The sequence below is a fragment of the Pectobacterium actinidiae genome (assembly GCF_000803315.1).
GTDB classification, from domain to species: domain Bacteria; phylum Pseudomonadota; class Gammaproteobacteria; order Enterobacterales; family Enterobacteriaceae; genus Pectobacterium; species Pectobacterium actinidiae.
The window spans coordinates 286,975-402,317 of the sequence record NZ_JRMH01000001.1; the positions used below are offsets into that span (position 1 = coordinate 286,975).

83 protein-coding genes and 1 tRNA gene (2 of these 84 only partly in view) are annotated in these 115,343 nt (G+C 51.4%); 49 read left to right on the forward strand and 35 right to left on the reverse strand.

The annotated features are described in order from the left end of the window. Positions 1 to 18: the beginning of a hypothetical protein gene (locus KKH3_RS01290; RefSeq protein ID WP_039355100.1), read on the reverse strand. 900 nt of this gene lie to the left of the window's left edge; 18 of the gene's 918 nt are visible here — the first part of the coding sequence; its start codon is at positions 16 to 18; the stop codon falls past the left edge of the window. 291 nt (positions 19 to 309) lie between these two features. Between KKH3_RS01290 and prfC the strand changes: the two genes are divergently transcribed. The 7 genes from prfC (at position 310) to KKH3_RS01320 (ending at position 7,019) form a co-directional block, all read left to right on the forward strand. Next, positions 310 to 1,899 carry a peptide chain release factor 3 gene (gene prfC, locus KKH3_RS01295; RefSeq protein WP_039355102.1) on the forward strand — a complete coding sequence of 530 codons (1,590 nt, stop codon included), beginning with the start codon at positions 310 to 312 and terminating at the stop codon, positions 1,897 to 1,899. A gap of 504 nt (positions 1,900 to 2,403) precedes the next feature. Beyond that, positions 2,404 to 3,012: a molecular chaperone OsmY gene (osmY, locus tag KKH3_RS01300; protein ID WP_039355105.1), complete on the forward strand. Its 609-nt coding sequence runs from the start codon at positions 2,404 to 2,406 to the stop codon at positions 3,010 to 3,012. 145 nt (positions 3,013 to 3,157) lie between these two features. Beyond that, positions 3,158 to 3,319 carry a DUF1328 domain-containing protein gene (locus tag KKH3_RS21435; protein WP_003019081.1) on the forward strand — a complete coding sequence of 54 codons (162 nt, stop codon included), beginning with the start codon at positions 3,158 to 3,160 and terminating at the stop codon, positions 3,317 to 3,319. A gap of 138 nt (positions 3,320 to 3,457) precedes the next feature. Beyond that, entirely contained in the window at positions 3,458 to 3,646 is a 189-nt protein-coding gene (locus tag KKH3_RS01305) for a CsbD family protein (RefSeq protein ID WP_010284712.1), read from the forward strand. 114 nt (positions 3,647 to 3,760) lie between these two features. Continuing rightward, positions 3,761 to 4,558, forward strand: coding sequence for a TatD family hydrolase (locus KKH3_RS01310; RefSeq protein ID WP_039355106.1), 798 nt, complete (start codon positions 3,761 to 3,763; stop codon positions 4,556 to 4,558). Positions 4,559 to 4,875: 317 nt separating this feature from the next. Continuing rightward, a complete protein-coding gene (locus KKH3_RS01315; protein WP_039355108.1) occupies positions 4,876 to 6,153 on the forward strand; it encodes a NupC/NupG family nucleoside CNT transporter in 1,278 nt (425 codons plus the stop codon). 149 nt (positions 6,154 to 6,302) lie between these two features. Next, positions 6,303 to 7,019, forward strand: a complete 717-nt coding sequence (locus tag KKH3_RS01320; protein WP_039355112.1) for a 4'-phosphopantetheinyl transferase family protein — start codon at positions 6,303 to 6,305, stop codon at positions 7,017 to 7,019. Between the two features lie 32 nt (positions 7,020 to 7,051). On the opposite strand, the gene KKH3_RS01325 is transcribed toward KKH3_RS01320, so the two are convergent. Further along, positions 7,052 to 9,013, reverse strand: coding sequence for a TonB-dependent receptor domain-containing protein (locus KKH3_RS01325; protein WP_039355116.1), 1,962 nt, complete (start codon positions 9,011 to 9,013; stop codon positions 7,052 to 7,054). Positions 9,014 to 9,088: 75 nt separating this feature from the next. Further along, positions 9,089 to 10,342 (reverse strand): MFS transporter, encoded by a 1,254-nt coding sequence (locus tag KKH3_RS01330; RefSeq protein ID WP_080756515.1) that lies wholly within the window; start codon positions 10,340 to 10,342, stop codon positions 9,089 to 9,091. 343 nt (positions 10,343 to 10,685) lie between these two features. On the opposite strand from KKH3_RS01330, the gene KKH3_RS01335 reads away from it, so the two are divergent. Genes KKH3_RS01335 through KKH3_RS01365 form a run of 7 tightly spaced genes read left to right on the forward strand, consistent with a single transcriptional unit; the run spans position 10,686 to position 26,745 of the window. After that, positions 10,686 to 11,882 carry an isochorismate synthase gene (locus KKH3_RS01335; protein WP_039355121.1) on the forward strand — a complete coding sequence of 399 codons (1,197 nt, stop codon included), beginning with the start codon at positions 10,686 to 10,688 and terminating at the stop codon, positions 11,880 to 11,882. After that, positions 11,879 to 13,504 (forward strand): (2,3-dihydroxybenzoyl)adenylate synthase, encoded by a 1,626-nt coding sequence (locus tag KKH3_RS01340; protein ID WP_039355124.1) that lies wholly within the window; start codon positions 11,879 to 11,881, stop codon positions 13,502 to 13,504. The genes KKH3_RS01335 and KKH3_RS01340 overlap by 4 nt, the downstream gene beginning before the upstream one ends. 10 nt (positions 13,505 to 13,514) lie before the next feature. Next, positions 13,515 to 14,390: an isochorismatase gene (locus tag KKH3_RS01345; protein WP_039355126.1), complete on the forward strand. Its 876-nt coding sequence runs from the start codon at positions 13,515 to 13,517 to the stop codon at positions 14,388 to 14,390. Next, positions 14,387 to 17,530 carry a non-ribosomal peptide synthetase gene (locus KKH3_RS01350; RefSeq protein ID WP_039355128.1) on the forward strand — a complete coding sequence of 1,048 codons (3,144 nt, stop codon included), beginning with the start codon at positions 14,387 to 14,389 and terminating at the stop codon, positions 17,528 to 17,530. Before KKH3_RS01345 ends, KKH3_RS01350 begins: the two co-directional genes overlap by 4 nt. 5 nt (positions 17,531 to 17,535) lie before the next feature. After that, on the forward strand, positions 17,536 to 18,306 hold the full coding sequence (gene dhbA / locus KKH3_RS01355) for a 2,3-dihydro-2,3-dihydroxybenzoate dehydrogenase (protein ID WP_039355131.1): 771 nt from the start codon (positions 17,536 to 17,538) through the stop codon (positions 18,304 to 18,306). Positions 18,307 to 18,328: 22 nt separating this feature from the next. Beyond that, a complete protein-coding gene (locus KKH3_RS01360; protein WP_039355134.1) occupies positions 18,329 to 24,646 on the forward strand; it encodes a non-ribosomal peptide synthetase in 6,318 nt (2,105 codons plus the stop codon). Next, positions 24,643 to 26,745, forward strand: a complete 2,103-nt coding sequence (locus tag KKH3_RS01365; protein ID WP_039355136.1) for an amino acid adenylation domain-containing protein — start codon at positions 24,643 to 24,645, stop codon at positions 26,743 to 26,745. Before KKH3_RS01360 ends, KKH3_RS01365 begins: the two co-directional genes overlap by 4 nt. A 418-nt stretch (positions 26,746 to 27,163) precedes the next feature. On the opposite strand, the gene KKH3_RS01370 is transcribed toward KKH3_RS01365, so the two are convergent. Beyond that, entirely contained in the window at positions 27,164 to 28,357 is a 1,194-nt protein-coding gene (locus KKH3_RS01370; protein ID WP_234991483.1) for an SEL1-like repeat protein, read from the reverse strand. A gap of 125 nt (positions 28,358 to 28,482) precedes the next feature. After that, positions 28,483 to 28,746, reverse strand: coding sequence for a DUF2798 domain-containing protein (locus KKH3_RS01375; protein ID WP_039355139.1), 264 nt, complete (start codon positions 28,744 to 28,746; stop codon positions 28,483 to 28,485). A gap of 128 nt (positions 28,747 to 28,874) precedes the next feature. On the opposite strand from KKH3_RS01375, the gene KKH3_RS01380 reads away from it, so the two are divergent. Then, positions 28,875 to 29,777: a LysR family transcriptional regulator gene (locus KKH3_RS01380; protein WP_039355142.1), complete on the forward strand. Its 903-nt coding sequence runs from the start codon at positions 28,875 to 28,877 to the stop codon at positions 29,775 to 29,777. Positions 29,778 to 29,937: 160 nt separating this feature from the next. Here KKH3_RS01380 and KKH3_RS01385 read toward each other — a convergent pair whose 3' ends face one another. After that, positions 29,938 to 30,447: a GNAT family N-acetyltransferase gene (locus KKH3_RS01385; protein ID WP_039355145.1), complete on the reverse strand. Its 510-nt coding sequence runs from the start codon at positions 30,445 to 30,447 to the stop codon at positions 29,938 to 29,940. A 446-nt stretch (positions 30,448 to 30,893) separates the two neighbouring features. On the opposite strand from KKH3_RS01385, the gene KKH3_RS01390 reads away from it, so the two are divergent. The 13 genes from KKH3_RS01390 (at position 30,894) to druE (ending at position 64,396) form a co-directional block, all read left to right on the forward strand. Further along, the gene (locus KKH3_RS01390) at positions 30,894 to 33,971 is read left to right on the forward strand and encodes a type I polyketide synthase (protein WP_039355147.1); all 3,078 of its coding nucleotides are present in this window, start codon (positions 30,894 to 30,896) and stop codon (positions 33,969 to 33,971) included. A gap of 129 nt (positions 33,972 to 34,100) precedes the next feature. Continuing rightward, positions 34,101 to 38,066, forward strand: a complete 3,966-nt coding sequence (locus KKH3_RS01395; protein WP_039355150.1) for a non-ribosomal peptide synthetase — start codon at positions 34,101 to 34,103, stop codon at positions 38,064 to 38,066. A gap of 52 nt (positions 38,067 to 38,118) precedes the next feature. Beyond that, positions 38,119 to 38,679, forward strand: a complete 561-nt coding sequence (locus KKH3_RS01400) for a sterol desaturase family protein (protein ID WP_052201272.1) — start codon at positions 38,119 to 38,121, stop codon at positions 38,677 to 38,679. Then, a complete protein-coding gene (locus KKH3_RS01405) occupies positions 38,679 to 39,866 on the forward strand; it encodes a MupA/Atu3671 family FMN-dependent luciferase-like monooxygenase (RefSeq protein ID WP_039355153.1) in 1,188 nt (395 codons plus the stop codon). The genes KKH3_RS01400 and KKH3_RS01405 overlap by 1 nt, the downstream gene beginning before the upstream one ends. Positions 39,867 to 39,873: 7 nt before the next feature. Further along, on the forward strand, positions 39,874 to 40,758 hold the full coding sequence (locus KKH3_RS01410) for a metallophosphoesterase family protein (RefSeq protein ID WP_052201273.1): 885 nt from the start codon (positions 39,874 to 39,876) through the stop codon (positions 40,756 to 40,758). Next, a complete protein-coding gene (locus KKH3_RS01415) occupies positions 40,755 to 41,969 on the forward strand; it encodes an MFS transporter (RefSeq protein ID WP_039355156.1) in 1,215 nt (404 codons plus the stop codon). The genes KKH3_RS01410 and KKH3_RS01415 overlap by 4 nt, the downstream gene beginning before the upstream one ends. A 38-nt stretch (positions 41,970 to 42,007) precedes the next feature. Then, complete coding sequence (locus KKH3_RS01420; protein ID WP_039355159.1) at positions 42,008 to 51,523, forward strand: non-ribosomal peptide synthetase; 9,516 nt, start codon at positions 42,008 to 42,010, stop codon at positions 51,521 to 51,523. Positions 51,524 to 51,534: 11 nt separating this feature from the next. Beyond that, entirely contained in the window at positions 51,535 to 52,329 is a 795-nt protein-coding gene (locus tag KKH3_RS01425) for a thioesterase II family protein (RefSeq protein ID WP_052201274.1), read from the forward strand. A gap of 724 nt (positions 52,330 to 53,053) precedes the next feature. Continuing rightward, positions 53,054 to 54,268: a Druantia anti-phage system protein DruA gene (druA, locus tag KKH3_RS01430; protein ID WP_039355163.1), complete on the forward strand. Its 1,215-nt coding sequence runs from the start codon at positions 53,054 to 53,056 to the stop codon at positions 54,266 to 54,268. Between the two features lie 19 nt (positions 54,269 to 54,287). Next, complete coding sequence (locus KKH3_RS01435; protein WP_039355166.1) at positions 54,288 to 55,940, forward strand: competence protein CoiA family protein; 1,653 nt, start codon at positions 54,288 to 54,290, stop codon at positions 55,938 to 55,940. An 11-nt stretch (positions 55,941 to 55,951) separates the two neighbouring features. Then, a complete protein-coding gene (locus tag KKH3_RS01440) occupies positions 55,952 to 57,835 on the forward strand; it encodes a hypothetical protein (RefSeq protein WP_039355169.1) in 1,884 nt (627 codons plus the stop codon). Further along, positions 57,816 to 58,889, forward strand: coding sequence for a hypothetical protein (locus KKH3_RS01445; protein WP_234991482.1), 1,074 nt, complete (start codon positions 57,816 to 57,818; stop codon positions 58,887 to 58,889). The genes KKH3_RS01440 and KKH3_RS01445 overlap by 20 nt, the downstream gene beginning before the upstream one ends. Next, positions 58,886 to 64,396, forward strand: a complete 5,511-nt coding sequence (gene druE, locus KKH3_RS01450) for a Druantia anti-phage system protein DruE (protein ID WP_039355174.1) — start codon at positions 58,886 to 58,888, stop codon at positions 64,394 to 64,396. Before KKH3_RS01445 ends, druE begins: the two co-directional genes overlap by 4 nt. Before the next feature lie 55 nt (positions 64,397 to 64,451). Here druE and KKH3_RS01455 read toward each other — a convergent pair whose 3' ends face one another. Then, complete coding sequence (locus KKH3_RS01455) at positions 64,452 to 64,943, reverse strand: DUF4411 family protein (RefSeq protein WP_039355177.1); 492 nt, start codon at positions 64,941 to 64,943, stop codon at positions 64,452 to 64,454. Continuing rightward, entirely contained in the window at positions 64,940 to 66,082 is a 1,143-nt protein-coding gene (locus tag KKH3_RS01460) for an XRE family transcriptional regulator (protein WP_039355179.1), read from the reverse strand. Before KKH3_RS01460 ends, KKH3_RS01455 begins: the two co-directional genes overlap by 4 nt. 376 nt (positions 66,083 to 66,458) lie before the next feature. Here KKH3_RS01460 and KKH3_RS01465 point away from each other — a divergent pair, with 376 nt between their 5' ends. The 3 genes from KKH3_RS01465 (at position 66,459) to KKH3_RS01475 (ending at position 68,795) form a co-directional block, all read left to right on the forward strand. After that, complete coding sequence (locus tag KKH3_RS01465; RefSeq protein WP_039355183.1) at positions 66,459 to 66,920, forward strand: hypothetical protein; 462 nt, start codon at positions 66,459 to 66,461, stop codon at positions 66,918 to 66,920. Continuing rightward, positions 66,917 to 67,138 (forward strand): helix-turn-helix domain-containing protein, encoded by a 222-nt coding sequence (locus KKH3_RS01470; RefSeq protein ID WP_039355185.1) that lies wholly within the window; start codon positions 66,917 to 66,919, stop codon positions 67,136 to 67,138. The genes KKH3_RS01465 and KKH3_RS01470 overlap by 4 nt, the downstream gene beginning before the upstream one ends. Before the next feature lie 775 nt (positions 67,139 to 67,913). Next, complete coding sequence (locus KKH3_RS01475; protein ID WP_039355188.1) at positions 67,914 to 68,795, forward strand: integrase domain-containing protein; 882 nt, start codon at positions 67,914 to 67,916, stop codon at positions 68,793 to 68,795. Between the two features lie 295 nt (positions 68,796 to 69,090). Here KKH3_RS01475 and KKH3_RS01480 read toward each other — a convergent pair whose 3' ends face one another. Continuing rightward, positions 69,091 to 70,350, reverse strand: a complete 1,260-nt coding sequence (locus KKH3_RS01480; protein WP_039355189.1) for a tyrosine-type recombinase/integrase — start codon at positions 70,348 to 70,350, stop codon at positions 69,091 to 69,093. 419 nt (positions 70,351 to 70,769) lie between these two features. Here KKH3_RS01480 and KKH3_RS01485 point away from each other — a divergent pair, with 419 nt between their 5' ends. The 4 genes from KKH3_RS01485 to KKH3_RS01500 all read left to right on the forward strand — a co-directional run bounded on the left by KKH3_RS01485 (position 70,770) and on the right by KKH3_RS01500 (position 77,556). Beyond that, on the forward strand, positions 70,770 to 70,994 hold the full coding sequence (locus KKH3_RS01485) for a type II toxin-antitoxin system TacA family antitoxin (RefSeq protein WP_039355190.1): 225 nt from the start codon (positions 70,770 to 70,772) through the stop codon (positions 70,992 to 70,994). Positions 70,995 to 71,111: 117 nt separating this feature from the next. Then, complete coding sequence (locus tag KKH3_RS01490) at positions 71,112 to 72,236, forward strand: site-specific integrase (RefSeq protein WP_038918036.1); 1,125 nt, start codon at positions 71,112 to 71,114, stop codon at positions 72,234 to 72,236. 251 nt (positions 72,237 to 72,487) lie between these two features. Beyond that, entirely contained in the window at positions 72,488 to 74,554 is a 2,067-nt protein-coding gene (locus tag KKH3_RS01495; RefSeq protein ID WP_052201275.1) for a site-specific DNA-methyltransferase, read from the forward strand. Next, a complete protein-coding gene (locus KKH3_RS01500) occupies positions 74,554 to 77,556 on the forward strand; it encodes a restriction endonuclease (protein ID WP_039355205.1) in 3,003 nt (1,000 codons plus the stop codon). Before KKH3_RS01495 ends, KKH3_RS01500 begins: the two co-directional genes overlap by 1 nt. A 103-nt stretch (positions 77,557 to 77,659) precedes the next feature. Here the strand turns inward: KKH3_RS01500 and KKH3_RS01505 are convergent, their stop codons facing one another. The 5 genes from KKH3_RS01505 to mobC all read right to left on the reverse strand — a co-directional run bounded on the left by KKH3_RS01505 (position 77,660) and on the right by mobC (position 83,802). Next, complete coding sequence (locus tag KKH3_RS01505) at positions 77,660 to 80,293, reverse strand: DEAD/DEAH box helicase (RefSeq protein ID WP_039355206.1); 2,634 nt, start codon at positions 80,291 to 80,293, stop codon at positions 77,660 to 77,662. Continuing rightward, a complete protein-coding gene (locus tag KKH3_RS01510; protein ID WP_039355212.1) occupies positions 80,284 to 82,044 on the reverse strand; it encodes a site-specific DNA-methyltransferase in 1,761 nt (586 codons plus the stop codon). Before KKH3_RS01510 ends, KKH3_RS01505 begins: the two co-directional genes overlap by 10 nt. 429 nt (positions 82,045 to 82,473) lie before the next feature. Next, positions 82,474 to 82,779, reverse strand: a complete 306-nt coding sequence (ccdB, locus tag KKH3_RS01515; RefSeq protein ID WP_039355214.1) for a type II toxin-antitoxin system toxin CcdB — start codon at positions 82,777 to 82,779, stop codon at positions 82,474 to 82,476. 2 nt (positions 82,780 to 82,781) lie between these two features. Beyond that, complete coding sequence (gene ccdA, locus KKH3_RS01520; protein ID WP_015855076.1) at positions 82,782 to 83,000, reverse strand: type II toxin-antitoxin system antitoxin CcdA; 219 nt, start codon at positions 82,998 to 83,000, stop codon at positions 82,782 to 82,784. Positions 83,001 to 83,058: 58 nt separating this feature from the next. Further along, a complete protein-coding gene (gene mobC / locus KKH3_RS01525; RefSeq protein WP_039355216.1) occupies positions 83,059 to 83,802 on the reverse strand; it encodes a MobC family replication-relaxation protein in 744 nt (247 codons plus the stop codon). Between the two features lie 142 nt (positions 83,803 to 83,944). Here mobC and KKH3_RS22150 point away from each other — a divergent pair, with 142 nt between their 5' ends. Then, positions 83,945 to 84,115, forward strand: coding sequence for a hypothetical protein (locus KKH3_RS22150; protein WP_159440266.1), 171 nt, complete (start codon positions 83,945 to 83,947; stop codon positions 84,113 to 84,115). A 591-nt stretch (positions 84,116 to 84,706) separates the two neighbouring features. On the opposite strand, the gene KKH3_RS01530 is transcribed toward KKH3_RS22150, so the two are convergent. After that, a complete protein-coding gene (locus KKH3_RS01530) occupies positions 84,707 to 85,048 on the reverse strand; it encodes a hypothetical protein (RefSeq protein ID WP_039355218.1) in 342 nt (113 codons plus the stop codon). 140 nt (positions 85,049 to 85,188) lie between these two features. Here KKH3_RS01530 and KKH3_RS22155 point away from each other — a divergent pair, with 140 nt between their 5' ends. Next, positions 85,189 to 85,359 (forward strand): hypothetical protein, encoded by a 171-nt coding sequence (locus KKH3_RS22155; RefSeq protein WP_162847981.1) that lies wholly within the window; start codon positions 85,189 to 85,191, stop codon positions 85,357 to 85,359. Positions 85,360 to 85,500: 141 nt separating this feature from the next. On the opposite strand, the gene KKH3_RS01535 is transcribed toward KKH3_RS22155, so the two are convergent. The 7 genes from KKH3_RS01535 to aspA all read right to left on the reverse strand — a co-directional run bounded on the left by KKH3_RS01535 (position 85,501) and on the right by aspA (position 92,783). Next, on the reverse strand, positions 85,501 to 86,760 hold the full coding sequence (locus tag KKH3_RS01535; RefSeq protein ID WP_039355222.1) for a tyrosine-type recombinase/integrase: 1,260 nt from the start codon (positions 86,758 to 86,760) through the stop codon (positions 85,501 to 85,503). A 161-nt stretch (positions 86,761 to 86,921) separates the two neighbouring features. Continuing rightward, a tRNA-Phe gene (locus KKH3_RS01540) sits at positions 86,922 to 86,997 on the reverse strand. A gap of 126 nt (positions 86,998 to 87,123) precedes the next feature. Continuing rightward, positions 87,124 to 87,699 carry a transcriptional regulator gene (locus tag KKH3_RS01545; RefSeq protein ID WP_010301517.1) on the reverse strand — a complete coding sequence of 192 codons (576 nt, stop codon included), beginning with the start codon at positions 87,697 to 87,699 and terminating at the stop codon, positions 87,124 to 87,126. A gap of 34 nt (positions 87,700 to 87,733) precedes the next feature. Further along, positions 87,734 to 89,464 carry a protein-disulfide reductase DsbD gene (locus KKH3_RS01550; protein WP_039355224.1) on the reverse strand — a complete coding sequence of 577 codons (1,731 nt, stop codon included), beginning with the start codon at positions 89,462 to 89,464 and terminating at the stop codon, positions 87,734 to 87,736. Continuing rightward, entirely contained in the window at positions 89,440 to 89,772 is a 333-nt protein-coding gene (cutA, locus tag KKH3_RS01555) for a divalent cation tolerance protein CutA (RefSeq protein ID WP_014914061.1), read from the reverse strand. The genes KKH3_RS01550 and cutA overlap by 25 nt, the downstream gene beginning before the upstream one ends. 148 nt (positions 89,773 to 89,920) lie before the next feature. Further along, on the reverse strand, positions 89,921 to 91,222 hold the full coding sequence (locus tag KKH3_RS01560) for an anaerobic C4-dicarboxylate transporter (RefSeq protein WP_039355225.1): 1,302 nt from the start codon (positions 91,220 to 91,222) through the stop codon (positions 89,921 to 89,923). A gap of 121 nt (positions 91,223 to 91,343) precedes the next feature. Further along, entirely contained in the window at positions 91,344 to 92,783 is a 1,440-nt protein-coding gene (gene aspA, locus KKH3_RS01565) for an aspartate ammonia-lyase (RefSeq protein ID WP_039355226.1), read from the reverse strand. 464 nt (positions 92,784 to 93,247) lie between these two features. On the opposite strand from aspA, the gene KKH3_RS01570 reads away from it, so the two are divergent. The 5 genes from KKH3_RS01570 (at position 93,248) to ubiA (ending at position 97,617) form a co-directional block, all read left to right on the forward strand. Continuing rightward, positions 93,248 to 93,724, forward strand: coding sequence for an FxsA family protein (locus tag KKH3_RS01570; RefSeq protein ID WP_039355227.1), 477 nt, complete (start codon positions 93,248 to 93,250; stop codon positions 93,722 to 93,724). A 238-nt stretch (positions 93,725 to 93,962) separates the two neighbouring features. Further along, a complete protein-coding gene (locus KKH3_RS01575) occupies positions 93,963 to 94,256 on the forward strand; it encodes a co-chaperone GroES (RefSeq protein ID WP_005971295.1) in 294 nt (97 codons plus the stop codon). A 45-nt stretch (positions 94,257 to 94,301) separates the two neighbouring features. Next, positions 94,302 to 95,948, forward strand: a complete 1,647-nt coding sequence (groL, locus tag KKH3_RS01580) for a chaperonin GroEL (RefSeq protein ID WP_039355228.1) — start codon at positions 94,302 to 94,304, stop codon at positions 95,946 to 95,948. 261 nt (positions 95,949 to 96,209) lie between these two features. Continuing rightward, positions 96,210 to 96,719 carry a chorismate lyase gene (gene ubiC / locus KKH3_RS01585; RefSeq protein ID WP_039355229.1) on the forward strand — a complete coding sequence of 170 codons (510 nt, stop codon included), beginning with the start codon at positions 96,210 to 96,212 and terminating at the stop codon, positions 96,717 to 96,719. Between the two features lie 34 nt (positions 96,720 to 96,753). After that, complete coding sequence (ubiA, locus tag KKH3_RS01590) at positions 96,754 to 97,617, forward strand: 4-hydroxybenzoate octaprenyltransferase (RefSeq protein ID WP_039355230.1); 864 nt, start codon at positions 96,754 to 96,756, stop codon at positions 97,615 to 97,617. 142 nt (positions 97,618 to 97,759) lie between these two features. On the opposite strand, the gene plsB is transcribed toward ubiA, so the two are convergent. Next, a complete protein-coding gene (gene plsB / locus KKH3_RS01595) occupies positions 97,760 to 100,273 on the reverse strand; it encodes a glycerol-3-phosphate 1-O-acyltransferase PlsB (RefSeq protein ID WP_039355231.1) in 2,514 nt (837 codons plus the stop codon). A gap of 127 nt (positions 100,274 to 100,400) precedes the next feature. Between plsB and KKH3_RS01600 the strand changes: the two genes are divergently transcribed. From KKH3_RS01600 to KKH3_RS01610, 3 genes are all read left to right on the forward strand, one after another. After that, positions 100,401 to 100,766: a diacylglycerol kinase gene (locus tag KKH3_RS01600; RefSeq protein WP_039279313.1), complete on the forward strand. Its 366-nt coding sequence runs from the start codon at positions 100,401 to 100,403 to the stop codon at positions 100,764 to 100,766. Between the two features lie 110 nt (positions 100,767 to 100,876). Beyond that, positions 100,877 to 101,485 (forward strand): transcriptional repressor LexA, encoded by a 609-nt coding sequence (gene lexA / locus KKH3_RS01605; protein ID WP_039355232.1) that lies wholly within the window; start codon positions 100,877 to 100,879, stop codon positions 101,483 to 101,485. Positions 101,486 to 101,947: 462 nt separating this feature from the next. Then, on the forward strand, positions 101,948 to 102,157 hold the full coding sequence (locus tag KKH3_RS01610) for a CsbD family protein (protein WP_010282913.1): 210 nt from the start codon (positions 101,948 to 101,950) through the stop codon (positions 102,155 to 102,157). Positions 102,158 to 102,201: 44 nt separating this feature from the next. Here the strand turns inward: KKH3_RS01610 and zur are convergent, their stop codons facing one another. Next, positions 102,202 to 102,711: a zinc uptake transcriptional repressor Zur gene (gene zur, locus KKH3_RS01615; protein ID WP_039355233.1), complete on the reverse strand. Its 510-nt coding sequence runs from the start codon at positions 102,709 to 102,711 to the stop codon at positions 102,202 to 102,204. Between the two features lie 122 nt (positions 102,712 to 102,833). Then, positions 102,834 to 103,532 (reverse strand): pirin family protein, encoded by a 699-nt coding sequence (locus KKH3_RS01620; RefSeq protein WP_039355234.1) that lies wholly within the window; start codon positions 103,530 to 103,532, stop codon positions 102,834 to 102,836. Between the two features lie 112 nt (positions 103,533 to 103,644). Between KKH3_RS01620 and KKH3_RS01625 the strand changes: the two genes are divergently transcribed. Beyond that, positions 103,645 to 104,541, forward strand: coding sequence for a LysR family transcriptional regulator (locus tag KKH3_RS01625; RefSeq protein WP_039279321.1), 897 nt, complete (start codon positions 103,645 to 103,647; stop codon positions 104,539 to 104,541). Positions 104,542 to 104,612: 71 nt separating this feature from the next. On the opposite strand, the gene KKH3_RS01630 is transcribed toward KKH3_RS01625, so the two are convergent. The 10 genes from KKH3_RS01630 to KKH3_RS01675 form a co-directional block, all read right to left on the reverse strand. Continuing rightward, positions 104,613 to 105,608, reverse strand: a complete 996-nt coding sequence (locus KKH3_RS01630) for a glutathione S-transferase family protein (protein WP_039355235.1) — start codon at positions 105,606 to 105,608, stop codon at positions 104,613 to 104,615. Positions 105,609 to 105,716: 108 nt separating this feature from the next. Beyond that, positions 105,717 to 106,112 carry a DoxX family protein gene (locus tag KKH3_RS01635; RefSeq protein WP_010298854.1) on the reverse strand — a complete coding sequence of 132 codons (396 nt, stop codon included), beginning with the start codon at positions 106,110 to 106,112 and terminating at the stop codon, positions 105,717 to 105,719. 273 nt (positions 106,113 to 106,385) lie between these two features. Beyond that, positions 106,386 to 106,676, reverse strand: coding sequence for a YqjK-like family protein (locus KKH3_RS01640; protein ID WP_039355236.1), 291 nt, complete (start codon positions 106,674 to 106,676; stop codon positions 106,386 to 106,388). Continuing rightward, positions 106,673 to 107,068, reverse strand: a complete 396-nt coding sequence (locus KKH3_RS01645) for a phage holin family protein (RefSeq protein WP_039355237.1) — start codon at positions 107,066 to 107,068, stop codon at positions 106,673 to 106,675. Before KKH3_RS01645 ends, KKH3_RS01640 begins: the two co-directional genes overlap by 4 nt. Positions 107,069 to 107,081: 13 nt before the next feature. Next, positions 107,082 to 107,387, reverse strand: coding sequence for an ElaB/YgaM/YqjD family protein (locus tag KKH3_RS01650; RefSeq protein WP_039355238.1), 306 nt, complete (start codon positions 107,385 to 107,387; stop codon positions 107,082 to 107,084). A 173-nt stretch (positions 107,388 to 107,560) separates the two neighbouring features. Beyond that, positions 107,561 to 107,950 carry a DUF1090 domain-containing protein gene (locus KKH3_RS01655; RefSeq protein ID WP_039355239.1) on the reverse strand — a complete coding sequence of 130 codons (390 nt, stop codon included), beginning with the start codon at positions 107,948 to 107,950 and terminating at the stop codon, positions 107,561 to 107,563. A gap of 5 nt (positions 107,951 to 107,955) precedes the next feature. Continuing rightward, positions 107,956 to 108,351 carry an EnvZ/OmpR regulon moderator MzrA gene (gene mzrA, locus KKH3_RS01660; protein ID WP_039355240.1) on the reverse strand — a complete coding sequence of 132 codons (396 nt, stop codon included), beginning with the start codon at positions 108,349 to 108,351 and terminating at the stop codon, positions 107,956 to 107,958. A 2-nt stretch (positions 108,352 to 108,353) separates the two neighbouring features. Beyond that, positions 108,354 to 109,037: a DedA family protein gene (locus KKH3_RS01665; RefSeq protein ID WP_039355241.1), complete on the reverse strand. Its 684-nt coding sequence runs from the start codon at positions 109,035 to 109,037 to the stop codon at positions 108,354 to 108,356. A gap of 527 nt (positions 109,038 to 109,564) precedes the next feature. Further along, positions 109,565 to 110,341 (reverse strand): transcriptional regulator ExuR, encoded by a 777-nt coding sequence (gene exuR, locus KKH3_RS01670; protein ID WP_039355242.1) that lies wholly within the window; start codon positions 110,339 to 110,341, stop codon positions 109,565 to 109,567. Between the two features lie 196 nt (positions 110,342 to 110,537). After that, positions 110,538 to 111,839, reverse strand: a complete 1,302-nt coding sequence (locus KKH3_RS01675; RefSeq protein WP_039355243.1) for an MFS transporter — start codon at positions 111,837 to 111,839, stop codon at positions 110,538 to 110,540. A 414-nt stretch (positions 111,840 to 112,253) separates the two neighbouring features. On the opposite strand from KKH3_RS01675, the gene uxaC reads away from it, so the two are divergent. From uxaC to KKH3_RS01690, 3 genes are all read left to right on the forward strand, one after another. After that, on the forward strand, positions 112,254 to 113,663 hold the full coding sequence (gene uxaC / locus KKH3_RS01680; protein ID WP_039355244.1) for a glucuronate isomerase: 1,410 nt from the start codon (positions 112,254 to 112,256) through the stop codon (positions 113,661 to 113,663). Between the two features lie 113 nt (positions 113,664 to 113,776). Continuing rightward, on the forward strand, positions 113,777 to 115,243 hold the full coding sequence (locus tag KKH3_RS01685; protein WP_039355245.1) for a tagaturonate reductase: 1,467 nt from the start codon (positions 113,777 to 113,779) through the stop codon (positions 115,241 to 115,243). A gap of 19 nt (positions 115,244 to 115,262) precedes the next feature. Further along, a protein-coding gene (locus tag KKH3_RS01690; protein ID WP_039355246.1) for a UxaA family hydrolase crosses the window boundary here: on the forward strand, positions 115,263 to 115,343 show its beginning. Its footprint extends 1,410 nt past the window's final position; the window shows 81 of its 1,491 coding nt (coding positions 1-81); its start codon is at positions 115,263 to 115,265; its stop codon lies off the right edge, out of view.

Genomic DNA, 115,343 nt, shown 5'->3' on the forward strand with positions numbered 1-115,343 from the left:
ACTTACAGACAAGCTCATACTCTCTCCTTAAGTGCGATCAAAGGGTTAAATATTGACCCAAACAGTATCGGCAAAGATAAATGATAACTTTATAAATGATTTATGGCGTAATTGTTGATTGCGGTACCAGAACGGTGACCCAATACATGGTGCCTCCGCGCTGTTTATGCCATCACCGATTGTGTCTGCACGTTAAATCAGGGAAAATGCGCGGCTACCGTTTATTTCCGCTTTGCCTGACGATCTGACATCGGTGTGTTGTTGACTTGATGCTGACGCCGGGTGGCTAACAAAAGAAACCTGAAAATCATGTCTCCAAGTGAATACGCCCGCGAAGTCTCTAAAAGAAGAACGTTCGCTATCATTTCCCACCCCGATGCCGGTAAAACCACGATTACCGAAAAGGTTCTGCTGTTCGGACAGGCGATCCAGACTGCCGGTACGGTAAAAGGGCGTGGTTCCAACCAGCATGCGAAATCCGACTGGATGGAGATGGAAAAGCAGCGTGGTATCTCCATCACCACGTCCGTGATGCAGTTTCCCTACCGCGAATGTCTGGTTAACCTGCTGGATACCCCAGGGCACGAAGACTTCTCCGAAGATACCTATCGTACGCTGACAGCGGTGGACTGCTGCTTGATGGTGATCGACGCCGCAAAAGGGGTCGAAGATCGTACGCGTAAGCTAATGGAAGTCACGCGTCTGCGCGACACCCCCATTCTGACGTTCATGAACAAACTTGACCGCGACATCCGCGATCCGATGGAAGTACTGGATGAAGTCGAGAGCGAGCTCAAAATTGCGTGTGCGCCAATTACTTGGCCGATTGGCTGCGGCAAATTGTTCAAAGGCGTATACCACCTTTATAAAGACGAAACCTATCTGTATCAGACCGGTAAAGGTCATACGATTCAGGAAGTGCGCATTGTTAAAGGGTTGGATAATCCGGAGCTGGATACCGCCGTTGGTGAAGAGCTGGCCGCGCAACTGCGTGAAGAGCTGGAACTGGTGAAAGGGGCATCGCACGAATTTGAGCTGGACGCGTTTCTGGCTGGTGAACTGACGCCGGTCTTCTTTGGCACGGCGCTGGGGAACTTCGGCGTTGACCACATGCTGGATGGATTAGTCGCCTGGGCACCTGCGCCGATGCCGCGTAAAACGGATACCCGTGAAGTCACGGCGGCGGAAGAGAAATTTACCGGCTTTGTGTTCAAGATTCAGGCCAATATGGATCCGAAACACCGTGACCGCGTGGCGTTTATGCGCGTGGTGTCCGGGAGATATGAAAAAAGCATGAAGCTGCGTCAGGTGCGTACGGGCAAAGATGTGGTGATTTCCGATGCGCTGACCTTTATGGCAGGCGACCGTTCCCACATTGAAGAAGCCTACCCGGGCGATATCATCGGGCTACACAACCACGGCACTATCCAAATTGGTGATACGTTTACGCAGGGTGAAGACATGAAATTCACCGGTATCCCCAACTTTGCACCGGAACTGTTCCGCCGTATCCGCCTGCGCGACCCGCTCAAGCAGAAACAACTGCTGAAAGGGCTGGTACAGCTGTCTGAGGAAGGTGCGGTGCAGGTCTTCCGTCCATTGACCAATAACGACCTTATCGTGGGGGCCGTCGGCGTGTTGCAGTTCGATGTGGTCGTTGCCCGTCTGAAAACGGAATACAACGTTGAGGCGATTTACGAGTCGGTGAACGTTTCTACCGCGCGCTGGGTTGAGTGCAGCGATGTGAAGAAATTCGAAGAGTTTAAGCGTAAGAATGAGCTGCATCTGGCGCTGGATGGCGGTGATAATCTGGCCTATATCGCACCGACTATGGTGAACCTGAACCTGACGCGGGAACGTTATCCAGAAGTGACGTTCCACCAAACGCGCGAGCATTAATTTTGAACGGTGGCGCCACGGTTTCATGACAATCATCGTGGTTGTGGCGTTTGAATCGTGACCACATTATTAAAATAATCCTCACCCGGTTATGCTTGGCTTTAGGCCAAAAATGCCGGGTGTTTTTATTTTTAAATGTGTTTAAAAACAATGTAGTAGTCTGGTTTTTTCCTGCTGTTATTCCTCGCCTCAGTGCAACAGACAAATCTGAATTGCTACGCATATTCCCTTGCTCCCCTGTGCTTTTCCATTCTGTAGGCTATAGTTAACAGCGTGTTAACTGATTTAGCTTGTTAAGCTGTTAGTACAATATAAGTTAGTTGATTATTTTGATTTGTTTCGCCTTTGCAATTCAATACTCTAATTTTTTTATGAAAGTAGAGGGAATCATCGGAGTGTTGATAACGTCATTATCACCTTGATTTGCTGGTGACGGTGCAGGTGTTAACGTGACCCAAATCGGTTATTTCGGGTTTATAAAAGAACATAAGAAGGAAGACATCGATGAAAAAGACCAAATTGACACAATCGCTGATCGTAGTTGCTCTGGGTTCCATTCTGGCTGGCGGTGCCATGGCGGAAGAATCGTTAGGGCAGAAAGTCGATCGTATCGCGGATACAACTGGTGCAAAAATCGATAGTTCCGCCAATAAAGCATCTGACTACATGAGTGACAGCGCAATCACGGCAAAAGTGAAGAGTGCGTTGCTGGAAGATAAATCGATTACCAGTAGCGACATTTCTGTTGAAACATCCAAAGGTGTCGTTACGTTGAGCGGTTTTGTAAGCAGCCAGGCGCTCAGCACCCGAGCGGTGGAAATTGCCACGCAGGTTGAGGGTGTCGACTCTGTCAGCGATAAATTGCAGGTGAAGGATAGTCAATCACAATCGGTTGGCGCTTATGCCGATGATGCCGTGATTACCAGCACCATTAAGGCCAAGCTGCTGGCGGATGACATTGTTCCGTCACGTAAAGTAAAAGTTGAAACACAGGCTGGCGTCGTGCAACTGAGCGGTGCAGTGGATAACAAAGCGCAGTCCGACCGTGCTGAAAGTATTACGAAGGCTGTCGAGGGCGTGAAAAGCGTCAAGAACAACCTGACAGTCAAATAACCATTTCATTCAGGGTTGTCCGTAATGACGGACAATCCTACCTAATCCGCATTATAAAACACTATCTGTGGATACGCAGTCAGGACACAAGAATGGCGTCAGGATGACCATCATGATTTTTCATTTTGTCTGGTAAGGAGAGCGTATGTTTCGTTGGGGCATTATATTTTTAGTCATCGCACTCATTGCTGCAGCACTGGGTTTCGGCGGATTGGCCGGCACAGCAGCTGGCGCGGCAAAAATCGTCTTTGTGGTCGGTATTATTCTGTTTCTGGTTAGCTTGTTCACGGGTCGGAAACGGCCGTAGCACAGCGCATTCCTTCATTCTTTCTCTATAGAAAGAAATGTCATACAGAGCACACAGCCGCGCCATGCGGCTGTCACATTTTGCCGGCACACTGTTTGCGTATTTGCTGCATTTCGACAGTTTATCAGGAGGTTTATGATGAATAGCGATATCGTTGTTGGCAAATGGAAACAGTGGAAAGGGAATTTCCTCGCGCTGTGGGCCGATTGGTTTGACAGTGACTGCGCCTGGCTGGAAGGGAGTAATGATTACCTGTCTGGTGTCTTGCAAGAGGGTTACGGAAAAGCGCACGAAGAGGTATCTTCAGAGAAAACCACGTTACACTGAGGCTTCACCGCAACGACAAGTCCGATTCTGCCATGAGGCTTTGGCAGAATAGTCCTTGGGCGTAGATTAGGTCGCCTCATCTTGACGGACCTAATTTTGACGGAGAGGAGCGACGTGTCCGCTGAACAATACCGTTTTATCGATACCCACTGCCATTTTGATTTCCCCTTATTCTATGATGACGCACCGGAAAGCCTGCGTCTGGCTCAAGACGCTGGGGTTGAGCGCATCATCATTCCTGCCGTGGCTTCTCAGCATTTTGAGCGCGTGTTGACGCTCACTCGAACTTACTCACCGCTCTATGCCGCAATGGGTCTTCACCCGCTTTATATCGCCGAGCATCAGGAGAGCGACCTGCTCCGCCTGGAAGACGAACTGCGCCAGTTGCCCGCCAGACTGGTGGCGGTGGGGGAGATCGGGTTGGATCTCTATATGCCGGAACCGCAGTTTGAGCGGCAGCTTACCTTCCTTGAGGCTCAGCTTCGACTGGCGAAAAAATACGATCTCCCGACGATCCTGCACTCGCGACGCAGCCACGACAGGCTGGCGCAATTACTGCGCCGTATCGACGTGCCGCGTACCGGTGTGGTTCACGGGTTTGCGGGCAGTCTGGCACAGGCGCAGGCCTTTATCCGACTGGGCTACTACATCGGCGTAGGGGGAACCATTACCTATGACAGAGCGAATAAAACGCGTCAGGCAATCGCGCAACTGCCGTTAGATCGGCTGCTGTTGGAAACCGATGCGCCTGACATGCCGATGAGTGGCTACCAGGGGCAGCCAAACCGACCCGAGCGCATTTCGTGTGCGTTTCACACGCTGTGTGAGTTACGCGTAGAGCCGCCTGAGGAGATTGCTGAGGCGCTCTGGCAGAATTCGTTCAGGCTATTTGGACGGCTGACTCCGGCGTAACGCTGAGAGGGCTACGACGCAACGCGTCACACCATTGCCATTCCCCAAGCGGAAGCGTTTTTACTTCCGCTTTTCGCTTATTTCTGTGCAATAACATGCAAAACAGTCATTCTGATTTCATATACCAACCATGAAATTGTGATGAAGATCACTTTTTGGTGTTTTTGACTGTTCGATGTTGTATGTATTTGTGACATAAATTAGCGACCTTCACGGGCCTGTCTTTATAATCGGCTCGCCAGCGCGTGTTGACCGTTCTGGTGACCCGATTTTTATTATGCTCTCACTTTTTTTTCACGCGTTATAGGGAACTATACATGCAACTCGTTATGAGTCTCATCGGCATGATTGTTCTGATACTGTGCGCGGTTATGCTGTCCAATAACCGTAAAGCTATCAGATTGCGCACCGTAGCCGGTGCTTTCATTCTTCAGATCGGTATCGGTGCGCTGGTGCTGTATGTACCAGTAGGCCGCAAGGTTCTGGAAGGTTTGACGGGCGGTGTAGCAAACGTTATCGCCTACGGAAATCAAGGCGTTTCGTTCATGTTTGGCGGTCTGGTCTCCGACAAAATGTTCGAAGTATTTGGCGGCGGTGGGTTTGTTTTCGCACTCCGCGTGTTGCCGATTATCGTCTTTTTCTCTTCCCTTATCGCCGTGTTGTACTATATGGGCATTATGCAGATAGTCATCAAGGTACTTGGTGGCGGATTGCAGAAACTGTTGGGAACTTCCCGTACTGAATCGCTCTCTGCGACGGCCAATATCTTTGTCGGTCAAACGGAAGCACCGCTGGTGGTTCGTCCGTACATTGCCAACATGACGCAGTCAGAGCTGTTTGCGGTGATGTGTGGCGGGTTGGCCTCAATTGCAGGTGCCGTGATGGCAGGTTATGCCCAGATGGGCGTACCGCTGGAGTACCTGATTGCGGCGTCCTTTATGGCTGCACCAGGCGGGTTACTGTTCGCTAAACTGATGGTGCCGGAAACGGAAAAAACGCACGACCATGACAAGATGGTTGGCTTTGTCGATGAAGACGATCGTCCGGCTAACGTCATCGATGCGGCGGCAAGCGGTGCGGCATCCGGTATGCAATTGGCGCTGAATGTGGGGGCGATGCTGCTGGCGTTTATCGCCTTGATCGCCGTGCTGAACGGTATTCTGGGTGGCATCGGCGGCTGGTTTGACTACCCGCAGCTGTCGCTGGAATTGATCTTGGGCTGGTGTTTTGCGCCCGTTGCGTTCCTGATTGGGATTCCGTGGAATGAAGCCACTGTTGCGGGTTCGTTCATTGGGCAAAAGCTGATTGTTAACGAATTCGTCGCTTACCTGAATTTCAGTGAATACCTGAAAGCGGATGATGTGGTTCAGGCCGCTGGATTGCAGGTTTTGTCGGATCATACCAAAGCTGTGATTTCGTTCGCGCTGTGCGGCTTTGCTAACCTTTCGTCTATTGCTATCCTTATTGGAGGTTTGGGCAGTATGGCACCGACTCGGCGTCAGGATATTGCCCGCTTTGGTTTGAAAGCGGTTGCGGCAGGTACGCTTTCTAATCTGATGAGCGCCTGCATCGCAGGGTTCTTCCTGGCCCTGTAAATGTAACCAGGCATTCTTGCAGTAGCGAGATGATGGGCGGCGAAAGTCGCCCATTGTTCGTTTAAATCCCTATATTGTTCAGGGTTTAAGCGTGGCTTGCGCAGCGTTTACTGAATGCGGGTGCGATATGCTTGCCTGAGTGGAGCGACATGCTTTCTGCTTTTATTGATGATGTTGAATGGATTACTTTTCCACGGGCAACGGACGGCGCCGCCTACCCAGGTATTACTGCACGATGCCATTTCCATTTGTCTGCCTACGACGACTCGCTTTTTGCCGAGGCGAACATTCCTTTTTCCGACGCGCTAGAGCGCGCCGTACCGAAACGACGTGCCGAGTTTTTGGCTGGTCGCTGTGTTGCCAAACAAGTGTTGAACAAACTGGGTCACCCTGATTTTGTTCTGCATAGCGGAGAAGACCGCTCGCCGCAGTGGCCGGGAAATATTGCGGGTTCGCTCAGTCATAACAAAGACAGCGTTCTCTGTGCCGCACATTTGCGTAGCGATGAAGTGTCGTGCGTGGGGGTGGATATTGAGGGATTTATCTCTGACGAGCGAGCGCAGTCGCTGTGGCCTGGCATTATTGGTGACGAAGAGTTCCAATGGTTTCTGGGACGAGATGAGTCGTTCTGCTGCTTGTTGACGGTAAGCTTTTCAGCGAAAGAGAGCCTGTTCAAAGCGCTTTATCCACAGGTCAGGCACTACTTTGATTTTCTGGATGCCCGGCTGGTGGCGTTGGATATCACCAAACGTGAGTTCGAGCTGGAGCTGCTGACGGATCTCACTCCGACGTTTTACGCGGGGCGTCGTTTTAAAGGCGCGTATCTGCTCAGAGAGTACGACGTCACCACCTTTATCTGCTGCTAAAAAAGCCCGCGTTAGCGGGCTAGAGTCATTGATCAGAACTTATAGCTCACGCCGCCGTACACCGTCCGTCCAGATAGGAAGTAGTCGTTGTTGGTAGCGACATAGTCCCGTTTTTCGTTAGTCAGGTTAGTAAGACCCAGTTTCAGATCCACGTTTTTAACGGGTGTATAGGTCGCACCGATATCCACGGTGTTGAAGCCGCGTGTCTTACTGACTTCTTTATCAAACAGATACTGGTTACCCGTGTACTGGTAAGAAATATAGGTTGATAAGTTATCCAGCGTCTGCCAGTTCAACTGCGTGTTAACCGTATTTTTCGGAGTTTGCTTCAGACGCATTTTGGTGGTGCGGTCTTCGGCATCGACGATGGTCCAGTTGGTCGTCCAGTTCAGGTCATCTGTCAGATCGACCCAGAACGAGGTTTCAATTCCCTGAATTCGTGCTTTATTCACGTTTTCGTAGGTGAGGCGCGTCGCGACTCTGTCCCAGGTCTGAACCTGAATCATGTCTTTAATATCGTTATTAAATAGCGTAACGCCCGCGCCGAAGCGTTCGGCCTCATAAGCGGTGCCAATTTCATAGCTGATGGATGTTTCAGGCTTCAAATCTGGGTTACCAACGGTTTGGCAACGGCCACGGCAGGCGGCGATGGCATACGATTCAGATGACTGCGCAATAGAAGGGGCTTTAAACGCTTTGCTAACGCCGCCTTTTACCACCCAGTTGTCGGTGAGGTTATAGGTGGCATAAGCGCGTGGGCTGAATTCCGTTCCGTACGTCTCATGCTTATCGACACGTCCGCCAAAGGTTAATGCCAGGTCGGCTAGCTTGAATTCATCTTGCAGGAAGAGTGCGCCCTGACTTACGTCAATGGTGCCGTTGGGCAGATTCATACTGTGTTTCAGTGAAGTTAAGCGGTATTCTCCGCCACCTGTCAGCAAATGGTCGCCCAGATAGCCGGAGACCTGTCCGTCAACGGTATGGTTGTCCTGCGTAATGTCTGCTTTGCCATTATTGAGTTGGGAATTATCCATCAATTCCACATTCTCATAGAAATAGCGCAGGCGCGTGTCGACGTTATCCCAACTGCCGTTGTGCGTTAATCCCAGCCCCAGTCGCTCCATTTTTTGAATGTTACGCACTGCCGTGCCGTAGTTATTCCAATGTACGTCACGGTCGTCTTTGGAATAGGTGGCGTCGAAGTCCAGGCTCTGCTGCGGATCGATTAACCACGTCAGGTTGCTCATCACACTGTAATTATCACGTTTTTCCAGCGCATCGGTATTCTGATTAACGGACTGTTCTGTTTTCCAGGCGTCACGTTTTCCGCCATCGACTAGGAGGCTCCCCAGTAGCGTGTTTTCTACCAGTGGCCCGCTGATATAGCCATTCAGGCGGTTATGATCGCCGCCAGAGCCTTCCGTTGGCGCTTCAAAGTTATAGCCAATTTCACCTTTGATTTCGTTAGTTGGTTGGTTCAGGATGACATTAATGACACCGCCCAGTGCATCGGCACCGTACAGCGAGGACATCGGCCCACGGATCACTTCTACGCGATCGATCGCAGAAACGGGAATCGCACTCAGATCGAAATCATTCCCCATGTTGCCAGCCAGCGCATCGCGGGAATTGACTCGACGGCCATTGATGAGCAGCAAGGTATAGTCTGCTTTCATGCCACGGATCTTGATTTCGTTACGGCCATAGCTGGTAGACGGGTTGATATTAATACCCGGTAGCTTTTTCACCGCGTCGGAAACGTTATTCACCGACATCTTTTCCAGTTCAGCATGAGTGATGACAGAGACGCTGGCGGGGGCGCTTAGCGTCGTGTGTTTCGTCTGTGTTGCTGTCACGACGATTTTTTCATCTGCCGCGTTTTCTGCCTGTGCGAACGCAGGCAGTGCGAGTAACCCGGTCATCAGCAGGGCGCGATACACCTTGCTGTGTGGGAAAGGATGATGTGAAAAACGGTTTTCCGATTTTAGCTGCATGTCAAAGACCCCATCAAATGTAGAAAAATATCCCCGTAAACGTGCTGTGTTACGTGTATTGCTGACCCACTCGGTTTATTGCTGTGTAGCCTGTACCGTTTGGCGTGCGGCCATCTTTCGGCTGCGTTCAGCCAATTGCGGAATTAAGCGCATTGTCAGCAGCATGGCGGCTAGCGCAAATACGGTGCTGGCGATGGCGAGCTGCGAGAATCCGTTAATTTTTCCCTCAACGGAGGTGCTTAGATAAGCGGCAGAAGCAACGCTGGCAAGCCCTGATGCCACGTTGGCTGCGGTTCCCTGATAGGACATGAACGCGGCGCGCTGATGCGGCAGCGGAATACCTGCGGTAATTGCCAGCGTGCTGCTGGAGCGGGCTGCACTGAGCGCCATGAACAGGGTGAACACCAGATACAGGGAAAGTGAAAAAGGCAAAACGAAACCGCAGAGAATTACAACGGCCAGCAGCAGCGTCGTGACGACAATCGTCCGGCTGGCATATCCTCGATCCAACAGATTGCCGCACAGTTGCATGGTCACCATACTTGCCAGCCCACCGCAGAGATAAAGCAGGGAAATATCATCCCGCGGGAAAGCCAGATTGAACTGAAAGTAGTTGGAAAAATGGGGAATCAGCAGGAAATGCCCGAACATTTGCAGCGAAATGACCGTCAGCCCCAACAGGAAAAGGGGGGATGCTAACAGATCATGTAATACAGACGTGGGTGCCGTGGTGGGCGAAACACGACTTTGCTGAACCCGGTGCGTGGGTGGCATGGAAGGAAAGAGGCACAGCACCAACAACACCAGCAACAGGCCGCCGAGGCCGAAAATATAAAACGGTGCTTGCCAGTTAATACGGTGAGCCAACTCCAGCGACAGTGGCATGATGACGATGGCCGCAAGTGAAAAACTCATGCCGACATAGGCCAACTGCTTTCCACGCTCGTTGGCTGGCACAATATCGACCACCGCCGCCATTAAGACCCCGGATGCTGGCCCAGCCACGCAGCCCGCCAGAATAAACAACACTAAAAGATGGGTTTGGCTGGTGGCAAACATGCAGGCTGCCGTCAGGCCAAAACGCAGCGTTAGCAGCACGATTAGAGCATGTTTACGGTTAAATCTGTCCAGATAGGGAGCGGCGAGGAAGCCGACAATGGCGGAGGCAAACGTTGCACCGCCGCTAATGTAGCCGATGTTTTTGGCATCCATAGACAGTGCGCTGATGAAATCGGGGCCTAGCGGCATCACCATCATCAGGCTACCGAGGGAAAGCATGTTAATGAGCAGCGCCAGATGCACAACGGATCGGGTGTGCGGGCGGTACATGCTTTCATCCATGACGGGCTCACATTTAGACATGATTAGTAAAATATTTGCGCAGTCTAGCGCAGCTTAATTTTTCTGACAATGAATGATAAGTATTTTCATTATCATTTGTGATGTGGGTTTTATAATCAATACATTCTCGTTGCTAACCATTATCCGTTATGAAACATGCACAAAAAAATTGATTAACATCAATATAACCCCTAATTAATCGGAGTGAATAACCATTCTGTGGAAGGATTGACCGAACACGTTACTTCAGTGTAATTTAACTGCGCTTAATATAAATGATAATGATTTTAATAATCATTGGTATTTAATTTGCGAGCGCAGGAGCCGTCTTGTGGATACACTGATTACAGAAGCTGAAACATTTAGCGGGCTAACTTACTCTGAACAGACCGCTTTTTTATATGCATCGGAACACCGTAGCCTGTCTACTTCCGGCTTATTCGAACGTATTTCGTCCCCTGTTTGTGCTCAAGGCTCTCACGATGACGGGCTTAGTCCTGCAATCGCGCAGGCGTTCCAACGGGCGCGTCAGGCAGGGCAGTCGCTGCCTATTGTGGTGGGGGCCATTCCCTTTGATACTACGCAACCGTCTTGTCTCTATATCCCTGAAAGTTATACCGTTACGACGAAATCTGAACTTGTCAGCCGTGCCCGTAAGCACACGGCGGCGGGCCCTACCGCACTAACGTTAAACAGCGTCCCGAACGAATGTCAGTTTAAGTCCATCGTGGCAAAGGCCGTTGAGCGGTTCCGCCATGGTGAACTGAGCAAAGCGGTGCTGTCACGCATTCTGGACATTGAGCTGACGAGCCCCGTTAAGGCGCAAACGATCCTCAATAACCTGATGGTGCAGAACGCTGGCGGATACCACTTCTCCCTGCCGCTGCCGGATGGTTCGGTGTTGCTGGGTGCAAGTCCGGAACTGCTAGTGCGCAAGCAGGGGAACGTCATTGTCTCTAATCCGCTGGCGGGATCGGCGCGACGGATGAACGATGAGCATCTGGATTACCTGAACAGCCAGCGCCTGCTGAATTCTGGCAAAGACAAGCACGAACATAAGCTGGTAGTGGATGACATCCGCCAACGCCTGATGCCGCTGTGTTCGTCATTAACGATTCCATCAGGTCCTTCGTTGATGCACACCGCTTCCATGTGGCATTTGTCTACCGCTATCCGCGGTGAACTGGCGAACCCGGAGATGACGGCGCTTCAAATCGCCTGTCAGCTCCATCCTACCCCCGCACTGTGTGGCTTCCCCACGCAGGAAGCGCGCCAACTGATTGCTGAACTGGAACCGCACGATCGCGGCGTATTCAGCGGCATTGTCGGCTGGTGTGATGCCAACGGCGATGGCGAATGGGCGATAGCCATTCGCTGCGGCACGATCAAAAACAATAACGTCCGCCTGTTTGCTGGTGCGGGTATTGTTGAGGCGTCAGTCCCCGAGGATGAATGGGCTGAAACCGCCGCCAAATTAAACACGATGTTGAATGCGTTTGGGCTTAACTCAGGTGTGGATGGACTATGAGCATTGAATTTACGCCCTGGCCGGAGGAACTGGCACAGCGTTATCGCGACAAGGGGTACTGGGTTGGCCTGCCGCTCACGGATGCCTGGGAACGTCACCTGTCGACGCAACCTGACGCCGTTGCGGTCGTGTGTGGCGAGCGTCAGTGGAGCTATCGGGAGCTGGATCGACAGTCCTCCGCGCTGGCATCGCGCCTGACGGAAAGCGGCCTGCGCTGCGGCGACACGGCGCTGGTGCAGTTACCGAACGTGGCAGAGTTCTATCTGACCTTTTTTGCCTTGCTAAAAATGGGCGTCGCACCGGTAAACGCCTTGTTCAGCCATAACAAGCTGGAGCTGCTGTCGTATGCTACGCAGATCGAACCGCGTTTGCTGATCGCCTCGGCTGAACACCCGCTGTTTGGCAACGGTGAGTTTCTGGATCGGCTACAAACGCAGGTTCCTCGTCTGCAAACGGTGGTGATGCTCGGCGACAGTTCGCTGGGGCACAGTCTGACAGACTGGCTACAACCGCACACGTCAACCCGCCAGTATCAGCCTTCCGCGTCAGGGCAGGTTGCCTTCTTCCAGCTTTCTGGCGGCAGTACCGGTACGCCGAAGCTGATTCCCCGCACTCATGATGATTATTACTACAGCGTACGCCGCAGCGTGGAAATTTGTGAGCTGACGCCACACACCCGCTATCTATGCGCGTTGCCTGCTCCACATAACTTCCCGTTAAGCTCGCCTGGTTCGCTTGGCGTGTTCTACGCCGGCGGACGTGTTGTGCTGGCACCGGATCCGGGGGCGATGACCTGTTTCCCGCTGATCGAACGCCATCAGATCGATATTACCTCGCTGGTGCCGCCCGCTGCCGCGCTGTGGATTCAGGCCGCCGAACAGTTTGGTGGCGCGCTGCGTAGCCTGAAGATCTTGCAGGTGGGCGGCGCGAAGCTGAGTGAAACGGTTGCTCGTCGTATTCCGGCGGTGCTGGGCTGTCAGCTACAGCAGGTGCTTGGGATGGCGGAAGGGTTGGTGAACTACACCCGACTGGACGACAGCGATGAGCACACTTTCACCACGCAGGGCTATCCGATGAGCCCAGACGATGAAGTGAAGGTGTTGGACATCGACGGCAATCCGGTGCCGCGAGGCGAAGCGGGTCTGTTGGCGACACGCGGCCCGTATACCTTCCGTGGCTATTACCGCAGCCCGGAGCACAACGCGCGCGCTTTCGATAGCGAAGGTTTTTACCATTCTGGCGATGTGGTGCAGATGACCGAGGATGGCTATTTGCGCGTGGTCGGGCGGGAAAAAGATCAGATTAACCGCGGCGGTGAAAAGATTGCCGCCGAGGAGATCGAAAACCTGCTGCTCAAGCATGACGGCATTCTCCATGCCGCGCTGGTGTCCATGCCCGATCCCATTATGGGCGAAAAGAGCTGTGCTTTTCTGGTGGTCAGCGATCCCTCGCTGAAAGCCATTACGTTAAGAAAATATCTCCGTAATCAGGGTATTGCTGAATTCAAACTGCCGGATCGTTTCGAAATGATCGACACCTTGCCCGTCACACCGGTCGGCAAGATTGATAAGAAATCACTCCGTCAGCGCATCCAGACCCAACTTAGCACTCAAAATAAATAAGGATTTTGTGATGGCAATCCCTTCTATTGCTTCTTATCCCCTGCCGCGCGCACAGGATTTCCCAGAAAACAAAGTTTCCTGGGCGTTTGAACCTGAACGCGCGGTGCTGCTGATTCACGACATGCAGGACTATTTCGTGAATTTCTATGGCGCGGACAGCCCGCTGGCGCAGCAGCTGATTGAGAACATTGTGGCATTGCGAACCTACTGCAAAGCTCAGGGGATTCCGGTGGTGTATACCGCGCAGCCGAATGCACAAAGCGCGGCCGACCGGGCGCTGCTGAACGACATGTGGGGCGCAGGGCTGAATAATCATCCTGAAAAACAGCGTGTTGTCAGCGCGCTGGCACCGGATGAGCACGACACGGTGCTGGTGAAGTGGCGCTACAGCGCATTCCACCGTTCGCCGCTGGAACCGATGATGAAGGAAATGGGTAAAGATCAGCTGATTATCTGCGGTGTTTACGGGCATATCGGCTGCATGATTACCGCAACGGATGCCTTCATGCGTGACATCAAGCCGTTCATGGTCGGCGATGCGGTGGCGGATTTCTCACTTCAGGAACACCAGATGGCGCTGAAATATGTGGCGACGCGCGCTGGACGGGTGGTTAGCACGGCAGAACTCACAGGAGCAAAAATGGCACAGGCACTGACGAAACAAGGATTGAGAGCGCACCTGCTGACCTTGATCGACGAAGACGAAGATCAGTTCGATGAAGATGAAAACCTGATCGACTATGGTTTGGATTCGGTGCGCATGATGGCGCTGCTGACCGAATGGCGCAATCAGGGTGTAACGCTGAGCTTTGTCGATCTGGCTCGTAACCCCAGTCTGAATGCCTGGTGGGCGTTGATCGAAAAGCAGCAGGGAGCCGCATTATGAAGCCGTTGAGCGTTGCGCAGCGTGGGTTATGGTTAGGCCACGCCCTGAACGATGATAAGGCGACGTTCAACACGGCGGAGTGCATCGCGTTCGATGGCAAGGTTGATGTTGAAGCCATGCTAAGCGCGATCCGTCAGGCAGTCATGGAGTGCGAGTGCCTGTACTGCCAGTTTGTCGAAGTCGAGGGGAAAGAGGTCGATCAGCCGGAGGTTGGCTTTGTGGCTTCTCCGTTACCGGCGCCTGTCGGCGTGCTGTCGATTGCAGAACTGCTACCCGCGCCGATGACGGATGAAGAGCAAACCATACGCCAGTGGGCGCGCGAGGAAATCGCCCAGCCGTTGGATTTGCTGAACGGACTACCCTGCCGCTTTGCGCTGCTGTGCGGTGAAAAACGTGATTTTCTCTACAGCTGCGTTCACCACATTGCGCTGGATGGTTTTGGCACCACCATGCTGTTTCAGCGAATCGCCCAGATTTACACCGCGCTGACGGCGGGACAACCCGTGGCGGTGGCGGAGTTCGGCCCGTTCAGCGCGGTGCTGGAAGAAGAACAGCAGCGTGATGCCAGCGGGCAGACGGCGCAGGCGCGTGATTTCTGGCTGGAAACGCTGAACACAATGCCGGAGCCGGCCAGTTTCAGCGAGAAAAAAGCCCCGATCGCGGCACGTTTTTTGCGCCAGAGCAGCGTGTTGCCAGCAGATATCTGGCAGCCGCTGACGGCGCTGTGTGAAGGCAATAAAATCAGCTGGCCGGATCTGTTTCTGGCGATGCTGGCGACGCACCTCAAGCTGGTGTCCGGCAGCGACAGGCTGACGTTCGGCATGATGGTGATGAACCGTATCGGTTCCGCTTCGCTGACGGTGCCGAGCATGCAGATGAATATCGTACCGCTGTGCATTCAGGTGGATGAGCAGGCGGATTTTGTCACACTGGCGCAGCAGGTTGCCCGTACCAAGCGTACGCTGCGTCGGCATCAGCATTATCGCTATGAGCATTTACGACGCGATCTGAATCGCGTCGGCGGCGAACAGCGCCTCTTCGGTCCGCTGATCAATATCATGCCGTTCGATCATCCGCTCAATTACGGATCGCTGTCGTCCAGCACGCTGAATCTTAGCGCCGGGCCAGTAGAAGATCTGACGATCGAGATCCATTTCAAACCGGATGGCACACCGGTGCTGGATTTTGATGCTAACCCAGCCTGTTACAGTGCGGAAGCGCTTGCCAGCCTGCAAGAAACCCTGTTCACGCTGCTTCAACGCTGGTTAGCACAGCCGCAGCAGACTAGCGGCGAGCTGCTGGGTCGCTGGCTGCGTGAAGAACGCGAACTGGCGCTGATTACCAGCCGCGAGCCTGAACCGTTCGTTGAGCCGGTTCTGACGGCGATCGCCAAGCAGGCGCGTAAAAACCCGAACCATCTGGCGCTGACGCAGCGCGATCGGCAGTACAGCTATCAGCAGTTGCTGGATCTGAGCGGCCAGGCTGCCGCGGCGCTGCATGAACGCGGCATTCAGCCCGGCGAACGCATCGGCATCATGCTGAACCGTAGCCCTGAAACCATCATTTGCCTGCTGGCCGTGATGCAGTGCGGTGCGGTGTATGTGCCGCTCGATCCTGAACAGCCGCGTGAACGTCAGCAGCACATCATCCAGATTGCCGATCTGCATACGATCGTCACGCAGGCGGACTACCAGCATCGTCTGGCGTCGGTCTTTTCCGGCGAGATCGTGCTGGCGGGGCATCTTCTGTCATCCAACGCACAGGCTGCCTTGCTGCCGCCAGTGGAAGCGAGAGACGGACAGATTGCCTATGTCATGTTCACATCGGGATCGACCGGGTTGCCGAAAGGTGTGGAGATCGGTGCCAGCGCGCTGGATCACTTCACGGCGGCGGCACGTCAGCGCTATGGCCTGCGTGCGGCGGATCGCGTGCTGCAATTTGCCCCGTTTAACTTTGATGCCAGCATCGAAGAGATCTTTGCCACGCTGACCAGCGGTGCGACGCTGGTGCTGCGCACCGACGAGATGCTGGAGTCGATACCGACCTTTGTCGAACAGGTCGAAGAGCAGGCGATTACGCTGCTCGATCTGCCAACGGCATTCTGGAATGAATGGGTGGTAGGGCTGAAAACCGGCACGCTAGCCATGCCTTCCGCACTGCGTGCCATCATCATCGGCGGTGAAGCGGTGTACCCCGAACAGCTGGCGCAGTGGCAACGTCATGCACCGGATACGCTGCGCTTAATCAATACCTATGGCCCAACCGAAACCACGGTAGTCGCGACCAGTTGCGATCTGCAAACGCAGTCTGCCGACGTGGCGCAGCTTCCTATCGGTCTACCGTTGGCGGGCGTCAACGCGCTGATTTTGGCGGCAGGCGATCGCCCAACGGCGGAAGGGGAACTGGTGCTACTGGGGCCAACGCTGGCGGCAGGTTACATCGGCACAGAACACGCGGCGTTTACTCATATTGCCGTGGGCGATCAAGATCTTCCGGCTTATCGCACGGGTGACAGAGTTCGGCGGGAAAAAGGACAGCTGTTGTACCTCGGCCGTATGGATAACGAATTTAAAATCAGCGGCTACCGGATCCAGCCGGGGGAAGTCGAAGCCCATCTGCTGGCGCAGCCGGACGTTGATGAAGCCTGCGTACAGGGCATTGTTTACCCGAACGGCGTGCGGCGTCTGGTGGCGTTTGTCGCCACAAAAGCGGGCGAGATCGACGCTCGTGCGCTGAAGCAACGCCTGAGTAGCGTACTGCCACCTGCGATGATTCCGACCGATTACCGCGCCTTCCGCCAGTTGCCGAAAACCGGTTCTAACAAAGTCGATCGCAAACGGCTATTGGCGGAATACCGCGATGAGGCACCTGCGCAGGCGTTAGCGAGTGAAACCGAGAACCGGGTTAGCGCAATCTGGCAACAGATCCTCGGCGTGTCGGGGATCCAATCGCGGGATAATTTCTTCGAACTGGGCGGGCAGTCATTGCAGACCATCCAGATCGTCAATCGCCTGGCCGCAGAATTTTCCGTCAGCATCAAAGTATCTGATGTGTTCGATCATCCCCAGCTCAGCGACTTCTGCCGCTATCTGGACGACAGGCTGTCACAGGATGAGAACAGCGTGGAAATGGTGTGGTAGGGAAAATGATGAACAAGGCACAACCTCTTCAGTTTGATTTCAGCGGCAAGACTGTCTGGGTCACCGGTGCAGCGAGCGGTATTGGCGAAAGCATTGCCTGCCAGTTTGTCGCGCTGGGCGCGAACGTGATCGGCTTTGATCGCGCATTCCGACATAACGATTATCCGTTCCGCGGCGTGACGCTGGATATCAGCGAGCCGGACAGCGTGGCGGCGGTGTGTCGCCAGCAGTTGGCGGAAACCGGGCTTGACGTTCTGGTCAATGCCGCCGGGATTCTGCGCCTGGGTGACATCGATGCGCTGAGCGTGGACGACTGGCACCAGTGCATCAACGTCAATGCCTCTGGCGCGTTTTATCTGCTGAACGCGCTGGTGCCGCATTTTAAACAGCAGCGCCGTGGCGCGATTGTCTGCGTCGGCTCCAATGCTGCACACGTGCCCCGCCTGCAAATGGCGGCGTACTGCGCGTCGAAAGCGGCGCTCGCCAGCCTGTCTCACTGTGCCGGTCTGGAGCTGGCACCTTACGGCGTGCGTTGCAATCTGGTGTCGCCGGGCTCGACGGACACGCCGATGCAGCGCGGCATGTGGCACAGCGCCGGTGCCGAGCAGCGCACTATCGCGGGCTTTCCTGACCAGTACAAACTGGGGATTCCGCTGGGCAAGATCGCTCAGCCGGAAGAGATTGCCAATACCGTGGTTTTTCTGGCTTCCGATCTGGCCAGCCACATCACCATGCAGGACGTGGTGGTGGATGGCGGGGCAACGCTGACGGCCTGATTTGCTGAGAGAGTGACAAGTCATGAAAGATATCGTAACGCTGTTAAAGCAGTTGGAACGGCAGGGTGTGCGTCTGGCGTTGAATGCACAGGGGCAACTGATTTCGCAGTCCAATAAAGACGCGATCACGGCAGAGATTGGACGCACGATTAAGGAAAACAAAGACGCCATCGTGCGCTGCCTGACGGCGCAGCAGGCATTTGAGCATCCCATCACGCCGCAGAATGCCACGTCTGGCCCGCTGTCGTCATCGCAAAGCGGGCTGTGGTTTATCGAGCAGTACGAAGAGCAATCACACCTCTATAATATGCCGGTCTATTTTCGCCTGACCGGCCCGTTGGATGTGGCCGCGCTGGAATTTGCTTTCGACGCGTTGGCGCAGCGCCATGCCAGCCTGCGCACCCGTTTTGTGGTCAATGAACAAGGCAAGGGCGAACAGCGTATCGATGCGTATCAACCGTTTGTGATACAGCATGATGACTTCTCGCCGTTGCCGGAAGCCGAACGGGAAGGGCGCTTACAGCAGCAGGTGAAAGCAGAAATCAGCCGTCCGTTCGATCTCACGGCGGGCGATCTCACCCGCGTGCGGCTGGTGAAGATGAGTGAACGGGTGCACGTTCTGATGATCACCCAGCACCATATTATTTCCGACGGCTGGTCGGTGAAGAATATGTTCTCGGACTTCAAACCGGCTTTTCTGGCTTGCCAAAATCGCCAGCCTTATCCCGTCGAGCCGACCCAGCTTAACTATATCGATTACGCCCACTGGTTTAATTCCGCCTCGTTTCTGGATTACCACAACGAATTCAAACCGTTCTGGGTTGAGCGGCTGACGGGGATCCCCGAAGTGCACAGCCTGCCGCTGGATAAACCACGTCCGGCGCATCAGAACAGCGGTGGTGAGGTGATCTTCTCCGCGATCAACAACGATCTGTGGGATAAATTCAAACGCCTGTGCCAGCGCTATAACACGTCTAATTTCATTGGCCTGCATGCGGTATTCTCCCTGATGCTGGCGCGTATCAGCGGTGAGAAAGATATCGTGATTGGCTCGCCGCTGGCCTATCGCGAGCGGCCGGATATCGAAGATGTTGTTGGATTTTTCGTTAACACCATCGTGTTGCGCACCCAGTTGCAGGACAGCCAGAGCTTCGTGGATTACCTGCAATATTGCCGTGAACAGGATCTGTCAGCTTTCGATCATCAGCTCTATCGTTTTGAGGCGTTGAGTGAGGCGATCGGCTCCGATCGCACCACCGCGATCAACCCGATCTTCCAGGTGATGCTGGTGTATCAGGCCAAGGTAGATTTCAACGATCTGATCCCCGGTTGTGATGCGGCGGAAGAAACCTCGCCCGTGCTGCCTGCCAAGACCGATATTTCGGTCAAGGTGACGGAGCTGATGGGCGAGGTGCGGCTGGACTGGCTGTTTGCCACCGCGCTGTTTGAGCGCCAGACGATCCAGTATTACGCCGACCGCTTTATCCGGCTGATTGAGGCCGTGGTTGAGGCACCGGAAACCGATGTCTGGCACCTGCCGCTGATGGAAGCGGAGCGGTTTGCTGCCGTGCTGGCGGAAAGTCAGCAACTGCCGCGTAGCTATCCGCAGCCACAGCTGACCGTAACTGACGTGATTGAAGCGATGGCGCTGCGCGATCCCCAGAAACTGGCGATTGCTTTTGATGGTGAACAGCGCACGGATACATTGACGTATGCCGAATTGAACAGGCAGGCGAATCAGCTGGCGCACTGGCTGCACCGTCAGGGGCTGGGCGAACAGTCGCTGGTTGGCGTGCTGGCGAAACGCGATCGCTATTTTGTCGTTGCGCTGCTGGCCGTCTGGAAAGCGGGGGCTGCCTATGTGCCGCTGGATCCTGACTATCCGCCGGAGCGGCTGCGCCACATCATTACGGATGCGAATCTTTCCGTCATTCTCGGCGGCGATGGGCAGCAGCTGGCGCAGTGGTCAGCCGAACAGTGCATCGATCTGACCGATCCTACGGTTGTCGCGCAGTGGCACGATCTGCCGGGTGATGAAGCGCCAGCCATTCCGCGCCATGCACAGCAACTGGCACAGGTGATCTACACCTCGGGATCGACTGGTTTGCCGAAGGGCGTCATGATCGAACACGGTTCGCTGATCAATCTGCTGGACGATCATCGCGATCGCATCGCGTTCACGCCGCAAAGCACGATGTTCAACTGCATGTCGCTCTCGTTTGACGCCGGTAACATGACGACGCTGCTGCCGCTGAGCAGCGGCGGCACGCTGGCGTTTGGCGAACCCAACGATCGGGCGATTGTGCAGGCCGAACAGGCGGGCGCGACGCATCTGATCCTGCCGACGGCGCTGATGTCGATTCTCGATCCACAGCAGGTTAATGGTATTCAGGCGATTGGCATGGGCGGTGAAGCCTGCCCGAATGCCGTAGTGGAAAACTGGGCCGATAAGGTGGCGCTGTACAACATGTACGGGCCGACGGAGTGTACCGTCACCGCGTTGAGTACCCGGCTGCGCAAAGGCCAGCCTGTCACTATCGGTAAACCGCTTACTCATATTCAGGCTCTGATTCTGGATGCGGCCGGGCAACTGTGTCCAGCGGGCGTACCGGGTGAACTGTGTCTTGCGGGACTTGGGCTGGCGCGTGGCTACCTCAACCAGCCACAAATGACGGCCAGCCGCTTTGAACACATCACGCTGAATGACGTGAATAATGTCGAACACGGCACGGCGACGCTGCGCATTTATCGCACAGGTGATAAAGCCAGACTGCTGAATAACGGTGACTATGAATACTGTGGCCGTATTGATGAGCAGATCAAGCTGCGTGGCTATCGCATTGAACCGGGTGAAATCGAGGCACAGTTGGCGGCGGTCTGTCCGTCCCTGAAACAGGTTAAAGTCATCGTGGCGCAAGTGGGGAATCGCCCGGCGCTGGTCGCCTATGGCACGGTGAAAGCAGGTTGCACGACACCTGAGCCTGCCGCTGTGTTGATTGATGTCGCGAAGCACCTGCCGGAATACATGGTGCCTTTCCGCTTGATTCTGCTGGAAGATATGCCGCTGACGCCGAACGGTAAGCTCGATGCGAAACAGTTGCCGCCGGTGATAGAAGCCAGCGAGGGGGACGGCGAAGCTGATAATCCGCTGGAAGCGGACGTGCTGGCGATTTGGCGCAGCGTGCTGAATACGCCGCTGGGCGTTGAAGATGATTTCTTCCGCTTAGGCGGTGATTCCATTCTCAGTATTCAACTGACCACCCGCCTGCGCAGCGCGGGTTATGTCTGCACGGTGAAAGACGTTTTCGAAGCGAAGAGCGTGCGGCGTTTATGTCGCGTGCTGGCACAGAATAACCGTGACACCGGCATTGTCGCAGAGCAGGGCACGCTGGAAGGTAAATTCGCGCTGCTGCCGATTCAGTGCTGGTTTATGGAACAACCGCTGGTACGCCCAGAGCACTGGAATCAGGCGGCGATGATCCAACTGCCTGACGTGGATACCGAACGCCTGACCACGATGTTGCAGGCGTTGATGGCGCAGCATGACGCGCTGCGTCTGGCCTGTGATGCCGATGGGCAACGCTATCTGACGGATGTGCCTTGCCCTGTGGTGTCGACGCTGGATTATCGCCAGCTTGGTGATGATGGCCTGCAACAGGCGTTTACCGCGTTGCAGAGTGAATTCGATCCCGCGCAGGGAAGAACGATGGGGTGTGCGCTGGTGCGGCATCATCCGCAGGCGGACACGGCGGTGTTCCTCGCTTTCCACCATTTGGTGATTGATGCCGTGTCCTGGCGCATTCTGGTTGACGATTTGGAGCGGCTGTACCTCGGTGAAGCGCTGGCGCCGAAAACGTCGAGCTACCGCCAGTGGGGCACGGCGCTGCATCACTACGCCACACAGCATGCGGAACAGTTGGCGTACTGGCAGACGCAGGAAGACGGCGTGGATCAGACGGCGCTGCTGGCGGCGAAAGATCCGCAAGGCTATGCCAGCGCCGCGATTCTGACGCTGGATGCGGAAACCACGGGTCAACTGGTGAGTGAGGCCAATCGAGCCTTTAATACCGAAGTGAGCGATTTGCTGCTGGCGGCACTGACCCGCACCTTAAACGATCTCGGCTGGGGCGACAAAGCACGCATCATGCTGGAAGGGCACGGCCGCGAAGCGATTGATCCGACGCTGGATGTCAGCCGTACGGTGGGGTGGTTTACCAGCACCTATCCGGTGTGCCTGCAAGATAAGCCTGACTGGGCTGCCCTGATTAAATCCAGCAAGGAACAGCTGCGTCAGGTGCCGGATAAAGGCGTTGGGTTTAACCCGCTGCGCTACCATCATCCGCAGGGCAGTGCGCTCACGCTGTCGCCGATTGTGTTCAACTATCTCGGGCTGTCGGTTCAGGCTGCTGGCACGTGGCGTCCGGTAGACGTCGCACCGGGCTGCTGCGTCTCGCCGGAGAATAAACCGGCGGAGATTATTAGTCTCCACGGCGGCATTACGGGCGGGCAGTTAACGCTGCGTCAGGTCGGCTGCCTCAACCAGCGTGACAGTGAACGCCTGATGCTGCGACTGACGGAGAATCTGCGGGCGATGACGGCAGCCTGTCTGGCACAGCTACATCAGGGAATGGCCTTTACCCCCAGCGATTTCCCGGCGGTCAATCTGAGCCAGACGCAGCTCGACAGCCTGTCGCAGCGTTATGACATCGACACCTTGTTGCCGCTGTCATCGCTCCAGCAGTCGATGTTGTATCACCGTCTACGCTGTCCGCAGGATGATGCCTATCATCTGCAAACGCCGATTCGCTATGCGCAGGCGCTGGATGTGGAAGGCTATCGTCAGGCCTGGCAGCGCCAGATTCAGCGCTTCCCGGCGCTGCGTGCCGCGCTGGAAAGTGAATGTGCCAGCGTACAGGTGCTTGTGAAGCAGGCAGAACTGCCTTTCTACTATCAGGATGTGGCGCAGGAGGCCGATCCGCATGCGGTCATCGAGCGCTATCGTCAGCAGGATTTACGCACCGGATTTGATTTATCGCAGCCGCCGCTGTTGCGCATCGCCTGTTTCCGTGTGGACGAGCAGGACTATCGGGTGATCCTGAGCTGTCACCATAGCATCATCGATGGCTGGAGTGGGCCACAGCTGCTGGGTGCGGTGCACCGAGATTATCTGCTGCTGATGCGCGGTGAAACACCTGCGATTCAGGTAGATCGTGCCTATGTGGATCATGCGCTGCACGCCGTGGCGCAGCAGCCTGCCGTCGACGCTTTCTGGCAGCAGCGGCAGCCGCTGCTGGCGCAGACGAACGATGTCGCTATGCTGTTTGCGGCGGCGGGGAAACGCGCCGATCTCAGTCAGCATTTGACGCAGGTTGAACCGCAGGTCACCGGCGTGAGCCTGAACGAACAGGAGCAGGCGACGTTAACCGCCTTTGCCCGTGAAGTCGGCGTTACGCACAGTATTATCGCGCAATATGCCTGGCACCGACTGTTGGCGCGCTCGACCGGCGATGTGGTCAGTATTGTCGGTAACGTGCTGTCGGGTAGGGAAAGTCCGGTGGAAGACGTGGCGAGCAGCGTGGGTCTGTACATCAACAGTCTGCCGCTGGCGCTGAGCTGGCAGCAGCCGGTATCGCTGCAACAGCATCTGGTGCAGTTGCAGAATGAACTGATGGCGATGAACCAGCATGCCACGCAGTCGCTGATTGCGCTGACGGCCGGACGCTCACGTCTGTTCAACAGCCTGTTTATTTATGAAAACTATCCCGGTGCGAAAGCTGAGCGTGACGAACGCGCTGACGATCCGCATCGGCTCTATCCCGAGTTTTCAGCCGCCTATGAAAAAGTCGAGATGCCGCTGAACCTGGTGGTGCGTGAGCAGGTGGGCTGCATGCTGCTGCGCTTCGAGTTTGACGCCGATGTGCTGGACAGCGCGCAGGCGCGGCGGGTGCTAATGCGCTGGCGTGATGAGGTGGTAGCGCTGGTGAATAGTGCGCCGCAGCAGCCAGCAGAGATCGTTGCGCACAACAAGGTGACCGATGCGGCGGTGAAGCAGGCCGTCACGCCGGATAGCCGCACTAACCCGCCTGATACGCCGTTTGCTCAATCGCTGCTGCGCGTGTGGGCGCAGACGCTGAGACTCAGTGAATCCGGCCTCTGGTCGCAGACGCTGTGTGAAAGTGGCGTCGATTCGCTCCAGCGTATTGCGCTGGCACAGGCATTAAGTCGTGCGTTAGCGCAGCCGGTGAGTGTGGCGTTATTACAACGCTATCCTTCACCGCAGGCGCTGAGCGGGTATCTGGCACAGTCGAGGGTTACCGCCAATGAGGAAACGCTGTCATGACAGGGAACGATGAAGCCGTAGGGAAACCGCTGGCGGATATCCAACAGCCCACGGCCTTCGGGCAGCGGGTGGGAGCCGCACACGGTGAACAGCGGCACAGCAGTGAGCTAATTAAGCATTATCCCGCGTCGCTGGTGAGCGCAGCGTGGAGCTGGTTACTGTACAAATACAGCGGTGAAGAGCAAGTGTGTGCGGCGCTCGTCACGGCCGATCTTCCTGACAACGTGAGGCCGTTGATCGCGCATTTTCAACAGCGCGATCGTCTGGTTAGCGAGTGGATCGCCGCAGTGGGATCGTCGTGCGATCCGCAGTCTGCGTCAGAGATTCTGACAGCAGACACCCAGCATACGTTGTTTAGCAGCCTGCTGATCGTGGGGGATATCGCATCGTTACCCGCTGTGGCGCAAAACGTGGCGCTGATCGTTCAGGTTCAAAACGATTGGGTCATTCTGACCGCACCTGACGGACAGTTCGATAATCGGCAGTTACAGCGCATTACACGCCATTTCACACAGCTACTTGATGGTCTACTGACCGCACGCTGGGAACGGCTGGCGCAGATTCGTCTTAGTCCGCGGGTGGTGCCGTTACCGCATCAGGCGACGACGCACGCGCTGCACGATGAACTGCTGGCGCGCCTTACGCAGGAAGCGCGTCAGGATGGCGTGGCGATTGCCTTTCAGGCGCGCGACATTCGCTATCGGGAACTGCTGCAACGCGTGGCGCTGATTCAACAGGCGCTGGCTGCACAGGGGGTGACTGCCGGTCAGCGCGTGGGGCTGCACCTAAGTCGTCAGCCTGACACGGTGGCGGCGCTGCTGGCCTGCCTGTTTTCTCAGGTAACGTTTGTGCCGCTGGAGCCGGATTTTCCGGGGGAACGGTTACAGGCGATTCAGCAGGAGGCGGCATTAGCGGCGGTCTTGCAGGACGGTTATACCGGTGGCTCGCTGGCGTTTGACTGCCCGATATTGAACCTCTGCGATTTACCGTATGCAGCCAGTGATTCCACGGCAAGCGTACAGTTATCGCGAGTTGGTGGACCGGAAACGGCGGCCTACATGATGTTTACCTCCGGTTCGACGGGGAAACCGAAAGGCGTTGTGATTGGTCAGCGGGCGCTGCAAACCTTTATTCATGCCAGCACAGAGCGGCTGGCTTTAACGGATAAAACCAACTGGTTGCTGATTACCACGCTGGCGTTCGATATCTCCATGCTGGAAGTGTTTGCGCCGCTGTGGGTCGGCGGTGTGCTGCATCTGACCACACATGAAGAATATAAAGATCCGCAGGCGGTCGCGGCGTATTTGCAGGCTCGGTCGGACATCAACGTATTGCAGGCCACGCCCGCGTTTTGGCGCATGATGTTCAAAGCGGGCTGGCAGGGTAAACCCGATTTGGTCGCGCTGTGCGGCGGCGAAGCGCTGGATCTGCGACTGGCGCAGCGTCTGGTTAGTCGTTGCAGGACGCTATGGAATTGCTATGGGCCAACCGAAGCGACAATTTGGTCGCAGATGGCGCAGATCGATGGAGCCGCGTTGGAGAACCAACACACGGTCGCGCTGGGCAACACCCTGGCGGGCTACCAGCACGTGGTGATCGATGACGATCGCCATCCGTTAGAGGAAGGGATGGTTGGCGAACTGTGCATTCTCGGTGAAGCGCTGAGTAGCGGATATTGGCAGCGTGACGATCTGACGCAGGATCGTTTTATTCAGCAGGTGGAGTCTGGTCAGCGAATGTATCGCACCGGCGACAAAGTCCGGCTGCTGGCGGACGATCGTTATCAGTATCTTGGTCGCTTCGACGATCAGGTGAAATTACGAGGATTTCGCATCGAGCTAGGAGAGATCGAGGCGCAATTGAAGCAGATCGAACACGTGCAGGATGCGGCCGTCAAACTTCAGGGAGAAGGAGATGACGCTGTGCTGGTTGGCTACGTGGAATATAAACCGGGCTCAGAGATGACCAAACTGGCGCTGCGCAAACAGCTGCATCAGTTTTTACCGGCTTATATGGTGCCAGGGCGCATTGTGGTACTCGACAAGCTGCCGAAAACCGGCAGCGGTAAAGTGGATCGCAAACGCCTTACGGACGTCTGACCGTAAGAGGGGCAGCGCTGCTGCCCGAGTAACATGATGCCGCGATTTCTCCGCGATGAGCGGCTTTTTAGTCACATTCTATGTGAATACGGATAAGGTTTCGTGCGCCACAATACCGCGATTTTCATGCTACCTCGTAGCACGCGCCCGACACAGGGCGGCTCAGTTGCCGTCGCCCTGTGAACCCTGGCTTCCGGCTAAATTATGTCGCTGCGCGATGCCTTCGTCGGTATCAGGCTTAACGGACCGCTTGCGACACGTTCCCGACGTGGCGCAAGCTTTCGCCGCGTCCATGCGGCTCATCCTAAGCCTGCTATCTCCTCAGCATAATTTTTTACGCCGGGTAACGATCATCCCCCTGTCCCATCGCTATATTATTTTATATAAAACAGCATGATGAGAAGGGGGAAGTCGCGGTTTACTGGTGCTCCTGATGGGCGTCATCGCCAAACGTGATAGCGCGTCCACGTGCATCCATTTGCGCTTTATCGCGGTTGAAGCCCATCTTCGCGCGGACGCCACCCAGCATACCGCCCCGTTGATAGATTTCGTTCGCGCGGTCTTGGTTGTACTGGCTGTCGGGGGTAATTTCCAATGCGCGATCGATCCACACTTTAGCCAGATAGCTATTCTGGGTCACGCCCGCGCCGTTGCGGAAAGCGTACGCATAGTAGGCCGCTGCATAGTCGCGGTTTTCATCCATTTCGTCGTCCCACAATAGGGGAAGGACCTCATCCACACAGCGCTGCTGATCTTCAGGAATATCACTAAACAGTAAGTGCGTACTCAATACCCTTGCTGAGCGTTCCCACACTTCTCTGCCCAGGTTAGGGCTACGCAGTACGCTGAACAGCAGTTTACTCACTCGCTGATATTGTTCCGGCGTCAGCGTGTCATTTTCATTGACCAGATTATAGGCCACGTTATACATGCTAACGACATGGCCTTTCTCCGCCGACACGTTCTTCCAATAGCGTGATTTTTCGTGATCTTCATAAGGTGAAGCATCGCGGCCGTACATACGGGAGAGGTAACCGGAATAGAGATCACCGAGTGAGGCCATGGAAGACACCTCGCCCCAACTTGCCGCTTCGTGTAATAGAAAGACGCCTGCTTCTTCGGAAACGGACTCGAACAGGTTGGCAGCAGCTTGACCAAAATTGACATCGGATTCGATGGTGCGACAACGGGCGAGTAAGGCATCGCTATCGAACTGCCCTTGAGCGATGCCATAGAAACCAAATTTGCTGGCGAGCGCCGCGATAGTGGTTTCATACGCTGAATCTGCCCATGCCTGACAGCGTTCCAGAAATTTTGGCATCAAATTAAAGCTATCTTCGATACCGGCAAAATTGATGCAGCTTACTAAGGTATCAAGCGCACCTTCATCCGGGTGTGATTCAGGAAGGTCAACTTGCCAGGCCTCAACCATCAGGTCATAGGCCAACTGCATATCGGCTTTATTCCAGTGGATATCGCCATTTTCGTTCGTTCGAGCATAGGTGCTGAGGAAACTGGCATATTTGCGTAGTACCTTGGCACGAACATCCGCATCAAGCTCAAGCGTAAGATGTGCTCGTTGGCGAGCGGTTTTAAGGCGAACAGATAACATAGATGTGCCATCAATAATGATGGCAGTGTTCTATGTTACAGCATGACTCAGCCTGATAGTCGGTGAGGAGCGAAAGGCGGGCTCGCAAGCTTAATGTGGGAGAACGAAATGGCGTATTGAATAGCTCAGTGACCGTGAACAGTCAAGCCTACCAACCGGGTAACAATAGGGCGGACAATCAGTATGCAAACAAAAGCGGCAGGCATGGCAACCTGATAGGCATTCATCACATTTTCCATGTAATGTGGCCCCATTCCAAATTCGGCCAGAATGATGACCAGACACATCAGAAATGCCATGATGGTCGCCATATAAAGAGCAAATACGTAGGGTGAAGTGTGCTTAGGGAAGCGGAATTTCGGGGTATTTTTAGTAACAGCATTAGTCATCAAGTTATCCTGGTTAACAACGGTGAGTGAAACGGTTGCTAACCTATCAAGCTAACCAAGATGGTAGTAGAGCAGCTATGCTTTAATCATTATTAAATAAAAGTAACGAATCAAGCGTTGAGGATAAGATGGATGTGTTAGGGCTGATTAGCAATTTTATCCGCGTGGTGGAAAACGGCAGTATCGCCGCGGCAGCACGAGCTAAAGGTATGAGTCCAGCGGCGGTAAGCCAGAGCCTTTCCCGGCTTGAGACACATTTGGGTGTGCGCCTGATATCGCGCACCACCCGTAGCATGACATTAACCGAAAACGGTAAACGTTATTTCGAGAAAGTACGTCATATTCCACATGACATCGAGCTCGCTTCACAGGCTGCTGCGAGTGAAACCAAACTGCAAGGTCCGCTTTGCATCGCGACGACTGCCGCATTTGGTCGGTACGTTATCGCTCCACTGATGCCTGCTTTCAAAGCGTCTTTCCCCGATATTGATATCGAACTGATAAGTACCGATCGCAACGTCAACCATCGGTTGGAAGGCGTTGACGTCAGTATCCGAATCGAGGCACAACTGAACGATCAGTTGATTGCCAGAAAAATCGCATCGCTGCCCTTTATATTCTGCGCGGCTCAGGCCTATCTGGATCGTGCGGGCATCCCTCAGACACCCGAAGAACTCAGCCAGCACGCCTGTCTGGTTTTCCGCTATCCCACAGATGGACGTTTTCTTCCCTGGACATTCATGGTCAACGGACAACCTGTTAACGTGAAGCTCAACCCTAAATTTATCAGTGATGATATTGATATTATTGCAAAAATAGCAGCAAACGGAGGCGGCGTTACTCGTCTGGCAAGCTTTGTTGCTCAGCCGTTGATAGACAGTGGTCAACTCACGCCTTTGTTCTGCGCAGACCACGGTAACGGTAACCGCATAGAGTCTTTACCGATGAATATCTATGCCTGTGTCAATGAACGTTCGGCACTGAATTCAAAGGTAAGAGCATTTATCGCGTTTTTAGAGGCTGAGATTTAAGGCGAACGAAGACGCAGCGATTTTCTGGATAAATACAGTTAATGTAGGATAGTTTTTTAAATTAGTGGTGCCAGACTCGGACAAACGCCGGAGGCGTTGAACCGCGTTTGTCGCGCTGGCCCTGATTGTTGAAACTATTCGCCAATGCTCTACGTCGCCTTTATTCGAGTAATTTATAGAAAAAGGTTGTGCCATCCAGTGTACCTGCGGAGCTGCGGGCAAACTGCGGGATTTGGCCCGCTTCCTGATAGCCTAATTTACGATACAAAATGGAAGCGGTGTCATTGGTGCGAGTATCCAGAACCAATAAGGTGCGCTGATGAGCCTGTGCCTGACGCTCCACTTCAGCCATTAATTGCTGCGCAATGCCGCGCTGGCGAAATGCCGTATGCACCATCAGTTTTTCCACTTCAGCACGGTGGATGCCGTTTTTCTTTGGACAATAGCTAATCTGCACTGCGCCTGCGATGCGTCCTGCTTCACGTGCAATCAATAACGTACGACCGCCTTCTGCCAGATCGGCGGCAACCCCCTGCCAGTAACGTTCTGCTTCACCGGCTTCCAGTGGTGCAAGGAAGCCGATGGACGCACCACTTTCCACACAATCATTCAATAAGGTCACTAATTCATCACGGCTTTCCGATAGCGTACTCAATTGCTCAATTTTCATTATGTCCTCACGGCTTTCATTGAATAATTACCAAGGTGCTAAATAACAACGTCTTGTCTATGTCACGTGCCAGCGCTATCTGGCTGTTCAATGTTTGTCACCTAACCGTACCTTCGGTCTCAGGCAGGCTTTGGTAGAAGAATACAAACACCGTTGCGATGATTGTTAGCAAAAGAATCAGAAATTCGACCCAAAAGCAGCGCAATATTTTTTTAATGATTGTTAAGTAGGGATGATGCGCTAGATTTTATTTCATAAGGTTAATTTATATTTAATAGCATCCTAACTATCTGGTTTTTTATTTTTTCCCTTTTATATGAGTATTTTAATAAATAACACGATAAATGTTATATAAAAATCCTTTATTTTTATGTTGATTAATTGTAGTTTTTTTAAACTTAAAGTTAAGGGATGGTTATAATACAACTTACCAGAGGAAGTATCCTGTGTCTCAACTGAACGGTAATGAAGTTGCCATTATTGGTATGAGTGGTCGGTTCCCCGGTGCGCCTGATCTTGCCGCGTTTTGGCAAAATCTTTGTCATGGACAGGAGAGCATCACGTACTTTGATGATGCGACATTGCGTGCAAATGGGGTGGCAGAGAAACAGCTGGCCGATAGAGATTACGTTCGCTCTGGGTTTTGTTTGGATGGCATTTCGCAATTTGATGCCGAATTTTTTCAGCTCACTCCGCGTGAAGCGCAGATCCTCGATCCACAACAGCGGCTCTTTCTGGAATGTTGCTGGCATGCGCTGGAACACGCTGGGCATGTGCCTGAGCGCTATGATGGACGCATTGGTGTGTATGCTGGGGTCTTTTCCAGCAGCTATTTGTTGAATATCTATAGTCAGCCCGGTTTGATCGCTTCTTTGGGCGAAATGGCGGTGCGCCATGGCAATGAGAAGGATTACCTCACCACCCGACTCTCTTATAAGCTCAATCTGCGTGGCCCGAGTCTCGCGATTCAGACCTCTTGCTCAACCTCGCTAGTCGCCGTGCATACTGCGGTACAGAGCCTGTTAGCAGGCGAATGTGATATGGCGATTTCTGGTGGTGTATCCGTGCTGGCCGATCAGGAAACGGGCTATCCGTGGCAGACGGGAGGCTTGCTGTCACCGGATGGGCATTGCCGCCCCTTTGATGCCGATGCCGCAGGTACGGTATTTGGTAATGGTCTCGGTGTGGTGGTGTTAAAACGGCTGGAAGAGGCTGAACGTGATGGCGACACCGTCTACGCGGTGATCAAAGGCAGCGCCATTAATAATGACGGGGCAAATAAAGTTGGCTTTACCGCTCCCAGCGTACAGGGTCAGGCTGAAGTGATCGCTGAGGCGCTGAGCATGGCAGAGGTATCGGCAGAAACCATTCAATTGGTGGAAGCGCACGGTACGGGTACACCACTTGGCGACCCGGTTGAAATTGAAGCACTGACCCGCGTTTGGCAGTCGCAAACATCGCGTAAAGGCTATTGCGCACTCGGATCAGTGAAAGGCAATGTGGGGCACTTGGGGGCGGCGTCGGGTATTGCCGGGCTGATCAAAGCCACACTGGCCTTACACCATAAGCAACTTCCGCCGACCATCAATTTTACCCGTCCTAATCCCAATATCCCTTTCGAACAGACGCCGTTTTATCCTCATACCACCCTCGCGCCTTGGGGAGAAACGGACGCACATCCACGTCGTGCCGCGGTCAGTAGTTTCGGTATGGGGGGAACCAATGCGCATCTGATTCTGGAAGAAGCACCGAAAAAAGCATCACAGGCAGGCTCTGACGATGAGGTGTGCCTGCTGACGCTATCAGCCCGCAGTAAGGCTGCATTACAGCAAGCGGCTGATGAACTGGCAGAGCATTTACACCAGCAGCCCACGGCCCACTTACAGGATGTGGCCCACACGCTGCGTGAGGGGCGACAAATCTTCGACTGGCGAGCAACCATTACCGCCAGCACCATCGAAGAGGCACAAGAAAAACTCCAACGCGGGCTCAATAAACCTGCGCAGGCGTTGGCGTCACCCGACGTGGCGTTACTGTTTCCGGGGCAGGGATCGCAGTACTGGGGAATGGCTCAGCAACTCTGTCAGACGTTACCCACGTTTCGTGATGAAATTAGCCACTGTTTCAGCATGTTACGAGAACAATGTGGCCTTGACCTACACCCTCTGATGGCGCAAAGCACACCAGATGATGTGCAACTGGCATGGTTAAACAGCACGGCGGTGACGCAACCTGCGCTGTTCTGTATTGAGTATGCGATGGCGCGCACCATACAGGCGCAAGGGGTGAAGGTCAGCCATATGCTGGGACACAGTGTAGGCGAGCTGGTGGCAGCGACGCTATGTGGTGTGTTCACCCTTGATGCGGCTCTGACTCTGGTGGCAACACGTGGTCAATTAATGCAACAGGCAGAGCCGGGGAGAATGTTATCCGTATCGCTGGCGGAAGCGCCGCTTACTGCTTTGCTGCGCGACTGGCCCGCACTTTCACTGGCGGCGGTTAATGGACCTGAGTTGTCGGTAGTCGCGGGCCCTGAAGAGGAGATTACTGCCCTTCAGCAGGCACTAAACGATTCTGGTGTGAACACCCGACTGCTGATGACTTCGCATGCCTTTCACTCGGCGATGATGGATCCGGTACTGGACGCCTTTGAAGCCGCGGTTGAAAAATGCCAGCGTCATTCCCCTGTAGGGCATTGGATTTCTAACCTGACAGGGCGAGAAATTACGCCAGATGAGGCGATTAGCCCACGTTACTGGCGCGACCACTTGCGTAGTACCGTGCAGTTTAATCGGGGACTTCAGCAATTGCTGGCTCGCCCTGATGTGGTACTGGTGGAGTGCGGACCTGGCACGGTACTTACCAGCCTGGCACAGTCTCAAATGCGGCTACTTAACCCGCAGCGCGCAGTGGCACTTTCTCGTCATCCCAAAGAAAAAAGTGGTGATATGCACGCCTGGTTGGCAGGCATTGGCCTGCTGTGGTCTCACGGCGTGTCGCTTAACTTGCCGGAAACGCACGGGCAACGTATCGCTTTACCGGGTTATCCGTTTCAGCGGCAACATTACTGGATTGAACGTATTTATCCCCATCACGCGCCAACGGCGGTCCCTGCGGTAGAAATGGAGGCTACGCCCGTTAGCGTTACTGATGATGCGGGAACCGTCGTTCAATCCTATGTGCAGGTTGAAGGGACTGAGGGACGTGTGGCCGCCATCTGGCGGGAATTGTTCGGTATGGACAACATCCAACATGACGATGACTTTTTTGCTCTCGGTGGCACGTCGTTAGTGGCGATTCAGCTGATTTCACAGGTGCGGGAGTTGTGGGGCGTCGAGCTCAGTATTGAAGTGTTATTTGAGGATCCCACGATTCGTGGCATTGCTGCACAAATTGACACTGCGCAGGCCGGGCAGCCATCCATTGAGGCTACCACCGAAGCAGAAGATCCTGAGATGGCGGAGCTATTACGCTTGACAGAGGGGTTGTCACTGGAAGAGCTCAACGCAAAGTTGAGCGGGTAATCACGTGGCAGGGATGCAGCCAACAATAACGATTTCATGACGTAACGACAGGTTATCAGGCGCATCACTCCCCTGAGGGGGACCCTTGCCTGACGCCGCCTTATCGATACTGCTGATAGAGAGATAATTATGTTACAACCCTTGCCACTCACGCGTATCAGCCGCCAGCAAGCGCTGCCACTGTCCGCCGATCAGTACCGCATTTGGTTTATGCATCAGCTCCAGCCAGATCTGATTCATTTTAATATCAATATGGCATTTCACCTGCGCGGCGAGCTGCAATTTGCCCGTTTTCAGGAGAGCCTGAATGCCGTAGTGGCGCGTCATGAGTCGCTGCGAACGACCTTTGTGATGCTATCGGAAGAAAAGCAGCCACAGCAGTGTATTCATCCACAATTAACGCTCGATATTCCGTTAACCGACCTCAGTACACAGCCCGTGACTATGCAGGAGCAGGTAGCACAGGAACACATGGAAGCGATAGGCAATCAGGTTTTTTCATTGGAACACGGACCGTTATTGCGCGCACATATCTGGCGGCTCACGGATGAGCATCACCTGCTGTTGTTTACTATCCACCACATCATTGCCGATTTCGATTCGCTGAAATTGATCATGCGCGATCTCTTTGCTTTCTATAACCAGCAGGGAGACACACTGGCGCCGCTGTCACTGCAATATGCCGATTACGCCGCCTGGCAGCAGACGCGTTTACAGAGTGAAGAGTACGTTAGCCAACTGGAGTATTGGAAAAATCAACTGGGTGGCGAAACGCCAGTGCTCAAAATGCCGATGGATCGCCCGCGTCACAGCGTGATGACGAATAACGGAGCCATCGTACGTCATACGTTTAGCGCGGAGCTAACAGAAGCGCTCGTGGCGTTGAGTAAAGCACAAGGCGTGACGTTATTTGTCACGCTCTATTCCGCCTGGCAGGTATTGCTGCAACGCTACACCGGGCAGGATGATATTCCTGTGGGTACGCCAATCACCACCCGTAATCGGCCTGAATTACGTCAGTTGGTTGGCCTGTTTATTAACACGCTGGTGTTGAAGTCAGACCTACAGGGAAATCCCGATTTTATTACGCTGCTGAAACGTAATCGCAAAATCGCGTTTGGCGCATTTGCCCGTCAGGACGTTCCCTACGAAAAACTGGTTGAAGCGCTGAAGCTGAAGCGCAACCTGAGCCACAACCCATTCTTCCAGACCATGGTGATGCTGCTTGAAGCCGAAAAGTATGACCAACTGGCACCGGGGCTGGCGATTGAACCTTTTGAATTTAAAAAACGCACGACCACTTTTGAGCTGACGCTGACTTTTTCACTGGTTGAACAACAGTTACACCTGGCTCTGGATTACAACACCGATCTGTATGACCGTGAGACAGTCACGCGTCTGTTGCAGCATCTTGACGCATTAATGCAGGGGATTGTTGCCGATCCACAGCGGTCGATTGCGGATTATCCGATTATTTCAGAACGAGAGCGGCATCAATTACTCACTGAACAGTGCCGTGGGCCTGTCGTCACTGACAATCTGGAACATTGCGTGCATCGTCTGTTTAGCGACGTGGTGGCACGTACGCCGAATCAGATAGCCGTACGCCATCGCCAGCAGCAGCTCAGCTATCAGCAACTGGATGAGCGTGCCTGCCAGTTTGCACGCTGGTTACAGTCGCAAGGCGTCGGACGTGGAGCCATCGTGGGCCTGGTCACCGAGCGCTCGTTGAATATGATGGTCGCCCTGTTAGGCATTCTGAAAGCGGGTGCTGCTTGGTTGCCGATTGATCCGGCGAATCCGGACGAACGAATTAAGTACATGCTGAACAATGCGCATGTGTCACTGGTATTACTGGGGGAACAGGTTCAGCTAGCCTGCCAGCAGCCCTGTTTTGCACTCGAGGATATCGACAGCCGTCTGGCTGATTTCTCTCGTGCGCCACTGCTGTGCCTGAATGTGCCTGATGACCTGATGTATGTCATCTATACCTCGGGTTCCACCGGTCAGCCGAAAGGGGTGATGGTCAGCCACCGTAATGTGGTGAACCATTGCGCTAACATCATTAAGCGCTTCGATCTCCAGCCGCATGACCGGGTATTGCAGTTCACGTCGATTGGTTTTGATGTGTCGATTCAGGAGATCTTTCCTACGCTGTTACGCGGCGCGACGCTGGTACTGTGGAAGGAAAAGCGCCTGGAAGAGAGCGGTGAATTTCTTAGCTGGACTGCTCGCGAAGAAATCAGCGTGATGAACCTGACTACCGCACACTGGAACAACATTGTTGCCGATCTGCGTCACAGCCGAATCCCTGTGCCAGATCACCTGAAAGTGGTGATTGTTGGCGGCGAGCAGGCGGCGGGGGAAGTGTGGAATAACTGGCAACAACTGACACGCTGTTCCATTCGTTGGATCAATGACTACGGCCTGACCGAAACCACGGTGACTGCCAGCATGTTTGAGCCATCAGCGGATTACGTTGCCTGTGGGGCGATGCCTGTTGGCACAGCGCTGGATAACGTCGAAATTTATATCCTCGACAGCCAGATGCAGCCTTTACCTGTGGGCGTTTTTGGCTCGCTTTATATCGGTGGCGCAGGTGTAGCAATGGGCTATATCAACCAGCCTGAGCTGACTGAAGAACGCTTCCTGACGAATCCTTTTGCTTCGGGCAAGTTGTTTAAAACTGGCGATCAGGCACGCTGGCGTCGCGACGGCCTGTTGGAATTTGCCGGACGTGACGATCAGCAGGTGAAAATCCGTGGTCATCGTGTAGAGCTGGCGGAAGTAGAGTCGATGCTGACGAAGCATGCCAGTGTAAAAAAGGCGCTGGTTCTGGCACAAGAAACCGCGCATGGCGGGCAGCAATTAGTGAGTTGGTTGGTGGTGGATCAGGCTACCTATCAGGAAGCCGCTTTGCGTGAGTGGTTAACGGAAACATTACCGGATTACATGGTGCCAGCCTCTCTGGTCACACTCGACAGCATCCCTCTCACCGTAAACGGTAAGGTCGATAAAACGCGCTTACCTGCGCCAGTTTTTGTAGCCGAGAGCGGGGAAGCTTTCCAGGCACCACAAAGTGCAATAGCGCAGATGCTGGCGGAGTGCTGGCAGTTGCTGCTGCAACGCCCAGCTGTCGGTCTGCAAGATAACTTTTTTGCTATCGGTGGTGATTCACTATTGGCTACTCAGGTCGCGACGCACATTAAGGCTCGGATCCAGCATGCCATCCCACTACGTCTGCTATTCGAATACCCACGTTTAGGTGATTTGGCGCATGAGTTGGAGCGCATCATTGCAGAAGGGCAGAGTGTTAACGATCGCTGTATGGTGAAAATACAGCAGAAAGGCAGCCAAACCCCACTTTTCTATGTGCATCCGGTCGGCGGCAATGTCAGCTGTTACTTCACGCTGGCTCGACACTTAGGGGAAAACCAGCCTTTTTATGCGCTGCAATCTCACGCATTGATCGATCCCAATTCGCCTTATGACACCGTCGAGAGTATGGCGGCTTTCTACCTCAATGAGATTCGCCAGATTCAGCCGCACGGTCCTTATCGGTTAGGGGGCTGGTCAATGGGAGGGTTTATTGCCTATGAAATCGCGCGCTTGTTGCAGGAGGCTGGGGAAACAGTACAAGAACTGTCGATGATCGATACCTATCTCACCAAAAGCCGCGTTTCTACTGATGAAATCGTGTTATTCAACTTTGTGCTGCAACTGGCCGCTGTGCCGGGACGGAAGATTGATGAGGAGATGTTGCTAGCATGGCAAGGGAAAAGCTATCGCCATGAGGATGTTTGCCAGCAATTACGTGCCCACGGCTTAGTGCCGCAGGGAACGAGCGATGCAGAAATTCAGCGCCTGCTGGATGTGTATACCCACACCGTACATGCCTTCAAACGTTATCAGCCACAACCGACGCGCAAGCTGGCCTTGGATCGCGTCGTGCTGTTTCGTGCCCGTGATTCACATGAGGAATTGGGCGTTTGGGAGCAATTAGTGGAACGGGTCGACCTGCATCATGTCGACGCCGATCACTTTGGCATCGTGCATCACCCGAAGGTTGGGGACGTACTGCGTCAGACAGCTTAAACCTGTGTGGCATTGATGCCGCATATCACCGATGGTTAGTCAGGAGACGGTTATGATTTTTGTACTCAAGCTGGTGGTCTATTTTCTACTTTGGACCCTGTGGTCCTACACCATGCACGTTATTGCACACACCAATTTTAAGTACAATTTTATTCGCTATTTCCATCTCAAACACCATGCCTACAACTACGGCGACAGCCAACTACCACCGTGGCATGACTATTTATTCTGGTTTGGTGACTGGAAATCATCAATGGACGTATATATCACCTTTACCATTCCATTGATTATTCTAACGATTTTTGAACCTGTTCATGGTGGGATCCTGCTGGCATTCCACTACATCTATGAGGTGTTTCTTTCACGTAACGTGTTGGACCACAATCCGAACATCACTGGCAAGATTACCCGCTTCATTCCTATCGGTAAGTTCCATCTTTGTCATCACCATAATGTGAAGTGCAACTTCTCTTTCTATATCACGTTGTGGGATTACCTGTTTCGCACCAACGACGCCTGGGTACTGAGGAGGCGTTATGAGCGACAGAAACAGCGTCAGCAGGAACAGGTTACCCCAACTTCCGACACCCCACAGACAGACGAGAGAGCATAATGAGCGATATTCAGGATAAGTTAAGTCGTCTGACCCCTGAGCAGCGCGCGCTGCTCCTGAAGACGATCAAAGCCGAACGTGGTGTCACGACCACAGATATGCCGCAAACGGCCAGTGAGAAGGGCATGAATTTCTCGCTGATCTTCTTTTCGGGCGATGGCGGGACTGAGAGTGAGCATAAGTATGATTTGCTACTGGAATGCGCCCGCTTTGCTGACAGTCATGGATTTAGCGCAGTGATTACCCCCGAGCGTCACTTTCAGCCCGTGGGCGGACTGTTTCCCAACCCTTCTGTGCTTAATGCTGCGCTGGCGATGATCACCAAAAACATTCAATTGCGTGCTGGCAGTGTGGTATTGCCACTGCATAACCCGCTGCGTGTAGCCGAAGAGTGGTCGTTGGTGGACAACTTATCACAGGGGCGCGCCGCGATTTCTTGTGCTACGGGCTGGCATCCGGCGGATTTCTTAATCAATCCCGAGGCGTATGAAAATCGCCGCGCGACCATGTTGGAAAATATCGCACTGATCCGCCAACTGTGGCGTGGTGAGTCGGTACAGCGTCAGGATATTGCGGGCAACACGGTAGAGGTCAACATTCTGCCGCGTCCCATTCAGAAAGAATTGCCGATGTTTCTCACCTCGTCTGGTAATCCCGATACCTGGCTAAAAGCGGGCGAACTGGGGATGCATGTGCTCTGTTCCCTGACCAACCATACGCTGGCTGAGTTGAAAACGAATATAACTGCTTATCGCGATGCACGGGCGAAACACGGTTACGATCCTGAAAGCGGTATTGTGTCGGTGATGGTGCACACGTTCGTTGGTGAGCACGATGATGTGGTGAAAAATCAGGTACGTGAACCGCTACGTGACTTCCTTAATGGCTATATCAATCAGAACGATACCCTCAATCCCTACAAAGATCGTCAGCAAACGGTGCGCAGCGCGATTGATAACGATCGTGAGGCCTTACTGACCTATGCTTTTGAAAAACACTTCAATCAGACTTCGCTAATGGGGTCGCCCGAGAAGTGCGCGCGTATGGTGCATAAGTTGCAGGAGGCAGGGGCAAACGAGATCGCTTGTCTGGTGGATTTTGGCCTTAGCATGGAAACCGTGCTCGCAGGGTTGCAGCCGCTGGCAGCGCTAAAAGCACAGTGTGCTCATAAGAGCGTGAACGGGTAAACGTGCGATGCGGATCCTGGCGCTCTCCGATATTCATGTCGATCAGGCGGAAAATCTCGCCTGGCTGATGCAGCTCTCGCGTGACGACTATCGTGAGGATGTGCTGCTGCTGGCTGGTGACGTTTCCCATGATTCTGCACGCTTTGCCGATGCACTCAGCATGCTGCGACAGCGTTTTGCGCAAGTGTTTTTCGTGCCGGGTAATCATGACTTGTGGTTGATGCGTCAGGAGGCAGGGGACTCGCTGGCAAAGTTCCATTATTTGCTGGCGCTGTGTCAGAAATTGGATGTGCGCACCCAGCCACAGACGCTGAACCTTCTTGGGAAAACCGTGACGATACTGCCGTTGTTTTCCTGGTATATGCGTCCAGAAGAGGGGGAGGAAAGTTTGTATGTCCCCTGTACGCAGGAGCAGCATGTCAGCCACTGGTGTGATAACTATTTGATCCGCTGGCCTGATTCCGTTGGTATCAGTCCGGCACGCTATTTTTTACAGCTTAATGAACCTTACCTTGCCGCGTGTCCCGCCGGAGAGGTGATCACGTTTAGCCACTTTCTCCCTCGTAGTGAATTGATGCTCTCGTCACTGACTGATGAGGCAGTAACTCGCGTGACCAGCGGTAGCGGATTTAACTTCAGCCGAGTGGCGGGTACGACGCTGCTTGACCAGCAACTGCGCCGTGCGCGAGCCACGCGGCATGTTTATGGTCATCAGCATCGCAACCGCGTTCGGTCACTGGCTGGCGTGACCTATTTATCGTGTTGCCTCGGCTATGTTGCTGAACGCAACGCACAGCGTATCGATCTGAGTCAGGGAGCCCCGCTGGATGTTTTCAGCCGCTCAACTTGTCATCAGCATATGGAAGAGTCAGGACAGGTGAACATACGATGAAAGCAAGTAACAAAGCTATTTATATTGGCATTATGACTTCCTGTATGCTGGATTCAGTCGCGGTTGGAATATTGCTGCCAGTTATTCCTCTGCTGGCGATTGAGATGGGCGCAAACGCGGTGATCATTTCTGCGCTGGTTTCGATTCAGTTTATATGCGGTGCGCTGGGATCTCCGATCCTTGGGCGAATTTCGGATCATATGCCGCGCGGGGTATTGCTGCTGATCTCGCTGATCGCCATTGCACTATGTTACTGGGGACTGGCATTTACCTCATCGCTACTGATGTTGTTTGTGTTACGTGGGGTGATTGGTTTTATGAGCACCAATCTGGTGATTCTCGAATCCATTATTTCGCAACTGACCGATAACAAAGAGCGCAGCGCGGGGATCGCTCGGTTACGCTTAGGATCGACCGCCGGGTTGATCCTGGGGCCTGGTCTCGCCGGGCTTCTGGGACACTTCCAGATTATGCAGGGGTTGCATGAACTGTTGGTGCTTTCTGCCTGTATGTCGAGTCTTGTACCGCTGGTGATCGCCTGGACGCTGCGTGGTCAACTGACAACCAATCTAACGGCTTCCCGTCCCAAAAACCCCTACCGCAATGTACTGAAACTCTTTTTTGCCAATGCCAATATTCGCGATTTTGCGCTGATTAAAGCGCTGATTGCGGTCTGTTTTTCGCTGCTGATGACCATCGCACCGCTGTGGGCCGTGCACGCCGTGGGTTGGACCACTATCGAGCTTTCGATGTTGGTTGCCGTCTTTGGTCTGTCACTCTTTTTCATCCAGGTGGCAATTGCCACCAATCGGGCTCGTTGGTTGACCAGCAATCTTTCGCTGTTTCTCGCTTGTCTGGTTGTAGTGCCAGGCTTTGTGATGCTGATTGTCGCACCGAGCGGGTTGGCGCTGTTTCTCTGCTGTGTCGGTTTAGGGCTCAGTTCCGCAGTGGTAAATATTGTGGTGCCTTCCACCATCAGCAAGATGGCTTTCTTTGACGTTGGTGCAGTGCTTGGGATGGTCTCCACCACGGTGCTGGTCGCCAGTACCGTCGGACCCATGGTGTTTGGTGTCGTCTATCAAGCATGGGGAGGGGGGCTTACCTGGGCATGTGGATTGCTTTGTGCACTGGTCGCCTGCTGGCTGGCAATGAAATATGTCGGTAAATCCAGCGAAATTGACGAGTCGTTACCAGGGCGTGAGTTGCCGTAAGTGCAGCCAATTTAACCTTTTAATTGTGGCAGGTGAGCATGGAACAACTGGAACAACTGGAACAACTCAGCCCGATACAGACCGATATTTGGCTGGATATTCGTGTCGGCAGTGAACAGAATTACGGTATTGGTGCCCACTGGAAAGTGGCGGATAAGCTCAGTCTGTCAGAGCTTAAACGTGTCCTTACATCGTTAGAGATGGCGTTGGCTCCGCAGGTCAGTGCTTTGAATGCAGCGTTGGGCGTGACGCTGAAGCAGAGTATCCATTTTAGTCAGCAGCACTGTATGGCGGCGCAATCGGCGGACATTGCCCAACGGTGGATTCGCGATCCCTGGGATTTCAGTCAGCAGTTGGTTCGCGTACTGCTGCTGGAACTGGACAACGGTGAACAGCATCTGGTGGTGGGAAGCCATCATCTGGTATTTGATGGTGCGGCAATTGTCCTTTTTTCCCGAGCACTGTGTGGTGAAGTACCCGATGTGGCGGCAGGGCAACAGCCCTTTGTGTTACTGACCGATAGCCTGCGTCAGCGTTTTGACTGTCAGGATACGCTGGCATTTTGGCAGCAGCATGCGGCTTTATTAACGCAAACGGGTGAAGACAGCGGTCAGCGTCATCCACAGGAAGCGACCACGTTAATTGATGTGCCGATCCCATGCGAGGGGGTGGACGCCGTTTGCCGTGCCGCACGTATTACCCAGCCGTTCTACTTTAAGTCGCTGTTCGCCTGGGTTGCGGGGCAGTTATACGGCTATGATGAGGGCATTGCGCTTCAAGAGATCGTCAATCACCGCAGCGCTACATCGGCACAATTATTCGGTAACTTTTCCAGTCTGGTACCTTTTGTGCTGCCATTTGGCTCGGCTCAGCACTTTAGTGACCTGCTGCAACAAGGTCGTGAATTTCAGCGTCAGCGCAAGGGGTTTGAAGCGCTGACTCAACTTACCTCTCGTCATCAAGGGCTAACCAGCAACGGTCTGCGATTTATTTATAACTTCCATGACTATTCGCGGGCGTTATTGCAAAGCAGTCGCCTGGAGTTAGTGAATAGTTGGACCAGTGAAGATGGCGGTGCCTTACAGTTTTATCTTTATTATCGTAGTGACGGTGCTCTGCATGCCAAATGTTCCCACCCACAAGGGGTTGTCGCTGCACAACAATTTATTGACTGTCTGATTCAGGTTCACCAGCAGCTGCTAGCGGGAACGACGGCGCTGGATAGGTTGGTGTTGGTCAGCGAGGCCGATCGCGCGCAGTTATTGCGCTGGAATTCGACCGAAAAGGCCTTTGATGATCGGCAAACGTTACACGTACTGTTCGAGCAGCAGGCGCTACGTACACCTCAGGCGATTGCTGTACAGGATGATGATAACCAGTTGAGTTATCAGCAGCTTGACTCGCAGTCCAGTCAATTGGCGCATTACTTGCGTTTACAAGGTGTTGGGCCAGACTGCCGGGTGGGGATGTTTCTTGAGCGCTCCTGCAACATGCTGATTGGCATTCTTGGCATACTGAAAGCTGGGGGAGCCTGGCTGCCTTTGGATAGCGAATATCCTGATGCCCGATTGGCTTATATGCTGACAGATGCGCAATCTGAGGTGGTGCTAACGACGAAGGCGCTGGCTCCGCGCTTGCGTTTGTTGCTGGCTGAACAATCCGCTCATGTGGTTGTGCTTGATGACAGCGATACCTTGGCTCAGATAAAGCAGCAGTCAACGGCTGCGCTGTCGATGGAAACGCTGGGGCTCACCTCACGCCATCTAGCCTATGTAATTTATACCTCTGGATCGACAGGGAATCCGAAAGGCGTGATGCTGGAGCATCGCGGTGTGGTGAACCGCCTTGCGTGGATGCAGTCGGCCTTTAAGCTGACCGCTGACGATACCCTGCTACAGAAAACGCCGTTTGGCTTTGATGTTTCGGTATGGGAACTCTTGTGGGCGGTGTTAGTGGGGGCGAGGTTGGTGTTTGCTCGCCCTGGTGGACATAGAGATCCAGGATATCTGCATCAAGTAATGGCGCAGCATCGTGTCACGCTGGTGCACTTCGTTCCTTCTATGTTACGGCTGTTTATTGACAGTAAGGCGACGAATTCCCTGCCCGATCTGAAAACCATCGTTTGTAGCGGTGAAGCCCTACCAGTAGAAACCTGGCAAGAGACCTTGAGCTACCTGCCACAGGTCGCACTATGGAATCTTTATGGACCGACGGAAGCGTCGATTGACGTGACCTGGTGGTGTGGTGAAGCTGGCCGACGTTACCGTACCATTCCTATTGGCAAACCGATTGATAACACGACGTGTTATGTGGTCAATCGTCGTCTACAACTGTTGCCGCCTGGGCTGGCGGGCGAACTTTGTCTTGGCGGCGTGGGTATTGCCCGTGGTTACCTAAATCGACCTGACCTGAGTGCTGAACGTTTCCTGTCTGATCCATTTTGTGATCAGCAAGACGGCGTGTTGTACCGCACTGGTGATTTAGTGCGCTACCAGCCGGATGGCAATATTGAGTACCTTGGGCGTATTGATGACCAAGTAAAAATTCGGGGTCTGCGCATTGAACTGGGGGAAATTGAACAACAGATGCTATCACTGCCGTTCGTTAGCGCGGCGGTGGTGGTGGCGCGTAAAGATGCGCACGGTGAACAGCATCTGCTGGGTTACTATAGCCTCAATTCAGGCGTGGCAGCGCCAACCCATCAAGATGCAGAGATGCGCGCGGTGTTGCATAAGCAATTACCCGATTATATGGTGCCAGCGCTGCTGATTGCGCTGGACGTTATGCCGCTGTCCGCTAATGGAAAAATCAATCGTAAGGCATTGCCGGAACCTCATTTCACGCGAGATACCCAGAGTTATATCGCACCGCAAGGTCGCGATGAGTGCGCGTTGGCAACCATTTGGGCTACGTTGCTGCCAGTAGAGGAAGCGGTAATCGGAGCCAGCGATAGCTTTTTTGCTCTGGGTGGTCATTCGTTGTTAGCCGTGCGCTTATTGGCTGAGATTCGTGAGCATATGCAAGTGGAGTTGACGATCCGTGACCTGTTTGAGTCGCCTCACTTGTCGCAGCAGGCTGCGCTGATTGCCAGTAAACGAGGGGGGGAACTGCTTCCGCCAGTGCTGCCGCAGCCGCGTGATCTTCTGGGTACCGATATAGGCTTCCCACTCTCTTTTTCCCAACAACGTCTGTGGTTGCTCGATCAACTGATCGCTGACGGTAGTCTCTACAATATTTCTGCGCTGCTACGCATCGAAGGGGATTTTCAACCGACGCTGGCTGAACAGGCTTTCCGCTTATTGATCGATCGCCATGAGCCACTGAGAACGGTGTTCGGTGTAGAGAATGACGATGCGCGGCAGGTGATTCGCACGGTATTTAGCTTCCAGTTAGATCAGGTTGATCTCAGCCTGCTTCCAACAAGCCAGCAACAGCAATCTATTCAGGAAGCTGCCGTACGTGATGCACGTCAACCATTTGATTTATCTAAAGACGTGCTGCTACGCGCGGCCTTTCTGCGCACCAGTGCAGATGATGGCGCTCTGTTGGTCACCGTCCATCACATTGCGGCAGATGGGTGGTCGATGGCTGTGCTTATTGAGGAATTCCGTACGTTGTATCAGGCGTTATTGGTCGGGGACGTTCCGTCGCTACCAGCACTGCCTGTTCACTATACCGATTACGCCCACTGGCAGCGTGAATGGGTGCAGCGGCCTGCTTATCAGGCTCAGCTTGCATGGTGGCGACAGCAACTGATGGATTTGCCGTTAGTACATAGTCTGCCGCTTAGTCACCAGCGACCTTTACAGCAGAGCAGCAGCGGTGAACGTTATTGCTTCTCGTTGACAGCGGAAACGACTCAGGCATTACAACAGCTAGCCAATGAGGAAGGTGCTACGCTATTTATGCTGTTGCATGCCACCTTCGCACTACTGCTGTCCCGTCATGGCAGCAGCCAGGACATTGTGATTGGTGTACCGGTCGCTAACCGTTCTCATTCGGTGCTGGCGCCGCTGGTGGGCTTTTTTGTTAATAGTCTGGTACTGCGTGTCGAGTGCGATCCTGATCTTGAATTCCGCCACTTTTTACGTCAGGTGAAAGCCGTCAATATTGATGCGCAAATGCATCAGGATGTGCCGTTTGAACAGCTGGTCGAGGCGTTGAATCCTGAACGTAGTACCCGCCATACGCCGTTATTCCAAATTATGTTCAGCATGGATAACGATCTACTGCAACCGACACCCGTCGGTAATTGCCATTTTGTCCGCCTGCCGCATCCGGTCACCCCTGCTCGTTTTGAGTTGTTGCTGAACGTGGTGGAGCAGCAGGGCGAATTGAAGTGCCAGTTTGACTACAATACGGCGCTGTTTGAGGCCGACTATATTGCCCAACTCGCACAGCGCTTTGGTGAATTGATCAATAGCCTGTTACGTCATCCAGAAATGGCGCTTGGTGCGTTGCCTATGCTCAATGCCGGGCAACAGCAGTGTCTTCAGCAGTTCAATCCCGCGCCCCATCACTGGTCAGAAACGCCATTGCTACCCCAGCAAATCTTGCGTCAGGCCGCATTAACGCCACAACGTATCGCGGTGGAATGGGGCGACCGGCAATTGAGTTATCTGCAACTGTGTCAGCAGGCGAGCCAGTTGGCACATTTCCTGCGGGAGCAAGGCATTGGTTCAGGTTCGCTGGTTAGCCTGGCGATGCCGCGTAGCGGTGAGGTGATGATTGGGTTGCTGGCGATTGTGATGACAGGAGCGGCCTATGTACCGATTGATCCAGATTATCCGACCGAGCGGATACGCTTCATGCTGGAAGACAGCGGTGCTCGCTGGTTGCTGACTCACCGTTCGGTGGTCGATACGCTTCACGCCAGTTTACCCCTTGAGGTACAGGTATTAACGCTGGACGATCCTGCTTTACGACAGACGCTAAGCGTTTATTCGACGCAACCGCCTGTATTTGCGCAAGTCCCCGCCGATCGGCATCTGTTATATGTTATTTACACTTCTGGTTCGACGGGGCGTCCGAAAGCGGCTCAGGTGACGCATCATGGTGCGAATAACCTGCTGCACTGGTACGTTGGCGAGCTTCAGGCTGGAGAAGACGACCGGCCGCTAATTATAAGTTCTCTGTCTTTTGACCTTACGCAGAAAAATCTCTGGTCGCCGCTACTACAGGGCGGATGCGTGGTGTTCTCTACGGTTGCGCAGTATGACGCAGAGAAAATTGTGCAGGAAATCGCTCTGCACCAGGTGACACGCATTAACTGTGCGCCAAGTGCCTTCTATCCGTTGGTGACAGAACGTGAAATGTGGACGCATCTGGTTAGTCTGCAACAGCTGTGGCTCGGTGGAGAGAGTATTGCGATGAATATCCTGCAACCGTGGTTGCAGCACAGCGGTTGTGCGCTGATTAACTCCTATGGTCCCACTGAGTGTACGGATGTGGTGTCATGGCATCGCGTTGCGCCTGAAGAGGATAATCCCCCTATTGGGCGACCAATTAGTAATACCCAACTTTATGTCCTCAACAGCCACCTTTCATTTTGTCCCGTGGGTACGCCCGGTGAACTTTGGATTGGCGGCGCAGGGGTAGGGTTAGGCTATTTGGGACGGTCGGAACTCACTGCCGAGAAATTTATTGCCGACCCGTTCAGTGATGATCCACAGGCGCGGCTCTATCGTACAGGGGATCTGGCTCAATGGCAGGCTGATGGTAGCGTTGCTTATTTGGGGCGGCTGGACGATCAGGTTAAAATTCGAGGGTTCCGCATTGAGCTGGGAGAAATCACTCAACATTTGCTGCAACATGAGCATGTTTCCGCCGCCACGGTCATCGCCAGAGAAGGGAAAACGCCTTCATTGGCAGCCTTTGTCGTTGCGAGCGATCCGGTACTGACGCCAGCATTGTTGCGTCAGCATCTTCTGATATCGCTGCCCGGTTGGATGGTGCCTGCGCAGATTCTGTTACTACCAGCCTTGCCGCTGACGCCGAATGGTAAAATTGACAAAAAAGCGCTGCTGGCGCTGCCAATGCCTGAAACAACGTCAGACATCATGACCACTGCCCGTACGCCTGTTGAAGCGGGTGTTGCGGCGATCTTTGCCGAGGTTCTTGGTGTCAGTCAGGTCGGTGTTGATGACAACTTCTTCGAGTTGGGTGGACATTCACTGTCTGCAACTCAGGTTTTGGCGCGCCTGCGCCATCGTTTTGCGCCGGATCTGGCATTACATACGCTGTTTGAAAACCCTACGGTGGCGACATTGGCCGCTGCACTCGGTGAGCGTTTACCTCTTCCGTCTGCACTGACCATTCAGCCTCAGCCGGAAAATGCCCCGCGGGTGCTCTCCTTCGCGCAACAGAAAATCTGGTTTATGCAGCAACTGATGCCGGACAGCAGCGCTTACAACCTATTCAGTGCGTTGCAAATGGAAGGGGAATTGAATATTGCTGCATTGCAGCAGGCATTTAACCAATTGCGCGCACGTCATGCGGTGTTACGCACCCGCTTCGCGGACGAGGACGGTTCGCCAACGCTGATGCCCATCGCAGCGCAGCCTGTTGAGCATCACGATTTGCGTATGCTCACGGCTGCCGAGCGACAGTCACGAATTGAGGGTCTGGTAGATGCCGCCGCGAATCGACCTTTCCGTCTGGCAGAAGATGCGTTGCTGCGTGTGAGTCTGCTGCACTGCGAGGAGCGGCGATACGTGCTGTTGCTGACGCTACATCACATTATCGCTGATGGCTGGTCGGTCGGTGTGATGATTGATGAACTGGTGCAATATTACCGTCAGGCGCTGTCCGAACGTACCGTGGCGTTACCAGAACTGGCGATTAATTACAGCGATTATGCCGCCTGGCAGCGTGAGCAACTCAGTGGCGAACGAATGCAGCAACTTGAGCAATATTGGTTGAAGCAACTGAGCGGCGACCTACCCCTATTGCAACTGCCTGCCGATTTTCCTGAGGACGAAAGTGTGGGATCGCAAGGCGACAGCCTGACCCTGTCGTTGGATAGCAGCACATTGCGCCGTTTGCATCAGTGCTGTCAGCAACATAATGCCAGCCTGTTTATGCTGTTGCTAAGTGCTTTTGGACTGTTGCTGAGTCGCGTTACGACACAACAGGATCTGGTCATTGGTGCCCCCGTTGCGGGACGCACATTGCCGGAAACAGAACCGCTGCTGGGCTGCTTTATTAATCCGTTGCCCCTGCGCTTGAAAGTGGCGGGTGAGGCAACGTTCAGCTCGCTGCTGACGCAGGTACGGCAGGTTTGCCTGGATGCCTGGGCTCACCAGGAAATGCCCTTTGAGCGATTGACCGAGCTTCTGCGTCCAGAGCGACGACTGAATCAAAATCCGATCTTCGACGTGATGCTCAATATGCTCAATGCGCCGCAGGGAGATAAGCAGCTTGATGGCATCACGGTACGTGAACTGAAGTTGACGCAGCCGCAGGCGAAATTTGCGCTGACCCTCTATGCGCAAGAGCGTGAAGGGGAGTTGATGCTGGAGTGGGTCTGGCCGCAAGCGCGCTACGGTCGTGGACAGATACACGCGTTGGCGGAGCAGTTCATTACACTGCTGGAACAGATTGCGGATAATGTTGATCAACCGTTGCAACGCTACTCGTTGCTGACTGCGAGTGCGCGACAATTTTTACCTAACCCTCAGGAAACGCTGCCATCTGCTGCGATCACCACCGTTCCGGCGCTATTTGCCGACAGTGCCCGACGGTTTGCGACGTTGACCGCGATTGAGCAGGGGGAACGGTTGTGGCGTTATCAGGAGTTGGCGGAAACCGCCGCTTACTATGCCGCACAGTTGCGCACAACGGGCATGCAACCCGGTGAGGTGATTGCCATCCACGGAGCGCGCAGTTTTGGCCTGATTGCGGCGATGTTGGCAGTCATGCAGGCGGGCGGCGTGATGCTGTTATTGGATAAAAATCTGTCGCTGCCTCGTCGTGAGGCAATACTCCATGAGGCGAAGCCGCAGCAACTGCTGTGTGTGGTTTCCCCTGATGCCGCCATTACTGATATTTGCGACGATCGGCGCTGGCGACAGGTGACGCTGATCAATGCGTTGGCTACCCAGCATGCTGAGGTTATTTCTCCAACCGTTGACCCATTGGCGGCGTGTTATCTGTTTTTTACCTCCGGTACTACCGGTACGCCGAAGGGGATTATCGGTCAGCAACAGGCGCTGGCTCATTTCTTACAATGGCAACGAGACACCTTTGCCATCGGGCCAAACGATCGCTGTGCACAACTGACCGCACTCAGTTTCGACGTGGTACTGCGCGATATTCTGACACCGCTTATCAGTGGCGCAACGCTCTGTTTGCCGCCTGTTGAGGAAGACCTTTCTGCGGGAACGCTGTTCCCTTGGTTCCGACGTCAGCGCATTACCAGCTTTCACACCGTGCCGACTATCGTGAAATCCTGGCTGCTGACGATTGACCAGATTGCTGCGCTGCCGGATCTCCGACGGCTGTTTTTCGCCGGTGAGTTACTTCCGGCTAACCTGGTGCGCCAATGGCAAACTCTGGTCAGCGCGGAGGGGGAGATCATCAACCTATATGGTCCGACGGAAACGACGCTGGCGAAGAGTTTCTATCGTGTGCCTGCGGTTGGCCGCTTGCCACAGGCGTTACCGGTGGGACAGGCGATAAGCGCCAGCCAGATTTTGGTGCTTGACGCACAGCGCCAACAGTGTGGTATCGGTGAACCGGGCGAGATCGTTATCCGTACTCGCTTTCCGTCGTTGGGCTATTTACACGGTGGGCGACAGGCTCCTGCCTTTATCCACAATCCGTTTTCCGAGCAACCGGATGATATTTGCTATTTTACTGGGGATGTAGGACATGTGCGCCATGATGGCGTGGTTTGCCTCATGGGGCGCCGCGACGATCAGGTGAAAATCCGCGGTATGCGGGTAGAGCCCGGTGAGATTGGCGCGGTACTGTTAAGTCATCCTGCGATTCAGGATGTTGCCATTACGGTTTTTAGTGATGCGCAGGATGAGAAACGTATTGCCGCTTATTATGTTGCCGCACAACCTGTGCCGGAAATAGAGACATTACGCCAACATTTACAGGCTCGTTTACCAAGCTATATGTTACCAGCGGCTTGGGTTGCGATTGATCGCCTGCCAATGACGCCGAACGGTAAATTGGATCGCCGTCAATTGCCTGACCCTCGAGCGGCGATAGCGTCGGGAAGAAGCCAGGGTTACGTTGCACCGTCGAGTGAACTTGAACGGCAGTTAGCTACGGTGTGGGCTAGCGTATTGAAGATCGACGCTCCTGGCGTGAAAGACAACTTTTTTGATATTGGCGGCCACTCTCTATTGTTATTACAGGTAAAAAATCAGTTAGAGGCCGTATTGCAGCGTGATATTCCAGTAGTCGCGCTGTTTCAGTATCCCACTATTACTGCGTTGGCGGCCTGGCTTGGCGAACAGGTTCCGCAACAAGATCTGATGGCGGAGGCCGATGCGCGTATCAGTAAACGTCGCGAGGCATTGCAGCGCCGCCGACGTCGCTAACAGGAGAAAGAATGTCACCGTGGTTTCACACATTACTGCCGCGTCCCGCGGCAGCCTTGCGATTAATCTGCCTGCCATTTGCCGGGGGGAGCGCCAGCCATTACCAACCCTTTGCCAACGGATTACCCCCGTGGGTTGAACTTTGCGCTGCTCAACTACCGGGACGTAGTACGCGCCTGCGCGAAGCGCCTTGCCTGCGGGTAGCTGAAGTTGTTGAGGCGTTGCGGCAGCACATTCCGCTTGATAAACCGTGGTTATTGTTCGGTCACAGCCTGGGATGCCGTTTGGGTATGTCATTAATGCAGGCATTACAGGAAAATGGGCAGCGTTTGCCTCTCCATTTTATTGCTTCAGGCTGTCGACCGCTGCATCTGATTCGTGACATATCGCCGATGTCATCGCTTTCAGACGCTGCATTTATCCAGCGTCTGCAAGGGTACGGGGGGACGCCGCCGGAATTGCTGGCTCATCAGGAACTGATGGCGTTGGTTTTGCCTATGCTACGGGCTGATTTCCGCTTGGTAGAGGATTACCACTTATCCTCTGTCACACCATTACCACTACCCGTGACGATAATGGGGGGACGCCAGGATCAGAATGTTCCCGTGATGGAGCTGCCACAGTGGCAGACGTTGTTTACCGATCCTGCGACGGTACGGCTATTTGACGGTGGGCACTTTTTTATTCAGCAGCAGAGACAAGCGGTGCTCGAGTCGCTTACGCAAATTTTGCAGCGCTATCATGTTGACGAGAGTATTGAAGATACTTCCTGTGTTCGCTCACCAAGTCTACTCACGCGAAAATAACACGCTGGCCGCATCGTCGTCCTGCGTCAGGAACCGAACTTACCGGCATGGAACGACGTTCACTCGTTCATGGTGTTTTCACTCATTAACTTATGTGGTTAGCGTTCGCTGGGGAAGAGCAAATGCCTGCTGCCGGACTCGTATAAACACCGGAGGCGTTGAATTGCGCGCTTGTCGTGCTGGCGACAAAAGCAAAAAACCAGCCGTTAGGCTGGTTTCTTTAAATAAGTGGTGCCGGACTCGGAATCATACTCACGATTAACTTGCTGTTAATTATCTATTTTGTTGATATTTATCGTAAACAGCGCCCCCATGAAAGCCCCCATAAAAAATCGCTTTGTTTTTGTGATGGTTATCACGAGGAATCGGTGTTTAGGTTAACTCCATTTATTTTAGAAATTTTAGTGTGGACGATATGCTGAGTTTTGATATATGAATTCTATCTTCTTTAAAAAATGTGAAAAAAGTCAGTAACAGCTAATGTTTCTGTATTGGTATCAATCTTGCTTCAGTGGTTTTTTTATGGAATCTGGCGGCCTTAAGCAGACAGAGATGCTATGCTTAACATAGTTCAGCTTAATATGTAACTTTTGGTCATTTATAATTGATTCGACAGTGAAAATTGGTCCGATTTCCTTTGTGGTAAGCTACGCTCTTGGGACGCTTTTAGTACACTAATTAGAATTCGGATAGGCCTAAAGATTTAGTGGAGAACGAGACGAAAATGCCTAAAGGCACCGCAACAATAGTTAGTGTTAACCCGCGCGAAGCTAAACTAAAAAGAAAATTGCGGGAGCACTTACAATCCTTAGGATTTACCAAATCGGATGCAGGGGAGCTACAGGCTCCAGGAAATACTAAAGATGTGATTCGCTCCCTCCATAGTGCTCAACGAGCAGACAGGCTTTCTGCAAATCAGGATTTCATTTCGCTTAAGTCAGTAAAGCTGATGAAATTTTTTGCATCTGGTAAAGAGATTGATCCAGAAAATATATCTCCTGTTCTTGAGCGAGTCTCATCTGGAACCTGGCAAGGCGATCTTTTTAGGCTGGCGGCGCTATCATGGTCAGTGCCGGTATCAAATGGATTTGGGCGGCGTCTCCGTTACCTTGTTTGGGATGAAAATAATGGAAAGTTGATGGGGTTAATTGCTATTGGTGACCCCGTGTTCAACCTTGCCGTCCGGGATAAATTGGTTGGCTGGGATTCGCATGACAGAAGTTCCCGACTTGTCAATGTGATGGATGCTTACGTACTTGGTGCCCTCCCTCCTTACAATTTTCTTCTTGGGGGAAAACTAATCGCCTGCCTGCTTCGTAGCCGCGATCTCTATGATGACTTTGCAAGGGTGTATGGCAATACCGTTGGTGTTATTTCTCAAAAAAAGAAAAAGGCGCGTCTCCTGGCTATCACGACTACATCGTCAATGGGGCGTTCGTCCGTGTATAACCGATTGAAGCTTGGTGGAATTCAGTATTTAAAATCAATTGGTTACACTGGAGGCTGGGGGCATTTCCATATCCCTGACAGTTTGTTCATTGAATTACGTGACTACCTGCGCGATATGGATCATACCTACGCAGATCATTATGCGTTCGGAAACGGTCCCAACTGGCGTTTGCGTACAACTAAAGCAGCTCTAAGTGCGCTAGGTTTTAGAGATAACTTGATGAAACACGGGGTTCAACGCGAGGTGTTCATTAGCCAGTTAGCTGAAAATGCCACCAGCATTCTGCAAACTGGCAAGGGTAAGCCGGATCTTACTTCATTGCTTTCAGCAAAAGAGATTGCCGAACGTGCTATAGAGCGATGGATGGTTCCCCGATCGATACGCAACTCTGAATATCGCGATTGGGAATCAAGCAATCTTTTTGATTTACTTAGTATTAATACGTTAAACTTGGACCAGATCTTGGAGAGAACAAAGACAGTTGGCTAACCTTGGCTTAGGGGGTTGATTGGACTACGCCATTAATAAAATAACTGGGATATTAGTATTGGCCATCCGAGCATCGAAATATGGTCAATATACGTGTCCGGTTTGTAAAAAAGGCGTCATCCTCCGACGGGGGAAGGTAAGAGTCCCTTATTTTGCTCATTTGCCTGGATATGGCACGCTTGAATGTGAGAATTTTATTCTAGGTCATTCTTCGTTGCCAGTAAAAGAAAAGCTCAACGTTACTGTAAAGCGGCGTATGGAGTTACGCTTGTTGATCTCAACCGGAAGAGAGAACCAGAGATGGTCATTAGAACTGGCATTACCCACATGTAATTTATGCCGAGCTAGGATCTCTCTGGATGTGGGGGGGAGAAGCCAAACGCTTGATATGATGAGTATGGTAAAGCGTCGCCAGATTGGTGCTGAGCTTTCAGTGCGGCCTTATCGTATTATTTCCTTTTCTGGTGAGCCAGACCCTGAGTTTGTTGCTCAAGTGGAAATGGAGTGTCAGGGGCTGCCTTCAGTAGGGGCCGCTGTGTTCACCGCTTTAGGTCGTGGTACATCTGGAGGATTTCCGCTGGCGCAGGAATTAAGATACACCGATACCTTCGCCTTTCTTTGGCAGCAGCCTGCACAACCTGATTTCCCTGATGAACTGGAAGTCGAAAGACTGGTTAGCAGGCAGGGATGGAATTTGGCCCTTGTAACAATTCCTGAAATTCTTTCTCAGGAGAATATTGCGTGGCTCAAATGTTTCACATCCCTCCCTGTCGTTCCTGCCAGATCTTCTGTTACTGCGATTTGGCCATTCTTAACTCAAAACACAAGTGTTAATCAGATCGAATGTTTTCATTCGAATACAGTATTGTTGTCTGCGAACAGGGTTTTAACGACATCGCGAGAGGATGGGCCGACTATGCACGCACAAGGTGCCTCCTCAATTCTCTCTGCGGTTGGAGTAGAAAAATCACCTGCATTCTTTACTCTTAATCCTGGTGACAGTGAGTTAGTGGGAGTGTCTTGCGCTAGCGACCTGGATGTAAAAATATTTCTTGCCTTCTCTTCCCATGTTGAATGTTTTAATAAATATCCATCAGTGGATTTGGTTTTTACCAAACAAAAAGGAGAACAAGAGATTGTTTCGTTACATCAGCGTAGATGTGCTGTTGTCACAACTGAAGCCAGACTGTTGGGATATAAATTAGAATACCTGTCAATGCCGCCTGGGGTGGAAGGGATAGCAAAAATAGAGGGGCTCACCGAAAATAATAACATTAAGCTTTTTTCGGGTAATAGTGTTGCCCCCCATGACAAAAATATGTGCTTACTACACGCGGATGCTTTATCCAAATTGGCTCTTTATCTGGCAGATACAGAATGTTATCTGGAAATAGAATTTGGTGGGCTGGGGAGATTATCTCTCTCTGGCTTTTCCCGGTTAGCCTCAACCGTCGGGACAAATAAAAAATTATCTCCAGTCCTGCGTTATCGACTATTCAGTTTCATACTTCAGATGCGTCTTGTAACCCCCGATTTTACTGTAAATAGTGATGATTCTTCATTAATTGAGGCATTGGCCAACTTACAGCCAGAACCGCACCTGTTACCCCATTACCGCGCATTGGTAAAGGAAGTTATTACCAGTGGGTTTGAATTTAACCGCTTGAGATAAGGTGCCTTCTCATGAGTTACCACTACAGCCAAGAAGCAAAGGAACGGATCTCTAAGTTAGGTCAATCAGCAGTTATTGACTTTATCGGGGAAGTTTCCCCAGTTCTTCGCCGTAAAGTCTACACTCTCATGCCTAAAGTTCAGGGATTCAGAGTCGGGAGTCCAGCAGAGCTCAAAGAGAAACAGAAACGACTCATAGGATATATGTTCCAGACGCATTCCTCCCCTGAGGAAATCTATGCATGGAAAAGCTTTTCTCTTTTTTGGAAATTTTGGGCTGAAGAGCACATTGGTAAACCATTCCCGATGTATGATGACTTAGAGCCAACTGCTAACTCCGGCTTAACTTTCATTAGGGAACTTGCAGACTCTTTCCCTAAAGTGGCGAGAGAAGATATTGAACGTTTGTTTATTTTTAGCGGTTTTGTTGACGATTCGAATATTACGGCAGCATTTGGGCTTTTTCGTCCAGCGACTGTTCTTGCTCGTGACAATCTAGTTGATACCCTTCCCATTCGTTTGGATGAACTTGAAGAGCGTATTGATTTCGCTGAAATGATGGTGAAGGATAGTGCTAACAGTATTAAACGTCTTGAATCTACAACAGGTTCGTTTGCCTCAGAGTTAAAAAAATCCGTTAGAGATATCAGCCATAATCTAAAAATAATTACTGAGATACAAAACTTACTAAATGTGCAAACTAAACGTTCTGATACCATAATGAAGGCTATTGAAGAACTCTATGCTTTTAATAAAGAGATTAGTTGTACTATAGAAAGCATTGATTCAAAAATAGATTCTTACTCATTAGCTGTAGGCGAACTTTCGTTACGTGAAAAAGTACTGAATAACATGACTGAGGAAATTTCCGAATTACAAACCTCATTCAATACTCTTTGTGAAAAAGAAAATAAATTGACTGATTCAGGTAGCGAAAATAGTTATAGAGACCTTTCTGAAAGAATCGACTATCTTGAGAAAAATATATCTAAGAATGGTTCTGACTCAGTAATGAATCAATGCGTTAAATTTTACGAAAATAAATTACCGGAACCATATGGAAATATTTTATCGTATGACTGCGCATTTAATATGATTGCATCAAACCTTCAGGCTGTTGGTTTGATTAAAGGTTCCTCTTTTACTGTGGCTCGATTAACATTGGCGGCATTTATTTCAGGGCAGATAGTTCAGTTCTGTGGTTCTCTGGCCGATATTGTAGCAGACGCGATTGCAACTGCTGTAGGTGCTCCAACTTATCATGAGTGGAGAATTCCGGTAGGCCTTATTTCAGATACGGCCGCGTTTGATTTTATTGAGTCTACAGCTGATTCATCTCGTTGCCTAGTATTGAAAGGTGCTAACCTTTCAGCATTTGAAATTTATGGAACTGCAATCAGAGATATTGTCGTCCAGCGTCAATTATATCCAACAAGTTACGATCATCTTGCATTAATTGCGACCTGGAAGCATGGGCCTGCTGTATTTCCTGATGGTGGAACGTTAGCTGAATTAGGTCCGGTTATTGATACAGATACCCTAAAAACGCGAGGTATATCTGCTAGGTTACCTGGGCTAAATTCCGGCGGTCTTGCAAAGGATAAATGGGATGAAATTGAAGGACTCAAATCTGATGGCGCTGGTGAATATATGGATGAGTTGAGAGATCTGCTGGATGAAACTGGATTTAATGGTGGTAATTTGTGGCGAAGGATGGTCAATCATTTTTACTCGTCTCTTATGAAGATGCCTGATGGAAATCATATTTATGATCTTCATTCAGTCTTGTCTTTTTATACTCTCCCCTGGGCCAGAATTAAAGGTGGTCCCGTTAATGAAATCGCTGACATTGCCGCTCGTGAATTAAAAGAGCATAGTGAAAAAATATCAGCTTGAGGGGGATATAATGGAATGGAGAGCCGTGTCACGCGAGAAATCTCTGGAAATAGTTTCGGCTGCGATAAATTGCCGGTTCTCTGGCGAGGGGGTGAGAATTTCAACTGTATCTGAGTGCTTACGGAGTGTGCTGCATCAATATTCTGTATCCGATATCAAGGAGGCCAGGCAAGCTGTAGCCTCACTTCGACTCACCAGTGCGGTAAGACGTAAGCTATCGCCTTTATGGCCAGACATTACAGATACTGGCGATGCTATACACCCGGGCATTATGGCGATACTGGACAGCCTGGCTGAATTGGGCGACGTGATTAGGTTACAGGGTGGTAAGTGGCTGACGGCACCTCTGCATGCGGTACGGACTAATAATAAGATGGCAATCTTACTTGGAGGGGATCCTACATATGCGCTTTCAACAGGTATGGTTACAAGAGCTGTTAGCAGGGTTCGCCTGGTTGAGCAAGAGGTTTGCGAAGGCATGGCGGAACTATGGGATGCAAATGAGTGGATCGGTGCTCCGGTAGAAGGTAATGAAATATGGTCATTAAAGTTATTGGATAAAACCATATCCCGGTTTACCGATGCGCCTAATGATGTTGGAGAAGCCACAGCATATGTGCGAGGTAAATGGATCCCCTTGCCAGAGCTACTTTCCCATGAAAAGAAGATCCTCTTATGTAGAACGTTTATTAGCACTGGTTTTTCCTATTTTTTGGGTGAATTTGTCGCGGGGCGTCTATGGAAAATGAGTTCCATTGAATCTTCTGATGATGTCAGAAGGCTACGCTTCTATCTTGATATAAAAGAAAATTGTCCATTGAAAGTTAAAATTAAAATATCTCATGGGTTAGCAAGACTACGATTAGCTCGACGACTACCAGGAAGAGAATCTAAGGCACTTTTGCTCGGCTGGCGAGACTCAGGCCCTGAAGGCGAGCACTCATGGATAACGCATCATGTATTCCCTGAAGAAGTATTACCAATAGTACGTTGTGCTTTTGAGGGACTCGGTATTATTTTAATTAATGAATCTACGCGACGGCATGAAATATGATTAATAAAAATAAGGTATCTGAGCGTTCGGGTATACATGAAACAGCGAAAAGTCTGGCTGATAACCTGAGGCAATATATTGAGGCGCAGTATCATATCCGTGATGAAGGGTTGATAGACGAACGCCGCGCGTTATTGCAGCAAGCCGAAACTATTGCACAAATTCCTTATATAGAAGCAACACCAGTCTATGAGCCAGGGATACCGTACAGTGAACTGCCTATTCCCAAAGCGGCAAGTAATGTACTGGCTCAGCTATCAGAAATGGGGGTTGGTCTTTATCCGCTCCCCTATGAACACCAGTCACAGGCACTTGCGTCATTTCTTGGGGATGAAGCCTCTGATCTGGTCATTGCTACAGGCACGGGTTCCGGTAAGACGGAAAGCTTTCTGATGCCAATTATTGGCAATTTGGCGATTGAAGCCGCCGAGAGGCCTGAATCTGCATCCCTTCCGGGTTGCAGGGCAATATTATTATATCCAATGAATGCGTTGGTGAACGATCAACTGGCTCGTATCAGGCGTCTTTTCGGTGATTCTGAGGCATCTAAAGTACTGATGGCTGGAAGATATTCTCCTGTACGCTTTGGTGGTTATACGGGAAGGACTCCTTATCCTGGCCGCCGAAGTTCAAAACGAGACGAGCAATTCATCAAGCCTCTTTTCGATGAATTTTATAGCAAGCTTGCAGATAATGATTCCGTACGGACAGAACTTGAGCGTATTGGCCGCTGGCCAAGCAAAGATCTCGATGCCTTTTACGGACAAGGCGCATCCCAGACTAAAACCTACATATCAGGTAAAAAAGTGGGAAAGCAATTTGTTGCGAACAATTGGGGGGAAAGGTTAGTTACACAGGCAGAGGATCGTGAACTGATGACTCGGCATGAGATCCAGCATAGCTGTCCAGAACTGCTGATAACGAACTACTCAATGCTTGAATATATGCTGATGCGGCCTATTGAGCGTAATATTTTCGAACAGACCAAAGATTGGCTCAGGGCTGACTCCCGAAATGAGCTTATTCTTGTACTTGATGAAGCGCATATGTACAGAGGAGCCGGAGGAGCAGAGGTAGCGCTTCTCATTCGTCGTCTTTGTGCCCGTCTGGATATTCCCCGGGAACGCATGCGTTGTATTCTGACCAGTGCGAGCCTTGGTTCCGTTGCGGATGGCGAGCGTTTTGCCCGGGACCTAACGGGTTTGTCCGAAACATCGCCACGGAAATTTCGCATAATTGAAGGTACACGGGAATCACGCCCTCTCTCACGAGTTGTTACCAATAGAGAGGCCGAAGCACTGGCGGATTTCGATCTGAATTCATTTCAGTGTGTAGCTGATGATCTGGAATCCGCGTTTGTGGCAATAGATACTCTCGCTGCACGAATTGGCTGGCAAAAGCCGACAATAAAAAATCGTAGCGCACTACGTCATTGGTTATTTGATAACCTTACTGGTTTTGGGCCTCTTGAAACGCTCATTGAAATAGTTTCAGGTAAGGCGGTGAGGTTGGATGTTCTAAGTAAAAAACTTTTTCCAAACTCCCCTCAGGAAATCGCGGTGCGAGCGACTGACTCACTACTTGCATTGGGATGCTATGCTCAGCGAAATTCAGATAACAGAGTGCTAATTCCAACCCGTATGCATCTTTTTCACCGGGGACTCCCTGGGCTATATGCCTGTATAGATCCTGAGTGCAATCAACGGCTAGGCAATCACAGTGGGCCAACCATTCTTGGCCGCCTGCATACGAAACCATTAGATCACTGTACATGTGCATCAAAAGGGCGAGTCTATGAATTACTCACCCATCGTGACTGCGGTGCAGCCTTTATTCGTGGATATGTCAGTTCGGAAATGGATTTTGTCTGGCACCAACCTAATGGGCCACTATCAGAGGGAGGGAATATTGATCTTGTTCCTGTAGAAATATTAGTTGAAGAAACTCCTCATCCACATAGCGATTATCAAGACCGATGGCTACATATTACAACTGGACGTCTTTTTAAACAGTGTCCTGAGGATGATTCTGGATATCGTAAAGTTTTTATACCTGACAGGGTTAAATCGGATTCGGAAATTACATTCGATGAGTGTCCTGTCTGTATGCGCAGGACAAGAAACGATCAGGATGAGCCTTCCAAGATCATGGATCATGTGACTAAAGGCGAAGCACCTTTCACCACTTTAGTCCGCACGCAAATGTCTCGTCAGCCTGCTAGTCGTTCAACTGATGTCAGACACCCCAATGGCGGTAAAAAAGTCCTTATTTTCTCGGATGGCCGACAAAAAGCAGCCAGGCTTGCCCGTGATATTCCCAGAGACATAGAGCTTGATCTGTTTCGCCAGTCCATAGCCCTTGCTTGTTCTAAACTGGAAAAGATCACTCGGGACCCACGACCAACGGCGGTTCTTTACCTCGCTTTTCTGTCAGTCCTTTCTGAGCACGATCTGCTGATTTTTGATGGTGAAGATTCCAGGAGAGTTATAACAGCTCGTGAAGAGTTTGATCGCGATTGTGACAGCGATCTGGAGCAAGCTTTTGATGATAATTTCAGTCCTCAGGAACCACCGTCCCGATACAAGATGGCGTTGCTTAAGCTTTTATGCAGTAACTACTATTCTCTTTCGGGAACGACTATAGGTTTTGTTGAGCCATCACCGCTTAAAAGAAAAAAATTGTGGGAGGCTGTTCAGGCTAAGAAGATCAATATTGAGAGCAAAGATGTTCATGCGCTGGCTGTTGCCTGGATTGATACCTTACTCACTGAATTTGCTTTCGATGAGTCTATTGGTTCGACATTACGGAGTAAAGCGGCTGGTTTTTACAAACCAAACTGGGGCAGCAAAGGGCAGTTTGGAAAGGCCCTTAGAAAAGCACTTATGCTTCATCCCGGGATGGGGGAATTTTCAGTTGAGGCCCTGGAGGATATCTTCCGTACTCAACTGACATCAGGGAAAGATGGAGCGAAGTTTCTTTCTCCCAACTCACTTCGCCTGCACGTCAATCTTTTGCATATCTGGAAACAATGTCCTGACTGTACGGCGCTTATGCCATTTGCTTTAGAACATTCCATTTGTCTTGTTTGTGGTAGCAACAATGTCAAAACTGTCGATCCGTCGGAAAGCAGTTATATTAATGCCCGAAAAGGATTTTGGCGTTCGCCGGTAGAAGAGGCGTTCGTTTCAAATTCGCGACTTCTGAACCTTAGCGTTGAGGAGCATACCGCCCAGCTATCGCACAGAGATCGCGCCAGTGTTCATGCTACTACTGAACTCTACGAGCTGAGATTTCAGGATGTCCTTATCAATGATACTGACAGACCTATCGACGTGCTTAGCTGTACGACGACAATGGAGGTGGGCGTTGATATTGGCTCTCTGGTTGCTGTGGCATTAAGGAATGTTCCGCCACAACGAGAAAATTACCAGCAACGAGCGGGGCGGGCGGGGCGTCGTGGTGCTTCTGTTTCAACGGTGGTGACATATTCTCAAAATGGCCCTCATGACAGTTATTATTTCCTTAATCCTGAACGTATTGTCGCAGGTCCCCCTCGAACGCCAGAAGTGAAGGTAAACAACCCTAAAATAGCCAGAAGGCACGTACACTCATTTTTAGTTCAGACTTTTTTCCACGAGTTAATGGATCAGGGAGCGTATAGTTCCGGAGAAAAAACATCCATGCTGGAAAAGGCGCTTGGTACAACGCGAGAGTTTTTTCATGGGGCAAAGGATACAGGTCTCAACCTGGAGGGTTTCAATTACTGGGTGACAGACCGTGTTTTGTCCACCAATGGTGATCTGAGAACGAGTGTTGCGGCATGGCTTCCTTCTGTTCTTGAGACTGGCGGCCTTACACCTGGTGACTGGTTTGCTAAGGTAGCAGAAGAGTTTTTAAATAGACTCCACAATCTGGCTGAAAATGTTCCACTGCCTGTCGTTTTTGCAGGTGAAGAAGACGAGAGCGATGATGAGAACATTATTGGGGCAAAATTTGAACAGGAGGAGTTGCTCGAATTCTTGTTTTATCATGGTCTGTTGCCGAGTTATGCATTCCCTACCAGTCTCTGTAGCTTCTTGGTTGAAAAAGTCGAGCGAAATTCCAGAGGTACTTTTGAGGTACGCACGGTACAACAACCTCAACAGTCAATTTCTCAGGCTCTCAGTGAATATGCCCCAGGGCGATTGATTGTTATTGACAGGAAAACCTATCGCTCAGGTGGTGTTTTTTCCAATGCATTGAAAGGAGAAATTAACCGGGCCAGAGTGCTTTTCAATAATCCTAAAAAATTTGTTCATTGTGATAAGTGTTCTTTTGTTCGCGATCCTCATAAATATCAGAGTGACGACAGTATTTGTCCCATTTGTGGTGGCATGCTGAAAGAAGAAATAATGATTCAGCCCGAGGTATTTGGGGCTGAAAATGCCAGAGAACTTAATGAGGACGATAGAGAACAAGAAATTACTTATGCAACAGTGGCTCAGTATCCACAACCTGTTGATCCTGAAGATTTTGAATTCAAAGCAGGTGGAGCCCACATTCTTTTTACCCACGCAACAGATCAGAAACTGGTGACGGTCAACCGGGGTAAGAATGAGGGGCAATCCAGTGGTTTTTCAGTATGTACTGAGTGTGGTGCAGCCTTTGTTTTTGATTCTTACTCTCCTGCAAAGGGGGCGCATGAAAGACCTTATAAATATATATCAACCAAGGATACACCACGCTTGTGCTCCGGCGAATATAAACGCGTTTTTCTTGGGCATGATTTCCGTACAGATTTGCTCTTACTACGGTTAACAGTCGCATCTCCGCTTGTCACTGATACTTCAAATGCCGTCGTTCTACGGATGTATGAAGATGCATTACATTCAATCGCTGAAGCACTCCGGCTTGCCGCCAGTCGTCATAAACAATTAGATCTTGATCCTGCCGAGTTCGGTTCTGGTTTCAGGATCTTGCCCGCTATCGGGGAAGACGCTCAGACATTGGATCTGTTCCTGTATGATACTTTATCCGGTGGTGCTGGTTACGCTGAAGTTGCTGCCACTAATCTGGATGATATTCTTACAGCAACGCTTGAATTACTGGAAGGCTGTGAGTGCGATACGTCCTGTACTGATTGTCTCAATCATTTCCATAATCAACATATCCAAAGCCGTCTTGACAGGAAATTAGGTGCATCTTTACTTCGTTATGCTATGTATGGTGAAGTGCCATGCTGTTCTTCCCCCGCTGTACAGGTAGATAAACTGTCGCAATTACGGGCTAGTCTGGAGCTGGATGGTTTCCAAAGTTCAGAGGGCGGCACACAAGAAGCGCCAATGATTGTCGGGTTAAATGGTCACTCTGTTACACTTGGATGCTATCCAGGTCTTATCGATCGGCCTGACTTCATGCACGACGTCTGTAAGGCGAGAAATGTCGGAGAATATCTGGCGCTGAATGAGTACCTTCTTCGTTCTAATCTTCCCGAAGCGCACCAGAAGGTCAGGAATCTCTTACGATAAAGATGACATAGAGGTGTCGCTGAATATTCAGTGACACCTGGCGAAATTATTTAATTCAGGAACTCAAAACAAACCGCGCGTTTAACTCACGCAAAAACTGGAAAGTATTTATACAAGGCACGCCAAACTGCTGGCAAATATTCGGAACTTTAACTTTTTTAGTATTGAGTGCGACAAATGATTCATGTGTAACAACAACGGCTCCGATGGATTTTGCTTTGGCGATGATCCACGGATCGGCTTTTGCTAAAAAGTTATCACGATTACCAGCGTTGTAATCGCCCGTCATGACGGCTTGAACAACCTCAGTGAAAATCTGCTGAGTGTGGGCATCATCATTGCTTATGAAATGAGCCGGGCGTGCTTTTGCCCATTCCGCCAGCTCGTCATTGCCGTCTTTCAGTTCACGGCCAATCATATCCACACTGGCAATTGTACCCTGTTGAAACTGAAGATCGAGCCAGTCCCAGTAAGCGGGACATATATCCATTCCGTAATACTGATTTTTGGCCTGAATATAAGTATTTGCATCCAGCAGATATCTCATACACCAAGTTCCTTCGCGAAAACAGGAATTTTAGCTGGTTTCATACCATCAAGAAGCGTACTTGCCTCACGGAGTAAAAGCTGGCCGCTCAGCGCTTGCCCAACCACCGCACGGGAAAAAGGTAAACTGATTTGAGCTTTTTTCGTCCGGTAATAGCCAGGGCCACCGTCGTTTTTTTCACGCTCCAGCCATGCGGCTTTTAACTCAGCAATAAAGTGATCGTAGTCGTCATACTGAATAAATCCCAGAGTCAACGCACGGCGTGCCAGCACCCAACGACTGACCCGGAAATGCAGTTCCAAATGAAGGAGGTTTTCCTGCCACAACTCAAGATCTCGTTGCCAGAGGTGGCTGAACTCTTCAGCAGGAACCAATAATTCAGCCGCGACCGCGTTACATAAAACTTCTTCTTTGCGGGAAGTGCGGCTATCACCATCAGAGATACCGGACTGCCCAATCCATATATGGCACAGCTCATGGATTAGGGTAAATAAGCGAGCGCCGGGGGCGTCAGCATGATTGATGAAAATAACTGGCGCATACTCATCGGTAATGGCGAAGCCGCGAAATTCTTCAACCAGAAGAGGACGAGTGAAGTGGCCCAGGTTCGCCTGCCGCATGACTAAAATACCGAGGGATTCAATGCGGTTAACCAGATCCCGATAGTAATCATCACTGTTGCCGCGTTCGGGATACAGGCTAATCCCGAGTGCCTCTCTGATATCTTCAACAAGAATGTTGACATCAGTACGGGCAGAAAAACGCCCGACAAAGGGATTAGGCTCTGCCAGTTGTTGTTTCAGATACTCCCTGTACCATTCCTGACGCTGAAGCATGAGTTTAACTAAATCCAGCAGTTCGGCACTGGGCTGACTGACCGGTTTACCCTCAAGCGTTCTTAAATCGGGGATCGGAAGCGTTTCAACGGGAGGCTTTAATAAGAACAGATAGCCAAAAGGGACGTGGGTCTTATCAGCGAACTGCATGGCCTGATTAAATGTTAGCGCTTGCTTGCCGGACTCCCACTTCAGCAGACGGTCTTCAGCGATCATAAGCTTATGGGCAAATTCAGACACAGAATAACCAGAACGCTCACGCGCCCAGGTCAGCATTGCTGTGTTGATGTTTGCAGTGGCCATAACACGATTCCTGGTGATTTTCTCTGTCATTATAAATGAATAGTCCGCTTAAAACCCATTGTTTTAGTGCATGTTGGTTTCTTTACTTGACAAACTCCTTGCCGTTCATTCCCTGTCGCGGTATCTTTTACCCGTACCTGCAAAATCAGGTGCCGGGATTGGAACCCCGATGAACCTCACTGGCGACGAGACGCCAACGCGTCTTTTTTTATGTCGCGCGTTTAGCTACACCCAAATTATGGTGGGCTGGGCGGGGGCACCGCAAGGTGCGCCGGTTTCAGTGAGGCCGGTAGTTCCAACCCCGTTCAGTCCACCACCCTGAGATTGGAACCTCTGGTGGTGGTTATAAGTTAACTTCTCACTGGAGGCTGCCACTATGGCTACAACCCTCAACCAGACTCACCCGTTACTTAGCGTTCCTTTCAGCGCCGCCACGGATTTCATCCTACTGGCCGACCATTGTGAAAAGTGCGCAGATACTCAGGCGGAAAGCTACGATCCTGTACTGAAGATGGCTCTCTGCGGTCGGCTTGCAGCCGCTCTTGCGCTGCTGAAACCGGGCCTACGCGATCCCATTCCAACTCACCTGATAGACAGCCTGACCGTTGATACCTTGCCCACAAATTCTCCCCGTTTTGCCCCCGATTCGGATACGCTTTGCGATTACTGTTTTACCCTGACTCAGCTTCTGCTTTGCCGGATGTTTCCGCCACAAGCGGAAGAACAATTGCGCTGGCTTCTGGCGGAACTGGTTGATTACTTTGCCGCTGAACTGAAAGCCCCGCGCTGGATACGTACCGCTGACGGCGTGAAGTGTATTGATGAGGAGGCGGCATGAACCAACAGGATTGGCATCCCGCCGATATTATTGCGGCGTTGAAAAAACGGGGAACAACACTGGCGGCGGTTTCGCGTAACGCAGGGCTGGCTTCTTCCACGCTGGCGAATGCGCTGACAAAACACTGGCCCAAGGGAGAACGGCTGATTGCGGAAGCGTTGGGCGTTTCGCCTGCGGAAATCTGGCCTTCCCGTTACCGCAAGCCAGAGGAGCACTAAAGTAAAACAATCTCTCCCGTCCCGTTATCGGCGAACGCGGATAACGGGACGGGAGAAGGCAAGCGAAGCGCGGCAGCTTGTCATTCATAAAATGACGAAAAAATCAACAAACAACTCTATAAAAGCAAAAAACAGTTTTCCCTTTCTGCCTTGTTGCCACGGGTGTAAGTTTGCACCTGCACAAAATGCTTTATGACCTGAGAGAAGCGCCTGATGAATCAGGATGGTCAATCCCTTACCGGCGGCTACCTTTGCAAACTGCCGGACCGTCTAACAGACGGTTAAGGTCATCCTTCACTTCTGCACCAGCCTATAAACGTGACGGGCAACGGCCTGCATTGCCGTAAGGCTTTGCTGCCGCGTGACCGCTATCTTGCACCAGAATTTCAATTCTCAATCACTGCGCCAGTCCAGTGCGTCACTTTAACCGCGCAAAGCGGGAAAGTGACGCACCAGCGCCTTTTGACTGCACCAGAGAATTCAACTGCGCCAACGCACGGCGGGATTCTGACACCTTAATTCAACCCACTTTCACTCACAGGAGAACTTGAACCGATACCGGAGGGGGATCAGGACGATCCGGGGGATAACCCGCGCAAGCGGGCGGCTGCTCAGAGAGCACCACCGAAGCCCCGCAATACCTCAACGGCTGCCGCCCCGGCGCTCAGGTATCGTTCGCAGCCCCGACAAAAATCAGGGGCTATCGGCCTATGCGCCGGGGAAGGTTGTATCTGTTTTGGATTTTGCGGCAATCATGAAAAGGGGACATGTAAAAATGAGTCTTCTGGAGCAGGAAATGAAAATGCTGGCGCGGCAGGCGGGCGGCAGTCATAAAACCGTCCACGATCGCATGGCGCTGGCGCAGCGATTTTGTGAGCGCTTGCTGGAACAGAATGTACAGATCCGCCGGGTGGAGCAACTGAAAGCGCGGCATATTGAGAATTACGTTCGGGAACGACTGGATCAGGGCATAACGAAACGTAGCCTGCAAAACGAGATGGCGGCGATCCGCTGTCTGTTGAAGCAGGCCGGGCGTGATCGGTTAGCAGCCAGTGAACGGCTGTCCAATAAATCGCTCGGCTTGTCCGGCGCATCCCGCAACGGCACCCGGCGGGCGATTACGGCGGAGTATTATCGGCAGGTGCTGGAAATCGCTCGCGCAAAAGACGCCGGGATGGCGGCGGCGTTGGAACTATCAAGGTTGATGGGCCTGCGTTCACAGGAAGCGGTGCAGTGTGCGCAATCGCTTAGGACGTGGAAACAGGCGCTGGAGCGTGATGAAACCCGGCTGACCATCGTTTTCGGCACCAAAGGCGGACGGTCCCGCGAGACAATAATTCTGGATGCTGGCGCAGTCAGAAAAGCGCTGGAAAATGCGTTAGCTGTGGCGGAACAACGCAACGGCAGGCTGATTGATAAACCCGATCTGAAAAGCGCGATGAAGTACTGGCACGGTCAGGCTTCGCGTATCGGCTTGACTGGCGCATATTCCCCGCATTCATTGCGCTACGCCTGGGCGCAGGATGCCATTCGTCATTATCTGGCGCACGGATTCAGCGAAAAAGAGGCGCTGGCGCTGACGGCGATGGATTTAGGCCACGGCGACGGGCGCGGGCGTTATGTGGCGCAGGTTTACGGACGGCGGGGAGAGGAGTGAGTTTCCGTGCTGGTGCAGCCGTTGATGAATGTTCGATCATTGAGTCAGCCAAAAGGAAAAAGGGCTAAAGGGTAAAGGATGCTAAGAGTAACAGCGCCAAACCGGAAAAGGCTAAAGGGCTGAAAAGGCCGTGATTGGCGCAGTTCGATGTTCGTTCGACGGAGAATCTGGTGCAGTCCTGCGATTTTCCCGGCATCAGTGAACGGGGGCAATGATACGCCCCAGCGCTGGTGCAAATAAAAAAGCAGATCCGCTGGCGCAAAGATCTGCTTTTCGGCGTCAATCAGTCGCGGGTTCAGGCAACCTGAATATGTCTCTCAAAACGGTAAGCCGGTATGAATTTCTGCCGACAGGCATCAAGATAGTCCGACCACCATTGCATCATCTGCGTGCGTTCGTCGAGGTGCTCCGCCTTGTGGATATAGGCGGCGCGAACGTGGTTACGCTCTTGATGGCTCATCTGCCGCTCCACTGCATCTTTTGACCAGCGGCCTGATTCAATCAACGCGCTACAGGCCATCGTGCGGAAACCATGACCGCAAACGTCCACCTGCGTGTCATAGCCCATCGTGCGCAGCGCCTTGTTGATGGTGTTTTCGCTCATCGGTTTGCGCGGGTCGTGGTCGCCGGGAAACAGCAACTCACTGCTACCGGACAGCAGTTTTAGCTGCTTCAGTACAGTTACCGTTTGTGTTGACAGCGGCACCAGATGCGGTGTTTTCATCTTCGCGCCGCGCTCTGAATAACGCACGCCCGGAATGGGTTCACGTTGCGCGGGGATGGTCCACATTGCGCCATCCAGATCGATCTCCGTCCAGCGGGCAAAGCGTAGCTCGCTGGAGCGAATAAAGATCAGCAGGTTAAGCTGCACCGCCAGACAGGTTAGTAATCTGCCGGAATAGCCTTCGATCCGTTCCAACATCTCCGGCAGCTTCTCCAGCGGTAGGGCGGGGTAGTGGTTTTTTGGCGGCGGCGCAATGGCTCCGGCCAGATCGTTGGCGGGGTTGCTGGCGATGAGTCCTTCCTGTACCGCATAGCGCATGATCGCAGTGGTGCGCTGCTGTATCCGCGCGGCGGTTTCCAGATTGCCTTTTCTCTCCGCCACCCGCAGCGGGATTAGCAGATCGGCCGTTTTCAGGTCGGTAACGGGGAATTTACCGATCAGCGGAAAGACGTGCAGTTCCAGCGAGCGCAGGGCTTTGGCGGCATGGGCCTCACTCCAGCGGATATTACCCGCCACCCACTTGCGGGCGATCTCTTCAAAGGTATTGCCGTTTTTTCTCGCCTGCTTGTCCTGCTGTTTTTTTACGCCGGGATCGGCACCTGCACTGAGTACCGCACGGGCTTCCTCGCGTAGCTTACGGGCATTTGCCAGCGTGACGGTGGGGTAAGCGCCAAACGCCAGCTTTTTCTCTTTGCCGCCGAAGCGGTATTTGAGATGCCAGAGTTTAGAACCGTTGGGTTTAATCAGCAGGTACAGACCCTGCGCGTCGCTGAGTTTGTAAGGTTTATCGAACGGCTTGGCGTTGCGGATGGCGGTATCTGTCAGAGGCATGGTGGGGGCTCCATAGTTTATCGAACCGGCAGGCCCCCAATTAAGCCCCCAAAAACTACGGATGTCAAAAAATCTGGTAGTACCTGTTGGTACTCCAGATTCTTATCAACTTACTGATTTTTCAACGTTCCCGGACGCATAAGGACATCCTGAAACTAAATTATGGTGCCCGGACTCGGGATCATTCAGCTTTCTATTAAGTTGAAATATAGCATAAATTTTAATCGTGGCTGTTGTCAAGACCCGTAGGTTGACCCGTGTTTTTATATATAGATCAGAATGATGGGTAAAATACCATAAAGAAATGTCCGGTTCGTTCCCTCGGTTCGATTCCCTATATCACCTGTAAATCATAATGAGATAAGCCCAACTTGAGCTGTATAATTACTCTACCGAAGAGAAGGTTGGTGGATGACATTATGCCGGCAGAAAAATACGTTTCTGATAAACGTGTGGCATTAAATTTACGTACCGAGCCCGATGAAAAAGCCGTTACTGAGGAAGCGTTGATCGATCAGCGCATCATCATGACAGATCCCGATGCTTACCAAGAGTTTCTTACACGATTGGATCAGCCTCCTGCACCAAATGCCGCGCTTTGCAACACCATGCAAACACTTGCACCGTGGGAACAGAAAAAATGAGCTCAGTCCCTGAGCCACCCCACGCCGCATTGGAAGGTTCATGCGAGCAGAGACCTAAATGCGCTCTCTAATTTGTTGTATTGTCTTTCCCTTTGACCAATAGGGAAGACAAGAGTAGTGAAAAAACGTATAAAAAAGATACTGTTAAGTAAAGCGTTGGATAAGTATTTTTCCACGGTTTCGCGACATAAACGAGGACAATTGCAGGAGTTCTATCGAATCAATGTTATCAAGCGTTCGCGTTTGGCTAACAGAAATATGGATGAAATTTCATCCATAGACATTGCAGAATATAGAGATAATAGATTATCGGAATTTAACGCCAGAACGCAAAAGCCGATAAGTGCGAATACTGTGCGACTGGAATTAGCATTGTTATCGGCGCTTTATAATCTGGCAAAAGTTGAGTGGGGCACATGCTCTATAAACCCTGTTGAAAATGTTCGCAAGCCTACCGTATCGTCAGGCCGTACCCGAAGGTTAACCACTCAGGAAGAACGACAGCTAACCAGATACTTCAAAGATAAAAATCCTGAATTATTGGCTATTTTTCAGATCGCATTGGAAACGGGAATGCGGCAAGGCGAAATTTTGTCGTTGAGATGGGAATATACCGATCTTCGCCTCGGCGTTGCCCATTTGCCTTTGACGAAAAATGGGACATCGCGAGACGTTCCATTATCATCAAAAGCACGGCAAATTCTGTGTGGTCTAGGTGAACGGCCACATCATGAGAATGGCTATATCTTTAGCTACACGTCGAGTGGCTTTAAAAGCGCATGGCGTGTGGCTTTGAAGGCTCTGGCTATCGACGATCTACATTTTCACGATCTCAGACATGAAGCAATCAGCCGATTCTTTGAACTGGGAACGTTAAATGTTATGGAAGTGGCGGCGATATCAGGTCATAAATCAATGAATATGTTGAAACGCTATACCCACCTTCGTGCAACACACCTCGTGAGCAAACTGGATGCACATAAGAAACAGGCTAAAAAACTAGCATCCATCTTTGTTCCTTACCCAGCGGATATTGATGTCGATGATACAACGGTTACATTGAAATTCTCCGATCTTGATAACCTGTCTGTGACGGCTTCAACGCATGATGATGCCCTGAAAATTGCCTCTGTGGAATTACTTCGATTTCAGGCTATAGCAGCGAAAAACGGTAAGAGACTTCCGCCACCCGGCGCTATCTCAGTCAATTCAGTTGATAGGGTTCTTATCAGCCCACTTTAGCAATGTAGATAACTTTTATATGACGATGTTGAGCTAAATATCGTCATTTTTTATGTCGGGATCTCGACTAATCAGACTGTCTATCCAGACGACGTGTTTTACATATCACACTGATAATCCGGTGTGTTTTAGTGATTGTTGTACATAACATATGAATGTTACGAGTCATTGAGTCGATAGCAAAACTTAATTTAGCACTTCAGAGCGAGGATGCCTGCTGATTCTGACTGATGTCACACCGGATTATCAGTATGGCAAATGAACGTATTACTGAATATAGCGCTAAACAGAAAGAAAATGCGGAACAACGTTGCAGTGTTGATGCTTTGGCCGAGGGCCAGAAGAAGGAGTCTCGTTCATCACTTTCTGATATCAGCAACGACCTCTTTGAGATCCCGAGCACAACTCCGAATTTTCGCACCGAACTGGCTGGTCAGCTTGCCGAACTGATTCCAGAGGCTGTTGCTGATGGTAAGCTGGATGTTGAAAAGCTCCGTGAGCTGCTGGCCGATGATGCGTCTGACAGTAATGAACGCTTTGGATTGTTCTGGCCGGGCAAAAAGCGCGCGCTACGTGCCGCACAAGCCCCGACTACCGCCACCCTAAAACCAGATTTCGTCAATTCTAAAGAATGGGACACGACGCAGAATGTGTTTATCGAGGGAGACAACCTTGAGGTACTGAAGATCCTGCAACGACACTATCACAACAAGGTCAAACTGATTTATATCGATCCTCCTTATAACAAAGGTAAAGATTTTGTTTATCCGGACAATTACAGAGAGGGGTTGGACAATTATCTGGAGTGGACGCGGCAGGTGAACGAGGAAGGTAAGAAAGTTTCCACCAACAGCGAGACCGAAGGGCGTTATCACTCCAACTGGCTGAACATGATGTATCCGCGCCTGAAATTAGCCCGTAATCTGCTTACCGATGATGGGGTGATTTTTATTTCGATTGATGATCATGAACAGGACAACCTGAGAAAATTATGTAATGAAGTCTTCGGTGAATCAAATTTGATTGCGGTTGTTCCAACCATTATGAATCTCAAAGGAAACCAAGACGCTTACGGATTCGCCGAAACTCACGACTATGTTCTCGTCTATGCGAAAAAGAAAGAAGAAAGTGTTTTAGGTAAATTCCCTCTTGACGAAGAGGCTATCGAGGAGGACTGGGAGGAGGATGAGCATGGACTATTTAAGCGTGCCGATACTCTTCGCCGTACTGGGCAGGATGCGAGTCGTGAGCGTAGGCCAAAAGGCTGGTTTCCTATCTTCATTGCACAAAATGAGGAGGTTTACGCTACGGATGATGATAAGCCAAATAAGTCGAGTGATGAAGTTGTCTGGCCAATCAACGATGATGGATTTGAATTATCGTGGACTTGGGGGAAGACAAAAATAAATTCAGAGAACTTTAATCTTGTGGTTGTTCGCCGTTCCGATGGGAGGCCAAATATTTACAAGAAACAGCGACCAGGAATTGGCGACGTTCCATCTAGTAAGCCGAAGTCAGTAATGTATAAACCGGAATACTCAACCAGTACGGCTACAACCCATCTTAAGACACTCTTCGACAAGAAGAAATTATTTGAAACGCCAAAGCCTATTCCGTTCATAAAAGATGTTGTAAAAATCGGATCTCCAAATGGCGGCATAGTGCTGGATTTCTTCGCTGGTAGTGCCACCACCGCCCACGCCGTAATGCAACTTAATGCTGAAGGCAACGGCAAGCGTCGTTTTATCATGGTGCAACTGCCGGAACCTACTCCGGAAGATTCCGAAGCACACAAGGCAGGCTTTGCCACTATCGCTGATATCTCGCGCAAGCGCATCGAACTAGCGGGCGAGAAAATAAAATCCGATGTTGCAGAAAGCCAAGTGGATACGGGCTTTCGCGCCTACAAACTGGCGGACACCAATTTTACCAAATGGCGTGTCACCAGCGATATCGAACCTGACAAGCTAACCCAGCATTTGCTCGACCTGCGTGGTAGTAGCGTTGATGATGCCAGTCCCGGTGACCTGCTTACTGAGCTGCTGTTAAAACTCGGCTATTCGTTGAACGAACATCTCAGTATGCAGACTATCGCCGGGCTGGACATCTATGCCATCGCTGGCGATACCGATAAGCCACGCCTGCTAGCCTACTTAAACGAGCGAACCAAACCCACACTGGAACAATTGCGGGAACTGGTGAATACCGAACCTACGCGCCTGATCATTCTGGAAGATGCCTTCCACGGCGACGACGAACTGAAAACTAATATTGCTCAATATGCTAGGAGCAAAGGTATTGAGCTGAGGACGGCGTGATGAACAGTCATTCTCAAAATACGGGCTTTCAATTTGATTCGCATCAGCAATATCAGCTTGATGCCATCAACGCTGTGGTGGATTTGTTCGATGGCCAACCAAAGGATGCCGACAAGATCGCGATTGCCTTGCGTGGCAGCGTTGCCAGCCGTGAAGGTGAGCTGGATTTAGGCATCGAGCAGGTAATTGGTGCTATCGGCAATAATCTGGTGCTGGATGAAGACACTATTCTTGCTAATTTACAAACGGTACAGGATCGCAACGGGTTGGAGGTCAGCGGAAAGCTGGTTGATGGCAAACTGGATTTCGACATCGAAATGGAGACCGGTACGGGCAAAACTTACGTTTATCTGCGTACCGTTTTCGAACTGGCAAAGAAATATGGCTTTACCAAATTTATCATTCTGGTTCCCAGCGTCGCCATTCGTGAAGGCGTGAACACCAGTATTCGCCTGATGTGCGAGCACTTCCGTAGCCTCTATCCGGCGCAGCCTTTCGATGCGAATGTCTACAGAGGCGACAAGGCCGAGGAAGTACAGGCTTTTGCTACTGCAACCAACGTGCAAATACTGGTGATGACGATTGATGCGATACGTAGTGACAAGAATAAAAATGAAAAAAAGAATGCGCGCATCATTCACAGACCGTACGACAAGCTTAATGGCTTGCGTCCGTTGGATTACCTGAAAGGCACGCATCCTGTTGTGATCATGGATGAACCACAAAATATGGAATCACTGCTATCGCAGTCTGCTGTGGGTGATTTTGATCCTGTATTCACACTACGCTACTCAGCTACGCATAAGCAGCGGCGAAACCTGGTCTATCGGCTCGATCCGGTTGACGCGCACGATCTCGGTTTGGTGAAACAGATCGTCGTGGCTGAAGTCGCACAGCACGGTGCGGATGTGGCTCCTTACGTCAAGTTGCTCGAAGTGAAAGACACGAAAGCCGCGAAGCTTGAACTGGCTTGCCGCAAGGCCGATGGCTCTATCGCGCGTCGTAGCAAAAAGGTCAAACCGCATCAGGAATTGTCAGACGTCACTGGAAATCCTGCTTATGCAGGCTGGCGTATTAATGCGTTGAGCATCGCCGCTTTCGGTGAACCAGCCAGTATTGAACTGACGCCGAACGGAAACCTGCTGCATGAAGGCGAATCCCTCGGGGGCGCAACGGGCGCGATTTACAAGGAGATGATTCGGGAAACCGTGCGTGAGCATTTGCGCAAGGAAGCCATGTTGCACCCGAAGGGGATTAAAGTATTGAGTCTGTTTTTCGTAGACAAAGTGGCGAGTTTCCTCGGCGACGGGGTCAATAACGAAGACGCAAACGGCGAGTTTACCAAGTGGTTCGATGAGGTGTTCAGAGAAGAGCGTAGCAAGTCTGACGTCTACCAAAAATTACTGCCGCAGGATCCTGGCGAGTTACGGCGGGCGTATTTTTCCCAATTGAAAATGCGTGGTGGCACGACCTTTGTGGATTCATCTGGTACGACGGTCAAAGATGATGACGCTTACAAACTCATCATGCAAGATAAGCAGCGCTTGCTGGATGGTGATGAGCCTGTGCGCTTCATCTTTAGCCATTCCGCACTGCGCGAGGGTTGGGACAATCCCAACGTGTTTCAGATTTGTACGCTGCGTGAAATGGGCGCGGACACGGAACGTCGGCAAACGTTGGGACGTGGTCTGCGCCTGCCGGTTGCGAAAACAGTAAAAGGCTATGAGCGTGTTTCCGATCGTAGCGTTGCACAACTCACGGTAGTTGCTAACGAGTCTTATGCTGCGTTCGCTCAGAACCTGCAAGCTGAATACCGGGAGGCGGGGGTAGCCATCGGACAGGTACGCCCTAATGAATTTGCCAAGTTGATGAAACGGGATCCTCATGGTGCGATGACCGATGACATGCTGGGGTTCAAGATGTCTTCTGCCATATTCAAGCATCTGGAAAACGCAGGATTCATCAAGGATGGTAAGACAACTTCCATGTTTCTGCCGGATGCAGCAGGGTTCTCACTACATTTGCCTGCTGAGTTCAGGCCCTACGAAACAGATATTATCCACTGCATCCTGAATGCGGGTATTGAGAAATATGTGAAGCCTGTAAGTGCGCGGGCAAAACGGAAATTCAACAAAGAGCTCTACGCCTCGCCGGATTTTGAGAGGCTTTGGAGCGCTATCAGCCAGAAAACCACTTATCGGGTGACAGTTAAACACCCTATGCTGGTTGAGACGTGCATAAAGGCGATCAAGGCTGAACCGAAAATCCAGCCGTTACGTATTGATGTCACTCGTGCTGGTGTCAGGGTGCTACGTGGCGGCACGCAAGGGCTAGAACTAGGGGCACGAACTGTCGATCTCAAAGGCAGTTATGACCTGCCGGACATTATCGGTGAGTTGCAGCAAGGTACGTCTCTTACACGCAAGACGCTGGTGGATATTCTCATTGGTAGCGGAAGATTGGATGAGTTCATTGCCAATCCGAACGACTTCATGGCGATGGTACGCCGTTGCGTAGAGGGTGAACTACAGCGCGTCATTGTTGAAGGCGTTCAGTATGAAAAGATCGGCGGTTCCATCTATGAACTCCGCGAGTTGCAAGCCGATGGCCTTGCCGAAAAGGATTTCTTCAAAGAGCATTTGTACCGCGTCGAACATCCTGAGAAAACCGATTTTGATTACGTCGTGTTTGATGGCGGGCCGGACAGCCCGGAGCGAAAGTTCGCTGAGTTTCTCGATCACCGCGAGGATATCAGGCTGTTTATGAAGCTTCCGCCAAGATTCCAGATCGACACGCCGGTTGGCCCTTATAACCCCGACTGGGCTATCATCAAATCCGAAGAAGGTGAGGATCGAATCTACATGGTGCGTGAAACCAAGAGCACGATGGATGAACAAAAAAGGAGACCCTCCGAAAATGCCAAAATCAAGTCTGCCGAGGCACACTTCAGAGAAATTGGCATCGAGTATGCGGTTTCAGTACCTGAACAGTGGAATATCTGAGTGTCTGCTGTAGCGGTATAGCGGTATGGGTCTGTGAGGAATAGGCTGGATAATCAGTGTGGTAAACCTGCTTCTTTGACGGCAGGTTTACCAGATTTCTGTATCAGGAGGCTATATGAGATACGGCCTCACGAATTATTGACCAGTCTTTATTTTCAACCCAGACAAAGAGGCATCGACCCTCACTGCGTCTGGCCCACAGTTCTCCGATTCGTTTCTTTTCTCGGCTATCTCGGGTATCACTGATATGCGATCCTTTATACTCAACAGCAACGAGTGGGCCATTGCTCATTTGTATCAAAAAGTCAGGATAGAATCGGTCTGAGGCCGTTTGCAACCAGAAAGAGGTTGGTTTTTTCTCCACATTACGTAACCACCAATCGACACCCTCGAGCCTGTTGGCAATAAATTCGGCACATTCAAATTCTTCTCCAACATCTTTCAGATTACCGATAACGGGATAGAAATGACGTTTGAGATGAATAAACCCTGCATAACGAAAATCGTAAGCATATCGCCCAGGCTCCAACGACACGGCATGTTCGTCTAGCACTGCGAATTGTGATTCGTCATCAAACAAGTCGTTGAAGATGCGTTGCTTGGCGAGCACTAGCCCTGCTGCCATTTTTCGTTCCAACGCACCGCGCAAACGAAACTTTCGGTAGGCCAATTCGTCCAGAGAGAACTCTCTTTTTTCCAACAAATAATCAACCACTACATTGATCCATGCGACCTTTTTGTCCCGTTCGGAATAAGGGAAAGGTAGATTGCGGTCCAGCCAATAGATCAGATCAGTAGCTTCCCAGCCATGTTCTTTACCGAATAATGCCAGTTGATTATCTAATCGTTCATAAACACTACATTCGATTTTCTCTAATTGAGAAATATTTAATGCAGCGCGATACATGGTTTCTACATCATGGGTAAATTCGCTATCAGAAAGCACTGGGTCAAAATCCTCTATTTCCCAGTCAGCATCTAAAAGTGGAGTTTCATCAAACACATCAAAGAACCCAGATTGCCGGTATGTGAGTAAAGGTATATGCGCAGTATGTCCCCGATCTGCGGGTGTTATTTCCTTTTGTAGTGACGCATTTTGTCTGGATGACGCCATTTCAAGCCGGTTGAGAACGTCTTTAGCAATTTCTGGATGCTTGAATGTGTCGGCCAATTGTTGGATCTGTTTATTATTAGCGCCACCTTTTAATGTCAGAGTACCGCTCTCTGGTGAGATCTCTAGCTTGTCACGAAGTGATTTCGGTAATGTTTCCAAAGCGCTTTCATCTGGAAGGACGAGACTATTATCGGATTCGGGTAAAGGAATAACCAAATCGCCTTGGGGCGCGAAGAGATCTCCTGTTGATGGCGGTTCTCCATGGGTTTGAATCAAACTTTGTGTTTCGAGCCGTTCAAAACCACTTTGAACTAATCCATCACGCAATCCCTGAACTGTTGCCGCAAATTCTGATGATACGACGTAGGCATAACAACGATTAAGTGCCTCATGTAATTTTCTTTTAACATGCGGCATACGTAATATTCGGCCGAGGATTTGTTCTACCGCCGTAGCGGAAGTAGTATTGCGGAAAGAGAATAGCACATACGCAAAAGGGCAATCCCATCCTTCACGTAGTTTATCGACAGTAATGATGAACTGAGGATAGTCAGGATCCCCCGGTTTTTTACCCGATAATTCATCTTGAGCTCCTGTCGCTACAGCGATGGTATCAGCGGGTATGTTGAAATCATTAATCAGATGTTGTTTAACGCGCTCCGGCGTAAATGTCTCTTGCTCTTTTGCTTGGCGCTCGGCTTGTATCAACATCACAACAGGTTTGATTACTTCACCGGTTTGCTGGAATTCCTGAGCAGCCTCTTCTTCCAACTGCCGTAGTCGGCTAATAGCTTCTGCCATAGACCGCTGCCATTCTGGATGAACAGTGAGCTCCAAAGGTAACTTCAGCATATCTTCCGCTTGCAAGGTTGCAGCGGAGACACTCTTGAGGACATTGGATGGTTGATTCGCACGGTCAGGGGTTGCGGTCAACTCAAGTATGCACGCGGGGTTAAAGCGGACAAGAGTGTCGACAGCCAAGGGTGTTCCCTGATTATGCGCTTCATCAACAATAACAAAAGGGTGGCGTAGCCGGATGACATCCATGAGTGAATGTTCCCCCTTTTGTTCTGACGAAGTACCAGAGAAATGCGGCATTAGGCTGCCGTTTTGACGATAGACTCTCAAACCATCGTCAGTATCTCGCTTAAAACTCTGCATCGTGGCGACGATAATTGTGTTTCCGGTATTTAACGTGGCTGGTTGTATATATAAAGCTTCTTGAATATCCAACACATGTACTGAACCGAACAGATCACGCATATCTTGGTATAGTAGTTCCCCGGGCGTTTTCAGTGAGTGGAGTGTTTGTTCACGAATGGGATCTGATGGAACCAGCCATAAGATTAGGGCGTGCTCTATACCAAGAAAATATTCGTTAACGCGTTTTATCGACTGACCGGCGATACGGGTTTTCCCGCCACCGGTTGGAACCCGTAAACAAATATAAGGTATCGCTTCTGCGCCAGGTAAGGGGGAATAAGGCAGTGCTCGGCCGAAACCTTTGAGTGTTGATTCGCGAAAAGCCTCTGCTGGATCTTGCAATTCTCTACAGCGGGAAAGATACGAAGAGAAATCATCAAGAAGTTGTTCCTGATATGATTTCAGACTGTTCAGAGCCATGTTTTCACCGCCAGTTCATAAGGAAGTTGATGGAAGGTAATGCCTAACTGATTGAGTTTCTTCTTATCAAACCGGGAGCGAGCGGCATATACGACTCGCGTACCGGAAAAATGTGGTGGGGTGATTTCATCAAGAAACTTCAGGGAACGATGATTAAGAACATTACCGCCAATATCTGAGCGATCTTTCAATATGCCGTTGTACAGAAGAAACACGGCTTTTTCCTGATGTACACCGAGGAATGGTGTGGCTGGCTGTTCCTTGGCTAAAGGTGATACTGTTAAGCCTGAGCCGGTTTCCATAAACCAGATAAATTCACGTAGTTGATTGAATGTCACATCATGGCGAATAGGACCATTCGGTAGAAATAAAGGCTCCTTGGAAAGACGAAAATATTGAAAACCGCTGCCTAGTCCAGCTACCGAGTTGCGTTTCTTTCCAGTTAAGGGTACGTAACCGTCAATAGCTTTACGAATGCGCTCGCGTGTTTTATTTATCGCAACATTATTATCCATTTCTATAAGAATGAAATTTATTGGTTTTTTGTTTCCTTGGTTTAATTGAAGTACAGCGTGGGCGGTTGTTCCTGAACCAGCGAAACTATCAAGAACTACATCTCCCGGTTGAGAAACCATTCCTATTAAATCAGCAACTACGGCTGAATCTTTTGGAAAAGGGAATGCTCCTGGACCGAGTATTTTTTCAACTTCAAGAGTTGCACCTCGACCATCTTTGTAAAAAACACTAAGCATCGGCTCTTCATCGATTTCGGACAAATAACTTTTACGATTAGGTATTGTTGTATGGTCTTTACCGAAATGAATACGTGGCGGAGAATCGGCCAATGCAGCTTTGGTTTTATTCTCTTCCCAACGCCAACCAGTTGAAGGTATAGCACAAGGTTGTTGAGTGATTGGATGAATAATAGGATAACGAGGTCTATTTTCTCGCCCATCATCAGGGCCGTGAAAGTTATCAGGGAAATATAATCCCCTCTCATCTGACCAGTTATAATGTTTATGAGCCTTACGAGGATCATCTTTTGATAATGAACGATACCACGACATCATATCATTTCTTATTTTTATATGATCATTTAAGTGTTTTTTTCTTAAATTATTATAATGCTCTAATACTTCATCAACCCCCGGCTTTTTTCTACGCCAGCGAGTTTTTTGTTTTTTCAAGAAGTCTTTGTTTTTAGAAAATGCGACTATATATTCGTGAGTTACTGCAACAAGTTTCGCATCTCCTTTTTTCCCTTTTCCCCAGACTATGGTTGCTATTTCATTAGGTGCACCAAATATTTCTCTCATCAGAGATTGAAGATTTCCTATTTCATTATCATCAATAGATACAAAAATAACACCATCATCACGAAGAAATTGTTTTAACAATACTAACCTAGGATACATCATGGATAGCCAGCGGTCATGACGATCTAAAGTTTCACCTTCTTTACCGACAACCTCCCCTAGCCATTTTCTAATTTCAGGGCTATTGACGTTATCGTTGTATACCCAACCTTCATTTCCAGTATTATAAGGTGGGTCGATATAAATACATTTAACTTGGCCTGCATAACGTGGTAATAATGCTTTCAGTGCCTGTAAGTTATCACCTTGAACAATAATATTCCCACTATCGTCTTGTCCATGAGATAAATCAGCATCATGTTCAAGCAAACGAAAGGGAACATCTTTGTGATGCTTAATAACGGCTTCTTTGCCGATCCAATTTAACGTTGGCATTAGTCAGGATCCTGTCCAGTTTTATTATGCTGAGGGCAGGAGTCAGGTCGTGTAATACCGGTCAGCGGATATTCAATCCGGTGCGTTTTTTAGGTAAAAAATAATTTTTAAGCCATTGTATTTAAATGACATTTAATCAATGTGGTTGAATACCCTCGAGAAGTGTTAAAATCATACTGTTTATCATATAGCTGGCTGAGGGGCTGGCTGGAAGTGGAATGACGTCACGCACCGGATTGAATAGAAAGTTGTTTTTTATCCACATATCCATGAGTAAATATCTTGATAAGGCTGTGTCCATCAAAAGCGCGGAGTAATGGTGTTAGCTCATAGCCAAGTTATTAAATTTAATAGAGTTTCTGGAGTACTAGTAATGTTCAGTCGAGAGGCGCTAAACGTAAAATTCAATGCGAATACTCCGAACCCCTCTCAAATCCCCCAAAACATAAGATTGATAGCATCCTTGATCTCATCCGCGTAGTCGCCAAGATCCGCAATCACTTCACCAATCACCTCAACAGGAACACTCGACAGCTCTGTGGTCATCAGCCGATAATCTTCGCCGTCGATGCCGATCAGAGGGAACAGCGTTTTATTCACTTTCTCAGACAGGTGATGTGATTCGATAAGCGGAATGACCATACGCCGCTTGGGTGTCTCGACAATATCGCTTTGTACATCGACAAACATTTTGTAGTGACTGGCGCGTTTGTATTGATAAACAATGAATTGCATGATCACCAATTCCTGTTTTCATCTGCAAAGGAGCCATTCTGCGCGATAAATCGGGCGACTTCTTCCATCCCTTCGCGGTTTTCCTTCTTCCACTCTTCAGCCTTGATACGGCGGGCTTCTTTGCCAATGGCGTCATTCACCAGCCCGGAAATATTGACTCCGGCGGCACTCAGAACCTGATAATTGTCTTTGTCCACGGTAACGCTGACGCGGTGTTTCATGATAGTGATCCTCTTTTATGCACACTCTAAGTATATACTTCGCATGGTTGTTCAGCAATTAGCCAAGATTCAAATCCAAACCCCTCAACTCATCAAATGTATAAACCCGAAAAACATTGCGGTGCTTCGCTTCCAACGGGATACGCTGATGGCTGACGATGGCGTATTTCACGCTATTGAATATCCGTTCAATAGCTCGCTTTATCTGCGGATCGGGCACGATATAGAAGACGTACATCCAACGTTTTTGAGTACGAGTTATCAAATGTTGGGTGATTATCGCCTGATAACGGGCTTTGGTTTTTAGATGGCGCTCAGTCTCAACGGCGATGACGGTTCCGTCTGGTAACGTTATCACCCCAGCCGGGCGATGATATACCTCATAGCGGCTGAGGAATGTTGAATCAGCGCCGCTGATCCACCCATAAGCGCCTTTCTTCTCAAGAAGGAGCCGCGCTAGCTGACGATCAAGGCGCTGTATCAGTGTCCAGCCAGTGACTTTCGAGGGCTCAAACCGTGCAGGAAAACCATCCTCATGGGGTGTGGCAACAACGGCTAATCCGCCATTGGTGATCCCCCACAGAGAGATTTTCACCATTCTGGTGTTTATTTCATGCTTTTGGATCAATCCCATGTCGATGGCTTTTGCCAGCAGCAGATAAAGCGGCTTGTGATTTTTATAATCAAAAAGCTGCATCAGGGTTTTAAAATCGCTGTAGGTTTCTTCTTTCAGAAAGGTGAGCAGACATCGCATTTTTTCGTGACTACGCGCCCGGCGTTCACGGTAATCGTAAATAAGCATGCATCCTCCTTCACATTTTATTTGGCTGGTTCTCTCTTTTGGCTTTATCGCCTCATTGCATGGGCGCATACCTTCGCCCACTGGCATGAGTCGACGTCATGAGGCGATCTCGTGGGGATAAAGAGGTGGCAGCTTTGCAGCCATGCGCCGGAAAACACATTTTCCGGCACAGAATGGCGTGCGCCAGTTCATGCGGGCTGGACGCCCTTATTGCCTGTCGCATGGGGATAATGTCGCGGCTGGACGCCACGCCAAAACCCCCAACGTCAACGGCGGCACACCGTCGCGCGCTACGCGCGACTACCCCCTTTGAGACGCCGTTTTTAGCCCACTTTTTCTTTTGCCCGTTCCGGTCAGCGAAAAAATGGGAAAACGCCTTCAAAGTGGGTAGTCGCGCCTCGCTACCGGCTGGTGGCCGGAGACTTAGCCGCGACGGTGTGCGGGGCTGAAGCCCCCCAAATAAACCGACGCGTGGGCGCGTCTTTTTGCTCGCTGGGGCGGCAAAATTTATTCGGCTCCCCCCGGCCTGCTCGGTTTCCCTTGGGGGAAACGCTCACGGGTGGGTTCGGGCGACGCAAATTAGCAATTTCTGTGAAATTGAATTTACTCGCCTCACGCCACGGATGAATGCCCGCGAGGCGCAGGCATTCATCCGCCTAACCCCGTCGCGTCCTGCGTCGTGGCTGAATGGCCTGTTGAGCGCGGTCAGCGTTGCGAAAATAAAACGTGTTGGCATGTCTTCTCCCCACAGGAATCAGCCAGTAGAGGAGACTATCGGGAAAGGGGGAGGATGACTGCGAACAACTCAATATCTGACGGGAAGAATTATGGTTATTCAGCGTCGGAAGCAAAAAAGCTCTGACCTAACGGCAGAGCTTTAATCAGGCTGGTGATGTTCAGATGGCTATCTGGCGGTGAGTGAATGTGCGCGTTTGTGCATCGTGGTAAGGGCAGGGATAAGTAGACTGATTGCGGTTAACCCGTGTCCCAACTGGCATAAGCTTTCTGGTGTCGATTCGCACACGTCATTATCGGCAAAGGTAATCAGCGCATCGCCAATGAAATTCAGGCAATGGCAAAGCCCGGCCTGTGTTTCGGCGCAATACTCAGTGACCAGAGAGAGTTCGTCATTGTCCATGTTTGAAAAATCCAGATGAGCCAGCGCGGCACTCATGGCGGAGTAACGGTTCTCATAATCCGGCAGTGATTGATAAGACGCGCCCGTGTTACTATCGGTGTCAGCCATAGCATTAGTCCTCATAATGTTGTGGTCAGAAGCCCGGTTAGTGTTCCTAGCACTGCCGGGCTTCGCTCTTTACTGTTGCAAAACACCATGTAATTGCGGTGTAATTACAACTATACCATGCTATGGAATTTGTAATTACAATGTCAAGTGAAAAAACAAAAACAGACCAGTATCAAATTCGACTGTCCCATGAGTTTCGTGCGCAGTTAGAGGAACAAGCCCATAAGGATGGCGACAAGACATTGGCTACGTGGATCAAGCGTGTTCTGCGTAAGGAACTCCAGACGCGCGGTATTGAACCAAAAGGCTGAACGGTGGTTTGAGTCAGTCGATGTAGCAAATACTAACGTGTAAGAAACGTTTGGCGGAATGCCCGAATGATTTTACGACAACGCTCCTGACGGGTTTTCTATCACATAGAAAGCCCGTCAGGAGCCAACAAGCGCAGCGCGTTAGCCAGCCGAATGACTCCGCGCATAGATATACGGTGCGACGTAGCCCTCACGGTTGACGTCCAGATAATCCGACCACCACTGCATCATTTCGATTCTGGCTTCCAGATGTTCCGCTTTATGTACATACGCCGCCCGTACACCGTTGCGTTCTTTGTGGCTCATCTGCCGCTCAATGGCATCCTTTGACCAGCGTCCGGACTCGTTCAGGGCGCTACAGGCCATGGTTCTGAAGCCGTGGCCGCAGATTTCGGTTTTGGTGTCATAGCCAATCACGCGCAGCGCCTTGTTGATGGTGTTTTCACTCATCGGCTTGTTCAGGGTATGTGCGCCGGGAAAAACGAAGACCGATTCGCTAGAAATCGCCTGAATCTTTTTCAGCAGGGTGACTGCCTGCCGTGACAGCGGCACCAGATGTTCATCCTTCATCTTTGCGCCACGCTCTGAGAACCGCACGCCGTTTACCGCTTCGCGCTGGGCGGGCACGCTCCAGATATGCGCTTTCAGGTTGAATTCATCCCAGCGGGCAAAACGTAGTTCACTGGAGCGCAGGAAAACATGCAGATTCAGCTCCAGTGCCAGACGGGTGAGCATCCGGCCTTTGTAGTTCTCCATCTTCTCCAGCAGTTCAGGCAGGCGTTTTAGCGGCAGGGCGGGATGATGTTGGGTCGCCACCGGGGTCACGACGCCGTCCAAATCGTAAGCCGGATTGTATTTGATGACGCCCTGTTGTACGGCGTGGCGCATGATTTTGGTCAGATGCTGGCGCACTCGTCCGGCGACGTCATGCACCCCTTTATCGTCAATGGCCTTAACCAACTGCGCGAGATGGCGGGTTTCAACCTGCGCGATATCCATCGAGCCAATCGCGGGGAAAACGTAGCGTTTCAGGCAGGTGAGGATTTTATCGGCGTGGGCTTCCGACCAGAGTTTCAGGCTGCTGGTGTGCCACGTCTGAGCGAGATACTGAAAGGTGCGGGATTCATCAGCTGTGAGATTGTTCGTTTTGCGAAGCTGAGAAGGGCTGATGCCGGATGCCAGCAATTTACGCGCCGCATCGCGCTTTTCGCGGGCTTCCGCCAATGTAGTTTGCGGGTAGGGGCCAAAGGCCAGACGGTTTTCTTTACCGCCGAAGCGATAGCGGAAATACCATAGCTTAGCGCCGCTGGGTGATACCGTGAGGTACAGGCCTTGCGAGTCGGTGAGCTTGTAAGATTTTGCGAGAGGTTTCGCGGATCGGACTTTGCTGTCAGTTAACATATGAGGGTCACTCCCGTTCATCGAACTGAATGACCCGCAATCTGACCCACAAATTCCCCGATACGAAGGGATAAATCAAAACGCATCGGAAAAGATTTTTACGCCAACTTATTGAATCGCAACAACATAGGGATTGATAAGGAGGCATAAAAAAGGAAAGATGGTGCCCGGACTCGGAATCGAACCAAGGACACGAGGATTTTCAATCCTCTGCTCTACCGACTGAGCTATCCGGGCAACGGGGCGCATTAAACCGTATTGGCCGCGTGGCGTCAACGGGTTTATCAACGAAAGCGCGGAAAACCCTGCTGACTGCCGACTTTTCAGCCAAAATGCGGGCTTTACCGCATTTTGTGTCTGAAATCAGGTGAGTGCGCCATTTTTACGACATAGCGCAAAGCGTAATACGTCTTCTGCCAGCCGCTGGGCAGTGGCGATGCTGGCGGCTTGATGCTTGACCAGTAGGTTGCTCAGGCAGCCTTCCAGAATCAACTCCATCTGCTGTGCTACCATTTCGGGGTCGTCGGTTTCCAGCTCTTCCAGCAAATCACGGGTGTACTGGTAAGACGCCAGCTTCTGCTGTTCCGCGATCTGATGGATAGGATGGTTGATATCAGGGAAGAAGCTGCACGCCGCAATAAACAAGCAGCCCGGATAGCGCTGTTTGTTCACCGATTCATGCAGTACCTGATAGCGTGCCAACAGCTTCTGCTCGATGCTTTTCTCGTCGTCTAAGAGAAGCTGGCGTCGCCAGGTATCAACCTGCTGGCTATGGTGACGCAGGCCGTCGTACAGCAGCGCCTCCCGATCCGGCCAGAATGGCGTCAGTTCCTCTACCGGAACCCCCAGTTTTTCCGCCAGCATATCCAGCGTTGTCATGGCAAATCCGTGCTGCTCCAGCAGAGTAAGCGCATGTTCAAGAACGTCTTCCCGTTGCATTAAGTCTCCTCCAGAAGCACATATATCGTGTTGTTTATGGGCTGAACGTCTGCAAATGTGCCTGAAATTGTTCAGCGTTCATAAAACCGGTGACGCGCGAGCCGGGGATCTCTTTCCCCTGAGCGTCAAAAAAGACGATGGTCGGCAGCCCTAAAACCTGTAGCTTTTTCAGCAGCGCGTTTTGTTCTTCGCGGTTAGCGGTGACGTCCGCCTGTAGTAGCGTGATGCGCGACAAATGGTTTTGCACCGCCGGGTCGCTGAACGTGTATTTCTCGAACTCTTTGCAGGCTACGCACCAGTCCGCGTAAAGATCGAGCATAACAGGCTGAGCGCTCTTTGCCAGCGCGCTGTTGAGATCGGCAATAGTAGCGACGGGGGCGAAGTTCAGTGCCGATGTGTGGGCTTGCGCCGTGCCAGTCGGGGGGAATACCCAGTCTTGCAGCGGTTTAGCGCTGATCACTACGCCTGCCAGCAGCAGCAACTGTACGCCACGCATCCAGCCTTTATTGCTACGCAACGTCAGCATAAGCGCCCAGCCGAAGAAGGCGATGCCGAGGGTGCCCCACAGCCGCATTCCCCAGGTTTCCCCCAGAATGCGTTCCAGCAGGAAGACGGGCAGTGCCAGAATAATGAAGCCAAACGCTTCCTTAACGTATTGCATCCACGGGCCGCTGCGCGGCAGCAGTTTGTTGCCGAACAGCGTGACCAGAATGAGCGGTAAGCCCATGCCCAGTGCGTAGAGATAGAGCGTGCCGCCACCTGCCAGCATGTTGCCGCTCTGGGCGATATAAAGCAGGATGGCGCTGAGGGGGGCGGTGGTGCAGGGGGAACAAATTAGCCCAGCCAATGCGCCCATGCAGAATACGCCGGTAACGGAACCGCCTTGCTGGCGGTTGCTCCACTCTGTCAGCCGGGTTTGTACCGATGATGGGAGTTGGAGCGTATACAGACCAAACATGGATAGCGCCAGTGCAGCAAACATCACCGACAGACCAATCAGAATGTACGGATGCTGGAGCGCGGCCTGAAAGCGTAATCCAGCAGCGGCGACAACCAACCCAAGCAGCGTGTAGGTCAGCGCCATACCCTGAACGTAGGTCATCGACAGCAGCAGCGTGCGGCGTGGCGTCAACTGTTCTTTTCTGCCCAGCACCAGGCTGGCAATCAGCGGGTACATCGGCAGGACGCAGGGGGTGAAGGCGACACCTATACCGATCAACAGCGCCCACCACGGTGAGAACGGCATCGGCGTGGTCTGCGGCGGTGCCGTCTGGGCTGATGCGGTATTCGATGTAGCCGTGCCTGCGTTAACAAGCACCTGGCTGAGAGGAACGACGCGCGTTTCCGGCGGATAGCAGAAACCCGCATCGGCGCAGCCTTGATAGGTGACTTTGACTGTCGCGCCGCTTTCAGCTCGTTCAATGGGAACCGCTAGCGCCAATCGATCCCGAAAAATAAAGACCTGACCGAAAAACTCGTCGTTATGACTTTCTCCCTGCGGCAATTCCACTTTGCCAAGCGTGGCACCGTTCCCTTCGATCTTAATTTGCGCGCGGTACAGGTAGTAATCGGGATGGATATCCCAGCGCAGATTGAGCTGGTTCCCCTGTTGCTGAAACTCAAAGGCGAAAGCCCCATCGACTGGCAGAAAGCGCGATGTCGGGCTGTTGCCAAATAGCTTCTGACCGAAGGAAGAGGCGGCCACACTGGGTGTGCCGAAAGCTGTCCATAACAGGAAAATCAGCGTAAAGATGCGTTGAGCCATGTCAGATAATCGCTATCGCCCCCGGATACCGGCAGGACTAACAGCTCCGGCGTATCGTAAGGGTGTTGTTGTTTCAGGTGAGTCAGCAGCGCTTGCTGATGTGAGGTGTCGCTTTTTATCAGCATTTGTACTTCTGATTGCTGTTCGAGCTTGCCTTCCCAGTAGTAGAGCGAACGTGCGCCGGGCAGCAGGGTGACGCAGGCGGCAAGCCGCGTTTCCAGCAGCGAATTGGCAAGCCGTTGTGCGCAGGCGTCGTCAGGGGCGGTACATAGTATGACGACAGCGTCGCAAAGCGGGCGGTCAGACATCACATCCTCCGTGTCAGATGAGCAAATTCCAGACAACCAGAGCCACACTATACCTTGCTTTATTGTTTGAAGGGAATGAACTGCGCAAGGGGATGAGGCGGATCGACGAGTCAAGCCGATCCGCGAGAGACTGTCTGAAAGGCAATCTTTAGATCAGGATGCTACCGAGGATAAAGCCAAATATCACCGACAGCGTAATCGCCATCACGCCGGGAATCAGGAAGGAGTGGTTAAACACAAACTTGCCGATGCGCGTTGAGCCGGTGTCGTCCATCTCCACCGCCGCCAGCAGAGTCGGGTAGGTAGGCAGAACGAACAGGGCGGAAACGGCAGCAAAAGACGCCACGGCCGTGACCGGAGACACGCCCAGCAGCAGCGCAGCAGGCATCAGCGCTTTTGCCGTTGCCGCCTGAGAGTAAAGCAGCGTCGCGGCGAAGAACAGCACGACGGCCAGCATCCACGGGTAGCTTTGCAGCAGCGCGCCAGCGGTATCTTGAATATCGGAAATATGCGCTTTAACAAAGGTATCGCCCAGCCAGGCCACGCCCATCACGCAGATACAGGCGCTCATGCCGGATTTAAACGTGCTGGCGGAGAGGATGCGCGCGGTGTCGATTTTGCAGGTAAGGCAAATTAGCGTGGCGATCGTCAGCATAAAGACCACAATCGCTTCGTTGCGTGGCAGAACCGGATTCTGAATCAGCCCAACGGTGCCGCTGATTGCCGTGGCATACAGAACCACCGCGACGATGCCGATCAGAAACAACATCACGGAAAGCTTGGCACCCGGTTTGATCTCATGTTGGCTATTTCCGCGCAGCGTGGTTTCGCCTTTTTTCAGACGTTCCTGATAAATCGGATCGTCTTTCAGCTCTTTACCCAGGAAATTGGTCACAATCGCCGTCAACAGGATCGCTGCCAGCGTGGTAGGAATACAAATCCCTAACAGCAACAGGTAGCTGACCCCATGTGGCTCAAGAATACCAGCGACAAACACCACCGCCGCCGAGATCGGCGAGGCGGTAATCGCGATTTGCGACGCGACAACGGCGATAGAAAGCGGGCGGGAAGGGCGAATCCCCTGCTCTTTGGCGACTTCGGCGATCACCGGCAGGGTGGAGAACGCGGTGTGTCCGGTTCCGGCCAGAATCGTCATGAAGTAGGTGACCAGCGGTGCGAGAAAGGTGACGTATTTCGGGTGCTTACGCAGCAGTTTTTCCGCCAGACTGACCAGATAATCCATTCCGCCCGCCACCTGCATGGCGGCGATGGCGGCGATAACGGCCATGATAATTTCAATGACATCAAAAGGGATAACGCCGGGCTTTATCTGAAACCCCAGCGTAAGAACAAGCACTCCCAGACCACCGGCGAAACCAATGCCGATGCCTCCCAGTCGTGCCCCCAAATAGATGGCGAGCAGAACGATCAGTAACTCAAGACCAAGCATGACTATGCTCCTTAATTAATAATAAAAATTGCATAACTTATTCTTATGGCCGTAGGCGGCAAAAAATAAAGGCACGCTGTTCTTCGTGAACGGACGTGCCTGTTGGAATTAGATGTCGGTATTAGGGAAGCTCGTTTTCATCGGTGTAGCGTTTGGCTTTGTACGCCGGATGCATCAGGTTCTGGATGGAGAAAATGTCATCCAGCTCGGCTTCCGTTAGCAGGCCGCGCTCCAGTACTACTTCACGCACGCTTTTCCCCGTTTCGGCGCAGATCCTGCCGACGATATCGCCATTGTGGTGGCCGATAAACGGGTTCAGGTACGTCACAATTCCGATGGAGTTGAAAACGTAGGCTTCGCACACGCTCTTATTGGCCGTGATACCATTGACGCATTTCTCCAGCAGGTTGTAGCAGGCATTGGTCAGAATGTGGGTCGATTCAAACATCGCCTGACCAATGACTGGTTCCATCACGTTTAACTGTAATTGCCCAGCCTCTGACGCCATCGTGACGCAGGTGTCGTTACCGATGACTTTGAAACATACCTGATTGACGACTTCCGGCACCACTGGGTTAACCTTGGCGGGCATGATCGAGGAACCTGCCTGCAACTCGGGCAGGTTGATTTCATTCAGGCCAGCACGCGGGCCGGAAGAAAGCAGACGCAGGTCATTACAGATCTTCGACAGCTTCACGGCCAAACGCTTCAGCGAACTGTGTACCATCACATAGGCACCGCAGTCTGACGTCGCTTCGATCAAATCTTCTGCTGGCACACACGGCAGGCCGCTGACTTCCGCCAGACGCTGCACCGCCAGTTGCTGATAGCCGTCCGGCGTGTTCAGACGCGTACCGATTGCGGTCGCACCCAGATTGACTTCAAGCAGCAGTTCCGCCGTGCGCAGCAGGTTTTTGATTTCCTCCTGCAACAGGACGTTGAACGCATGAAATTCCTGACCGAGCGTCATCGGCACCGCGTCCTGCAACTGGGTGCGCCCCATCTTCAGCACGTCTTCAAACTCTTTGGCTTTACGCTCGAAACCCTCACTCAACTTCGCGATTGCCTCTGTCAATTTCAGTATGGCTGCATAAACCGCGATACGAAATCCGGTAGGGTAGGCATCATTGGTGGATTGGCACTTATTCAGGTGATCGTTGGGGTTCAGATACTGGTATTCGCCTTTCTGGTAGCCCATCAACTCCAGACCAATATTGGCTAATACTTCGTTGGTATTCATGTTAACCGACGTGCCAGCGCCCCCCTGATAGACATCTACTGGAAACTGATCCATGCATTTGCCGTTATTCAGCACTTCATCGCAGGCGCGGATAATGACGTCGGCGATTTTTTTCGGGATAGTTTGCAGCTCTCTGTTCGCCAGCGCCGCGGCTTTCTTCACCATCACCATACCGCGCACGAATTCGGGGATGTCGCTGATTTTAGTCGTGCTGATATAGAAATTTTCGACGGCGCGCAGCGTATGAACGCCATAATACGCGTCTGCGGGAACTTCTCGGGTGCCTAACAGGTCTTCTTCAATACGGATGTTTTCTGACATGAGAGTGCTTATCCTGTTGTGCGACTAGTGATGTAACTAGACGTTGTGGGCTGGTGTGTCGGGCGGCGTTATCTGTTATCTCGGATAAACCGTCTTATCTCGGCAATAGTCTCGGGATGTTTGACCAACCAGGTATCCATTGCCGTGAGGATATGTCGTTACGACAGCGAAAAACAGGTGTTTAGATCACTATACTGGCGTTCTCTACCACTACGGTAAATGAACTGTGACTGTAGTCACGAGTCACTATTTTAGAACAATAATCGTAGGGCGGTGGCTTGAAAATGCGGAAAGCCGTACCCATTTCAGTAAATCATGATGTGCCGGATCGCAGAGCAGGCGCGCGTTTTACCTAATCCATTGGTAGTAAAGCGTACTGAATTTTCAATAGCGATGGCTTAACACGTTCTTATCAACATACGTTTTTATTAAAAACAGTACGCGTAAAAACACAGGAGTACCGGGTGCGCTGGTTACCGTTATTACTTATTTTTCTTTTAGCTTACATCGAGATATCGCTGTTTATTCAGGTGGCTGAAGTCCTGGGCGTCGCGATGACCCTGCTGCTGGTCGTCTTCACGTCCTGTGTGGGCGTCTCGCTGGTGCGTAACCAGGGGATGAAAACGCTGGTACAGATGCAGCAGAAAATGGCGGCGGGTGAAAGCCCAGCGGCCGAGATGGTAAAAAGTGTTTCGCTGGTGCTGGCGGGCTTCCTGCTCCTGATTCCGGGCTTCCTGACTGACTTTCTGGGGCTGCTGTTACTGCTACCGCCGGTGCAGAAAAGGCTGACGCTTAAACTGATGCCTCACCTCCATGTCTGGCGTTCTGGTTCTGGCCCAGGCGCGTCGTCTTCCGGCGGTAACACCTTTGAAGGTGAATACCAGCGCAAGGATGGCGGGCGCGGAAATATTGAACACCGTGACGATCGTGACGACCATTAACGTCAGGACAAATTGAAAAAGCAGATAAGGGTTATCATATTGATAATCCTTATTTTTTATAAGGCGTCAGCGACAAGCATACGCCTAACGCAAAAAAAATGAATTTTTTCCCTTGAAGGGCAGCGAAACGCCCCCACTTAGAACACCACAAGGCCGATTATGAAAAGCATAATCGTTATGAAAACATAGTCGGCGTTTATCCTAAACCGATATGGACTTTCTCAAAGGAGAGCTATCAATGAATATTCGTCCATTGCATGACCGCGTGATCGTCAAGCGCAAAGAAGTTGAGTCAAAATCTGCTGGCGGCATCGTACTGACTGGTTCCGCTGCTGGTAAATCTACCCGCGGTGAAGTTCTGGCCGTAGGTCATGGACGTATCCTGGAAAATGGCGAAGTGAAGCCGCTGGATGTGAAAGTTGGCGACATCGTTATTTTCAATGATGGCTATGGCGTGAAAGCAGAGAAGATTGATAACGAAGAAGTGTTGATCATGTCTGAAAGCGACATTCTGGCAATTGTTGAAGCGTAATTGCGCGTAATCATCTGAACTGAAAGAATTTGAGGGAAATAGACCATGGCAGCTAAAGACGTAAAATTCGGTAATGACGCACGCGTAAAAATGCTGCGCGGCGTAAATGTACTGGCTGATGCAGTGAAGGTTACCCTGGGCCCGAAAGGCCGTAACGTTGTGTTGGATAAATCCTTCGGTGCACCGACCATTACTAAAGACGGCGTATCTGTTGCGCGTGAAATCGAGCTGGAAGACAAGTTCGAGAACATGGGCGCGCAGATGGTGAAAGAAGTTGCCTCTAAAGCGAATGACGCAGCAGGCGACGGCACCACGACCGCAACCGTATTGGCGCAGGCTATCATCACTGAAGGCCTGAAAGCTGTTGCAGCGGGCATGAACCCGATGGATCTGAAGCGCGGTATCGATAAAGCCGTTGTTGCCGCTGTTGAAGAGCTGAAAGCCCTCTCTGTACCGTGCTCTGACTCTAAAGCGATTGCTCAAGTTGGTACCATCTCTGCTAACTCCGACGAAACCGTAGGCAAAATGATTGCCGAAGCCATGGACAAAGTCGGTAAAGAAGGTGTTATCACCGTTGAAGAAGGTACTGGTCTGCAAGACGAGCTGGACGTGGTTGAAGGTATGCAGTTCGACCGTGGCTACCTGTCTCCGTACTTCATCAACAAGCCGGAAACTGGTGCTGTAGAACTGGAAAGCCCGTTCATCCTGCTGGCTGACAAAAAAATCTCTAACATCCGCGAAATGCTGCCAGTACTGGAAGCCGTAGCGAAAGCCGGCAAACCACTGGTTATCGTTGCTGAGGATGTTGAAGGCGAAGCGCTGGCAACGCTGGTGGTTAACACCATGCGCGGTATCGTGAAAGTTGCTGCGGTGAAAGCACCGGGCTTCGGCGACCGTCGTAAAGCCATGCTGCAAGACATCGCGACGCTGACTGGTGGTACCGTTATCTCTGAAGAGATCGGTCTGGAGCTGGAAAAAGCGACGCTGGAAGATCTGGGTCAGGCAAAACGCGTTGTGATCAACAAAGACACCACCACCATCATCGATGGTACGGGTGAAGAAGCTGCGATCCAGGGCCGTGTTGCTCAGATCCGTCAGCAGGTTGAAGAAGCAACGTCTGATTACGACAAAGAAAAACTGCAAGAGCGTGTGGCTAAACTGGCCGGCGGCGTAGCCGTTATCAAAGTTGGCGCAGCAACTGAAGTTGAAATGAAAGAGAAGAAAGCACGCGTTGAAGATGCCCTGGCTGCGACTCGCGCCGCGGTAGAAGAAGGCGTGGTTGCTGGTGGTGGTGTGGCGCTGGTTCGCGTTGCCGCTAAACTGGCTTCTCTGACTGCTCAAAACGAAGATCAGAACGTGGGTATCAAAGTTGCGCTGCGCGCGATGGAAGCGCCACTGCGTCAGATCGTTTCCAACGCTGGCGAAGAGCCATCTGTGGTTGCGAACAGCGTTAAAGCAGGCGAAGGTAACTACGGTTACAACGCCGCAACTGAAGAATACGGCAACATGATCGACTTCGGTATCCTGGATCCAACCAAAGTAACCCGTTCTGCATTGCAGTTCGCGGCTTCCGTTGCTGGTCTGATGATCACTACCGAATGTATGGTTACCGACCTGCCGAAAAGTGATGCACCTGACTTAGGTGGCGCTGGTGGTATGGGCGGCATGGGTGGTATGGGCGGCATGATGTAATGTGACACCATTGTCGCCGGAAGCCATTTTCTGGTGACAGGGTCAGGTTACAGACAGTCGTCTTTCTGTCCTTCAAAGAGCACTATCTGGTCGCGAGACTGGGTGGTGCTTTTTTTATGCACTGCATTGCTGAAATGTTGCCACATCAGGGATGAATTGGTTTATAGCGTGTTATCGGGTAAGCATTCTGCGCTACAATAGGGACGCTAACTTTATTTACGAATGCTTTATTACAGAAATACCCTGTTTGGAGTGGGGATAATGTCTGACGATGCGTCTACGCTTCTGCGCACCATTTCCTGGTTTACTGAGCCCCCTTCGGTATTACCTGAGCACATTGGTGACTGGCTGATGGAAGCCGGCTCGATGACGCAGCGGCTTGAAAAATATTGTGCCCAACTCAAGGTCACACTTTGTCGTGAGGGATTCATTACGCCACAGGCTCTGGGCGAAGAGTGCGAACAGTTGCCATATAGTGAGCGTTACTGGCTGCGTGAAGTGGTGTTGTATGGTGACGATCGCCCCTGGCTGTTCGGCCGTACCCTTGTTCCACAACAAACGCTCGACGGCACCGATTCAGCCCTGACAAAAATAGGCACGCAGCCGTTAGGCCGTTATCTATTTGAGCAAAAATCGCTGACGCGTGACTACATTCATACCGGATGCTGCGAAGGCCTATGGGCGCGGCGTTCTCGCCTGTGTCTTTCAGGTCATCCGTTATTGTTGACTGAGCTTTTCTTACCGGAATCACCGATTTATTTCACCCGGTGATGAAGGTTGGCAGGTAATTTGAGGAGATAAATCCTTGGAAAGAAGTGTTACAGCAGGGAAATGGCTGGCTTATTGTCGCTTGATGCGGATTGATAAACCGATAGGTTCTCTGTTGCTGCTGTGGCCAACGCTATGGGCGCTGTGGCTGGCGGGCGGGGGAGCGCCTGCTCCGTGGACGCTGTTTGTCTTTGTCGCTGGCGTTTTCTTAATGCGTGCGGCTGGCTGCGTCATCAATGATTATGCCGATCGTCATTTTGACGGTCATGTAAAACGTACCGCTTCTCGCCCCTTACCCAGCGGTGAGGTGAGCGAGCGAGCGGCCAAAGTGCTGTTTGTCATGCTGGTCTTGCTGGCGTTTGGTCTGGTGCTGACGCTGAATAAGATGACGATCTGGCTGTCCGTTGCGGGGCTAGTTCTGGCATGGGTCTATCCGTTTATGAAACGGGTCAGCCATCTTCCTCAGTTTGTGCTGGGCGCGGCGTTTGGCTGGTCAATTCCGATGGCTTATGCGGCGGTGAGTGAAAGCCTGCCAGCGAGCTGCTGGATGATGTTTTTAGCGTATATTTGCTGGACGGTCGCCTACGATACCCAATATGCGATGGTGGATCGTGATGATGACCTTAAGATCGGCGTGAAATCCACGGCGATACTATTTGGTCGTTTTGACAATCTTATCATCGGGTTATTGCAGTTTGGTATGCTGGCGCTGCTACTGGTTTTGGGTATCATTACCGGATTAGGAATGCCGTACTATATTTCGCTATTGGTGGCTGCGGGAATGTTCGTTTATCAGCAAGTGCTGACTTCCGAGCGCGAGCGCGATGCCTGTTTTAAGGCATTCCATAATAATAAATATGCGGGTATGGCAATATTTATTGGCGTGCTGTTTGGCTTATAGAGCGAATTATCAGAGATAAAAAAAGCAGCGATTTCTCGCTGCTTTTTTTATGGTGAAAGGCGTTGAAATGTTTGTCATACCAAACACATCTACAGTTTGATGGCGGCGTGTTATCCGCCATTTCCCCGTGATTCCTGTCCGACTACGCCTGCTTTGTTTCTTCCGCGTTTTCTACTGCCGGATTATTGGTTTCTATCTGACTGTCGATCCCCAACTGATTGTTGGCTTCCATGTCAGCAGATGAGCTGGCGCTTTCGATCGTTAACCGAACTTCCGGGGTGATCAGATCGCCGAGGATATTGTAGATTGCCACGATATCGCCTTGCGCCGTTTCCGCACTGTCGGTGATATATCCTTCAGTACGTAAGGTTGCGACCAGCGTTGAGAACACCGCTTTATCAAAGAATTCCGGCGCATTTATTCCGTGCAGAACGGACAGGCGCTGTGCCATGTTCCGGCTTTCCTTCTCCAGCGTTCCACGGTTGATTGCTGGGTTCGCGCACAGCAAGGACAACGTGATCGCATAGCGTTGCAGCGTTTCACGCACGCCTGCTGACAGCAGTTGCAGTGTACGGATGCGTGGCGGATTGATAGCTAACTGACCGTCACGACTGCACAGTAGCTCTTGTCGAATCAGTTCGTTAGCCAACGTTTCCAGTACGTCCGGCAACTGCTCTTTGGAATAGTGCAGGAATAGCTCAGCTTGCAGCAGCGGATAGATCAACGTGATTTGTCGCACGACGTCGTCAAGCGTAATCCGACGATGATGGATGACGATGCTGGCAAGCAGTGACGGCAAGACCAACAGGTGCTGGATATTATTGCGATAGTACGTCATCAGTACTGCCTGTTCGCGTGGCAGAATGATGATATCGCCAATGCTATCCTTCTCGACTTCAAACTTGTTCATGCCCAGCGCGTGTTCCAGCAGTTCATCCGCTGTCTTCTTCGGTGCCGTAATATCTTTATGATAAGGAACCTGACGCAGCAACTGTAGATAGCAATCCAGCTGTTCGTGCATTTGTTCGCGCGTCAGTGAGCGCTGGCGCGAGGCTAACAAGGCCGTAGAGCACAGGTTCATCGCGTTTGCTGCCGCGGAATTATTGATGCGCACCATGATATCCATAGAGATATCTTGCACCGTCGGCGTGAGCCAGCTTGGACGCTGTGCCTCGATGGGATCGATCGCATCACGCCATTGCGGAACATGCTGATTAAGATAGGTTGTCAGAGGGAGTGGTTCACCGAAGTTCACATAACCCTGACCTAAATTACGCAGTTTGCGCAAACCGCGCACCATCTGCATAAAACCTTCTTTCTCCTTCGCCGCACCGCGCAGCTCTTTTGCATAGGTGCCGACTTCCATCACATGTTCGTAGCCGACATAAATCGGTACCAGCGTGATAGGGCGCGTACCGCCTCTGAGCATGGCCTGAATGGTCATCGCCAGCGTACCGGTTTTCGGCTCTAACAGACGGCCCGTGCGTGAACGTCCGCCTTCCATGAAGTATTCAACCGAATAACCGCGAGCAAACAGCTCACCCAGATATTCACGGAAAATCGTGGAATACAGCTTGTTGCCTTTGAAGGTACGGCGAATAAAGAATGCGCCAAGACGGCGGAAGATCGGTCCTGCTGGCCAGAAATTAAGGTTGATGCCTGCGGCGATGTGTGGCGGCACTAAACCCTGATGGTACAGGACGTAGGACAGCAGCAGGTAATCCATGTGGCTGCGGTGGCAGGGCACATAGACAATACCGTGGCCATCCTGTGCCAGTTGGCGAACACGCTCGGCGTTGTGGACGTTAATCCCCTGATAAAGGCGGTTCCACGTCCAGCTTAATACGCGATCCGACAGACGCACGGCCTCGTAGGAGAAATCGGCGGCGATTTCTTCCATCAGCGCAATCGCATTCTGCTGCGCTTTCTCATAAGAAATCTTCTTACTGCGCGCCTCATCGTCTACGGCTTTCTTGATCGCTTTGGAATCCAGCAGCTTGTTGAACAGCTCCTGACGCACCGGCAAGCGCGGTCCAACTGCCGCCAAACGCTGGCGGGAGAAATGCATACGTGCGACACGCGCCAGTTTGTGGGCTATGGTTTTGTCAGTGCCGTGCTCGGTCGCCATATAGCGCAGCGACACCGGACTGGAGAAGCGGACAAAACTGTCGCGGCCTAGCCACAGGACGGCGAAGAATTTCTCGATACCGTTGAGCAACCGGAGGTGTGGTGCGGCCTGAGAGTGGCCTTCCCGACCCGGAGAACGCCCAAACATCACGGAAACTGGCACCATCTGTACGTCTAAGTCTGGATTGGCACGATGCAAGTCCAGATAGTCGTGGAACAGCTTGACGGATTTCTGCTTGGGAACGTAATAGCGGAAGACACGCGGCCCGTCATTAATAAAGACGTGGCTAGGAAGTTCGACGCCATTGAATTCGAACGATACCGAAGGATCGGGTAGCCCCAATGCCAGGCATTTCGCACGTAGCGTCAAGAGATCCGCCTGAGAGTTATAAGGCAGAACATAGAGTATAGGACGTGAGGGATCTAACCCCAACTCGACCACGGGATCTGCGGGAATGACTTTGCTTTTCACCAGCAATTTCAGTGGGAGATTCAATAATTTATAGTAAATTTTACGCCAACCTGACATAACAACGTGGAGCCTCTTGTTAGCAATGCGCCGCAAGGATACCAGAAACTGCGCCGGAGATCTGTGGTGATGAGACAACACGAGCGCGTTAAAATGCGAACTATTTTGCATAAATAGCGGAGGATAAATGAATAAAGCAACGGGGATGACCCGGATTATTAAGGCGACCGGTTATTCCTTTAAGGGACTGAAGCAGGCGTGGCAGCATGAGGCGGCGTTTCGTCAGGAGACAATTCTGACCCTTGTCGGCGTCATTGTTGCGTGTTTGCTGCCGGTTACGCTGGTCGAAAAACTGCTGCTGATCGGGTCTGTGGTATTGATTATGCTGTTTGAGTTGGCTAACAGCGCCATTGAAGCGGTGGTCGATCGCATTGGACTTGAGCATCATGAATTATCCGGTCGGGCGAAAGATATCGGTTCGGCTGCTGTCTTTGTTGCCATCTTGTTAGCCGCTGTCGTGTGGGGCAGTATCCTCTGGCAACATTTTGCCTGACGGCGCGCATAAATGAGTAAAAGTCAGGGGCTTTGCCGATATCTTCATTCCCAATTGTGCCTTACCTGTATATACTCACAGCAAGACTGTATAAACAACCAGGGGGCGGAATGAAAGTACTAACAGCAAGGCAGCAGCAGGTTTATGACCTGATCCGCGATCATATTGCGCAAACCGGAATGCCGCCAACGCGCGCGGAAATTGCTCAACAACTGGGGTTTCGCTCTCCCAATGCGGCTGAAGAACATCTGAAAGCGCTGGCGCGTAAAGGTGTGATTGAAATTGTATCGGGCGCTTCTCGTGGTATTCGTCTGCTGATGGAAGAAGAGACGGGTATTCCTCTGGTTGGTCGCGTGGCCGCAGGTGAACCGCTGCTGGCGCAGGAACATATCGAATGTCACTATCAGGTTGACCCTGCGATGTTCAAACCCAGCGCTGATTTCTTGCTGCGGGTGAGCGGTATGTCGATGAAAAATATTGGTATTATGGATGGCGATTTACTGGCCGTGCATAAAACAGAAGATGTGCGTAACGGTCAGATTGTCGTCGCGCGTATTGACGATGAAGTGACGGTGAAGCGCTTGAAAAAGCAAGGCAATATGGTGCACCTCCTCGCTGAAAATGAAGAGTTTGCCCCGATTGTTGTCGACCTGCGTCAGCAAAGCTTTTCGATAGAAGGTTTAGCCGTTGGCGTGATTCGTAACAGCGACTGGAGCTAACCATTCGCAGAGATGCACTGCTCGTCTGTTCGGGTCAGTGCATCATGTTTTGCGTTAATCTTTTAGCGTGTTAATCTGCTCATCGTATATATTTAGTTACATTTCGTGCGCGTTTTCTACGATCTCCATTACTCTCTGTTTTATCACTGCTTTTTGTGGTTATTTCCCTTTATTAATGCCCTATCCAGTTACAGATTCCTGTTTTTTTATCTTAAGTGAAATATTCGACTATAATTTTTATCAAGGTAAGCATTTTTATCTTGATTGATCGTTTGCCGATTGAGCATTAGCTATCACATGTAGATAGCTCCGGTAATCAAGGCAGACAGTGGCGAAGAGTACCGTCATGTTTCACATAGTTATGATGCTGCTTACTGAATAAACCTATTTATCTGAAACTGACGCATAAGTCGGTAGTTACGGTTTTTTCATGCGCAATTCACCTAAGGTACGGAGATTCTTATGAATAAAGACCAAGCCAGCGGTAACTGGAAACAGTTTAAAGGTAAAGCGAAAGAGCAATGGGGCAAATTAACGGATGACGATCTGACGGTCATCGAAGGTAAACGTGACCAGCTTGTGGGGAGAATCCAGGAGCGTTACGGATACGAAAAAGAAGCGGCAGAGAAAGAAGTGAAACACTGGGAAGAGCATCACAAATATCACTGGTAGCGAACGTGATGCTTCTTTGCTGAAAGAGACGATAGCCCTTAGGGCTATCGTTTTTTAATGGGAACCGTATGGTCGTGATCGCAATGATCCGGCTGCTTGCATGATGCGACTTCCTGACAGCCTCCACATAACCCGTGTGCTTCCACAACGCTGTGGCGCAGTGTAAACCCCGACTGCTGTGCCAGGTTGCGTAATGTTTCTTCCACACCCTCGGTTTGGCGCTCGGTAACCTGCCCGCAGCGATCGCAGATGAAAAGGGCAGATGTATGGCTGTGGTCTTCGATATGGTGACACAGCACGTAGCTGTTGTTTGATTCGACTCGATGAATGAAGCCTTGTTCCAGCAGAAAATCCAGCGCGCGATAGACGGTCGGCGGTTTCGCCTGAGGCTCGGAAACGCGCAGCAAATCCAGCAGGTCATAAGCGCTAATAGCACCAGACTGCTGTGCCATAAGGCGTAAAACCTCTAACCGCTGTGGTGTTAGACGCACAGCGCGCTGCTGACAAATCTGTTCAGCCTGGGCAAGAAGTTTGTCCTGTTTGGTTGAATCCATTGTCATATCACCCTGACGCATTGAGGAACAAGACGGATATCTTACCACGACTGAATAAAAACGCCGAACTGGCGGCGTTTTCCTGCGAATACAACTCCCTACAAAAACAGCGGACAGAAGTGCTACACAACCAGATCGATGAGCAGTGCCCGCAAAGGCGACTCTGCCTGTAGCGTCAACACCGTTTCGTCCTTAATAAAAGCACCGTCGCCGCAGTGTAGTGTTTCACTGTTCTGGCTGCCTTTCACCGCCATTGAACCGTGGATTAGCTGGAGATACGCCTGATTCCCCTGTAGCGCGATCGTGCTTTGCTCATTCTGCTGGAGATCGACATGATGGATCCAAACCTGCTGTCGCAGTTGCAGGCTGTTGTGTTCACCTTCCGGTGAAGCAAGCAGAGTGTGGTTTGATGAATTTAACCCCATACGCTGCAACGGGCTGTTCTCTCGGGTCTGGCAGGCATTCAGCCATAATTGCAGCCGCGTCAGCGGCTTATTGGCGCTGGTATTATGTTCGCTATAGCTGACGTTTGGCTGAGTGGCGAGCAACAGCACATCTCCGGTTTTAGCCTGAATGTGGCAACCGTTGCTGTCGCGGTATTCCGCTTCGCCCTGAAGAATAATGTTCAGAATATCAACCCGTGGGTAGGTTCGCGGCTGGAATGAGGCCCCCGGTGCCAATACTTCCTGATTGAGCACGCGCAGAGAAGCGTAGCCCAGCAGCTGTGGGTCAAAATAGTGACCAAAAGAAAAGGTATAGCGAGCCTGTAACCAGCCATAGTCGGCCTGGCCGCATTGCCCCGCTGCTCTTCGTGTGATCATAATTTTTATCCCCCAGAGAATTATTTATTAAACCGATAGTAATTGTGTGGACGTTGGATTGTTAGCTAGTTAATCTGGTGGGTATGTTCAAAATTCCTGAATGAGTACGAAGATGGCGAAAGAACGAGCATTGACGCTTGAAGCGTTGAGGGTGATGGATGCGATCGATCGCCGTGGCAGCTTTGCCGCTGCGGCAGACGAGCTGGGTAGGGTGCCTTCGGCACTGAGCTATACCATGCAGAAACTGGAAGAAGAGTTAGATGTGGTGCTGTTCGATCGTTCCGGCCATCGTACTAAATTCACGAATGTCGGACGGATGCTGCTGGAACGCGGACGTATCCTGCTGGAAGCGGCGGATAAACTCACTACGGATGCAGAAGCGCTGGCTCGCGGCTGGGAAACGCACCTGACGATTGTGACGGAAGCCCTGATTCCGACTCAGCGGATTTTCCCATTAATCGATAAACTGGCGCTCAAAGCCAATACGCAGGTATCGATTCTGACGGAAGTGCTGGCGGGGGCGTGGGAGCGCCTTGAACAAGGGCGAGCCGATATCGTGATTGCGCCGGACATGCATTTTCGTGCCTCTTCCGAAATGAACACCCGTAAGCTGTACACGATGAATAACGTTTATGTTGCCAGCCCAGAGCATCCGATTCATCAGGAACCTGAACCGTTATCGGATGCAACCCGGGTAAAATATCGTGGGATTGCGGTGGCGGATACTGCGCGCGAACGCCCGGTACTGACCGTGCAGCTGTTGGATAAACAGCAACGTCTGACGGTGAGTTCGCTGGATGATAAGCGGCGTGCGCTGCTGGCGGGATTAGGCGTCGCGACCATGCCTTATCCAATGGTGGCGCAAGATATTGCCGAAGGGCGTTTACTGGTCATTGGGCCGGAGCATCAGATGGAAAGCCAGATTATTATGGCGTGGCGGCGAGACAGCATGGGTGAGGCGAAATCCTGGTTCCTGCGTGAAATTCCAAAACTGCTTAACCAGCCTTAAATCCTGCATTTTTCTGTAGCAAGGTGTGGAACCACACCTTGCCTTGCTCTTCATCGCGCAGCGACAACATCTCAGTATAAATTGATAAACGTCTTATCACGCTGATGAGGCTGGTTGAGATCTTGCTCTGGACCCAGCGATATCACGCCATGCGGATTAATCGTGCCGTGGCTACGGTAGTAGTGGTGACGAATATGCGCCATATCGACGGTATCGGCGATGCCGGGTATCTGATAAATATCACGCAGAAAACCGAACAGATTTGGGTAATCACTCAGGCGATATTTATCGCATTTAAAATGCGTGTGATAGACCGGATCGAAACGGATCAGCGTCGTCCACAGTCGCAGGTCGGCTTCGGTTAACTGTTCGCCCGTCAGGTAGCGCTGTTTCGCCAGAATGCTCTCCAGATCGGATAGCGCGGCGAAAACGGTCGTGGCGGATTCATCATAGGCTGACTGGCTTGTCGCAAAACCGGCTTTGTAAACACCGTTGTTGACCTTGTCGTAAATCCAGCCGTTCAGTTCGTCAATCTGAGCACGTAGCGCTTCTGGGTAATAATCTCCCACTGTTGCTCCCACGCCATCAAAAGCGCTGTTCAGCATGCGGATGATATCGGCGGATTCGTTACTCACGATGGTGTGCTGCTCGGTATCCCATAAGACGGGCACGGTTACCCGACCGCTGTAGTCTGGCATGGCATGCAGATAGAGCTGGTAAAGGAATTCGTGCTGATAGAGTGAGTCACCTGTCGCCGCTTCAAAATCGGTACCGAACGTCCAGCCATGATCGAGCATAAGCGGATGCACGACTGAAACGGCGATGTGATCGACTAACCCTTTCAACTGTCGCATGAGCAACGTGCGGTGTGCCCACGGGCAGGCGAGCGAAACATAGAGATGATAACGGCCAGATTGGGCAGGAAAGCCTCCTGTGCCAGTGAGACCGGGTGCACCATCAGGCGTGACCCAGTTGCGGAATGCGGATTCTGAACGCTTGAAATGTCCGCCGGTAGATTTGGTTTCATACCAGGTATCGTGCCATACGCCGTCAACCAGTTGTCCCATAAATCCTCCCGTTAGTGAGTGATGACAAAGCGACGGCAAGCTGTGTGGGCTTGCCGTCTAATTCGTTATTCGACTATTAAGTGTAGTACAGGCCGGACAAGGCTCGTCTTACCACTTCTTGCCCAGCAGGCGGTCGATACTGAATGCGCCTGGGCCAGTTACAGCCAGCAGGAGGTAGCCGCCAGCGATGGTCAGGTTTTTCATGAACATCAGCTGGTTCATGCCTTCCGCAAAGTTAGAGTGGAAAATCAGTGCAGTCAGCAGAGTAAAGCCCGCGGTGAACAGCGCGACAGTACGAGTCAGCAGGCCGAACAGAACCGCCAAACCGCCACCCAGTTCCAGGAGAATGGTCAGCGGCAGCAGGAAGGTCGGAACCCCCATTGCCTGCATGTATTGTTGTGTGCCTGCATAGGCATCACCCAGCTTACCGTAACCTGCAACGATAAACAGAATTGGCATTAAGATACGTGCAACCAGCAGTGCAGTACTTTCTAAATTTTTCATCATCTCTCCAATTGATTTTATTGTGGGCTATATCGCCCTGTTGTGCTTGTTGTAGCGGGTGTTGTCTGAAAACGTGGCCCGCCATCAGGTTATGGGCAGATAGTATAGAGAGATGATTTAGGCTACCAGCGAGTATAATTGTTGCTGTATTTCAGAAAAATTGATGTTCAGTGAATGATGCAAGAACGCGCTGCAATGACGTGAGCGCGTCAGGCAAATATGAAGTGAATAATGGCGTATAGCAAAGGCAGATCGCCAGGTCGATAGGAAGGATTACGGACGTGGCTCAAACGTTTTGCGGACGAGTTTGACGGTTCCCCAGAGCCCGACGAGGCGGCGTCCCCAGCGGATCATACGGCTGGGATGGCGCACACCATAAAGTGCCACGAGGCTGGAGCCCACGATCCAGTATTTACGCCACTGCATCAGGCTTTGCCAGCCACGATCGTAGCGGGCGGTGGTATCCAGCCAGTGTTTTTTACCGGCCGATAAATCCAGCCGCTGCTGTTGTATCCGGCGCAGCAGCTGGGCTTTTTCTCTGTCTCGCTGTTGACGCTCGCTCACTTGGTCTCATCCTCCAGCAGCGATCTGTCGGTCGCCAGCTCTTTACGCGTCGCTTTGAGCAAGGTGGAACGACGTACCTTCAGGAGCGTCCATATGCCGCCTATCAGCGCCAGTCCAAGCAATGTGGCAGTAATACACCCCAGTGCAAAGAGACGATATTGCGGATCGATACCCCAGATGATCAGCGCAATCAGGCTCATAATGCCAAAAGTAGCAAAAAGCAGCGTCAGGCCGACCATAATGAGCAATTGAATCAGATTGGCTTTTTCTTCCTCTAATTCAATTACGGCCAGTCGAACGCGGCTTTCTACCATGCTGACAATAATGGAGATGATGCGCTGAGCAGAAGCCATGACCCCGCTTGCGGGGCCTTTTTGTGATTTATCCGTCATAGCAATCCGCTAATTAGCGACGAGACAGCAGGACGCCAAGCACGACACCGACTGCTGCGCCAATGCCGACACCGGTCCACGGGTTCTGGCGTACATAATCGTCCGCAGACTCAACCGCTTCTTTGGTTTGCGAAGCGATGCGCTCACCCGTATCGCTCAGGCGACTACGGGTTTCTTTCAGCGCGCTTTCTGCCTTACTACGCAGCTTGTCGAGTTCCGCTTTAGATTTATCGCTGGAGGTACTTAATACTTCTTCTAGCGTGTCCGCCAGTGATTTCAATTCGGTGCGTAGGTACTCAGAATTTTGATCTTTAGCCATATTAATAACCCTTAATGTTTTAAACCTGAGAATTAACTATAGCTGAAGCTGAAATTTATGCCGCCCAAAATGAGTACGGACAATTCTGATAACTCGCTGTAAATTTTAGTGATTTATTTTTTGAGTATAAAATGAACAGTTGCTGTGTGTTTTATAGGGATGTGTAAGATGGATTATTGAGACGTGCCACTTTCTGCGGCGCGCAATTCCTGCTCGGCTTCAGCCAGCTTTTTTTCGCGCTTGAGGATCTTTTCGGCGTCATCCCCTTTCTGGCGGCTTTCATTCAATTCTTGCTGTCGTTCCGCGACGTCTTTGCGTTTTTCCGCAATGGTTTCCTGACGTTTCTCTGCTAGCCCGGCATCCGTACAGTGGGTTTTCACGCCGTCCAACGCCTTCTCTAAACCATTGATACGGTTCTGATTACCGTGCTTACGTGCTTCATCAATTTGGCGCTGAATATCCTGCGCTTTTTGCTGACAGGTTTCCACCGGATTGGCGGTATTAGCAACAGCGTGACCGGAAAGCAGGATAGATAAGGCAATAATGGATGGAGATAGTTTCATAGTCGTCACCCCAGTTTAGATTGTTTCTGTGTGAGTTTCTGCTGCCAGAATGGTGTCGGGGTTGTCGCCTGCTGCGCGGTAATGGTGACTTTAGGTAGAGACAAACGCAGGACATCTCTGGCAGCGACACTCTGTTCCGGTGAAGCAAGACGGACGATCAGGCTATCTTGCTCTGGTGTAATGCTTTTGATCGCAATCCCTTTTTCATTGAGACGCTGATACACGTAAAAGCCATCTGGCAACGCGGCACCGTCATAAGGCTTGATGTGTAGCATTGCATCGTCTTGGGAATGACGTAGTGATTGGGACTGCGTCAACGCAATCATGGGCAGCGCAATCAATAGTAGTATGCGGCCTGCTTTTTTGGAAAAGAGCTTAGGGAATAATCCACTCATTGACACGGTTAGCTCCCTTTTTCTGCATTATCTGCTTTGGTGTCACGTTTTTTACGCCACAGGACAAAAAGCGATCCAAACAGGCCGATAAACAGCAGCACCAGCGGTAGCATCATCAGGCAGAACATCAGTTCGTCTTCATATTTCAGGAAGACCGTTGTTTTCCCTAAGGCGAAGCCCAGCGTAACCAGAATAAACACCCACAGGAACCCGCTCATCCAGTTAAAGAACTGAAAGCGCGCGTTATTCAGGCCCGACAAGCCTGCGATGGTAGGCAGTAACGTTCTGACAAAAGCCAGGAAGCGGCCAACTAACAGCGCGGACAAGCCATGACGGTGGAAGAGCTGGTGGGCGCGTTGGTGATAGTGCGCGGGCAAATGTGATAGCCAGCCCTGAACCATTCCCGTATTGCCAAGCCATTTCCCCTGGATATAGCTTACCCAACAGCCGAGGCTGGCGGCCGTCGTCAGGAGAAATATCGTAAAAGGGTAATTCATGGTGCCTTTGGCGACGAGGACGCCGACCAAAATGAGCAGGCTATCGCCGGGCAAGAAAGCGGCAGGGAGCAGGCCATTTTCCAGAAAGATAATCAGAAACAATAATATGTAGATGGTCCATACCAGCTTCGGGTCGGCTAAAATATCGAAATCCTGATGCCAGAGTGCGTTTAACAGTTCTTTGATTAATTCCATCCGGTATTCCTAATACTTACTGCTGTTGCATTTTAGCCTTGGCGACAATCACGCTTCTGGACATGATAAGAGTGAATACAGTGTTATTCCCGTCATACTTCAAGTTGCATGTGCGTTGGCTGTTGCCTGCCTGAAACTTGAATGCTTTAGGGTAGATCAGGGCACAGGATTATGATTTTTTGATGATCTCTGTTTTTTCCGCCCGACAGTGATGCTGGTGTCTGACTTGATGCTCGCTTTTCGCGGCGAATCCGATAAACAGGCTGCTTGCGGATTGTTTGGTCTTGGCAAACTTTGCATCCAAAGCGACGGATTAAGCGTAAGAAAGACACGTTAACTGTAACAAAATAGGTGTTACTGAGACAGGAAAATATTACGACAACTGAGGCGGTTTAGGGGGATTTTTCGAGGAAGAGTGGGGATTTCTGCGATATTTTACACTCGCTGACAGAAATCAACGTTTTCTGACTTTTTCCCTCTGATTCAAAACTGTCCCCTTCGCTTAAAACGAGGGGGAGGATGCACATTTAGGATTTGCCCGTGTGTATTTGGTCGAGATGAACGACCGGGTTTTCGGCGAACATGTAGCGATCGACGTTAAACTCAAAATCATCCGTTGTGGCGCGAAACAGCATCTGTTTGGTATTTTCCAGATGTTGCCACATCGCCAGCTTGGCCGCGTAAGGATCTTTGCGAATCAGTGCTTTAAGGATGCGATCGTGCTCTTCGCACCAGCTTTCAATTGATTTGTCGTCAATGTGTTCATGCAGCTTACGCCAGTAAGGATTGTGGATCCGCTGGCTCCACATTTTTTCGACGATCGTTGCCATCGCAGAGTTTTGCGTTGCTAACGCGACCTGAACGTGAAATTTGAGATCCCACTGAGAATCACGAAAACGATCTTCCTGACGCGCGTATTCCTGAATTTCCATCAGTTGGATGATGTCCTGACGGGTCACCTGCGTGGCCGCAAATTCAGCAATGTTGCTTTCAATGAGCTGTCGAGCCTGAAGCAGCTCAAACGGACCAGCCGCGACGAATTCAATGTTGCCGCTATTAATGAATGGATGCTTCTGCTGGTTGGAAATAACGTGAATGCCTGAGCCCTTGCGTACTTCAACGTACCCTTCAACTTCCAGCATGATGATGGCTTCGCGCACCACAGTACGGCTGACGTTCATTTCTTCAGAAATATAGCGCTCTGCCGGTAATTTTTCGCCGACCTGATACATACCGCTTTCAATGCGCTGTTTTAATTCTGCGGCTAATTGCTGGTATAGCCGTCGGGGTTCAGTGAGTGCCATGATGATGCCTACTCTTGATAGATGACGGTCCATGTGCCACGTCAGGGCCTGAGTGTCTATCTCGTTAATCTTTCAGGGATGATTTGTTATACCACTTAATCATAGCAGCAACCAATATTGTGGTCACAGTTATCGCGGGGAGGTGGCTCACCCGGTAGCAGATCATACCGGATGAGCCAGGATAATGCAGGGGCTATCAGTGCTGGTTGGCTTCTTTCAATGTTTCAGTTGCGGCTGCAACTTCTGAAGCGGGTTGGTTTTTCAACACCGTCCAGATGACGACGGCACCTAACAAATCGAAGACGGCCAATGCAGCAAACAGCGGGCTGAAGCCCAGCGTATCGGCCAGCGCGCCCACAACCAATGCAAATAGGGTACTTGCCATCCAGGCTGCCATACCCGTCAAACCGTTTGCCGTGGCCACTTCATTACGGCCAAATACGTCGGATGACAGGGTAATCAGTGCGCCGGACAGCGACTGATGCGCGAAGCCACCGACGCACAGCAGCGCGATGGCGACGTAAGGGCTAGAGAACAGCCCGATCATTCCCGGTGCAATCATCAGTATTGCCCCCATGGTCACCACCAGCTTGCGGGAAACGATCAGGTTCACTTTGAAATATTTCTGGAACAGCATCGGCAGGTAGCCACCCAGAATGCAGCCGATATCGGCGAACAGCATCGGCATCCAGGCGAACATGGCGATTTCTTTCAGATTAAAGCCGTAGGCTTTAAACATGAATAGCGGGATCCACGCGTTGAACGTTCCCCAGGCGGGTTCAGCCAGAAAGCGCGGCAGGGCGATACCCCAGAATTGACGGTTACGCAGGATTTGCCAGGCTGACATTTTCTTTGCGTTATTGGTTTGGTGCTGTGCTTCCTGCCCGCTAAGAATATAGTCGCGTTCTTCATCGCTAAGTTTTTTCTGATCTTTGGGGTGTTTATAAAAAACGAGCCAGCAAATGGCCCACACCATGCTCAACGCACCGGTAATGATAAAAGCCATTTCCCAACTGTGTGCCACAATCGCCCATACCACCAGCGGTGGTGCAATCATCGCGCCAATGGATGAGCCGACGTTGAAGTAACCGACTGCGACAGAGCGCTCTTTTGCCGGGAACCATTCGCTGCTGGCTTTCAGGCCGGCAGGAATCATCGCCGCTTCCGCCATACCCACCGCGCCGCGCGCGATAGCTAAACCCCCCCAGCTGTTTGCGAGTGCGGTTCCCATACAGAAGATTGCCCACAGGATGGCGAACATGGCATAGCCGATTTTTGTGCCAAGCAAATCCAGCACATAGCCTGCGATGGGCTGCATAATGGTATAACAGGCTGAGTAGGCAGCAACGATGTAAGAGTACTGCTGTGTAGTAATGTGCAATTGATCCTGTAGCGTCGGGGCGGCGACAGATATTGCATTACGCGTCAGATATCCCAGCACGGTGCCAATGGTCACCAGGCCGATCATATACCAGCGTAATCCTTTGATTTTACGCATTTACTTTCTCTCCGAGTCAATAAAAACACTGTGATGGCTCTTGAGTAGCGTCACGGTGTGATGTGTCTTGTGATGTTGTACGACACGTTTTGTTGTTGTGCTGAACAGGAAAACCCTTCTCTTTGTGAGATAGCGATTGAATCCCTGTTTAAGGCAGCGCTACAATAATTTGTCATACATCTTTAAAAGTTGAGTGATATCACAAAACCATTATTTTTATATGGAATAGCGAATTTCTCGCTTAAGCCGAGAGAGACAAGCCATTTTTGGTGATAAGTGCTGAGTTATTGTACTGTTTGTTACATTTTTGCGATCATGACCTCACAAATACTGTGAGATATCGCGCATAATTGGTGTGATATCTTTTAACGGTCAACTAATTTGGTGCACAAGAAGCACGGTAAGGAAGAGAACATGCCCCAGTTTCTGAGTGAAGATTTTCTGTTAGACAGTGAATTTGCCCGTCGTCTTTATCATGAATATGCCGTCGATCAGCCGATATTTGACTATCATTGCCATTTGCCGCCTGAACAGATCGCGGAAAACTATCGCTTCAAAAATTTGTATGACATCTGGTTGAAAGGCGATCACTACAAATGGCGTGCGATGCGCACCAACGGCGTGCCTGAACGTTTGTGTACGGGTGATGCCAGCGATTGGGAAAAATTTGAAGCCTGGGCTGCTACCGTGCCGCACACCATCGGCAACCCGCTCTACCACTGGACGCACCTGGAATTGCGTCGTCCATTTGGCGTCACCGGCACGCTGCTGTCGCCGAGCACGGCAAAAGACATTTGGGATCGTTGTAATGCCATGCTGGAGCGCGATGACTTTACCGCACGCGGCATCATGCAGCAGATGAACGTGAAAATGGTCGGTACGACGGACGATCCGATTGACGATCTGCGCCATCATCAAACCGTTGCTCAGGATTCAAGCTTCTCTATCAAAGTGTTGCCGAGCTGGCGGCCAGATAAAGCGTTTAACATTGAACTGGCAACCTTCAACGACTATATGGCGAAACTGGGTGAAGTCTCTGACACCGACATTCGTCGTTTCAGCGATCTGCAAACGGCACTGACCAAGCGTCTGGATCACTTCGCGGCACACGGCTGTAAAGTGTCTGACCATGCGCTGGATGTCGTGATGTTTGCCGAAGCGGATGAGTCAACGCTGGACAGTATTCTGGCGCGTCGTCTTTCAGGCGACACGCTGAGTGAGCATGAAGTGGCACAGTTCAAGACCGGTGTTCTGGTCTGGCTGGGGGCGGAGTATGCTCGTCGCGGCTGGGTTCAGCAGTACCACATTGGCGCACTGCGCAACAACAACCTGCGTCAGTTCAAGCTGTTGGGGCCGGATGTCGGCTTTGATTCCATCAATGACCGCCCGCTGGCTCAGGAACTGTCTCGTTTGCTCAGCAAGCAGAATGAAGAAAATCTGCTGCCGAAAACCATTCTTTACTGCCTGAACCCGCGTGATAACGAAGTGCTCGGCACCATGATCGGCAACTTCCAGGGCGAAGGGATGCCGGGCAAGATGCAGTTCGGTTCTGGCTGGTGGTTCAACGATCAGAAGGACGGCATGCAACGTCAGATGACCCAGTTAGCACAGCTTGGTCTGCTGAGCCGCTTCGTCGGCATGCTGACCGATAGCCGCAGCTTCCTGTCTTATACCCGTCATGAATATTTCCGCCGCATCCTGTGCCAGATGATTGGCCGCTGGGTGGAAGATGGCGAAGCGCCAGCCGATCTGCCTTTGCTGGGCGAAATGGTGAAAAACATCAGTTTCGATAACGCTAAAAACTATTTTGCTATCGAGCTGTAATTCCACGGCGTCGTCAGGTGTGAATTACGCGAGAGGCGCGGCGGTAAGATTCCCAAAGGGACTTACGCCGCGGTTCTCGATGTCTCGGTCTTTTGTCTTAAGGTAGCCTGTTAATGCAAACGTTAAATCGTCGTAACTTCCCCGGCCGTCAACACCCGGATCGTGTTATCCAGTTTGGTGAAGGTAATTTCCTGCGCGCTTTCGTCGACTGGCAGTTGGATTTACTGAATGAGCACACCGATCTGGATGCGGGCATTGTCGTTGTTCGCCCGATCGATTCCGACTTCCCGCCCGCGCTGGACACTCAGGATGGGCTGTACACCACCATTATCCGTGGTCTGAATGAACAGGGCGAGGCCGTTCGCGAACCGCGTCTGATCCGTTCGGTAAACCGTGAAATTAATGTGTACCGCCAGTTCGATGCGTATCTGGCGCTGGCGCACGATCCGAATATCCGCTTCGTGTTCTCTAATACCACCGAAGCGGGTATCAGCTATCACGCCGATGACTGCCTGAACGACGCGCCGCCTGTCAGCTTTCCGGCGAAGTTAACCCGTCTGCTGTATGAGCGCTTCTGTCATTTTGACGGCGCGGCGGATAAAGGCTGGGTGCTGCTGCCGTGCGAGCTGATTGATTACAACGGCGTGGCGCTGAAAGAGCTGGTGTTGCGCTATGCCGCACAGTGGAAACTGACGCCAACGTTTACCGCCTGGCTGAACGATCACAATACCTTCTGCTCAACGCTGGTCGACCGTATTGTCACGGGCTACCCGCGTGCCGAAGTGGAAGCGCTACAGCAGGAAATGGGCTATCAGGATACCTTTTGGGATACGGCGGAGCATTTCTACCTGTTCGTGATTCAGGGGCCACAGTGGTTGGCGGAAGAATTGCGCCTGAACAAGCTAGATCTGAACGTTCGTATCGTTGATGACATCAAGCCGTACAAAGAACGTAAAGTGGCGATTCTCAATGGTGCCCATACTGCGCTGGTGCCGGTAGCATTCCTCGCTGGTTTGGATACCGTTGGCGAATCGATGAATGATGCCCTGATTGGCACATTCGTAGAAAAGACCATTGCCGAAGAGATTGTGCCGGTATTGGATTTGCCGCATGACGAACTGACGTCGTTTGCTCAGGCTGTGCTAAGCCGCTTCCGTAACCCGTTCATTCAGCATCAGCTGTTATCTATCTCGCTCAATGGCATGACCAAATTCCGCACCCGCATTCTGCCGCAACTGCTGACCTACCGTGAGCGTCACGGTGAACTGCCTGCTCGCTTGACGTTTGCGCTAGCGGCCTTGATTGCATTCTATCGCGGTGAGCGCAGCGGTGAAGGCGATGCGTTGCAAACCTATCCGTTGCAGGACGATGCACACTGGCTGGAACGTTATTCCACACTGTGGGCGGGCGTAAAAGAAAACACCGTCAGCCTGGCTGAGCTGGTGAATGTCGTACTGCGTGATGCCGATCACTGGGGACAGGATTTAACACAGGTTCCAGGCCTGGCCGCTCAGGTGACTGAACAGTTACAAACCATTGTTGAACGCGGCATGCGCGCAGCTGTGGAAGGGTATTGCTAATTAGCAAGAAGGGTTATCCATGCAAAGTATTATAAAAATTCATTCTCTGGACAATGTGGCTGTCGCCTTGCGTGATGTCGAGCAAGGCGAAACGGTGTCG

Coding starts and splice junctions, on each gene's coding strand:
- prfC (WP_039355102.1), top strand. CDS start 310: ATGTCTCCAAGTGAATACGCCCGCGAAGTCTCTAAAAGAAGAACGTTC.
- osmY (WP_039355105.1), top strand. CDS start 2,404: ATGAAAAAGACCAAATTGACACAATCGCTGATCGTAGTTGCTCTGGGT.
- KKH3_RS21435 (WP_003019081.1), top strand. CDS start 3,158: ATGTTTCGTTGGGGCATTATATTTTTAGTCATCGCACTCATTGCTGCA.
- KKH3_RS01305 (WP_010284712.1), top strand. CDS start 3,458: ATGAATAGCGATATCGTTGTTGGCAAATGGAAACAGTGGAAAGGGAAT.
- KKH3_RS01315 (WP_039355108.1), top strand. CDS start 4,876: ATGCAACTCGTTATGAGTCTCATCGGCATGATTGTTCTGATACTGTGC.
- KKH3_RS01320 (WP_039355112.1), top strand. CDS start 6,303: ATGCTTTCTGCTTTTATTGATGATGTTGAATGGATTACTTTTCCACGG.
- KKH3_RS01325 (WP_039355116.1), bottom strand. CDS start 9,013: ATGCAGCTAAAATCGGAAAACCGTTTTTCACATCATCCTTTCCCACAC.
- KKH3_RS01330 (WP_080756515.1), bottom strand. CDS start 10,342: ATGTACCGCCCGCACACCCGATCCGTTGTGCATCTGGCGCTGCTCATT.
- KKH3_RS01340 (WP_039355124.1), top strand. CDS start 11,879: ATGAGCATTGAATTTACGCCCTGGCCGGAGGAACTGGCACAGCGTTAT.
- KKH3_RS01345 (WP_039355126.1), top strand. CDS start 13,515: ATGGCAATCCCTTCTATTGCTTCTTATCCCCTGCCGCGCGCACAGGAT.
- KKH3_RS01350 (WP_039355128.1), top strand. CDS start 14,387: ATGAAGCCGTTGAGCGTTGCGCAGCGTGGGTTATGGTTAGGCCACGCC.
- dhbA (WP_039355131.1), top strand. CDS start 17,536: ATGATGAACAAGGCACAACCTCTTCAGTTTGATTTCAGCGGCAAGACT.
- KKH3_RS01360 (WP_039355134.1), top strand. CDS start 18,329: ATGAAAGATATCGTAACGCTGTTAAAGCAGTTGGAACGGCAGGGTGTG.
- KKH3_RS01365 (WP_039355136.1), top strand. CDS start 24,643: ATGACAGGGAACGATGAAGCCGTAGGGAAACCGCTGGCGGATATCCAA.
- KKH3_RS01370 (WP_234991483.1), bottom strand. CDS start 28,357: ATGTTATCTGTTCGCCTTAAAACCGCTCGCCAACGAGCACATCTTACG.
- KKH3_RS01375 (WP_039355139.1), bottom strand. CDS start 28,746: ATGACTAATGCTGTTACTAAAAATACCCCGAAATTCCGCTTCCCTAAG.
- KKH3_RS01380 (WP_039355142.1), top strand. CDS start 28,875: ATGGATGTGTTAGGGCTGATTAGCAATTTTATCCGCGTGGTGGAAAAC.
- KKH3_RS01385 (WP_039355145.1), bottom strand. CDS start 30,447: ATGAAAATTGAGCAATTGAGTACGCTATCGGAAAGCCGTGATGAATTA.
- KKH3_RS01395 (WP_039355150.1), top strand. CDS start 34,101: ATGTTACAACCCTTGCCACTCACGCGTATCAGCCGCCAGCAAGCGCTG.
- KKH3_RS01400 (WP_052201272.1), top strand. CDS start 38,119: ATGATTTTTGTACTCAAGCTGGTGGTCTATTTTCTACTTTGGACCCTG.
- KKH3_RS01405 (WP_039355153.1), top strand. CDS start 38,679: ATGAGCGATATTCAGGATAAGTTAAGTCGTCTGACCCCTGAGCAGCGC.
- KKH3_RS01410 (WP_052201273.1), top strand. CDS start 39,874: ATGCGGATCCTGGCGCTCTCCGATATTCATGTCGATCAGGCGGAAAAT.
- KKH3_RS01415 (WP_039355156.1), top strand. CDS start 40,755: ATGAAAGCAAGTAACAAAGCTATTTATATTGGCATTATGACTTCCTGT.
- KKH3_RS01420 (WP_039355159.1), top strand. CDS start 42,008: ATGGAACAACTGGAACAACTGGAACAACTCAGCCCGATACAGACCGAT.
- KKH3_RS01425 (WP_052201274.1), top strand. CDS start 51,535: ATGTCACCGTGGTTTCACACATTACTGCCGCGTCCCGCGGCAGCCTTG.
- druA (WP_039355163.1), top strand. CDS start 53,054: ATGCCTAAAGGCACCGCAACAATAGTTAGTGTTAACCCGCGCGAAGCT.
- KKH3_RS01440 (WP_039355169.1), top strand. CDS start 55,952: ATGAGTTACCACTACAGCCAAGAAGCAAAGGAACGGATCTCTAAGTTA.
- druE (WP_039355174.1), top strand. CDS start 58,886: ATGATTAATAAAAATAAGGTATCTGAGCGTTCGGGTATACATGAAACA.
- KKH3_RS01455 (WP_039355177.1), bottom strand. CDS start 64,943: ATGAGATATCTGCTGGATGCAAATACTTATATTCAGGCCAAAAATCAG.
- KKH3_RS01460 (WP_039355179.1), bottom strand. CDS start 66,082: ATGGCCACTGCAAACATCAACACAGCAATGCTGACCTGGGCGCGTGAG.
- KKH3_RS01465 (WP_039355183.1), top strand. CDS start 66,459: ATGGCTACAACCCTCAACCAGACTCACCCGTTACTTAGCGTTCCTTTC.
- KKH3_RS01470 (WP_039355185.1), top strand. CDS start 66,917: ATGAACCAACAGGATTGGCATCCCGCCGATATTATTGCGGCGTTGAAA.
- KKH3_RS01475 (WP_039355188.1), top strand. CDS start 67,914: ATGAGTCTTCTGGAGCAGGAAATGAAAATGCTGGCGCGGCAGGCGGGC.
- KKH3_RS01480 (WP_039355189.1), bottom strand. CDS start 70,350: ATGCCTCTGACAGATACCGCCATCCGCAACGCCAAGCCGTTCGATAAA.
- KKH3_RS01485 (WP_039355190.1), top strand. CDS start 70,770: ATGCCGGCAGAAAAATACGTTTCTGATAAACGTGTGGCATTAAATTTA.
- KKH3_RS01495 (WP_052201275.1), top strand. CDS start 72,488: ATGGCAAATGAACGTATTACTGAATATAGCGCTAAACAGAAAGAAAAT.
- KKH3_RS01500 (WP_039355205.1), top strand. CDS start 74,554: ATGAACAGTCATTCTCAAAATACGGGCTTTCAATTTGATTCGCATCAG.
- KKH3_RS01505 (WP_039355206.1), bottom strand. CDS start 80,293: ATGGCTCTGAACAGTCTGAAATCATATCAGGAACAACTTCTTGATGAT.
- KKH3_RS01510 (WP_039355212.1), bottom strand. CDS start 82,044: ATGCCAACGTTAAATTGGATCGGCAAAGAAGCCGTTATTAAGCATCAC.
- ccdB (WP_039355214.1), bottom strand. CDS start 82,779: ATGCAATTCATTGTTTATCAATACAAACGCGCCAGTCACTACAAAATG.
- ccdA (WP_015855076.1), bottom strand. CDS start 83,000: ATGAAACACCGCGTCAGCGTTACCGTGGACAAAGACAATTATCAGGTT.
- mobC (WP_039355216.1), bottom strand. CDS start 83,802: ATGCTTATTTACGATTACCGTGAACGCCGGGCGCGTAGTCACGAAAAA.
- KKH3_RS22150 (WP_159440266.1), top strand. CDS start 83,945: ATGCGCCGGAAAACACATTTTCCGGCACAGAATGGCGTGCGCCAGTTC.
- KKH3_RS01530 (WP_039355218.1), bottom strand. CDS start 85,048: ATGGCTGACACCGATAGTAACACGGGCGCGTCTTATCAATCACTGCCG.
- KKH3_RS22155 (WP_162847981.1), top strand. CDS start 85,189: ATGTCAAGTGAAAAAACAAAAACAGACCAGTATCAAATTCGACTGTCC.
- KKH3_RS01535 (WP_039355222.1), bottom strand. CDS start 86,760: ATGTTAACTGACAGCAAAGTCCGATCCGCGAAACCTCTCGCAAAATCT.
- KKH3_RS01545 (WP_010301517.1), bottom strand. CDS start 87,699: ATGCAACGGGAAGACGTTCTTGAACATGCGCTTACTCTGCTGGAGCAG.
- KKH3_RS01550 (WP_039355224.1), bottom strand. CDS start 89,464: ATGGCTCAACGCATCTTTACGCTGATTTTCCTGTTATGGACAGCTTTC.
- cutA (WP_014914061.1), bottom strand. CDS start 89,772: ATGTCTGACCGCCCGCTTTGCGACGCTGTCGTCATACTATGTACCGCC.
- KKH3_RS01560 (WP_039355225.1), bottom strand. CDS start 91,222: ATGCTTGGTCTTGAGTTACTGATCGTTCTGCTCGCCATCTATTTGGGG.
- aspA (WP_039355226.1), bottom strand. CDS start 92,783: ATGTCAGAAAACATCCGTATTGAAGAAGACCTGTTAGGCACCCGAGAA.
- KKH3_RS01575 (WP_005971295.1), top strand. CDS start 93,963: ATGAATATTCGTCCATTGCATGACCGCGTGATCGTCAAGCGCAAAGAA.
- groL (WP_039355228.1), top strand. CDS start 94,302: ATGGCAGCTAAAGACGTAAAATTCGGTAATGACGCACGCGTAAAAATG.
- ubiC (WP_039355229.1), top strand. CDS start 96,210: ATGTCTGACGATGCGTCTACGCTTCTGCGCACCATTTCCTGGTTTACT.
- plsB (WP_039355231.1), bottom strand. CDS start 100,273: ATGTCAGGTTGGCGTAAAATTTACTATAAATTATTGAATCTCCCACTG.
- KKH3_RS01600 (WP_039279313.1), top strand. CDS start 100,401: ATGAATAAAGCAACGGGGATGACCCGGATTATTAAGGCGACCGGTTAT.
- lexA (WP_039355232.1), top strand. CDS start 100,877: ATGAAAGTACTAACAGCAAGGCAGCAGCAGGTTTATGACCTGATCCGC.
- KKH3_RS01610 (WP_010282913.1), top strand. CDS start 101,948: ATGAATAAAGACCAAGCCAGCGGTAACTGGAAACAGTTTAAAGGTAAA.
- zur (WP_039355233.1), bottom strand. CDS start 102,711: ATGGATTCAACCAAACAGGACAAACTTCTTGCCCAGGCTGAACAGATT.
- KKH3_RS01620 (WP_039355234.1), bottom strand. CDS start 103,532: ATGATCACACGAAGAGCAGCGGGGCAATGCGGCCAGGCCGACTATGGC.
- KKH3_RS01625 (WP_039279321.1), top strand. CDS start 103,645: ATGGCGAAAGAACGAGCATTGACGCTTGAAGCGTTGAGGGTGATGGAT.
- KKH3_RS01630 (WP_039355235.1), bottom strand. CDS start 105,608: ATGGGACAACTGGTTGACGGCGTATGGCACGATACCTGGTATGAAACC.
- KKH3_RS01635 (WP_010298854.1), bottom strand. CDS start 106,112: ATGAAAAATTTAGAAAGTACTGCACTGCTGGTTGCACGTATCTTAATG.
- KKH3_RS01645 (WP_039355237.1), bottom strand. CDS start 107,068: ATGACGGATAAATCACAAAAAGGCCCCGCAAGCGGGGTCATGGCTTCT.
- KKH3_RS01650 (WP_039355238.1), bottom strand. CDS start 107,387: ATGGCTAAAGATCAAAATTCTGAGTACCTACGCACCGAATTGAAATCA.
- KKH3_RS01655 (WP_039355239.1), bottom strand. CDS start 107,950: ATGAAACTATCTCCATCCATTATTGCCTTATCTATCCTGCTTTCCGGT.
- KKH3_RS01665 (WP_039355241.1), bottom strand. CDS start 109,037: ATGGAATTAATCAAAGAACTGTTAAACGCACTCTGGCATCAGGATTTC.
- exuR (WP_039355242.1), bottom strand. CDS start 110,341: ATGGCACTCACTGAACCCCGACGGCTATACCAGCAATTAGCCGCAGAA.
- KKH3_RS01675 (WP_039355243.1), bottom strand. CDS start 111,839: ATGCGTAAAATCAAAGGATTACGCTGGTATATGATCGGCCTGGTGACC.
- uxaC (WP_039355244.1), top strand. CDS start 112,254: ATGCCCCAGTTTCTGAGTGAAGATTTTCTGTTAGACAGTGAATTTGCC.
- KKH3_RS01685 (WP_039355245.1), top strand. CDS start 113,777: ATGCAAACGTTAAATCGTCGTAACTTCCCCGGCCGTCAACACCCGGAT.